We start from the raw sequence: 97469 nt of genomic DNA on the forward strand, positions 1-97469 counted from the left end.
TAACTGTTTCTTCATCAGCTTACTCCCCCTGTCGTTGGGAAAACGCCTGATACATCAACAGACCTGCTGCAACACTTGCATTCAGGCTTTGAACATGCCCTACCATCGGGATTGTCAATAATTCATCCATTTCTTTTTTCAATCCTTGACTCATACCGCGCCCTTCATTACCAATTACTAATGCAATTGAACCTTTTGCATTCCAATTCTGAAAATTCGTTCCAGACATGTCTGTTCCAAAAATCCAAAAACCAGCTTCTTTTAGTTGCTGAGCTGCTTGAATCAAATTAGTTACTCTTGCTACTGGCACATGCTCAACTGCTCCAGTAGACGTTTTGGTAACGATTGGTGTGATTCCTACTGCGCGATGCTTAGGGATAATTACGCCGTCCACACCACTTGCATCAGCTGTTCGCAAAATCGAGCCAAAATTGTGAGGATCTTCTAGACTATCTAAAATCAAAAAGAAAGGATTTTCTTTTTTTGTTTTTGTTTGTTCAAGCAACTGTTCTAACGATAAGTATTCGTAAGGTGTGATAGCCAACACCACACCTTGGTGTACACCTCGATCACTTAATGTATCCAATTTTTGTTTAGGAACCCATTTCACGGGAACGGCTTGGTCACGAGCAATTATTTTTAACTCATCTACCTTCTCGCCATGAGCGTCTTCTTGGAGAAACAATTTATTTCCTCGTCCTTGTTGAAGTGCTTCCACAGCAGCATGATGACCAAAGACAAAATTATCTTCAATTGATTCGTCTTTTTCTTGCGTATGATTTGATTCTTGCTTTGTTCTTTTTTGAGATGTTTTTGATTGCTTGTTCCAGTCATTAGTATGTCGCTTTTTATTTTTAAAATTATTTTTTCTATCCATTTTTTTCACCTATTTTCTGAATACACCATTCAATCAATTCTTCCATTCGTTCGGTTTGCTTTGTTAGATGTAAATACCCCATCAACGCTTCGAAGCCTGTAGCAATTCGATAAGTCGTGATGTCTGCATTTTTAGCACCTGTATGACTTTTGGCATTTCTACCACGACGATAATAAATATCTTCTGTTTCTGTTAAAATATTTTCTTCTAACATTTTTTGAATCAAATAAGCTTGTGCTTTAGCAGATACATAATTTGTTGCCGTATGGTGTAATTTATTTGGTTTGGTTTGTCCTTGATCAATCAAGTAGTCTCGAATATAAATCTCATAAATTGCATCACCAACGTATGCAAGAGCTAAACCATTTAGCTGCGTGTAATCTCTCATACTTCTCTTCTCCAACGGGTTCCTTGCGGTGTATCTTCCAGGATGATCCCTTTTTCTTTAAATAAGTCCCGAATCTCATCACTACGCGCGAAATTTTTCGCTTGGCGTGCTTGGTTTCTTTCCTCAATCAATTGTTCAATGTCTTCATCTAGTAACGCTTCGGAAGTAAAGAAAATTCCAAAAATCGCTAACCATTGCGCATATAAAGTTATTGCTTGGTCTAAAACTGGTAGGGAAACTTGTTCTTGTTCCAAATAAGTATTTAACCATTTTGCAAGCTCATAAACAACTGTGATTCCATTTGCTGCGTTGAAATCATCATCCATTTCTTGAATGAAGCGCGTTTCTAACTCAGTTAATTCTGCCATTTTGTCACTATCATCTGTCAATGAACTAGCAGCACTATCTTTACGAAATTGAACGTTATCATACGTATTTTTTAAGCGTTGTAGATTTGTTGCCGCTTCCTTTATCGTTGCCTCACTATAACGAATTGGTCGGCGATATTGCGTTGTTGCCATGAAGAAACGTAAAACTTGTGGATCCACTGTTTGAATCATTTCATGGACAGTAATGAAATTACCAAGAGACTTACTCATTTTTTGATCTTCTTCGCCAATCGTTACATAACCATTGTGCATCCAATAATTTGCAAATTTTTGTCCCGTTTTGGCCTCACTTTGGGCAATTTCATTCTCATGATGAGGAAACTCTAAATCCTGTCCACCACCATGAATATCAATTGTTTCACCCAAGTGTTTTGTAGCCATAACAGAGCATTCAATATGCCAGCCTGGACGACCATTTCCCCATGGCGACTCCCAAAAAATTTCTCCCGGCTTGGCATTTTTCCATAAAGCAAAATCCAATGGATCTTCTTTCAGCTGTTGTTCTTCACCCGTTCGTTGACTCGCACCAATTTCAAGCTCATCAATTGACTGATCGCTCAACTGACCATAATCCTTGAAACGACGTGTCCGATAATAAACATCACCTTGCGCTTCATACGCATAGCCTTTTTCAATCAATACTTGGATAAACGATAAAATGTCTGGCATATGATCCATTACTCTTGGATGTAAGGTTGCTGGTTCCACGTTTAACGCCTTAGTATCTTCCTCAAATGCTTGGATAAAACGATCCGCAACTTCTGGTGCTGTGATCCCTAAGTCTTTTGCTGCGCGGATGATTTTATCATCCACATCTGTAAAGTTCGAAACATATTTGACTTGATAGCCGCGATATTCAAAATAACGACGAATTGTATCAAATGCAATGGTACTCCGCGCATTTCCAATATGGATATAGTTATAAACGGTTGGCCCACAAACATACATTCCAACCTGACCTTCTACAATAGGAACAAATTTTTCTTTCTCTCGAGTAAGCGTATTATATATTTTTATCATTCTGTTCTCCTTATCTTTTCACCTTTAATCCGAACAACTTTTGCCGGAATACCAACTGCTGTAGCATCATCTGGTATATCATTAAGTACAACTGCTCCTGCTCCGACTTTTGCATGCCGACCAATTGTCACTGGACCTAAAATCTGTACATTTGCAGAGAGCAACGCGCCCTGTTTAACTGTAGGATGTCGTTTACCTGTTTGTTTGCCTGTCCCGCCTAAAGTCACACCATGGAACAAGACCACATCATCTTCAATTTCTGCCGTTTCTCCAATCACTACGCCCATTCCATGGTCAATAAAGACACCTTTACCAATTTGTGCGCCAGGATGTATTTCAATCCCAGTTAAAAAGCGCCAGAATTGGGCAATGATTTTAGCTAATAAATACAAACGATGTTGGTATAAGAAATGAGAAAGACGATGCCAAAGTAACGCATGGAATCCTGGATATGTTAGAACAATTTCTAAAGTCGAACGTACAGCAGGATCATTTTTTTTCGTAGCAGTAATTATTCGCGTAAACCAATTCATTCACCTTCACTCCTTTCCATAACAGATTTATGTAACCAAAACTATAAATAAAAAGCGTCTTTTAAATAAGTTTCCTTAAATAAAAGACGCTAATGGCGTGGTTCCACTTTTTTTCATAATCAAAACAGATTACCTCGAAGCAAAATAACGTCTGCTACCCGTTTTTAGCTACTTGTGTTCGCTAAAACCACTCCCAGAGGCATTTCAACACCTACTTTGTAACGACTTTCACCTTCCGTCGCCTCTCTAAAAACAAACTAGTTGTTTACTTCTTCTGTTCTTCGTGTTTATTTTATTACTTGGTTTAAATGAGCAAGTGCTTTTTCACGGCCTAATAATTCAACTGTGTCTGGTAATTCAGGACCATGCATTTGTCCTGAAACAGCAACACGAATTGGCATGAATAAGTTTTTGCCCTTAACACCAGTTTCTTTTTGTACAGCTTTGATAGCTGCTTTAACTGTTGGAGCATCAACAACTTCCATTTCTTCTAGCTGTGCTTTAAATGCTGTCAAAACAGCTGGAACTGTTTCACCAGCTAATACTTCTTTTGCCGCATCATTTAAAACTGGATGTTCATTAAAGAATAACTCTGACACTTCAACGATTTCCGCAGCATAGCTCATTTGTGGTTGATATAATTGAACAATTTTTTTCACCCATTCAATTGTTTTTTCATCAGGATTTTCTTCAACTCGGCCATCTGCAATCAAATATGGTAAACACATATCTGTTAATTCAGCTAAATCCATTTCTTTCATGTAATGGTTGTTTACCCATTGTAATTTTTTCGCATCAAATGCTGCAGGTGATTTGCTCAAACGTTCTGGATCAAACATTTTCACTAATTCTTCTTGACTGAAGACTTCTTCTTCGCCTACTGGTGACCAACCAAGCAATGCAATAAAGTTGAACATTGCATCAGGTAAATAACCTAATTCACGATATTGTTCGATAAATTGAAGGATTGATTCATCGCGTTTACTTAATTTTTTACCAGTTTCGCTGTTAATAATCAGTGTCATATGACCAAATGTTGGTGGTGTCCAACCAAATGCTTCATAGATCATTAATTGTTTTGGTGTGTTTGCAATATGGTCATCTCCACGCAAAACATGAGTAATTTTCATCAAGTGATCATCCACTGCTACAGCAAAGTTATAGGTTGGCATGCCATCACGTTTTTGAATGACGAAGTCTCCGCCGATATTATCTGATTCAAATGAAATTTCACCTTTGACCATATCGTTGAACTTATATTCTGTGTTTCGTGGCACACGGAAACGAACAACTGACTCTAGCCCTTGAGCTTCTTTTTCAGCTTGTTCTTCTGGCGTTAAGTTTGCACATTTCCCACCATAGTGAGGCATTTCACCACGAGCGCGTTGTGCTTCACGTTCCGCTTCTAATTCTTCTTCTGTACAGTAACATTTGTAAGCTCGATTGCTTGCAAGTAATTGATCAATCAGTGGTTGATAAATTTCTTTACGTTCAGATTGACGATAAGGACCATATTCTCCAGGATTTTCAGGAGACTCGTCCCAATCCATTCCTAACCAAGCTAAATTTTCTAACTGACTTTTTTCTCCATCTTCAATGTTACGTTTTTGGTCAGTGTCTTCAATACGGATGATGAATTCTCCATCATTGTGGCGAGCAAATAAATAATTGAATAATGCAGTTCGTGCATTTCCAATATGTAAATGCCCTGTTGGACTTGGTGCATAGCGTACGCGTACTTTCGTCATTTTCTTCCTCTTCTTTCAAACTAGACTTATGTGACTAACAGCAAAAATCCGTCAGCTTTGACCTTAAAAACATTATTTATTTAAAGTCACTCAGCAAAATTTTACCTTTTCTAGTGCAAATAGTAAAGCCAACCGATTGAATTTCCTCATCAGTTGGCTCATTTTATTTATGAAATTAAGATTTTGTCTTCGTTTCAGAATTTTTTTTGTTATCAATACCCCGACCTGCATGCGCTGGTTTAGCAAAAATCATTCGACCAGCTGCTGTTTGCAACGCACTAGTTACGACAACTTCAAGATGCTCATTCATATAATGCTGGCCATCTTCAACGACAACCATTGTTCCATCATCTAAGTAAGCAACACCTTGCTGACGCTCTGTTCCGACTTTTACGACTAAAACATTCATTGTCTCACCAGGAATCACAACTGGCTTAACTGCATTTGCTAACGCATTGATGTTTAAGACTGGCACATTTTGAAACTCAGAGACCTTATTCAAGTTATAATCATTAGTAACAATCACGCCATCTAACAGTTTAGCTAATTTAATTAGTTTACTATCAACCTCACTGATTTCTTCAAAGTCTCCATCATACATTTCAACAGAGATACCTTCTTCTTTTTGTAAAGCATTTAAAATATCTAGCCCGCGGCGTCCACGAACTCGTTTTAAACTATCACCAGAATCTGCGATGTATTGCAATTCATATAAAACAAAATTTGGAATCATTAACGTTCCTTCTAAGAAACCTGTTTTAGCAATATCATAAATTCGCCCGTCAATGATAACACTCGTATCTAAAATTTTATATTTGTGGAAATTATCGCCTGATTTACGTTCTAATAACTGGCTTTCAAACTGATTTGGTAATTCTTGTTCCACTTTCTTGTTTCGTGGCGCAAAGATTTTCTTCCATTCATCAATTCGAGTTGTGCCCATTCTCATACCAAAATAACCTAAAAAGATCATCAATAGAATGGGTAAAACACTATTTACAAATGGAATTTCCATATTGTAAAGAGGAGTTGAAATAATTACCCCTAAAGTTAACCCAATAATTGTACCAATTGCTCCAAACAATAAATAAGTTAAACTAATCTCACTCAATTTTTCTTCTACTTGTTTCAGCACAGCAGCAATATGTTTTGCTAATAGCAGAGATAAAATAAAGAAAATAAGTGCACCTAACAGGCTATTAGTAAACGTATTGTTCAGCCAGCCATTGGTTTGTTGGCCGATTGCTTGCCAAGCAGCTGGTAAAAAAGAAATACCTAGACTTGCTCCCGCAATGATCATCAACAATGTAATGACGCGTTTTTGCATAGTTGTTCCTCCATTTCATTTTTTTATTTTTATGCTTGAAATACTTTTTTAAGCGTTTCGCTTAATGTTGCGACTCCAATAACTTCAATACCCACAGGAGCCTTCCACCCACCTAGATTATTTTTTGGCAAATAGACTTTCGTAAATCCTAATTTTTGAACCTCTTTGACACGTTGTTCAATATGACTCACACGTCGGATCTCACCAGTAAGCCCAATTTCGCCAATAAAACATTCCGTTGGTTGTGTTCCTTTTTCTTTATAACTTGATGCAATACTTACCGCAATCGCTAAATCAATTGCTGGTTCATTTAATTTTACTCCACCAGCCGCTTTTAAGTAAGCATCTTGATTTTGTAACAGCAATCCTGCTCGTTTTTCCAAAACTGCCATAATCAAAGAAACACGATTAAAATCTAGCCCTGTAGTCGTGCGTTTCGCATTTCCAAACATAGTTGGTGTAACTAAAGCTTGGATTTCCACTAAAATTGGACGAGTACCTTCCATTGCAACAACAATTGCTGAGCCAGTTGCGCCATCTAAACGTTCTTCCAAAAAGATTTGAGAAGGATTAGATACTTCTTCTAGTCCATGTTCACGCATTTCAAAAATACCAATCTCATTCGTTGAACCAAAACGATTTTTCACCGCACGTAAAATTCGGAAACTGTGATGCTTTTCTCCTTCAAAATACAAAACAGTATCCACCATATGCTCCAACATTCTTGGTCCCGCAATCGAGCCTTCTTTAGTAACATGTCCAACAATAAAAATAGCAATACCATTAGTCTTCGCAATTTTCAACAATTCAGCAGTTGTTTCCCTTACCTGGCTAACACTACCAGCCGCACTTGTAATATCTGGTTGAGTCATTGTTTGAATCGAGTCGATAATAACATAGTCTGGTTTCAGCTGTTCAATTGCATGACTAATTTCATTCATATCTGTTTCAGCATATAAATAAAATTCGGTATCGATGTTTCCTAATCGTTCCGCACGAAGCTTAATTTGTTCCGCACTTTCTTCACCAGAAACATATAAAACTTTTCCCCCAATAGCTGCTAATTGCTGAGATACCTGTAAAAGCAACGTTGACTTCCCAATCCCCGGATCTCCACCAATCAATACCATTGAGCCTGGAACTACCCCACCCCCAAGTACACGGTTTAACTCTGTTAACTTTGTTTGTACACGAGGCTCTTTTTTAGGGACTACTTCGTCGATTTTGGTAGGCTTTGCTCGTTCACCAGTTAAACTGGTGCGTACTCGACGATCACTTGTATCTTGTTCAATCTCTTCGACCATCGTATTCCATTTTCCACAATTTGGGCAACGTCCCAAAAATTTAGGCGACACATAACCACAATTTTGACAAACAAATTGTGTCTTTGATTTTTTTGCCATTGTCTCGCCTCCTTTAAATAGCTAATAAATTCTGGCCAATTTAGTTTTTATTCGAAGAACCAAACCCGCCTTCTCGACTTGTTGTTGTTTCATCTTGATCTGCCTTTAAAAACGGCAAGAAAATGCCTTGACCAATTCGTTCGCCTTTTTTAATCATCACATCTTTAAAACCAAAATTAGTAAACTGGAACATAATGTGTCCCTCATTATCTGGATTATTGTAGTAATCACTATCAATGACCCCAACACCATTTGTTAAAACCAAAAACCGTTTTAAAGGATTACTTGAACGATTAGCTAATTGTAAAAATTCATCTTCTCCCATATAGGATTTGATACCTGTTGGCACCAAAGTAGGTTTTAATTGTTTTTCATCAATTGCTGTTGCTTTTTCTCCCATTGATTCTATCAATGTAGTAAGTCCATTTTTTATACCTGACTTCCAAATACTTGGAATAATAATATCTGCCGCAGCTTCAAAATCATATCCTGCAGCGTGGTGTGTTGCTCTTTTTGGTAAATTGATTTCTTGACTCGCATAGTTAGAAACAACTTCAAAACCTCTTTTTTTCACGAATCTTCCCCCTAGAATAAACTATGTTTTATTTTACCATATTCACACTACCAAAGGCCTTTCTTTGCAAAATCTTCAAGAAATTCTGTTATCCTGTAGAAAAGTTTTCAAAGATAGACCTTTTTTTCTTCTTAATTGAAAAAAACTTCTTCTTTTAAACATGACTTTAGACACTAAAACAAGTAGAATAGAAAAAAATTACATACAAAATTTATTCAAATAATTATTAGAGGTGTCTCATGCGCAAAGAACTAACTCAAGCAAAACGAATTATCATCAAGGTAGGAACAAGCACATTGATTTATCCGAATGGAAAAGTAAATCTCGCTGCGATTGATCAACTTGCTTTTGTTTTAACCGATTTACGTAATCGCGGAAAAGAAATTATTTTGGTTTCCTCCGGTGCTGTCGGGGTCGGAATGACAAAAATGAATCTGAATCAAAGACCACAAACGATTCCTGAACAACAAGCAATCGCCGCGATTGGTCAAGGTGAGTTGATAAATATTTATAATCAACGGTTTGCAACTTACGGTCAGCAAACTGCACAAGTTTTAGTAACACGTGACGTAATCGATTTTCCAGAAAGCAGAAAAAACGTAACCAATACTTTAGAGCAGCTTCTCGCTCTTGGTGCAATTCCCATTGTAAATGAAAATGACACCGTTGCAGTCGATGAGTTAGATCATTCGACAAAATTTGGAGACAATGACCAACTTTCTGCAATCGTAACTCAATTAGTTACGGCGGATTTATTGATTGTCTTATCTGATATTGATGGCTTTTATTCTGACAATCCCTCAACTAACGCTCAAGCTGAACTGTACTCATTGGTCACAGAAATCAATGACGATTTAATGGCAAAAGCTGGTGGTGCGGGAAGTACATTTGGAACAGGTGGTATGCACAGCAAATTACAAGCTGCAAAACGGATTTTTGATGCAAACCGCTCTATGGTCCTTGCAAACGGGAAAAATCCAGCAATCATTTTTGATATTTTAGCCGGTAAAGAAATCGGTACTTTTTTCAAGCACAACTAAAAGACCTTTCGATGAGAGAACTCGACCCACTTTTATAAAAACAAAGGAGGATTTATGATGATCGATTTAAGACAGCTCGGAGAAAATGCTAAAAGCAGTGCTACTACTTTAGCTTTAATGAGTACAACGGATAAAAATGACTTGTTACTTAAAATGGCGGATGCGATTGAAGAAAATCAAGTGGCTATTCTCGAAGCAAACAAAGAAGACTTGACTCATGCAACACAAAATAAAATTAGCGAGACGATGCAAGACCGATTAAGACTCACATCTGAACGAATTCATTCAATGGCAGAGGAAATGAGAAAGGTTGCCCAACTGGACGATCCAATCGGAAAAGTTGATCATATGTGGAAAAATGAGGATGGCTTGCTGATTGGAAAAAAACGCGTGCCTCTTGGTGTTATTGGAATTATTTATGAATCACGACCAAATGTCACAACAGATGCTGCCAGCTTAGCTTTCAAATCTGGAAATGCAGTTATCTTACGTGGTGGAAAAGAAGCCTTTGTGTCCAATCAAAAACTGGTAGAAATCCTACAACAAGTTTTGGTGGACAATGGACATTCTCCTTACGCAATTCAATTTGTGACAGACACTTCTCACGAGGTTGCTGATCAACTGATGAAACTGACTGATTATTTAGATGTTTTAATTCCTCGTGGGGGAGCAAGTTTAATCCAACGAGTCAAAGCTCATGCAACTGTTCCAATTATCGAAACTGGTACAGGAAACAATCATATTTATATTGATAAAGACGCACAATTAGAAATGGCAAAAAAAATTATCGTCAATGCAAAAGCTTCTCGTCCTTCTGTTTGTAATGCTGCTGAAACTTTATTGATTCATGCAGAAGTCGCACCTTTTTTCTTGCCAGTAATTGAAAAAGCATTAGTTGACAGTGGCGTTGTATTACGTGCAGATCAACGCTCCCTAGAATATTTAGAAACGGCATCTTTAGCAACAGACGAAGATTGGGATACAGAATATCTTGATTATGTTTTAGCAGTAAAAATCGTCGACTCAATCGACGAAGCCATCACCCATATCAACCGCCACAACACAAAACATTCGGAAGCAATCGTTACAGACAGCTATGCTGCTAGTCAAATGTTTTTAAATCAAGTAGATGCCGCAGCAGTCTATGTTAATGCGTCTACACGATTTACTGATGGTGCTGTTTTTGGATTTGGTGCTGAGATTGGTATCTCCACGCAAAAATTACACGCAAGAGGACCAATGGGACTTAATGAACTAACTACAACAAAATATATCATTTATGGCGAAGGCCAAGTCCGTGAGTAACAGCTAATTTGTTTCACAAGAAACATTTGTTATCATATGTTGTTTCCTCTCACTATAAGTTATGCAAAAAAAGTTAAATTATTTTTTAATGATTCAACTAATAGAAAGGTATTCTCATGTTTGAAATTTTAACCGTCTTTTTAGTCTATTTATTTTCCCTAAACATTGCCGCTTTTTTTGGTGTAGCTTTACTAACACTTTTCTTTCAGATAAAAAAAAGAAGTCAAGGCATGCAGCGAGAAAAATGGACAAAGTATTTTGAAAAAATCGGCCCAAAAGGATTACTAATCCGGCTTTATGTAAGCTATATGTTAGCCTTGAGTTTATTAGCAGCGATTAATTACGTATCATTTTTTAATTATTCGCTACCATATACATTCACACTTTTAATTGCAGGTTTTTTCCATTTAACTTACAAATATCAATTGAATAAAGATCATTTGAAACACACATTTCATTAATTTAGGGAGTGTGTAGCTGATGAGCCACTCTTTAGAAATTAAACCTCCAACCTAATCTCTGAACGTTAGATTTTCATTACACTATTAATTTAAGGATTAAGCTGTTACCCCCTGTTCAATTAAAAAAAGCTGAACAAAATAATATTGAATTTGAACATAAAAAAAGCTAGTAGATTTTTGAATCTACTAGCTTTTTTCTTTCAGTAATAATAGTTGCTTCCAACATTTTATTTATTCATTACTTAAAAACAAAAATAATAATTGAGTTACTCAAAATAATATTTTTTAAATTAATCAATAACCTCACAAACATATTTTGTAATAGAATTATAGTTTTTATATGAACTACAGAATTTATGTGCTCCCCAGTTTAATAATTTAGTTGCTAGCCAACCACCTAGTACTCCCGCTGCCCAAATTATAATAGGAGCAACACGAGCGGTATTGTTTTTACTAAAATCCTTCATCAAGTCTTTTTGCTCCTCACTAGATAGAGAATTAAATTCAGTTGCTAATTTACTCGCTTCTGTAGAAGTAAGTTCAGTTGTATTTATTAACTTCTCTTCATCCATAAATAGTTTATTGGTATTTTTATCAAAGGTGATACTTTTAAGTAAAGAATTTGTTAATTCAACTTGTTCTTTACTGCTAACTTCAGAAGCATATACACTAGCTGTGGTAAATCCAATATTCAAAAGTAACGCCGATACGACTGCAATAATCATAATTTTTAAAATTGGCATTTTCTCAATGATTGATTTCATAAATAAATATCTCCCTTAAGTATACTTTTTAGTTTATTTTTATTTAAATCTGGATAACTATAAATCTTAATAATCTTATTTCTCTTGATATAAATTAATGTAGGAACTGTACTTATCTTCTCTTTTTTTATGAATTTTTTAAATTGCGGATTATTACTTTGTTTTTTTGTGTCTATGTAATAAATTTTTTGTCTATCTGATGAATTTACCTTTTTTACTTGTGAAACAAATTCACGACAAGTTGGACACGTCTCTCGACCTAAGTAAATAATACTATTCTTTTTTGTATTGCTAATCTCTGAAATAGATGTGATCGAAATAAAATCACTTGATTGATAACGATATTTCATTAAACTCAAAAAAGTTTCACCTTTATTTACAACTAAAAAACACAGAACAAACACAAAGCAAAAAATAAATAATTTTCTCCTGCTACTCCTTTTCATAATTATTTTCCTCCTATTCAAAATAGTAATACATAATTGAACTTAACGAATGTAATTTTCCTATTTGAAGAAAAAGTGAATATGTTCAAGTCTAAAAAAGTAAAACGTTCTTTACTTTTTGTCTAGTGGATGTTTTAATTTTTATAAGGAAACTGAGAGGAGAATTAATACATGGTATACCTACTATCTGTAATTTTAATAATCACTACTGCATTACTTATTGGTGCAACACTTTCTAAAATTGGTAAGAAAAAAGATGAACTAGGAAAGATGATATTAAAAAATGCTTTAAGTAAATCAATGCTCCTGACGCTCGGATTAATAATTATTTCTTTGATAGCAGATTTAATTGGGAATTTATTGAACATTTCATTTTTAACCTCTTATAATCAATTATGGTCAATCTTAGTTGTAATTTTAATTATAATTTTTATTAATTTAAAAGTGGAAAGCAGAAAGTATTTTGAAGATGAAAAATAATGTAAAGGAATTGCGGAAAGCTAAAAAAATGACACAATCCGAGTTAGCAAAAATGACAAACGTAACTCGACAAACTATTATCGCAATTGAAAATGATAAATATGACCCTAGTTTGAAATTAGCCTTTTCATTAGCTAAATCATTAAATACTAGCGTAGATGAACTATTTATTTTTTTCGTGGGAGACTAGCTATGTTAGTTGGGAAAGCATTAAAATTCATACGTACTAGAAAAGGAATTAGTCAAACAGAATTAGCAAATAATATAATCTCTTCTTCATTTCTTTCAAAGTTAGAAAATGAGCAGACAAATGTATCATTTGATTTAGTTCTAGCGCTTATTGACAAGATGGGAGTTAGTATTGAAGAATTTACAGAATTAGCAAAATTTTTAGATAGAGAATACACAAAAACCTCACTGATGTCCATTGTAGAAGAACTAAACTTATGTGTAAAAAATAATGGGGATATTCAACCCATTCAACAAAAATTGTTGTACCATGATTGCACTTTATCCAGAATAGCCTTTAGTATTTCTAACTTGATTAGCCTACCAGAAAAATCATTGATCACACAAAAAGAGATAGAATCTTTGATGTTTGAGTGGGAGTATATTGGTCATATTGAAGTCTTACTGATTAGCTTATACTATCCCTATTCAAGTGAATTGTTCAAAAAAAATATTTTTGATCGATTTTGTCATTTACATTTATCAACTCCGAAAACAAAAGAATTTTCTAAAGATCACTTCACTCTCCTATCAGTGAAAAATGCACTACTATAAAATCGTCTTCAACTAAAATAACCGCACAAAAATCAACTCATTGACCTAATTTCTGTGCGGTTATTTTTATTACTAAAAAGATAGATTAACCTAGAAAACTTCCATTAAATTTTTAAAAAGAGTAATCTGAAGAGAAAACTCCAAAAACGATAATTTTTTTAGATTACTATAGTCATCCCCACGCTATCCACTCCCTAATTTAATTAACTCCAATGATTTTCTGAATCTGTCTCAGAACTTCCTTCATTAATTGAAAAACCATCAAATGTCTCTCCGTCGTAATATCGAAGCAACTCATCAACAGATAAGTTCATCGTCTTTTCTTTTTCTTCTTCCAATTCTTCCAGCATCTCTGTACGATACGCTTGATAAATCGTTGCTAATTTTTGTTGCATGACTTTTCTAGACTCACCTTGTGCATTGATTGTCGGTAATTCTTTAAGATAGCCTCGATACACTGGTCGTCCATCAATCAATTCAATGGGTAATTCAACTAGCGTTAGCCCCACTTCACGAAAATCTTCTTCAAACATTTTTTCTTCACTCCTCGCTATTTCCCCACTAAACCTGATACATTAATAGATAACACTAATTTAGGAGGATAACTATGACTCCTATCTTATTTCTTTTATTGCTACCTGTTAGCTACTGGTTCAATAAGAGAAAAAATATTTACATTAGATTTAATTTCCATCTTATCTTTTTATTTAACCTTTTAGAATTGGCATTTGTTCTGCCTTTAATGAATTAGCGCATGTGGTTGCTATTATCTTCTCTCACTTCTCCTTTAAATATTATCCTCGCTAGCTTTTATCCTTTGATTTTAGCGGATATTATTCTTTTTTACTAGTGGCTCAAACGAGTTGGCTATAGTATTTGAGTAAGAATACTCAATTTGCGTAGCTGGATTTATTTAGGTATTGCTTCGTTATCTACTTTGATTCAAGGTACAGATCAGCGCAGCAAGAAAATAAAAAAAAATCCTAGAAACTTTATAACGAAGCATCTAGAATCTTTTTTATTTTTATTTCTGATTTCCTTCTTCTGTTACAAAATATTGTCGATGATAAACAATAAATCCTAAACTTAACAAAACAATAATTGCTGCAAAATAAAACGAATATTTTTCATCAAAGATTTCTCCTATTTTCCCCGCAATGAATGGTGCCAAAGCTCCCCCAAAAAAGCGGACAAAACTATAACTAGAAGAAGCCACATTTCTCTCCAAACCTGGAATTTCCATCGCAATAGTTGTTAACAATGTATTGATGATTCCTTGGAAAAATCCTGCTAACACAATACTGATTGGTACAAGTATCGGAATTGATGTTCCCAAACCAAGTAGGATCAAACAAAATGTAAAGAAAACAAAAGCAGTCATGATTGTACGGTACGTTGTATACTTTCTTTCTAAAAATGGTGCTACAAAAATGGAAGAAATTGCCAACAACACACCCCAACCAAAAAAGACAAATCCCACTTGCATCTCAGTATAACCAGTTAACAGAAAGGGCGCATATGCCAGCAAAGTAAAAAAGCCAAAATTGTATAGTAATGCAATTAAACCAACTGAACGTAATTTATGATTAGCTAAAGCTTTCACTCCTTCTAAAAATTGAACCTTACGTTTCGGTTTTTTAATTTCAGGTAATAAAATAGCCAATGCAACAAAAGCACACAACATTAAAAAGGCGACACCAAAGAATGGGTATCTCCATGATCCACTTCCTAGTACGCCACCTAACAACGGACCAATTGCCATTCCGCAGCCAATCGCAGCTTCATACATCATGATTGCTTTCTCTGTGTTTCCTACCAAAATACTAACAATTGTTGCTAACGCTGTTGAAACAAACAGTGCATTACCGATCCCCCAACCAGCACGCAAGCCAATCAATAAACCAATATCATTTGATAATCCACCTAGTCCGGCAAATAACACAATAATCAACAAGCCCATCATCAATGTTTTTTTCAAACCAATTCTGCTAGATAAAAACCCCGTAAATAACATGACTACACCTGTTACTAACATATAACTCGTAAATAAAAGCGTGGTTTCTGCAGGCGTCGCATTTAATTGTAAAGCAATTGTTTTTAAAATGGGATCAACTAATCCTACTCCCATAAAAGCAATCATACAGGTTGCAGCCACAACCAATGCTGAATTTTTCTCGGAAGTTTGTTCTTCCAGTTCAATTTTATTCTCCAAATTTATCATTCCCCTCTACCTAGCATCATACATGACTCAAATTACATGTCAATATGCACATGTAATTTGAGTATATTTTTTATGATATAATAAAAAAAAACGGAGAAAGGAGTATTACTCAGTGAATACTTTATCTTATATTCTATTGTGTGTTCTTTTAACAAAGCCACGATCTGGCTATGAGTTAAAACAATTGATTAATATTTTCTGGGAGGCACACCATAGTCAAATTTACACAACTTTAGCGAAACTCGAGCAACAAGGTTACTTGTCTATCTTAGATAACGAGCAGCATTCACAGAAAAAAATTTATGAGCTAACGAATGAAGGACGTTTACTCGTTGAAGAATGGATTAAGGAAGAGACACCCTCACCAACACAAAAAGACGAATTTTTAGCAAAAATCTATGCCTTTTCTACATTAGATAAAAACACAGCAAATGGTTTGCTATTTACACGTGAACAACAATTGAATAAAATACTTCAAAAAAACCAAGCCAAATTAGATGGCCTTACCTCAACGAAAAAAGAAGACTTTGGACGCTATGTCGTCATCAAAAGAAAAGTTCTTCTTTGCCAACAAGAAATTTTATGGTGCCAACAGGTAAGAGATCAAATGCAAGCTTTCTTTGAATAAAAATAGAGTGTGTCACCTGTTGAGATGACACACTCTATTTTTATTTTGTTTGGATGATGTTCAATACTTTTCGAGAAAAAGGTCCTACGAAAAGGAGTTGTAAAGGTAAAGCTACAATGACATTCATTTTCCAAGCGTTCAGATACGCCGGTAATAAATTATCCGAGATTCCTTGTTCCATTATTACACCAAAAAGTGACATACAAGTAACCATGCCAGTGACCATTAAACAAGAAATTGTTAAGATAATAGGTACTTTTTTTTCTGGATTCAGTGGCAGTTTAAATACAATTTTTTTTGCTAAAACACCGATGACAAAAACATCTAATATGAAGGCAACAATAAATCCTGGAAGTAGCCCTATCATAAATTTTGTCAAGTAAAGCTCCTGATGTAACCATAAATTATAGATGCTCATTCCAAAAACCATTGAAAAGCACATCATCGTAGTAAAAATAATTCCTTCTTTTTTATTTGTAGGCACTCAAATCATTCCTTTCATTTTGTCACGAGGATTATCGTAGCACAGACAAAAAATTCTCGTAAGCATTTATTTTATTTATCCTAAAATAAATAAATCTTGACTTGAGTACTTAAAAAATGGGAATTTATTTGAAAGTAGTTAGTTTGTCAGCAGCTAAGCGAACAGACTCATACCCTTCTTCTACTGCTTTTCCGATGGATAAAATGATTACTGGTACGTATCTTTCTTTCTCCAAATCAAAAGCTTCTGCTAGTTGGTCTGCTTCAAATCCACCAATTGGATTCGTTTCGTACCCGTGTTCACGTGCGACCAACATGAATTGCATTGCAGCAAGACTAGAATCAACTTTGACTATATCGTTCATTTCTGACTTAGAAAATGATTTGTAGTAAGGAATGATTGCTGCCAATTGATGATCACGAACTTCTTTTGGCATCTTGCCAGCTTCATATGCTTGATTGTAGATTTCTTCACCATATTCATAACATTCTAGATCACCAAAAATCATCACCATAGCTGAAGATGTATCATTTTGTTTTGTATTGAAACGAATCAGTGGACGCAATTTTTCTTTTGCTTCGTCACTTTCTGCAACAACAAAACGCCATGGTTGCATGTTCACTGAAGAAGGAGCTGTTGTTGCTTTCTGAATCATGGTTAACATTTCTTCATGGGGGATTTTATAAGTTTCATCGTACACTCGGACGGATTTTCTGCCATACATAATTGTTGAAAAATCTTTTGCTTTTTCCATTTTATTCCACTTCTTTCGTTTTGATTGCTGATAATTGCGTATTTAATTTATTAAGCAACACTAATAGCTGTGACATTTCTTCTGGTTCAAATGCCGGCGATAAAATGCTAGCCATATCCGTGTGCTCTCTTTCGCAGTTTGAAAGTTTCTCTTCTGCTTTAGCGGTGAGGGTAACAACTACCTCACGATTATTTAAAGGATTTCGTTGTCGTGTAACGTAACCCTTTGTTTCTAATAATTTCAGGTGCCTAGTTACCGCTCCTTGATCGATTTGTAAGAATGATTGTAGCGTATTTTGTGAACAAGGATTCTTTTCTCTTAAAAGCGTTAATAATTCATAACGCGTCAAACTCAATCCAATATTCTCTTCAAAAATTTGAATAATCTTTTGATCTGCTACTTTAATTTGATATAAAACATGACTAATTTCTTCTAAAGACATCTGTTCCTCCTCACACTAACCATTGACTTGTCAATCGTTGACTCGTCAATAATAAAGCGATTTGTTGAGAAACGCAAGAATTTTTGCTTGTTAAATAATTTTTTTATTGGCGATTCAAGATGTAACCACTAATATTTTTTAATAATGTATATGAACAAGTTAATAACTTAGTGATATTTTTGACAAGAGGGTATTAGCTTACTGCACAAAAAAACTAGCCAACAACGTAAGAAAGTTAGTTAGCTAGTTCGTTAATTAAATTAATTCATCAATCAATAATTTGGCAATTGCTCGCACAGAAAACAGATTTTGTCCTGTTATCATTCGATCATCTTTGATTGCATATTCACGATAAAATCTTTTCTTCTTGAAATGGCCGCCACGTTTTTCGACCGCCACTTGGTTCAAAAATGGGACAACAGATTTTTTCCCTGCGATGATTTCTTCAGTCGTAGTAAATCCAGTAATATTTTTACCTTCAATCAAATAGTTACCACTCTTATCTTTAATATTCAATAGTCCTGCTACCCATGACACACAGAAACCAGATACCCATTGTTATCATAAATAGTAGACGCAAGATTTTGAATTGACAAATCATCCGGAAAATCCCACATCACACCATGTCCTCCAGTATAATAAATCGCAGCATAGTCAGCCGGATTCACTTGGTCTGGACGCAAAGTGTCCGTCAATCCGCTATGAATAAAATCAGGATTTTCATAAATTTCAAGAATTGATTCATCTATGTATTTCATACTGCGTGGATCAAGCGGGACAAATCCACCTTTTGGGCTAACAAAATCGACTTCAATCCCAGCATTTTTCATTTCAGCCACAAATTCAGCTACTTCACCTAACCACAATCCAGTTGGCTCCGTTGTCCCCTGATAATGAGTAACATTTGTTTCAACAATCAAGACTTTTTTCACGTTAATCAACCTCTGCGATGATTTGGCTCACGTCAACTAATAATTTTTGTAGTTTATTGATTTCAGCGGTTTCGTGTGTTAGATAATAGAAGTTTTTCGTTCCTTCACTACGATAATCAATAATTTTTGCCTCTTTTAAAATTTTTAAATGATGCGATACTGCTGGACGGGATAAATTCGTTATTTCAGTTAACTCATTCACTCTTACACCTTGGCAAGCACGATCTTCTAGCAATCTAATGATAATTGCCTGGCGTTTTTCATCACCCAAAGCGATTAAAAAATCACTCACTTCTGAGAATTCTTGTTTTAAATTCGTAAAATCAGGCATCTCGCATTCTCCGTTCATATTTTTAAACCATTAAACCACCAAAGTAGTCTTCTTGTCAAATTAGTTATTCTTTTTCCAGTGATGACGCATCTTTTTCACCCTCCCCTGAAATTATCGACCAGAAATCAGAAAATTTCTCTATATACTTAAGGTATCAAGTAAATAATTACAGGAGGAAACAAGATGAAATGGTATAAACTTTCAACTGAACAAGTGAAGCAAAAAACACGTGCTGAAACAGCTGGACTGACACAACAGGAACGTCAAGCTCGTTTAGAAACTGATGGATTAAATAAAATTGAAAAGCAAGAACAATTGAAGCCATGGCAAAAGTTTGCGAAACATTTTACGGATTTATTGATGATTGTCTTGATGATTGCCGCATTACTCAAGTTTTTCACCGGAGATATCATTGGCGGGACTATTATTTTGTTAGTAGTCGTTATCAATGGGTTGATTAGTTACTGGCAAGAAAGAAAAGCTGAAGACTCTTTAGATGGGCTCAGAAATATGATGGGACAAGAATCAGTCGTCCTTAGCGCTGGTATTCAAGAAACGATTGATGCGGAACAACTCGTCCGAGGAGATATTGTTATCCTAAAGGCAGGAGATGTTGTCCCGGCAGATCTACGTTTGATTGACACACACGATTTAACCATTGAAGAAGCTATTTTGACCGGGGAATCTTTAGCCGTTGAAAAGCAAAGTGCCACGATTGAAGAAACATCACCAACAGGAGATCAAGTGAATATGGCATTTTCTGGCACATTAGTTCAAACAGGCTCTGCCCAAGGTATCGTTGTCGAAATTGGAAATCAAACTGAGATTGGGAAAATCAACAAGGCACTTCAGTCTGTACAAGTGCAGACAACCCCTCTTATTAAAAAAATGCACCAATTAAATAAATACATTTTTCAAGGCATTTTGGCCCTGATCGTATTCTTACTTTTCTTCTCTAGTTTAAGATACGGACTGGAATTGAATCTGATGTTCTCTGCTTCAGTTGCACTGATTGTCTCAATGATTCCAGAAGGATTACCCGCTGTCTTAACAATGATCCTTTCAATGGGCGTCAAAGAAATGGCAAAAGAAAATGCTATCATCAAAGGCATGCCAACAATTGAAACACTAGGTTCGATGACTGTCATTTGCTCCGATAAAACAGGAACATTGACCAAAAACGAAATGACCGTGATGGACGTCTTAACTGATGAACCACAAATGATGAAAGAGATCATGAACAACTGTCAAGAATTAAAGACTAAAGACGATCAACCAATCGAGCAATTAAAAGGGAACCCAACAGAATTAGCTTTACTAAACTACGTCAAAAATGATGAGTTAACTTTAAAACCAGTTCTAGGCAAGATTCCTTTTAGCTCAAGTTACAAATACATGGCCACTGCACATTCTATCGACAAGCAATTTCTTGTTTTTATCAAAGGCGCACCAGAAGTTTTGATGAAAAAATCACAATTAACTGAACAAGAAAAATTAAATTGGGAAAAACAATCTACACAATTAGCAGAAAAAGGCCAACGAGTTCTTGGTTTCGCCTACAAGACCTTCACAGAGCCTACAGAATTAACCCATGAGCTTTTAACCAATCTGAACTTCGTTGGTTTATCTGGTATCATTGATCCTCCAAAAGAGAGTGCGATCCAAGCCGTCAAAGAAGCTCAGCAAGCTGGAATTTCAGTCAAAATGATCACAGGAGATCACAAAGAAACAGCTAAAGCCATTGGCATTCAAATTGGATTGAAGCACACAGAAAATGTGTTAGAAGGTGTCGACATCGATTTGTTATCAGATGAAGAACTTGCTAAACAAGTCCAAAAAGTTGATGTTTTTGCTCGAACAACGCCTGAACATAAGTTACGAATCGTCACAACTTTACAAAAAAATGACGAAATTGTTGGGATGACTGGTGATGGTGTCAATGATGCGCCAGCACTAAAGAAAGCAGATGTTGGAATCGCTATGGGAATCAAAGGTAGTGAGGTCAGCAAACAAGCCGCAGACATGGTTTTAGCTGATGATGACTTCCATACGATTGCTAAAGCAGTCAAAGAAGGACGCAGACTCTTTGATAATTTGCAAAAAACAATCAATTTCTTCTTACCCACCGCATTAGCACAAGGGCTAATCGTGATTGTTGCTTTATTGTTGAACCGTCCACTTCCCCTAACTACTGTTCAAATTTTGTGGGTCAATATGGCTACGACCATTACACTTTCCTACGCTTTAGGATTTGAAAAAGCAAGTCCAAACGTGATGAAGCGCCCTCCTAGAGAAACAAATGCTGGCATCTTGTCACTGTATAATGTCTTTCGGATATTCTACGTATCCTTGTTAATCATGGTGCCTGCCTACCTCTTATCCATTCAGTTCGATGGCGCTGCATTACAACAAACTGTCTTGTTACAAAGCATCGTTTTAGGTCAAGCAGTCTACATGATTAATTGTCGCGAATTACTTGATCCTTCACTCAACCAAGGCATCTGGAAAAACAAAGCCCTGTTTATTTCACTAGGCATCTTGTTCATCCTTCAAGCAATCGTGATTTTCTTACCAGCTGCTCAACAATTGATTGGCACAACTAGCTTATCCCTTAACCAACAATTATTGATTTTTGGCAACGCATTGGCTCTGTTTTTCATCGTTGAGCTTGAGAAAAAAATCAGTAAAAATTTTTTAAGCAAAAAAAAAGCACCTAACCATGAGTCTGTCTCCTAAGAGAAGACCTGGCTAGATGTAAGAATGATTCGTGAGTTCAGTCAACCGACTGAGCTCATTTTTTGTAGGTATCAATGAAAGATAAAAAACCGGTAACGGAGAACTATCAATTGGGATATTTGAAACAATCAAATCACCGGCTTGATACGTGAGCTCATTTAATTGAGTCAATTCAATTGGTTCAATGCGAATCCGTTTGCCTAAATAATCAGACAACTCTTGTTGTAAAAATAATTTCCAAGCAGGTTCACTTTGAAAAATAAGATAAATAGTTATGGTGTGTGTTTTGATTGAGAAAATTGCTTGTTGGCACAACAAAAGAAAAATATTCACAAAATATGCTTGCTCTTTAATCGATGCGACTTTCAATAATTCTTGAAATAGTTCTTCCCCTATCATTTGGACGATGGGATATGCTTCATTTTGTTGAATCAACAGTTCTTGATACTCTAATTGAAACTGCTCTGAAAGACTGGGTGACTCAGCATATTTCAATAATAGGATCAATAAATTACACTTCAAGTGTGTCTCGTGTAATTTGGGAAGATTGAGTTTTTCAGCCAATTTTTGAACCGTTTCTTGTGCTTTCTCAAGTAAGTTAGGATAGTCAGTATTTAAAACAGTCTTCACTTCTTCACCAAATTCATTGTTATAATTCCAGCTTTCAAAAAAACAGAAGAAAGCAAAAAACAGTTCTGATTCTTCAAGATAAATGCCTTCTTTTTTATACAATTTTTTTAATGATGGGACATATAAACATAACAGTGGATCCTTCTGATTAAATGAAAATTGGTTGATCTGGCAACCCGCCTTGATTCTGATCGTATTGATAAAGAACCAGCAAATGCCAAATATCTGTTCTGTTTCAACTTTCAGTTTAGTTGAGATATCTTTCGCTAAAAAGTATTGATAATGATCTTCGTGAATAAAATAGTCTTCAAAAAAATAATTATTATGGGTAAATGGCAAAAGTAATCTATGATAAAAAATCCGAATTGAGCTTTCTTCTCCAACTAGCTGTGCTGTTCCGCCTTTTAAACGAATGCGAATATGATAATTTTTTAGTTTCTGATTGACCTTTGTGGTGTGGCGTTTGAGTGTTTCCATTGAGATTCCTGTGTTATACAAAAAATCGGATAAATTTAATTCCTTTGTAAAGAGTAGCTCCTTGACTAATTGAAGAGTAATCGAGTGTGGCAAGAAGACTTCCCAAATATCATTTGTTGCAACTGTAATTTCACTAATCAATTTGATGCCATTATTGTCTGTAGCTATTTCCCAACCAGAAGGTAAATAACTACGAACGGAATTCAAATCTGAAAAAACGGTTCGTTCCGTCGTTTCGATTTTTTCGGCTAACTCTTTGACTGTAACTTGTGAATTATTAAGAAGTTGCTCCAACAATAACACCTGTCGATATAAATCTTTTTCTGTTATAAATTGTTTCACTAATGAGTACATACGGAGCCCCCTTTCCAAAAAATAATCAGCTCGTAAAAATTGGTGTGACAAATTTTTTATGTGTAAACCAACTGAAAAAATAGTTATTTCATCTTTTTGATCTATATCCATACTTTAATTAAATGATTGAATTTTGATTCGATATTCCCTGATTTGTAGCAGTTTCATGGTTTCCGACATCGTTTTCATTACTTTACTAAGTATAATTTTAAATAAATAAAATGAAAAGACTTAACTTGGTAAGGGATAAACTAAATTTGAATTTTGGTAGTTAATTAGTACTCACTTTCCAGAATAACTTTCATTACAAGCAACATTCATAAAAAATAATCCTTCCAAAAACCTGGAAAGTGCCTTGAAAAAATAGAATGGAATGGTACTCGATTGCCTTAAAAGTCTCTGTCCCATACTATATTCGTAAGCGAATGAGTTCGCAACGACTCTAGCAGTTAAAGACGGGTTCTATTAAAATCCATGAGATGATATACTATTTATATTTAATACGTACGATAATTAAGCATAAAACGTTTTTAATGATAATAATGAATTTAGGGGTGATCATTTGGCTATATATATCTTAGAAGACAATATTGTTCAGGGTATCTATTTAAAGCAAATTCTTGAAAAAAAGATACTTGATCCTCATGAACAAATTCATCTTCATTCAGACATCGAAAGCATATATGAAAAAATATATTTAAACAGTGAAATGAACCTGTATTTCATTGACATTGATCTACACAAAGAAATCGAAGGCGGTTTTAATGGGGCGAAAAAAATTAGAGAAATTGATAAAGATGGGCTAATCGTTTTTGTTTCAAGTCACTATGAACTTGCCTTGAAATCATACAAATATCTCGTAAATGCTTATACATTCATCAATAAAAATGATGATTTAGAGACATTTACAACTGAGATTGCTAACTGTGTTTCAGCATATAATAACTCAAAAGCATTAACTAATACCTCTGATTTCATCTCAATAGAAACCAAATCAAATATATTTAGACTCGATCCTTCTCTTATATGCTATTTTGAAAGTATCGGAATGCACAAAATTGCTATCTACGGTATATCTTTCTATAAGGAGTTTTATGGTTCGTTAAGTGAGATATTACCGTTACATCAAAGTTTTAAAAGAGTACATCATTCTTATATTGTTAACATAAATAATATTACTGATATCGATCGTAAAAATAAACTTATTAAAACCAAAAGTAGGAACCAAATTCCTATTTCTAGAAAATATTATAAAGAGATCACACAGTTAATACTGTGATGTTAGGAGTGTTTAATGGTCAAATAGGACGATCATCTTAAAATGGGGAAAATTTGGGTTATTATATTTTTTATATGGAGGGATTAAGTTTTAATGGTAAACTACATCGCACAAAAAATTTTCCTTATTTCAGTAGATGATAACGACGAAAGATCAATTTACACTCGATATTATATTGAATGCTATTTAGTAGGGTTACAGAAGCTTTGCGAAATAATCATATTGGCTGCTTTATTTAAGACTTTCAAAGAAACCATTATTGTAGGCTTTTTAATGACAGTAACGCGCAAATATTCAAAAGGTTGGCATTCAAAATCTAAACTGGGTTGCTCCGTTTTAAATGCACTTTTTTATGTAGTTATTCCCTATTTTATTGGAAAAATGAATTTCCAAATTTCTTATTTTGCTTTAGCAATAATAGGGATTGTAGTCTTAGTGCTAACTGCTATTTATGCCCCACAGTTTAACGCTGCAGAAATGAAAACTACAAAAGAAAAAAATTTGAATACAAAAGTTAAAGCGATCAGTGTAAATTTAGGCATTTTCATCATTTCCATCTTTTGTCCTAATGAAATTCAAAATCTTCTTGTTTACACATTAGTATTACAATCGTTAATGATTTATCCTCCATTAAAAAAATTTATTACAGGAGATGCTTACAAATGAAAAGTTTAAAATCTTACTTCAAAGAAAAAATTGAAAAGAAAGTGGATGCAGCTGTGTTAGCTGAAAAGGGAGCGATTGATGTTACTGCTATTACATCACCTAAATTTATGGGGCAATGGTTTTATGAAGTAGAAAAACCTAAAATAAAAAAATGATTATTTTCTACTTAATTGGGGCATTTTTATCCAGTTACTTTGTTACCTCTTTATACTTTTTTCTGTTAGGAAGTTCTCAAACTAAATTTAAACATAAGGCAATTTCAGCTATACTGATCTTTATTTTTCTTTTTGTAATTGGCTCCTCCTCTTTCCCTCAATTTCAGTATATTTTTGTTATTGCAATTTTAGTTCTGATTGGTTTTTATTTAAAAAAGCAGGAAAAGAAAACTTTAGTCATATTTTTAAGTATATTTACTGTATTGATTTCGGCCTTTTTGAATTTTACCGAACAATCTATCAACACAATCATCTTTAGGAATTATTCAAAAGAAGAACTAATAGTCTCTGTTTTAAACATCATTTTTCTTACCTTTAATATATTTATAATCAGGGTAGCAAAGCCAGACAAAGTCGCTTCAATGCGAGATTATTTACGACCCAATAAGTATCTTATCCCAATGATACTTATAAATATATTCTTGCTCGTATTGTTTTCTGAATTGACAACAAGTTATGCTCCAATAGAATTTATCCAAGATTTATTTTTGAATGACAAGGGACTAATGTACTTGTTCTTTTCACTTGGATTATTTACACTTTTGGTACTTATCCAATTTGGAAAACATCACACGGAGAACGAGCAGAATATCTTACTTTTGAGAAATCTAAGTGACTACAATAACGAGATTGAGCGTTTAAATGATGATTTAGCAATGTTTCGGCATGATTATTTAAATATACTCCACACACTTAGAATAGCTATTGCTAATGAGGATCTGGCGCAAATTAAGGATACTTATGAGCATGTGCTGGCACCTACAGAAAAGTTCCTTTTAAATATAAGTAAACAAAATACAGCTCTTTCAAAAATTAAAAATATTGAAATAAAAAGCTTAGTTAGTTATAAATATGAGTATGCAAAAAGAAGGAACCTATCCGTTTTTCTCTCAATCAATCAGCCAATATTTTTTGATCAAACAGTTGACTTAGTCATGTTAGTACGTATTTTATCTATTCTATTAGATAATGCGATTGAAAATACGATACCTACTGAAGATAAATCACTTTGGATATCTATCAACAAAGATATCAATAGCACTAATTTTATTATTGAAAACTCTTTTGAAGGAACCTTCCCTGAAATGAACAAAAAGAAAGAACGATATACTACAAAAAGCGATAAAAACAATCATGGACTAGGACTACTTTATGTAAATCAAATAACTAAAGAAAACGATAACTACGATTTAGAAACAACCATTGAAAACCAAATTTTCTCTCAAAAATTAACCATAAAAATATAAAAAAAGAGATTGTGAATGCAACGCCCCTAAAAGTTAGACTAAAACCTAACTTTTTTGAAGGATGCAGAATATTCACAGCCTCTTTTTTATATTCTATTTACTAAACCATTCATAGCATACATTACCATTGAGATAACCAATATGATTAAAAATCCTTTTCTATCTTTTGAAAGAATGTAATAAATAATACTATTTAAAAGTAAAACGATTGCTGGGGTACTCAATAAAACTAGTGAGTTAGTAACGTCAATAAACATTGAAACAAATAAAAATATCACTCCAACAATACTCATCGAAAGCGTCACTGAAGGAAAGATTTTAGTTAGATTCTCTTTTGAAGTGTTAAAAAGTTTAAGTCCCATAAAATAAATTCCAGTTTGAAAAAAAAGTAAAACAAAACCAAACAAAAAGATTGCAATTCCACAAATTATTAGCAATTTACTAGCAGGTATTCCCGTTTCGTGAACAGCTATATCAAATACAGGTTTGAATATCGGTTTCGTAATTAGCTCTATTAACATCAACATCAATACAATTGAGTAGAAAACTGACATAATCACTTTAAAAAATATATTGTCTTTCATTGATTTACTATTCCTTCTTTCGTTAGCTCAATTTTTTTGTATGAATTTATATTATCAAAGTTATGAGATACTATAATTACTGGACATTTTTTAGTTTTTAGTTGCTCAAGTATAACTTTCTTAGATTGTGGATCAATTCCAGATAATGTTTCATCAAGTACGATCAATCCCCACTCTTTGGCTGCATATAGTAGTGATAAACCAACCTTTAATTTCATTCCTAAAGAAGCTAAAGCATACTCAGTATCAAGCTGTTCTTTACTATATAAAGTTTCTGAAAGCAATTCAAGAATTTCATCTGTGCATCGCTCCCCATATAACCAGTAAAGCAATTTAATATTATCTCTGATTGACATATCAGACATTCCTATTCCTACCGCTTCTAAATATAAGGAAGATAATCCTGACTCGTTTTTTATTTCTCCTGAATCTGGGGATTCTATCCCTGTTAATAAATTCATTAACGTAGTTTTTCCTACTCCGTTTTTTCCGTATAGCACGTAAATTTCATCCTTTAAAGTATAATTCAGCTCATTGAGAATTTGATTATTTGTATATTTTTTTTTCAAGCTTTTTATTTCTATCATTAGAATACCCCTTCTACTATTGCAGCAATTAAAATAACTAATAATGAAGCTAAATATACTTTTCGAAGCTTCATAAAAGTTGGTACTAAAGTTTTCCAGCCTTTAAAAAATAATTGATAAAACATGGTTATAGACAAAAATTGAAAACAAAGAATATTTGGTATCTCCAAAAATCCATGAGGAAATAAATTTTTTAATGTTTGAATCACCCCAAAATTGATTGCAGATTGCGCAATAGGTACAGAAAGAAGGATATCGTCTTTAATAATTAATACCGGAGCAACTGGAAAAAATAAATACTGTAAGTAATTTAGTAGATTGTTGACAAAAATGGCCTCAACGTATTCTATCCCTTTTACAGGAGGGGTTGAGACTAACTCTTCAGTTTGTAAAATTCCACTATATTGGTAAAACAAGAATAGAATTAGAAAAATAAAAATTGAAACCACAAAAAATAGTATTACCCGTTTCTTTATATTAATGTTTACATCTAAAGTATCTATAAGAATTCCTCCCCATCCTAAAAAATAAAGAAAGTGAAGATAATCGTAATCGGCAAAAATTCACGCAAAACTGAATTTATATGAGATCTTGTCATCAATTCTCTTTCCAAAAAGAAAAAATAATACATGGACATTAACGGTATGTAGATAGTCTCAACGATACTCGGAATAATAAACTCAATAAAATTTCGAGAGTAAAAATAATTTGCAATCAAAATAATAAAAATAGTGAACATTGACAGTTTAAAATATAGAGTTGAAACAAATCTTTTAAAAAATGAAATTTTTGCAGATTTTAGAGCTTTAATTTTTGCTAATGGTACTTCGAAATCTTCTAGCTGATTATCAATTACAATTTCGTATTGGACAAGTAACATTAAAATAAAAGTAATTGCAGGGGAAAACGAAGCACCTAATTTATGAGCGATTAATGGCGCAATCACCCCTGGCACCAGCATGAATATCTTTTGCTTCTTATCACTGAATATTACGTTGTATAACATCGTTTTTAAGACAGAACGACTAGTACTATTTTTAGATTTAGTTACTTTTTGAAAATAAAAATCGTTAGAATTCCTAAAAAACAAATAACCAATTATTGACAATAAAAGATAAAGCACATATTTAATAATAAGATTCATCTGCAAAATAGTTGTAGCTAAAAAAAAGACTAATTGAAGTGTTGTGACTGCCTTTCCTCTTCTTGACATAACTATTTCTGCAATCAACACTTGAATTGATAAAATGAATAGAAAAAATAGATCAATCGAATGAATAAAATTACCTTGAATAAAACTAGCACATACAGAAGAAGCAAAAAACAGAACGCCTACTAAAATAAAAGGATTATAATAAAGGATTAACCATAAAAGAAATCTCTTTTTTCCATGATTATTCGCTAATACTACCCTGAATTTTTTCATGTTGAAGACATCACTAGTCAAAGGCAAATTATAATTTAGTAGCAAGACGAAAACACTGAATGAAAATATGACATTAGAAAAAACGGAATCAAAAAATCCCAATAGTAGTGCTGAAATAAGGTAAACACTCGAAGCGACAAAAAATAATGATTTTGTTGACCATGGCCAATTTATTCGTTTCCGATATTGCGCTAAAAGAAGTTTTTTTGGGAAAATTAAAGGCGACTTGATAGTCGCCTTTAATACGTTTTTACCAAGCTGCTGCATATTTAGCTCCATATTTTTTAATCAATGATTTCGCTGTAGCAACAATCCCAGCTGTAATCAAGCCGCCTCCAACAACAGCAGTGACAAGAGCAATGATTGTAGCGACTGCGCTACCAGTATTAATTATGTCAATAACTTTTTTTGCTGCATAAGAAGAGATCCCAAGGTTAGCAGTTAGCATTGGTGCACCCACAAATAATCCTACGATACCTACAATTGGTAAAACTAATAATAAATTCTTTTTCATAATACTTCCTCCATGTTTTATTATTTAAAAACTGTTACTACCACCACTGAATAAATCACCTAGCTATCCATAAATAGGTGAGAAAGCAGGTTCATCATCTCCTTGAAGCTATTTTCTTATATTGATCAATTAATAAGATATTTTTAGTTTATTCGTTGAAAAGTTCCATGTTTTAGAAATTACCTAAATAACAGTTTAAAGTGCCTAATTGGTAAAGTATCCTAATTTCTAGCAATCTACAGCCGTACTAAAAAACACGATAGCCTATTAGCACGTACTAGGTGCTTTTAGACTCAATCTCATCCTTTCTCATTGGATGATCTCATGCTTAATTGTGTACTTATCCATAAACTATTATTTGTTTTCTTTAAAAAAAGACTTTTTTATGAAAAACAGATCACGCTTGGCTCAACAAGACTTTACAAAATTCTAAAGATGGAAAATTTCTCAAGTTAGTTCAAAAATGTACAAAAACCGTGTAGTGAGAATTGCACAGTTCAGTCTACGAAGATGAAAGTTTTTTGAAAGAGGGTCACTGTTCTACAATTTTCGTGAAATAACGTATCTCATTTGTTAGATCCTCAATTTTTGTTGGACGAGCAGAACTAGTTTTTCACTGATTAGACGAAAAAGATGATAATTAGAAGCAAGTTGCCTCTAACCTATAGATTCGAAGTCGTAATAAATAAAAAAAAGACACCTTCCAAAAATTGGAAAGTGTCTGAAATGTTGATATATAAGATATATTAACGTTTTGAGAATTGAGAAGCTTTACGAGCTTTCTTAAGACCTGGTTTTTTAGCACCAAATTATAGTAAATATTAAAATCCTTATAAAACGTGGCGTTCAGCAACACTGTAGTGAGAAAGAATTCAATTTTTTTACATTTGTTTTAGTTAAATGGTGTGAACTTTTTATAATGTAATTGAGCAATTGCGAGCCGAAATAAATACTTTTATACTCACAGCATCATAGCTAAAAAAATCTAGTTGATTAAACATTTTATAAGTCGCTGCTCAGTAGCAACTCCTATTAAATTTCCTCTTTTAAATAGTTTACTTATCAAGGTTGAAGATGGATGACCATATTTATTATTTTTTCCTGCCGAAACTATAAAAACTGTATTTTTATCAAGATAATTAAACAAAAGATCATTCCAGTTTAAATACGAACCATGATGGGGGAGAAACATAAAGTATGTTTCTGAAAGTTCATTTTTAAAGAACCTTAAGAACTCATTCGCTCGAACATCATCTGATAAATTAATATCCCCAGTCAACATTGCCCCAACATTTTCTGAGTTTTCATTACAAAATGAAGAAGGATAATCAAAACACACCGCTTTATCACTATTTATAGGTTTATGATATAAGCATAAACTGGATTTATTTATCGAATCTTTACCCAATCTTTTAAGAGAATTTTTATAAATTTCTCTTATCAAAGTTTTCATATAATGTTTAGTTTTTTTCGTAGGATGTAGACCCTCTTTCAATTTTAACAAGTCTTGAATAGTATTACATTTATTTATTTTAAGTAACGCATCGAATTCATTTTCAATCCTTGAAATTGTTGCCTTCGATTTTTGCATATTATAAAACTTGAACAGCCATTGTTGTTGACTTGAAACCACAGTTGAGCTTGGCATGATACTTATCTTTTTTATGAGATCTGGCTCGGTGTATTTAGAATCAAGATCAAGAGAAATACCAATGGAATTATCATCTGAGTTCGACTCATCATCATTAACAGCAGTCTTTTCTAATACTAAAGATATTTTTTCAACTCTAGATGTTGCTCCAGTTATGTACAGTAAACTAAATAAAATTAAATAATCACCTATCCCTGAATAGGGAATGAACAATTGCTTGACTATAGTCTTACCGCTAAGTAATAAGAATAATCCATTAGCATGATCCGAATCAAAATGAGAAACAACTAGCATATCTATAGTATCGTTGATTAACTCATGTCTTTTATAGTTAGATATCAATAAGGCAAAGTCAGAATCTGTCCCCACCGTAGAATGGGTACCTCTCCCGCAATCATAAACTAAATTGAAAGCTTGGCCTATTTTTCCAGCATAAAATAATCCCTGCCCCACAGGTTGTATAGTAAAATCTCCTTGTGTCACTATTCCTCCCCCTCCCTCTTTATCAATTTTCTATATTGGTGTCTGTCTTCAGTTATCTATTATTTGATGATATAGCTTATTTAAAGTTATATCTCTCTTACTCTTCACTAGTTCACATTCCCAAACTATGATAACTTTCCATCCTAATTCCATTAATTCTTTATAAATTTTTTTGTCCCTTAAGACATTTCCGTTTATCTTATTAACCCAAAATTCTGTATTTGTCTTTGGTATAGTTGAATTTTTACACCCATGATGATGCCAAAAGCAGCCATTCACGAAAATAATTGTTTGATATTTCGGGAAAACCATATCTGGTTTTCCCAGATATCTCTTGTCATTAACCCTGTATCTTAATCCTTTACTAAACAAAAATTTTCTAACTAATAGCTCCGGTTTTGTATTTTTTGATTTAATTTGCGACATGTTTTTACTTCTTGCTTCTTTGGATATTTTATCTGCCATATTTTCACCTCATTAACACCAAATGATGAGTTTCTTCAAGCAGGTAGCTTCATAGAAATCGACCAAATAATAATTGCTCGAAGGTACTTAATATTGAAGATACTGTTTAAATATTGTATAACAGTCTCTTCCAATCACAGTAATATCAACCAATCCTAAATTTGATAGTATCTGCATTTTTGCTTCCCCTAACAATTGCCCTTGACCTAATCCATCAACGAGCTCCTCTTCTATTAAATCATCTTTAGGAATAACAAACCCATTTGAAAATTTATAATCATTTTCCTCAGCAAGTTCTTTATATGCTAGTTGATATAAATACTGTTTTGTAATATCACCAACACCTGGCTGACCTGAGACTACCAAGCGACCATCTACATTTTCCTTAAAATTTATTTGGTAGTATTTTGCATCAAAAATCTTAAACACCTTAGCTTCTGTGTCCACTTCTAAAACATCCAGAATAAGCGTTCCCTGTGCTTCAGTTTTTTTACCAGCGTGAATCCACAATGGTTTCTCAACGTAGTTAGAAAGTTTTAGTTTCCCCCACAAATGATTATTCGTTTCTAATTTTTCATCAGAAAATACTTTGTGCAACCCAAGGGAGTTCATATCCATGTCTAAGCTATTTCGATACACTTCTGCACAAACTTCTTCCCAGACCAAATTAAAATTAGTCGTTCCATACAGCTGAACTGAATCATCAGGATTTCTGTCACTTTCTTCAATATAATGTTTCATATTAGCAAGCATCGTTTGTTTTTTTGTAATGAATTGTCTGGAAAGCTCTCTATCAAGTAGATAAAGTAAATAATCATTAGTACCAAAATCACTAACACTTTCATCAGTTAGATGAAAATCAAAACCTAGGTTTATATAGTCCAGAAGAGCATCAATCTCATTACCTACTTCTGTTATAATTGCAGCATGTAATCTTCTTATGATATCTGACTCATCCAAAATATTAATTTGTGTGTGCATATCCAAATAAACTGGAACCCCATTATTCATGTACGGGCTACTTTCATCAATTGTCCTTTCCCAAAGAATTTGACCTTCGCCATTAATTTCAATTAATGCTTCCTCATTAGAATACAAGCCACTGGATAAATAATCTTGAAGAAGATGTATTAAATTCGAAAGTCTACTCTCCCCATATATTGTATCCGCACCTGTACCAGATGCTTTGTTTGATCTATTATATTTATCAATTACAGCAAGTATTTGGGTAAATTTATCAACTTTCCCTACTTCTTTTTTAGTTTCTCTCCAATATTTTGGATACACTAAAAAAGCAAAAGATTTTACCATTATAATTCCAACAAAAGTGAACTTATAATACTCATTATTGGTTTCTGAGAACATATCCACTTCTATATCATCTGGTATATCCTGAACAGGTATATGATGTTTCAAGCAATGACTTAACTCTAGCCGTTTTAATACATCTCTTAACTTATCCTCATTCAACATACCAGTATTTCGAAACATATTTTTAAAATGCCAAAAAGTGAAATGTTCCTGCTCTTTAAATTCAATAATCTGCACGAATTACACCTCATATTTCTTCGGAATTATTACTTATATACTCATCTTTCTCATATTTTTCAATATCATCATCAGTAATACCAAAAATTTTGAGACCTTCTAATTCAAAAGTTCTAACAATCTCAGAGTAACGCATTTTTTCTACATTTTTAAAAATTAATGTTCTATTCTGCTTGGCAACATCGTCAAATAAGTACATCAAGACTTTCGATTTAAATGTTTCAGTAACTGAGCTATTAGTATCAGTTAATACTTTTTCAGAAATAAAATAAGGACCCAACAATTTATCTTCTGGAATATTCTTATTTGTTGACAGAATATCATTGATGATACGCCGAAGTACATTCCAAGACACAAACTTCCGTTCTACTACATCTCCAATGTTAGATGGATATTCTATTTTTTTATAACTGGCAAATCTTTGTTTACCATCATTTTTAAGCCATGCATCATCAAGACCAAAATATTTTTGCTCCCAACGTCTTTTAAAAGCAGTATCCATCGGCATGACACCTTGATCGGCACTATTCATTGTTGTCCAGATATAAAAATTGCTTGGGAATACCAATCCATTTTTTAAAGTTTCCTTCATCTTGGCTACATTAACTTCATTTCCAATTTCTTTATAAATTGTGTTGAAATATTGTTGTAAATCTTCACTTATCGCTATTGGATATTCACTTGAATAGTCATCTTTTCTATCCAACAATTGAAACAAATCACCAAACACAGCTGCAACGTTAGCTCGATTTAACTCTTCAATAATTAATAGATAGGGTTCATCGGGATGCATGAACGCCTTGACCAACTGTTTTATTAACGGGCCTGGTATATAGCTATACGTAATTTTTTCTTCATATATGGTGTTATTGTCCTCATCTTTAACAATCTTGCCATTCAAATCACGTAACTCAATTTTCAGCGGGAATGGTTTGAAAACGCCCACAAAATTTCCATAGGACATATTTGGATGGAAAGTAACCCTTTCGATATTCTTTCCAAACAATTTACTATCTTGATTAAGCTGGTAACTTTTGCCCGTCCCCGGAGCTCCAAAGTATATATATTGTCTATGCTCCTCATGAAGCTTTTGGTTATATTCCTGAAGTTCAGTTTTAAATAATGTTCGAGCCCAATCTAAATACTTATTATATATAGTTTTTAGTTCTGATCCAGACCCACTATCTTTCGGTACAAATGCAGTATTTGGCTGAAGTCTTTCAGCTAAGTCCATAATTGACTCCACAGAATATTGAGTCGCAAATTTTTCAGGATTTTCCCAAATATTAATTGGTACAAAACTTTCTTCACTTAATTCTGAATTAACTGCATTAATAAACCTATTTAATGTATTAACATACTTGAGGTTAGATTCAACCGCCTCTTTCCTGTCTATAATCCATTGGCGGAATAATTTCTCATAATCTTTAGAGGTACTTTCTTCTTCAACCAAAGAAAAAAGCAAATTAAAAGAATCATCTTTAATATCAAAATTATTTGCTATCAAAAAAGAAATATCTGCGACATATGATGATGATACATTGATTAAATCTAATAAATCCAATACTGGCGAAACAAAGTAGTCGCTTCTAGACAAATCTTTTGCTCCACCCCACCAACTATAATCTGTTAGGAATTTTTTTATATAAGTAGTTTCTTCATTTGGCAACTCTTTAACTATTTTAGAAAATACATTCTCATCTAATTTTCCATCTTTAGCAGCTAAAATGAATGTTTTAAAGTTAGGATTTGATAAATTAGATTTACTCTTGATAAATTCTCTATAATCAATCACTTTTTTCGTCAGAGGGGCTCCAATAAAAGCAAGATAAAACCACTGGTTTGGAATATAAATATGTAGTTTCTTAGTTGATGTTACAATTGCAAAAGTATCATAAAATTCAATTTGGCTGCTACTATCCTTCATAGACTCTAAATATTTGTTCCTAAATCCTTCTGTTAGTAACACTTTTTGATTTGTAAATGCCCTTACTTTTGGCTTTTGTTCTTCAATTAATTTAGATAAATCAGTAAACATTAAGTATCCTCCTTTTATCTTGACAAATGCGAACTTATGTTTTACAGTGTTAACCAGAGGACATTTTGTCTTCTGATTGACACTAACAAGGAGTGGCATTATGGATAACCTTATTTTACCAGAGAATATGCAAACAATCCAAGTTGATCAAGGATTAGCTATAAAAGAAAAACGATTAGATTTAAATATGACTCAAAAAGAACTTGCAGACTCTGTTGGAATGCCAAAATTTGGTGATAGAACTATTCGACGTTGGGAAAAAGGTGAAACATCTCCTTCACCCTTAGAATTTTTATCCATTATGGAATTTTTGGAATCTGCTGGTAATAAACCGTTTTTAAACAACGACAAAGCCCCTTACACCATGATAGACCTTTTTGCAGGTATCGGTGGAACTAGATTGGGATTTCAGCTTACCGGTAAAGTAAAATCAGTTTTTTCAAGCGAATGGGATAAGTTTGCTCAAAAGACATACTTTGCAAATTTTGGTGAATATCCTCATGGTGATATTACCCAAATTGATGAGAAGGCCGTTCCAAATCATGATATACTCGTAGCTGGTTTTCCCTGCCAGGCATTTTCACAAGCTGGAAAAAAATTAGGATTTGAAGATATCAGAGGTACACTCTTTTTTGATGTTGCAAGAATTATTAAAGCTAAGAGACCAAAAATGTTTTTACTGGAGAATGTCAAAAATCTAAAAACACATGATAAAGGTCGAACTTACGAGACCATCATAAAAACTTTACGTGACATGGATTATGAAGTTGACAGCACTCTTTACAAAGCGCGAGATTTTGGAGCCCCTCAAAATAGAGAGCGAATCTATATTGTCGGCTTTGACAAGTTATCGCTAAAAAATATTGACTTGTTTGAGTTCCCAACTGCACCAAAGCCTAAAACTTGTGTTGGTGATATACTTGAAGACTCTGTTGATAAAAAATACACAATATCAGATACTCTTTGGGAAGGGCACAAAAGAAGGAAGCTAGAACATAAAGAAAAAGGTAACGGTTTTGGTTTTTCCTTATTCAACTCCAGTAGTCCTTATACCAATACAATTTCAGCACGCTACTATAAAGATGGTAGTGAGATTTTAATCGAACAATCAGGGAAAAATCCACGTAAAGTAACTCCACGTGAAGCAGCACGTTTACAGGGTTTTCCTGAAAAATTTATTATTCCAGTTTCTGATACTCAGGCATACAAACAGTTTGGCAACTCAGTTTGTGTTCCAGTCGTGAATGCAATTGCTCAGGAAATGCTAAGAGTTTTAGAAAATCAAATACTGTGAGTTTCAATATAAAAAATAGAAACAGGTGTGTGAACCATGGTGAGTTCGCACACCTGTTTTTTATTAACTTAATAATACTAAGTAAGTATCTAAACTGCTACTTTAATGCTAACAGAGACTTCATGATCTTAATATATTCATCTCTATTCGGATGGATACTAACTTCCTTAATTAAATCCACCAATTCAGGAGAAGTTTCTTCAACTACTCTCTTTTCTTGTTCAAATTCCGCAAAAAATTCTGAATAAGAAACATCTAATCCTTTTAAAATAGCTGTAAAAGTAACTAAAGATATTTTAACAGCACCCTTTTCAATCTGCCCAACGGTACTCCTGCTTATAGCAGATCGTTCAGCCAAGCTTTCCTGCGTGATTCTTTTTTTTTTCCGAAGATAGACAATGTGATTAATAATTCTGTCAGCTTCATTTTTTGCAAACTTCTTTACATCTTCTTCATTCATTATTAATCCTCCATCCTAGTTATCTATCTAAAGTCTAAATGATGAGTAAGTTCCGCTCCATTCATAAAACAACTCATTTTTTTATTTTGTTTTAAATAATGAGAATTCGTTGTATAATATTTGATGAGCAATAAATAAATTAAGAAAAAGGAGTTTTTTGAATGAAAAAAATTTTAGTTACCTCAGTAGTTAGTGGCTCAGTGCTTTTTGGCATACTTTTAGCTTCAGACGAATCTTATGCGGCTAGTTGGACAGAGCTAATACACCAGAGATGTTAAAAATTCAGGATGGACAAACTAGATACACAATGGCTTTGGGAGATACTTTGTGGGCTATATCTCAACGGATTAATCTGACCGTTCAAGCTTTAGCAGATATCAATGGAATTAATTTAACTTTAGGGGAACAATATTTATTGCCAGTAGGTCGCACAATTTATTTTGATGGTGATATAGCCATCGTAAAAGAGTCAAATGGAAATATCGTAAGTGAAACTATAGTGACTGATGAACAAAAAGTGAATCCGAACCAGAACATAGGTGAGTCGGTTAACCCCATAGTCACAACACCGCCAGTTATTACACCAGAAGTACCGATTAATCCAGTAGAACCAGTGGAGCCGACTAATACAACAACTCCAGTCAAACCTGTAGACCCTACAGAACCAACAACTCCAGTTGAGCCAACGGATCCCACTAATCCAGTAGAACCAGTTGATCCTACACCTACAGAACCAGAAGTACCAGACGGCCCTTATGTAGGTGCACAACTCCCAAGAGTACCAAATGGGGTTGTAGGAACATATACTGATGACATAGCTCTAATGGATGCGATGGATGCTTACAAGCTAGCAAACGATTTACATGGCTCAGATTGGGATTATGTGATTTTGAATAATGGATATGGATTTTATGCAGTCTGGGTAAACCAGTGAGTAACACTATGATTAAATGAAGAAACATACACGAGGAGGCAATAACATGGTTGACTATAAAGATTGCTTTACTAAAGATGAGTGGCACGAATTAATGGCAGCAAAAGAAGTTGCTAATAATTCTCCCGTTGAGCTTCGTGTCTCTTCTCCACTATTTGGAAAAGAAACAACGTACTCACTCTTCTTAAATGACATTTCACTCATCGGGCAAGGGTTCACATTGTCAGATGCTAATTGGCCTCATGCAAAAAGAATACTTCAACAGCACTTTAATCTAAAGGAATAATCATATGAAAGATTTAATGATTAAGAAAAAATTGTTTTTACCGGCTACTTCGGTTCTATTTATTTTGTTCTTTTTATTCCACAAAACTATTTTAGGTTTTTTAGCCATGCTTTTCGCATTTTTTATAGTGATACTGCTAGCAGTATTCTTTATTTCCATGACAAAAAGATCTATTTACCATAACTTTTTTAGTCCCAAAGCAAAAGAGCGAGAACAATTACAGAAAGATGAAATGCAAGTTCGAAAAAAAATAAAACAAGCTACTCAACAGCAACGAGAAACGGGAAAACAAAAACGGATTGACCGCATATTTAACAAGCGAAATACGTGGGAATAGGCATCTTCATAGATGTCTATTTTTGTTCAGTAACTTTTAAAGATGATTAATACTTTTTGTATTTAACACGCTGTATTTCCTAAACTTATGCGATAAAATAGGTATTAAAGAGGTGATAGAAATAGATTATTCACAACTATTTTCTGAAATTGAATGGCTGAATCTGAGAGATACCAAGCTATTAATCGGTGAAAAACCTGTTAAAATCTTCATTAATACAGAACCATACCACTATATACTAGAAATTTACCTGTCAGAAATATGCATTTTTGATAAAAAGGTGGATGATATGATTCATTTGGATGTCCTTAAAAGATTTCTAATATGTCTTTTTAATGTGGAAGAAATGATTGTATAAATTGTTATTTATTTAGTTATAAGAGAATTGACTATTTTCGTGAATAAAATAGTGAGTTTTCTTTTTTTGTTGCTGCCATACTATTTTTTAGTGAGAATTAATTAAACATTATAGCTGATTGATTTTTTTTAGTGAGAATTCATTAGACATTTTAGCATTTATAAAATTGAGTTGTGAGAATCACTTGAACATATTAGACATAAAACATGAGTTTGAATGAGCAGAAATTGAGCCTGTCACAAAAAAACTTAGTTTATCATCATGATAAACTCTCAGCAATTTCTTCAAAAATGACAAAATGACAGCTAAAATAAGGATATAAGTATCAACAGTTTAAACTATATATTTACTAAAACTTTCAGGACATTGGTTGGTTACTCAGACGTCCGAACTCCACAGAGTGCAATAAAGAATAATATTTTTGATAAAAGCATAACTACTATTAAATTTTTTGGGCATTCATTAGGCGAAGCAGACTATAGTTATTTTCAACAAATGTTTGACTATTATGATCTATACAATAATGATGAGTTGAAATTATATTTTTACTTTAAGCAACATGGATCGCAAGATGTCCTCGAACATTTAAGACTTCAAAGTGAAATGATAATTAAACTACTAGAAAAATATGGGGAAACAATGACAAATAAAGATCATGGAAAAAATCTGATAACACGTTTGCAGATGACCAAGAGACTTTATATAAAAGAAATCAAAGTGGATTTTATGTGGATTACCACAAATACTAATTAATAATTCTGTCCGTTACGATCGCTTTGCAATTGATCGTTGGATGAATCAGCTAGAAAAAACATCATAAGAGCACTATAATCAAGTCATAGTATTTGATTTCGGCTCGCAAAAAACTGGAGGAAAATACTATGGCAATTAACGAAACAAAGAATAGAACATATAGAGTCAGAAAAAAATATCCACTTGATGTGGCACTTCTTCTTGAATTAAAAAATCCGTATTTTGATAAAATATTTAAAACCATGAAGGAGGCTAAAGAAGCAGAATTGGATTTTGAAAATAAAATCCAAGAATTACGAAAAACTAAAGATAAGAATGTTTTTGAGTTGGGTGGAGAAATGCTATTTAAAGATTTTTATGAGAGTATCTGGCTAGATGCCTACTCCAATGGATCAACAAGTTCACACCCCACTCCTCCCACAAAAGTAACTATAAATAATACAAAAGACGTTTTTAGGCTGCATATTCTTCCGATGTTTGGTAGGTACTCTTTGAACTATTTAAATCAAAATAAGCAATTTGTAGCTGGAAAAATGACGGCTAAAGCAAGGGAGTATGCTAACTTTAAGACATTGAGGAGTTATGTAAATCAAATATTTGATTTAGCAGAAGAATACGATTACATCAGCTATAATAGACTATCTAAAACTTTAAAAAAGATAAAAGCATTAAAAAAGATTCAATTAGCTAATAATAAGCAGAAAGAGGATAAGTATTTATCGGAAGAAGAATTAATAAAATGGATTAAGGCAATAGAAGAAGATTATGGAGACGGGTTGCTAACCACTCAGGATTATACTTTATTCTGGACCACCTATCTTCTTTCAGATCGCAAAAGTGAAAGTTATGCCCTCCAGTGGAAACATATTGATTTCAACAATAACCAAATATATTTGGAACAGGCGTTAGATAAATTGGGAAGTGTAAAATCCACTAAAGGTAACAAAAAAACTATAATCCACCTTCCTGTAAAATTAAAGAGAATTTTATTGATTTGGAAATCCGAGCAAAAAAAAGAGTTAAAAACTTTGGAAATTGAGCAAACAGATCAACAATTTTTGTTTACCTATTGTGACATGCATGGGAATATTAATAAATGTGTCCATACAGATTTTTTAAACTATCGAATGAAATCAGTAAGAAAGCGTCATCCTGAATTGAAGCCTGCATCACCACATAAATTACGCCATACATCAGCTACCCTTGCAAAAAATATGGAATGACTGTGGAAGATATCTCAAATGGATTAACCCATTCAAACCTCGAAACAACTGGTACTTATTTAAATAATGATGAAGTCGTTCCATTAACTCCCGCAGACTATGCACTTAATCACTTGATGCAAAATGCTGGTGGGGAATAGGTGGGGATTTTGGTGGGGATTATTAAAAAAAGACTCCCAGAAAAATCTGAGAGTCTTGTAAAATCCACTTGTAACAAGGGATTAACGTTTTGAGAATTGAGATGCTTTACGAGCTTTTTTAAGACCTGGTTTTTTACGTTCGACCATACGTGCGTCACGAGTAAGTAAGCCAGCACGTTTAAGAGCTGCACGGAAGTCAGGATCAACTTCTAGCAATGCACGAGCGATACCATGACGGATAGCTCCTGATTGTCCAGCATAGCCTCCACCGTTTACGTTAACAAAAACGTCATATGCGCCTTTTGTTTCAGTAACAGCGAAAGGTTGATTGATAACTTCACGCAAGTCAGCATGTGGGATGTATTCTTCAACATCTTTTTTGTTTACAATAACTTTACCAGTTCCTGGTACTAAACGTACGCGAGCAACTGCATTTTTACGACGGCCTGTGCCGATATATTGAACTTGTGCCAATGAAATTCCCTCCTATTAGATTAAGTTTGTGATATCTAAAACTTCTGGTTGTTGAGCAGTATGTGGATGTTCTGAACCACCATATACGTTCAATTTAGTAAATTGTTTGCGGCCTAAAGTGTTTTTAGGAAGCATTCCTTTTACTGAAGTTTCGATTAAACGACGAGAATTTTTAGCACGCAATTCGCCAGCTGTGACTGATTTCAATCCACCTGGGTAGTTGCTGTGACGGTAATAAATTTTGTCAGTCGCTTTTTTACCTGTTAATTTCACTTTATCTGCATTGATAACAATGACGAAATCGCCAGTATCCACATGAGGTGTGAAAGTTGGTTTATTTTTACCACGTAGTACAGATGCAACAACTGTTGAAAGACGTCCCAATGGAACATCAGTTGCGTCTACTACATACCATTTACGTTCTACTTCGCCTGGTTTGGCCATATATGTTGTACGCACGTTAGTTTCCTCCAATTTAAGTTCTGATGTTTGACATACACTTCGAGTTTCCGGGGCTCTTTGTGGGGCAAACAATACCATTTAACATATTACCTGCTACTTTGCATAATGTCAACGTTTTTCTGCTCGCATGAAAAATTTTCCAAAAGTTTACACCTCTTAGCTATTTTCATTTCCCTGTTACATTTAAAATTCTATTTTTTGTATAAAAAAGAAAGAAACTACATTATTTTTTGTATATTAAATAATTTATTTATAATATAATGCATATTTATTAAATAAAAGTATTGCTTTTTTATTTTTATGATGCTATTATTTGAAACATCAATTTTCAAAAAGAATGCAAAGTAAGGGGAGTTTTTTATGAAAGAGAAAATTATTTTAGCTTATTCCGGTGGATTAGATACATCTGTTGCAATTAAATGGCTGACAGATGAAGGATATGACGTGATTGCTTGTTGTTTAGATATTGGTGAAGGAAAAGATACTGCCTTTATCAAAGAAAAAGCCTTGCAAGTTGGTGCTAGTGCTTCTTATGCAATTGATGCTAAAGAGGAATTCGCACAAGAATTTGCTTTGGTCGCGCTTCAAGGACATACTTTCTATGAACAATCTTATCCATTGGTTTCTGCTCTTTCACGCCCCTTAATTGCGAAGAAACTAGTCGAGCTTGCCCGAACAACAGGAGCTACAACCATTGCTCATGGCTGTACCGGAAAAGGAAATGACCAAGTTCGATTTGAAGTTGCAATCAATGCGTTAGCACCTGACTTAAAAATCATTGCGCCCGTTCGTCAATGGCAGTGGTCTCGTGAAGAAGAAATTGCTTATGCAAAAGATAATGGTATTCCGATTCCTGCAAATTTAGATAACCCCTATTCAATTGATCAAAACCTTTGGGGTCGCGCATGTGAATGCGGAATTCTAGAAGATCCTTGGGCAACACCACCAGCAGGAGCTTATGAGTTAACGACTGCTTTGGAATACACACCAGACCAACCAGATGTAATTGAGCTAACGTTTGAACAAGGTATCCCAATTGCATTAAATAAAGAAAAGATGTCTTTATCACAACTAATCTTGACATTAAATCAGCTCGCTGGTAAACACGGAATCGGTCGGATTGATCATGTTGAAAACCGGTTAGTTGGTATCAAATCTCGTGAAGTTTATGAATGTCCAGGTGCGGTAACATTGATGCAAGCGCACAAAGAATTGGAAGATTTGACTTTTGTTCGTGAACTAGCGCACTTTAAACCACTGATTGAGCAACAACTTGGTCAAATGATTTATGATGGTTTATGGTTCAATCCTTTAACGGAAGCTTTATTACAATTTCTAAAATCAACTCAAATTTATGTAAATGGTACCGTTCGGGTCAAGCTCTTTAAAGGAAATATAATTGTGGAGGGGCGGAAGTCATCCAATAGCCTTTACAGTGAAGAACTTGCTACTTATACATCGGCAGATACATTTGATCAACAAGCCGCTATTGGATTTATCAAACTTTGGGGACTACCTTCTAAGGTTCACGCAGAGGTACAATCGCAGCAAGAAAACTTGTCACAAATAATTTAAATATATTAGCCAATGAAGATTTCTTTACGTTATAACAGGAAAAAGAAGTCTTCATTGTTTTACATAATTTTTTGGGAGGAATAGACATGGAAAAACTTTGGGGTGGTCGTTTTCAAGGAAAAAGTGAACAGTGGATTGATGAATTTGGAGCATCGATTTCTTTTGATCAGAAGTTAGCAGAGCAAGATATTCTTGGTAGCTTAGCTCATGTCAAAATGTTAGGACATACAGGAATTTTAACTAAAGATGAAACTTCAGCAATTATTTCTGGTTTAGAAACTTTGCAGCAAAAATTAGCAGAAAATGAGTTACAGTTTACCATTGAAAACGAAGATATCCACTTAAATATTGAAACGTTGCTTCATCAAGAAATCGGTGCGGTTGCAGGAAAGTTACATACCGCTCGCAGTCGAAATGATCAAGTTGCGACAGATATGCATCTTTTTCTCAAGGAAACTGTTTTGGAATTAATCACCAAACTTCAGCAATTACGAACAACTTTGGTCAAGACAGCAGAAGAACACGTTGAAACAATTGCCCCTGGATATACGCACCTTCAACATGCACAACCAATCTCCTTTGGCCATCATCTGCTCGCCTATTATCAAATGTTGACCAGAGATATGGAACGTTTTACAGAAAGTTTAAAAAGGATTGATTTATCGCCACTGGGCAGCGCTGCACTGGCTGGAACTACCTTTCCAATCGACCGTCAATTTTCTGCAAAAGAATTAGGTTTTTCTGGTATTTATCAAAACAGCTTAGATGCTGTAAGTGATCGTGATTTTATCTTAGAATTCCTAAGTAACTGTTCCCTTTTAATGATGCACCTTTCGCGCTTTTGCGAGGAATTGATTTTATGGTGCAGTCATGAGTTTCAATTTGTTGAATTGACAGATACTTTCTCTACGGGAAGTTCCATTATGCCCCAAAAGAAAAATCCAGATATGGCTGAGCTCATTCGAGGGAAAACAGGGAGAGTTTACGGAAATCTTTTTGGTCTTCTAACATTGATGAAAGGTCTGCCTCTTGCATATAATAAAGATTTTCAAGAAGATAAAGAAGGTATGTTTGACTCAAGTGAAACAGTCCTAGCTAGTTTAACGATTATGGATGGCATGATTGCGACAATGAAAGTCAACCAATCACGTATGTACGCCTCCACGCAAAAAGATTTTTCTAATGCAACAGAATTAGCCGATTATTTAGCTACCAAGGGAATCCCTTTCCGACAAGCGCATGAGATTGTCGGAAAACTTGTACTCCACTGCACACAAAAGGGCTGTTTTTTGCAGGATATTCCGCTAACTGAATACCAAGCAATCAGTTCATTAATTGAAGATGATATTTATGATACATTGCGCTCAGAAGTAGCCGTTAAAAGAAGAACTTCCGAAGGTGGCACTGGCTTTGACCAAGTAAGAGCACAAATCAACCACGCATTTGCTCAATTAGCATCTGAATCCATTCACTTACCTTAAATTGTTCTGTTGAAAAGTTGTTATTATACATGGACGACCCACCTCATTCGCACAAAAAGACACGCGACTTATTCAAGCTGCGTGTCTTTTTTCTTCTATATTATAGAAATAAAAATTTAAGCATCGATTTCTGGTGCTTTTCCAAGGTGTGCTTGGATCATCCAGATGCGTTTTTCAGTTGCTGTTTTAAATTCGATAAAGATATCTTGTGTAGGATCGTCGCCTTCTTCACCAGAAACTTCAATTCCTTTTTGGTAAAGATCAGCTAAATAACGATAATTTTTCACTAACGTTTCTAAACGTTCTGGAATAGTACGATCCCAGCGTCCCACTTCGTCAGAAATTTTTGTATTGTCTGCAAACTCACGTAATGTTGAGTAAGGTGCGCCATCAAGCGTGATCAAACGTTCTGAGATTTCATCTAATTGATCATTCAGATCATCCATGAATTCGTCCATCATTGGGTGCAAAGTAAGAAAACCTGGACCTCTCATGTACCAATGTGTTTGATGCACCACAACAGACATTTGGCTTAAATCTGCAACTAATTGGTTCAATACTTCTTTTGTTTTTGGAAATTTCATTTTGTTACCTCCCTACATTTGTTTACATATAAAATCATAGTCAATTTTCAATTAAATGTACACTAAAACCAATTACCTGAGAATGATTTTCATCCCAATCATTGTTCAACTAAAATTTTTTCTGTGTAACTGCCGAAAAAACAAATGATATATCATTTGTTTTTTCGATAATTTTAATTAAATAATTTTCTGCGTTTCATTTTGCGTATTTCATTTTAGAAAGGGGCAAATCAGATGATACTTCATTTTATTATTGGTAGTTGTTTCGGATCATTTTTTTGTTTAATTGCACAGCGGCTTCCCGTTAACGAATCCATTCTATCACCTGGCTCACATTGTAATCACTGTCAAACACACTTGGTCTGGTATGAACTGATTCCTTTATTCTCAATACTTTGGCAAAAGTTTCGTTGCCGCTATTGCCATTGTAAATTGTCAATCAGTTATTTTTCAGCTGAGACACTTTGCGGAGCTTTATTTAGCTGGCACTTTTGCTTTTATCCGTGGGAGTTTCTTCCTTTATTTTGGATTAGCACAGCTTTTCTGTTAAGCCTAATGGATGTCTTTTATCTACTGATTGATTCGTTACTTCTTTATCTTTTTTGGGGAGTCCTGTGGTTTTCATGGCTTTTGACTGCCAGTTTTCACTGGGAGAGTGTCATCCTCGTCGTTTTTGTTATGTGCTTGCTTTTAGCATTTGTACCTAGGTCGTTAGGAATAGGTGATTGCTTACTGTTGATCTGTTGGAGCGGCGGATTATCATTTGCCTCTTTGGCTCAACTATTATTTATTGCGAGCTTACTAGGCGTAACGTTCTTCATTTTCTATTATTTACGTTACCAGAAACAACTCGTTCAACTTCCCTTCATTCCTTTTTTAACTATGGGATTAATAATTGTTTTAAGCAGTCCATAAATAAAAAACGATGCCCAGAGCCATCGCTTTTTACTTACAGCTATACAAAACAGAAATTCTTTTCATTATTTTTTAGAAATCTTATCTGTCCAATTTTTTCGGATAAAACCAGCACGGCCTGAACCTTCACGATATAAATTATAATGTACACGATTTTTTTTATAATAATCTTGATGATATTCTTCTGCTGGGTAAAAGGGAGCTCTTGGTTCAATTTTAGTTACAATTGGTTGCTCAAATCGACCACTCGCTTCCAATTGCTGCTTAGACTCCTCTGCTAGTTTTTGTTCTTCCTCATTCCCATAATAAATAACTGGCCGATAGGAGTCTCCTCGATCAGCAAATTGCCCTAAAGCATCCGTTGGGTCTGTCTGTTGCCAATAAGTGTCCAGTAATCGTTCATAACTGATTACTTCAGGATCGTATTCAATTTCTACAGCTTCCGTATGTCCTGTTGTACCCGTTGTTACTTGTCCATAAGTTGGATTTGGAACGTGTCCGCCAGTATAACCAGAAGTGACCGAAATAATTCCTGGTTGCGTATCAAAAGGTTTTACCATGCACCAAAAACATCCGCCAGCAAAAATTGCTGTTTTCGTTTTACTTGTCATTTTAAGTCATCTCCTTTTCTTTATCATACTCATTTCTCAGAAAAGGGACATTATTTTGCTTGAAACAATGGCGCACAAAGTCTTATTTGGTTTACCCTCTAGGGGTATATTCCAAAAGATGTATGCTACTCTTCTTCACAAATAATAGAAACCAAGTTTTCCACATGTGGAAATTCTATTTCTATTTCTATTTTTATTTATTGTTCTTGTGGATATTTCTGTCTGTTTCTAGCTCCTTTTTTATCCACAAAGTACAAAAGAGGTCGAACGTCAAGACGTTCGACCTCTTTTTATTTCAATTCAAAATTCTCAAGTGAATGATTTATTTTGTTTGATTATTGTTCATTGCATCTTCAGCAGCCATTTGTGCTTCAATATCAGAGATACTGTACACATTTTCGCTAGCCACACCAACTTCTTTTGGTTCCATATCACGGTAACGTTGCATACCAGTACCAGCTGGGATGATTTTACCGATGATAACATTTTCTTTCAAACCAAGAAGTGGATCTTTCTTACCGCGAATTGCAGCATCCGTCAAGACACGAGTTGTTTCTTGGAATGACGCAGCAGATAAGAAGCTGTTTGTTTCCAATGAAGCTTTTGTAATACCTAGCAAGACTGGACGAGATGTCGCAGGGACACCACCAGCAACTAAAGTATTGTAGTTTTGATCTTTGAAGTCTGCAATATCCATTAAAGTACCTGGTAAAATTTCTGTGTCACCTGGGTCCATTACGCGAACTTTACGTAACATTTGACGTACCATTACTTCAATATGTTTATCGCCGATTTCTACCCCTTGCATACGGTACACGCGTTGTACTTCACGCAATAGATAATTTTCAACAGATAAAACATCACGAACTTGCAACAATTGTTTAGGATCGATTGAACCTTCTGTTAATGGAGCACCACGATGGATCATATCGCCTTCAGCGACTTTCATACGTGCTGTATAAGGTACAGTGTACGTACGAGTATCTGTTTTACCTTTAATTGTTACTTCTTTTGTACGTGTTGCAGGATCTTCTGAGATATCAATAACATCTCCAGTTACTTCAGTAATCACAGCTTGTCCTTTTGGATTACGTGCTTCAAAAATTTCTTGGACACGAGGAAGACCTTGAGTAATATCATCTCCGGCAACCCCACCTGTATGGAACGTACGCATTGTTAACTGTGTACCTGGTTCACCGATTGATTGAGCAGCGATTGTACCAACTGCTTCACCTACTTCAACATCAGAACCAGTTGCAAGGTTACGTCCATAACAATGTTTACATACACCATGTTTTGTATTACATGTGAATACTGAGCGAATCGTTACAGTTTCAACGCCAGCATCAACGATTTGTTTTGCGATATCTTCAGAAATTAATTCATTTCCTTCAATAATTAGTTCGTCTGTTTCAGGGTTACGGATTTCTTTACGAGTGTAACGTCCAATTAAACGATCTTCTAATGATTCAATGATTTCATTTCCTTCACGAATTGCACGAATTTCAAGACCACGATCAGTACCACAATCTTCTTCACGGATGATGACATCTTGCGCTACGTCAACTAAACGACGAGTCAAGTAACCTGAATCGGCTGTCTTCAAGGCAGTATCGGTCATCCCTTTACGAGCCCCATGGGTTGAGATAAACATTTCTAAGACAGATAGTCCTTCACGGAAGTTTGAAATGATTGGCAATTCCATGATTCGACCATTCGGAGCGGCCATCAATCCACGCATACCAGCAAGCTGAGTAAAGTTGGAGATGTTACCACGAGCTCCAGAATCAGACATCATGAAGATTGGATTTTTTGCTTCCAAACCTTCCATCAGTTTTTGTTGGATTTCATCTTTGGCAGCATTCCAAACAGCGATTACGCGTTCATAACGTTCGTCATCTGTAATTAGACCACGACGGAATTGTTTTGTAATTGTTTCAACTTGTTTGTGTGCATTTTGGATAATTCCTTGTTTTTCTTCAAGAACACTGATATCCGCAATCCCTACAGTAATACCTGCATGAGTTGAATGTTTGTACCCTAAGTCTTTCATACGGTCAAGCATCTTAGATGTTTCAGTGACTTTAAAACGTTTGAAAACTTCAGCAATGATATTTCCTAAGTTTTTCTTCTTGAATGGCAAGATCAATTCTTGTTCTTTGATGTGTGCAGGAATATCTGTACCCGCTTCAACAAAGTATTTATCTGGCGTTTGAACAGTTAAGTTAAAGTCAGTTGGTTCATTCAAGTAAGGGAACTCTTGTGGCATGATTTCATTAAAGATAATCTTACCAACAGTAGTAATCATTGTGCGTTCTTTTTGCCAATCAGTAAATGGTTTGTCACCTAATGTGTTAGGGTTCACACCAATACGTGAGTGTAAATGAACGTAGCCGTTACGCCATGCAATCACAGCTTCATTTTGATCTCTGAAGACCATTCCTTCGCCTTCACGACCTTCTTCTTCCATAGTTAGGTAATAGTTACCTAAAACCATATCTTGAGAAGGTGTTACAACTGGTTTACCGTCTTTTGGATTCAAAATATTTTGTGCAGCAAGCATTAACATACGTGCTTCAGCTTGCGCTTCTTCATTCAATGGAACATGGACAGCCATTTGGTCTCCATCGAAATCGGCATTGTAGGCTTCACAAACAAGTGGATGCAAACGAATTGCACGTCCTTGGACCAATACTGGTTCAAACGCTTGAATACCAAGTCTGTGAAGTGTAGGTGCTCGGTTAAGTAATACTGGGTGTTCTTTGATTACGTCTTCTAAAACATCCCAAACTTCATCTTCTTGACGTTCGATTTTACGTTTTGCATTTTTGATGTTTGATGCAAGTTCACGTTGGACTAATTCACGCATTACAAATGGTTTGAACAATTCAATAGCCATTTCTTTTGGAAGACCACATTGATACATCTTCAAGAAAGGACCAACAACGATAACTGAACGACCTGAATAGTCAACACGTTTACCTAGTAAGTTTTGGCGGAAACGACCTTGTTTCCCTTTTAGCATATGAGAAAGAGATTTCAATGGGCGGTTACCTGGTCCAGTAACTGGACGGCCGCGACGACCATTGTCAATCAATGCATCAACTGCTTCTTGCAACATACGTTTTTCATTTTGAACAATGATTCCTGGTGCGTTCAAATCTAATAAACGTTTCAAACGATTGTTACGGTTGATTACTCGACGATACAAATCGTTTAAATCACTTGTTGCAAAACGTCCACCTTCTAATTGAACCATTGGACGTAAATCTGGAGGAATAACAGGAATAACATCCATAACCATCCAGCTTGGTTCATTTCCAGAGGCACGGAATGCTTCTAAAATATCTAAGCGGCGAATAGCACGTGTACGTTTTTGTCCTTGTGCTGATTTTAATTCTTCTTTTAATTCTGCAACTTCTGCATCCAAATCAACATTATCTAGTAATTGTTTGATTGCTTCCGCACCCATTGCAGCTTGGAATTCTTGACCATACTGTTCACGTTTTTCACGATATTCACGTTCAGTCAATAATTGTTTCTTCTCTAAATTAGTATTACCTGGTTCGATAACTACATAAGAGGCAAAGTAAATGATTTCTTCTAATGCGCGTGGACTCATGTCTAAAACAAGACCCATACGTGAAGGAATACCTTTAAAGTACCAGATATGTGAAACAGGAGCAGCTAATTCAATGTGACCCATACGTTCACGACGAACTTTCGAGCGAGTAACTTCTACTCCACAACGGTCACAAACAATTCCTTTATAACGGATACGTTTGTATTTTCCGCAGGCACATTCCCAGTCTTTTGTAGGACCAAAAATCCGCTCACAGAACAACCCTTCGCGTTCAGGTTTTAAGGTACGATAGTTAATCGTCTCAGGCTTTTTAACTTCGCCGTAAGACCAGCTTCTGATTTTTTCGGGAGAAGCCAAACCTATTTGCATACTTTCGAATTTATTTACATCGATCAAAAGGGGTTCCCTCCATTTCGTTTAATGGCAAAACCACAAGGCGGCTGATCATCGACCGCCTCGCAGCCCATAGACCGGATTAGTCTAATTTATCTTCTGCAGTTTCAAAGTTTTGAATCGCATCTTCATGCACTTCTTCAACTTGTTCTGCAGCTTGTTTTTCTAATTCTTTTGCAGATTGTTGTTCAGCAAATTTTGTTAAAGCATCTACTGTAATCAAATCATCATCTTCGTCATCCATGTCGCGTAATTCGATTTCTTCGTCTTGGATATCTAAGACACGCATGTCTAAACCTAATGATTGTAATTCTTTAACTAATACACGGAATGATTCTGGTACACCAGGTTTTGGAATTGGTTCGCCCTTAACGATTGCTTCGTATGTTTTCACACGACCAACAACATCATCTGATTTATATGTCAAGATTTCTTGTAGGGTATAAGCAGCACCATAAGCTTCCAGTGCCCAAACTTCCATTTCCCCAAAACGTTGTCCACCAAATTGAGCTTTACCACCCAATGGTTGTTGTGTAACCAATGAGTAAGGTCCAATTGAACGAGCATGTAATTTATCATCGACCATGTGGGCAAGTTTAATCATATACATAACCCCAACAGACACACGTCCATCAAAAGGTTCCCCAGTACGTCCATCATAAAGAACTGTTTTAGCATCGCTAGCCATACCAGCTTCACGAACTGTTGCCCAAACATCTTCATCAGTCGCGCCATCAAATACAGGAGTCGCTACGTGGATTCCTAATTGACGTGCAGCCATACCTAAGTGTAATTCTAATACTTGTCCGATGTTCATCCGAGATGGTACCCCTAATGGATTCAACATGATATCGATTGGTGTTCCATCAGGTAAGAATGGCATATCTTCTTCTGGCATAATACGGGATACAACCCCTTTATTACCATGACGACCGGCCATTTTATCCCCTTCATGAATTTTACGTTTTTGAACGATATAAACACGAACGAGCATGTTAACACCTGGTGACAATTCATCGCCAGCTTCACGAGTAAAGATTTTTACGTCGTGAACGATTCCGCCACCACCATGTGGTACACGTAATGAAGTATCGCGAACTTCACGAGCTTTTTCGCCAAAGATTGCATGTAGCAAGCGTTCTTCTGCTGATAATTCAGTTACACCTTTTGGAGTGACTTTACCAACAAGTAAATCGCCATCTTGAACTTCCGCACCAATGCGGATAATGCCCATTTCATCTAAGTCTTTCAAAGCGTCTTCCCCAACGTTAGGGATTTCGCGAGTAATTTCTTCAGGTCCTAATTTTGTATCACGAGCTTCTGATTCGTACTCTTCAATATGAATTGAAGTATAAACATCATCTTTTACAAGACGACGGCTCATGATAATCGCATCTTCATAGTTGTAACCTTCCCAAGTCATGAAACCAACTAAAACGTTTTGTCCTAGCGCCATTTCACCTTGTTCCATAGAAGGTCCATCTGCTAAAGTATCACCTTTTTCAACGCGTTCACCTAAAAGGGCGATTGGGCGTTGGTTATAACTTGTTCCAGAGTTTGAACGACGGAATTTTGTTACAACATATTTATCTAATGCTCCGTTATCACGACGAACGCGGATTTCTGAAGCATCTACATACTCAACGACACCGTCATGTTTACACAATAATGCAGCACCTGAGTCATGCGCAGATTTATATTCCATACCAGTACCAACCCATGGTGATTGCGGATTGATCAATGGAACAGCTTGACGCTGCATGTTGGCACCCATCAAGGCACGGTTGGAGTCATCGTTTTCCAAGAAAGGAATACATGCTGTCGCAACAGCAACTACTTGCTTAGGAGAAACGTCCATGTAGTCAACTTTATCAATAGAAACTTCTAAGTTTTCACTTTGTGCACGAGCCATTACAACATCTTCAGCAAATGTACCATCTTCATTTAGAAGGCTGTTTGCTTGGGCAACGATATAGTGGTCTTCGATGTCAGCAGTTAGGTAATCAATTTGATCAGTAACACGCCCTGTCGCGCGATCAACTCGGCGATATGGTGTTTCAATAAAACCAAACTTATTAACTTTTGCATAACTTGACAAACTGTTAATTAATCCGATATTCGGACCTTCAGGGGTTTCAATCGGACACATACGACCATAGTGAGAATAGTGAACGTCACGAACTTCATAACCAGCACGGTCACGAGTCAAACCACCAGGCCCTAAGGCTGATAGACGACGTTTGTGTGTTAACTCACCCAATGGATTTGTTTGGTCCATGAACTGTGATAGCTGTGAAGAACCAAAGAATTCTTTGATACTTGCTACAACTGGACGAATATTAATCAATTGTTGTGGTGTTAAAGTCTCTGTGTCTTGAATAGACATTCTTTCACGTACCACACGTTCCATACGAGCTAAACCAATACGGAATTGATTTTGTAATAATTCACCAACTGAACGGATACGACGATTACCTAAGTGGTCGATATCATCAACATTCCCGATATCTTCCATTAAGTTCAAGAAGTAACTCATTGAAGCAATAATATCTGCAGGACGAATTGTCTTAACAGCTGCTTCTGGGTAACCATTACCGATTACATTAACTTCACGTTCTGGATCTTTTGGTGAAAAGACTTTGATTACTTGAACAGTCATTGGATCAGTTACTACACCGTCTTCAGATGGGTAATAAGTAACTGAGTTTAAGCCATTGTCAATAAATGGAGCTAATGTTTCCATCACTTGGTGAGTCAACACAGTTCCTTTTTCAACGATGATTTCACCAGTTTCTGGATCAACTAATGTTTCAGCTAATGTTAAGTTTAATAGACGTGTTTTTAAGTCTAATTTCTTATTTACTTTGTAACGACCAACATTTGCTAAGTCGTAACGTTTTGGATCGAAGAAACGAGCATTTAATAAGTTACGAGAACTATCTGCTGTTTTTGGTTCTCCTGGACGTAAACGTTCGTAAACATCTTTCAAACCTTCTTCTGTACGTGAATCACTTGCATTTTTGTGCAAGTCTTTTTCAATAGTGTTACGTAATGTTTCGCTATCGCCGAAGATTTCAAAAATCGTATCATCAGAACCAAATCCTAATGCACGAACCAAAACAGTCAAAGGAATTTTACGTGTACGGTCGATACGTACATAAGAAATATCTTTTGCATCAGTTTCCATTTCCAACCAAGCACCACGGTTAGGAATAACTGTTGAGCCAAAGCCTTCTTTTCCGTTTTTATCTACTTTCCCATGGAAGTAAACACCTGGTGAACGAACTAATTGAGAAACAATTACACGTTCAGCACCATTGATAATAAATGTACCTTGTTCAGTCATTAGTGGGAAATCGCCAAAGAATACTTCTTGTGCTTTGATTTCACCTGTTTCACGATTTGTTAAACGCAAAGTAACATGTAATGGTGCAGAATAGTTAGCGTCATGTGCGCGAGCTTCTGCTACTGTATACTTAGGTTCCTTAAGTTCATAATCCACAAATTCCAAAGATAAATTGCCATTAAAATCATCGATTGGCAAAATGTCTTCAAACATTTCTCTAAGTCCTTCATCTAAGAACCATTGGTAAGAGTCTGTTTGAATTTCAATCAAATTTGGTAATTCCAACACTTCACTGATGCGTGCGAAACTTCTACGTTCGCGATGTTTTCCGTATTTTACTACGTGTCCAGCCAAGCTCTTCACCCCTCTAAAATGTCATTCAAAAAGACTACCCGACTAATTGTTACAAAAATATTTCAAATATTTTTTTTAGGTAACAACAGACATTTTTTGCGGCTTTTAGGCAAAAAAAAACCAAAAATAGAACAATCTCTTGAAAACTTACTTTCGTGAGCTCCTACTTTTGTTTCTCTTATAAAGCCGAAACGGACAATATTTCGTTTCTGCCTTTCATTCATCAGATAGTTTTTGCAACTTCATATAATACACGTATTTCGTACAAAAGTCAACCTCTCATCGCTTACCTCACTTGCTTTCGCAACCTTTTCTTAATTTTTCATCTACTACCAATTTTTTTCATTGTTCACTTTTGTGTTGACAGACCAAACCTCCTTTGCTAAGATTGAGAAAATTCATTTTGTGGAGGAACTACTATGATTACTAATCGAATAACACCAACACAACTGAATAACTTTTACTTTAGCTACTTTAGATAGGTTTGTATTCATCATGATGGATACAAACGTTAAACAACTTGTTTGTATCTATGATGGCTAAAGAACTTTGTATTACGCAAAAAGCCACGTAGACATTACGCTAAGTGGCTAAGCAAAGAAAATACAAAGTATTTCTGGTACCATACTTTTCTATTTATTTTCTCGCTTTTTCGAATCCATTTAGACGTCATGTCTGAATGGATTTTTTTGTTTCTTAAAACTAAGGAGGAAATCAAATGAAAAAGAATGTATTAATTGGACTTGGACTAACAGTATTACTTGCACTAGGCGGCTGTGCTCAAAAAAGCGAAGCAAAAAATGGCGATGAAGAAATGAAAACCGTCGGCGTACTTCAACTTGTACAGCATAATTCACTCGACGATTCCTATAAAGGATTCAAAGAAGGCTTGTCAGAAGGTGGCTACGTTGAAGGTAAAAATTTAACGATTGACTATCAAAACGCTCAAAACAATCAGGATAACTTGAAAAGCATGAGCGAAAAATTAGTCAAAGAAAAACCTGATTTATTATTGGGGATTGCAACACCTGCTGCCCAATCATTACTAAATGAAACGACAACTATTCCAATTACTGTTACTGCGGTGACTGATTTAAAAGAAGCAAAACTAGTTTCTTCCAACAAAGAACCTGGCGGGAACGTCACTGGAACTTCTGATATGGTTCCAATCAAAAAACAAATTGATTTATTACTAAGCATCGTTCCTGGCGCTAAAAAAATCGGAATCATGTACAACAACGGTGAAGCAAACTCTAAGCTTCAAGGCGATCTTGCTCAAAAAGAATTAGAAAAAGCGGGAATCAAAGTAAAAGTCTTAACTGCTAACTCCACCAACGATGTTCAACAAGTAACGAAAAGTTTAGCCAAAGATGTTGATGGTATTTATATTCCAACAGACAATACATTTGCTAGTGCCGCAAGTGTCGTCGGTGAAGTCGCAAAAGAAACGCAGACCCCTGTCGTCGCTGGTTCAGCTGCACAAGTAAAAGAAGGCGGACTTGCAACTGTCGGCATTGATTATGAAAAACTTGGAAAACAAACTGGAATCATGGCTGCAAAAATTCTTGATGGAAAAGCAACACCCGACTCACTTCCTGTCGAATCTGCAGACGATTTAGAACTAGTTGTGAATGAAAAAATGGCAGATGCTTTAGGGATTGATCCTTCCAGCATCAAAGTAGCCGAATAGCAGACAATAGGAGGAGCAAAACATGTTAAATCTACTTTCAATTTTCTTATCATCTGCCTCACAAGGTGTTCTTTGGGCATTATTAGCAATTGGTGTTTATATTACGTTTCGTATTTTAGATATTGCTGATTTAACTGCTGAAGGAAGTTTTCCTTTAGGTGCTGGAATTGCAGCAATGAGTATTACACAAGGAATTCATCCTTTGCTTGCCTGCCTGCTAGGTTTTTTAGGCGGTGCGTTAGCTGGATTAGTTTCTGGCTTGCTTCATACCAAACTAAAAATCCCTGCATTACTTGCAGGGATCATTACCATGACAGGTTTGTATTCTGTGACCTCACGAGTGATGGGCGCACCTAATATCTCATTGCTTGGACAGCCCACTATTTTTGAATGGGTCGAATCATTGGGTGTTTCAAAAACAACTGCCGTTTTAATTGTCGGTTTATGTATCGCTTTACTGATTGTTTTTCTACTAGTGTTTTTCTTAAGAACAGAAACAGGGCTTGCAATTCGAGCAACGGGAGACAACCTAGCGATGAGTGAAGCAAATGGAATCAACACGGATAACATGAAAATCATTGGCTATATGATCTCCAATGGTTGTATTGCTTTAGCTGGCTCATTGCTTGCACAAAACAATGGCTTTGCTGACTTGAATTCTGGAATTGGCACAATTGTTATTGGCTTAGCTTCGATTATTATTGCGGAAGTTTTATTCCGTAACCAACCTCTACTTTCACGTTTCTTAACAGTCATTCTTGGTGCAGTGATTTATCGCTTCATTTTGGCACTCGTTTTCGAATTGAATGTCGAACCTAGTGACTCTAAATTAGCTTCTGCATTAGTTTTAGTTATCTGTTTATCTTTCCCACAAATTCAAGAAAAATTGCGCATTCCTAAATTCAATCGAGGAGGGAACAACAAATGAGTCCTGTATTGACAATTAAAGATCTACATCATACTTTTGAAAAAGGAACAACAAATGAAAATCATGTACTAAAAGGAATCAACCTCGCACTCCAACCAGAAGATTTTGTAACAATTATTGGAGGAAATGGTGCTGGAAAATCTACCTTACTTAATAGCATTGCAGGAACTTTTACTGTCGATCAAGGGCAAATTCTCTTACGTGAACAAGACATTACCAAAAAATCTGTAGTAGAACGTTCCAAAAATATCAGCCGTGTATTCCAAGATCCCAAGCTAGGGACAGCTGTTCGTTTAACTGTTGAAGAGAATTTAGCTCTTGCAATGAAACGAGGCAAAAAACGTGGTTTCTTTCGTGGCGTAAAGCCTCAGGACCGCCAATTTTTTAAAGAACAACTAGCAAGCCTGAATTTAGGATTAGAAAATCGTTTGACTACAGAAATTGGTTTATTATCTGGCGGGCAACGACAAGCAATCACATTATTAATGGCGACGTTACAACGCCCCGAATTGATTTTATTAGATGAACATACTGCTGCACTGGATCCGGCAACTTCTGCTACTGTAATGGAATTGACTCAGAAATTAATTCAGGAACAAAAATTAACAGCTTTCATGGTTACACATGATATGGAAGATGCCATTCGTTACGGCAATCGCTTAATCATGTTGCATCAAGGACAAATCGTTGTTGATATTGCAAATGAAGAAAAACAACAATTAACTGTTACTAAATTACTTGATCTTTTCAAAAAGAATAGCGGTACAACACTGAAAGAAGATACTGTTCTTTTAGCTTAATTCAATAAAAAGAAAAGCAGCTGAAATTAACTTTTTACTATTGTATACGAAGAAAGCCAGAATTTGATACAATAGCAAAAAAGGAGTTGGATAATCAGATGGCTACAAAAGATACTGTACTTCGTTTACTAAAAAATTCAACGACATTTCTTTCTGGAGAAAAAATTGCCCAAGAACTACAACTTTCTCGTACCAGTGTTTGGAAAGCAATCAAAGAATTAGAAAAAGCGGGCTATCAATTTGAACATGGGCCAACCGGCTATCGGTACTTACCCTCTGATGTACTAGACGCAACAGAAATCAAACAGGAACTTCAGAACGACCAGCCACATTTGCACGTGCAGACAATGGCTACTTCTGAATCAACGATGCAAGATGCAAAACTAGTTGCCGCAAAAGGAGCAGACTACCCTGCATTATTTGTGGCAGACATGCAGGAAAATGCACGTGGTCGTTTCGGCCGACCATTTTTTGCCGAACCAGAACGTGGCATTTACATGAGTTTACTTTTGCATCCCAACCAAGAGTTTGATGAATTACCTCAATACACTTTAGTTGCAGCCAGCGCTTGTGCTAAAGCAATCGAAAAACTTACGGGGGCATCAACTCAAATCAAATGGGTCAATGATATTTATATCAATGGTAAAAAAGTTTGTGGTATTTTATCAGAAGCGATTAGCGATATGGAATCTGGCAGAATCAGCCATGTAATTATTGGGATGGGTATTAATTTTTCATTACCACAAAATGAATTTCCCCAAGAAATACAGCAAAAAGCAACTTCTATATTTCCTGATGGTCATGCAACGATTACTCGTAATCAATTAATCATTGAAATTTGGAAAGAATTATTTGCTTACTTACGTGAGCCAGCAAATAAAGAATACTTATCCTTCTATCGAAAAAAATCATTTGTTTTAGGTAAACAAGTTTCTTTTACTCAAAAAGGTATCACGTATCATGGCGTTGCTAAATCAATTACGGATACAGGTGAATTAGTAGTTCAAACTCCTCAAGAACTTAAAATATTATCTTCTGGGGAAATCAGTCTTTCATCAATCAATTAAAAATACGCATACCTTATGACAAATTTTCTATCATAAGATATGCGTATTTTTTATTAGATGTTTTGAAAAAGAATAGTTAACAATAATCCTAAAACATAGCTACCATTAAACAAAATCATGTTTTTGATGGAATAACTAAAACTAATTGGTTGTGGCAAACTTTTTTTGAATGCTTGCAAGTTCCCGTGAATTTTCGGAAAAGTTGCTAAGATAATCAAGATTGGCCATTCAAATACGCCCGTCAACAATCCTAATAATATCGCTACATAACTAGCATACATCAAGCTTTGAAAAAGAACTGTTCCCACTGGGCGACCAATATAAAACACTAACGTATAACGATGATTTTCAATGTCTCGATCAAGATCTCTTAAATTATTGGCTAGCATGATATTGGCAATTGTAAAAACTAATGGTAAAGAAGCAAGAACAATAGCCGCAACTGCCCAAAAATTCCCTTCCAACGTAAAATTACCAGTTTGGAAATCAATCATTAAATCATAGACATTCGTATTATGAGTATTGACATAAACAACCATTGCAAAAATCCCCAGACCCATCGTAAATCCACTAAAAATTTCTCCTAATGGCATACGTGATAAAGGAATTGGTCCAAAAGTATAAAACACACCAATAAAACAGCAAACAGCGCCCATCACTAACAGTAACCAGCCCGTTTGGATTGTCAAAATGATACCGATAATAAAAACAAATGCAATCATCCCCAAAATCATATTTCGAATAATTTTTGGTGAAGTATTTGTTCGACCAATTACGTTTTCTTGATATTTATAGACTTCCGAATGCGCTTTTTGATAATCCATATAATTATTGATTGCTGTCGTTGCTAAATCAAAAACTAACATTCCTATAAAAAATAAAAGTGTACTTAACCAGTGTACTTCATGAAAAAAAGCGATAGAGAATAAGACCCCTATCGCAAAAGGAAATACACTTGCCACTTTTGTTCGAATCTCAACGACTTCTAAAAAAATTTTCAGTGACATCTGCTTACTCCTATTCTAGCTTCGAACGATCACCCATTGAGTAATCTGAGTCTTCCGCTAATTTGAATTCATCTTTGATTGGATCAGTCACATAGACTTTTCCTTCTTTGGTAACAAAAATAGCATTTGTTCCATTATCTAATTCTTCAACATAAGATAACCCTTTTTTCACACCCATTGAGAAAACTGCTGTTGAAAGGCCGTCACCATCAACTGATTTATTTGTGATGATTGTCACACTAGCAATATCATTGTCAAAAGGATATCCTGTTTGAGGATCAAATAAATGATGGTATTTCACACCATCTACTTCCAAATAGCGTTCATAAATTCCAGAGGTTACGAGCGTTTTATTTTTTTCTTTGATTGTCCCTAAAACCGAACCACGAGCAAGATTAGGATCCTGAATGCCGACATTCCAATCTTGATTTTCTCCACGAGGACTGTGTCCTAAAACATACACATTTCCGCCTAAATCAACAATTGCTGTTGTTACGCCGTTATCTTTTAGTACCTTGACAACTTCATCCGTAATGTATCCTTTAGCAATTGCCCCTAAGTCAATAATCATTCCTTTTTCTTTTAAGTAAACAGTTTTTTCTTCATCATTCAATTCAATTTTATGATAGTCAACTAATTTTAAAGCTTGATCAATTTCTTCTTGTGATGGTTTTCTGGCATCATCAAAACCAATGCGCCACAGTTGTGTTACTGAACCAATTGCCATGTCAAAACCGCCACGAGAATCTTCACTATATTCATACGCTTTCTTCACAAGTGAATAAACATCATCAGAAACTTTAACAGGTTTAATACCTGCTTGTGCATTGACCTCATCAATCTCGGAACCTGATTGATTGATTGTAATTTTGTCGCCTAATTCTTTTACTCGATCAAAGGCTGGTGTTAATACAGATTTTTTTCCTTCATCATACACTCGTATTCGTACATAAGTTCCTAACAAGAATTTTTCTTGTGCATATGGTTCACTCAAAATTCCTTTGGCTGGTTTATCGCTATCAGCTGTCTTTTCAGATGATGAACCACAACCAACTAGTGCAACTAAGGTACATACGGCTATTAAGGAAAGTAGTAATTTTTTACGCATAATTTTCCCCTTTTTACTTATTCTCAAGTTATCATACCTTCTTTTTTTCTAAATGAAAAGGTCGACACCAAAAAGAAAGAGGCTGATCCCAATTAAGTGATCAGCCCGTCATCATTTCTTGTTTAATTATTTAGTTACGATGTTGTCAACTTCAATTGTCGTTGTATCGCCTTTTTCAGCAGCATTGATCAATTGTTGACCATACATAATAAATGAATGTGAGCTATGTGTAGCACCTGTTACTACTTCTACATCAGCTGGTGAACCGTCTTCTTCACTCATAACTTTAACTAATTCTTCGTTTAGTTCTGGGATGTATGTTTCTGGAGCAGTTCCGCTTTTTTCTTTCATTGATTTGTTGTATTCAGCGTCATCTTGTTTTGATTTTCCATCTGCATTGATGTAATCAAAGTTTGATTTTGTAACTTTACCATCAGCTACAGTTAATTCAAATGTTGTACGGTAACCATTTTTTTCATTTTTTTCTTCTAAAGTATAAGTACCATCTTTCAAGTCAGCACCATTATCAATTTCAATTGTTTCTGTGTTTCCAGCTTGAGCAGCTTGGACTAATTGTTGAGCGTAGTTTTGGAAGCTTTCTGATGAATGAGTTGCTCCTGTTACTACTTCTACATCACCTGGGTTTTGTGCTTCAACAAATTTTTCATTTAATTCAGGAATAAATGCTTCTGGATTTGTACCAGATTTTGCTTTCATATTTTTATTGTAATCAGCATCTTCTTGTTTTGATTTTCCATCTTCATTTACATTGTCATAGTTTGATTCAGTGATCTTTCCATCTTTAACAACGATTGTGAACACGGTACGATAACCATTTGAATAATTTTTTTCTTCTAATTTATATGTGCCATCTTGTAATTCTCCACCTGCGATTACAGTTGCAGTTGATTCAGTTGTTGAACTTTGTGAAGATTGTGCAACTGAAGATTCTGAAGTTGAACTTTCTGAACTACTGTTGTTGTCTGCTCCACAAGCTCCTAATACCAAGGCTGAAAACGCTAAAACAGCAAATCCAGTTACAAAACGATTCTTTTTCATTATTAACCCACCAATCCCTTTTTATAATTCTTATAAATAATTTGTGATTCATTATACATTCTAATGAATCACACCAATAAGTCAACCGTTTTCTTAAAAAAATAACATGAATATGTAAATCGTTTTCTTTCAGTAACTTTCGTGAAAAAAGCGCTTAATAATCTTTTGATTAAAAAATGGAAAAGGAGTTAGACAAATTTACATAACGTATATATAATGTAAAAGGATTGTGTAATAATTATCAAACTGAAATGTTTACTAAGGAGCGGATTATCAATGACAAAGCAAAACATTGTCGTTGTAGGTGCAGGGTATGCCGGTGTGTCAGCAACAAAATTACTGGCAAAAAAACTTAAAAAAGAAGACGTAACGATCACTTTGATTGATCGCCATTCTTATCACACTATGATGACAGAACTACATGAAGTTGCCGGAGGACGTGTTGAACCAGAAGCCATTCAATATGACTTACAACACTTATTCTCTCGCCAAAAAAATGTGCAATTAGTTACCGATACAGTAATTGGTATCGACAAAGAAAAGAAAATTGTTAAAACAAAACTAGGTACTTATCCATTTGATCAATTGATTTTAGGTATGGGTGGTGAACCAAATGATTTCGGAACTCCTGGAGTGAAGGAACATGGATTCACACTTTGGTCATTTGAAGACTCAGTAAAAATTCGTGAACACATTGAAACAACTGTTGCTAAAGCAGCAATTGAACCAGATGATGCCTTACGAAAAGCAATGCTAACATTCGTTGTCTGTGGTTCTGGATTCACTGGGATTGAAATGATTGGTGAGTTAATCGATTGGAAAGCTCGTTTAGCAAAAGACTATAAATTAGATCCAAACGAAATTACTTTAATGGTTGTTGAAGCAATGCCAACAATTTTAAATATGCTTGATCGTAACGACGCTGCTAAAGCAGAACGTTACTTACAAAAGCACAACGTTGAACTATTGTTAAATTCACCAATCGTTGAAGTGGATGCGGATCACATTAAATTAAAAGACGGACGTCAAATTCCAACACACACATTAATTTGGACTGCTGGTGTCAAAGGTACAACGGATGCTGCTGACTTTGGTCTTGAAACAGCACGTGGCCAACGTCTAGTTGCTAATGAATACATGCAAGCTAAAGGATATGAAGATAAAAACATTTATATCATTGGTGATTTAGTATTCTACGAAGAATTTCCAAATACACCAACTCCTCAAATCGTTCAAGCGGCTGAACAAACAGGTCATACTGCTGCTGCAAACATCGTCGCTTCTATTAAGGGTGGCGAGAAACATAAATTCAAAGGAAATTATCAAGGATTTATGGTTTCAATTGGAGCCAAATGGGGCGTTGCAAACTTATTTGATAAAATTCATTTAAGCGGATTTTTAGCTATCATTATGAAACATATCGTTAACTTAAAATATTTCTTCGATATTCGTTCTGGTTACTATATGTTCCAATACTTGATGCATGAGTTCTTCCACATTAAAGATGATCGTAATGTTGCCCGCGGACATTCTTCACGTTACGGAAATGTTTTGTGGAGTGTTCCTCTTCGTGTTTTCTACGGACTGGTATGGTTTATAGAAGCTGGTAAGAAAATTGTTGGTGATGGTGAAGTACTAAAACCTAGCACTTGGTTTGGTGAAGGTTCATGGTTCCAAGGAAATAGCGTATTCCCTTGGACATGGGAATACAACGTTGCAGATGTTGCAAGTGGCGCATCAGCAGCCGGTGATGCAACAACAGCTGCGAGTGGTGCTGGTGAAGCAACAGCAGAAACAGCTACACAAGCTGCACACTTTGGTTTAAGTTACGCTTATGGCGAACAACCAATGGCAGTTATCGAAAAATCACCAAATTGGTTTACAAAAATCATGCAATTTATTATGCCCAATAATGACGTTGCAATGTTCTTCCAAAAATTCATGGTCTTCTTCGAAATTGCTTTAGCATTAGCATTGATTGCAGGATTATTTACATGGTTATGTAGTGCAACAACAATCGTTCTTGTCATTACTTTCTGTCTATCAGGTATGTTCTATTGGGTAAACATTTGGTTTATCTTTGTAGCATTCGCACTTATGAATGGTTCTGGTCGCGCAATTGGTTTAGATCGTTGGGTTATCCCATGGTTACAACGTACACTAGGTAGTTGGTGGTATGGTAGACCAAAAGCTCGCTACGGCGAAAAATAAAATGATTTTAGAAGAAAGTTCTAGGGGAACCTAGGACTTTCTTTTGTTCCTATGCTAAAATTGGAGCAGTTATTCTGGAACAAGGGGGTCAATTACAGAATGAAAGATTTTATCAAGAAAAGTTTACTCAAACCATGGGATATTTTCATCATTATGCTTTTGATTGTCCTTTCTTTTCTACCAATTATTATTTTTGGGAGTCAACAAAGTCAGTCTGTTGCAGAAAAAGAAGCTGTTTTACGCGTAGATGGAACAGAAATCAAAACGTTTCCTTTAATCAGTGGAAATAAGAGCTATACTTACACATATACAGATGCAGATGGCGACTACAATATTATTGAGATTGCCGGTGATAAAATACGAATGAAAGAAGCAGATTGTGGGGATCAAATTTGTGTTCGTCGTGGATGGGTAACGAAAAACGGCGAGACAATTGTTTGTTTACCTCATAAATTAGTGATTGAAGTTCGATCAACAGACGGGAGTGAGGCAGACAGCTTGATTTACTAGCTGGAAAAATTATGAGCAAACTACAAAAATTAATTTATATCTCCTTACTCGTGGCTCAAGGAGTCATTATTGGTTTATTAGAGAATATGATTCCTTACCCGTTTGCTTTTGCTCCTGGTGCAAAATTAGGATTAGCAAATTTAATTACCATTGTAGCCATTTTTACAATGAAAAAAAGAGATAGTTTCCTCTTGATTTGGTTGCGTTTATTTTTAACAACTTTACTTGGCGGAACGATTTCAACTTTTCTTTATAGTATGAGCGGTGCTTTATTGAGTTACTTTGGAATGCTTTTGATAAAACAATTAGGGCCAAAACGCGTCAGCATTATTGGAATCAGTGCTACAGGTGGTTTTATGCATAATGTAGGTCAATTAGTCACTGCGTCCTTTATTGCTCAATCTTGGACAGTTATGCTGTACCTACCTGTCCTTTCAATTTTTGGCATTTTATCTGGAATCGCAATTGGTATTGCCGCAAATTATTTATTACAGCATGTCCAAACACTTCAACGATTCCAACTGGATTATGAACGGGAAACCAAACAAAAATGGAGCCCAGTGTTTTTAAAAAAATAATCGTTATACGAGGAGTTTTTTATGAATCTACATCCAATGTGGAAAAATTACCCAACTTTAGCTTTAGAACTAGAAGCTACGTTAACCAAAATGGAACAAATCATCAATCTTAAAAATAAACCTGTCGAGCAAGCAATTCGTGAAACAATTCATGCTGGTGGGAAGTTATTACGACCAGCTTATCAATTACTTTTTTCACAATTTGGATCAGAACGTGATCGTGACAAAGCAATTTCGCTTGCTGCGTCAATTGAAATGTTACACACAGCAACACTCATCCACGATGATATCGTTGATGAGTCAGATTTACGCCGTGGAAAGCCCACTTTACGTAATCAATTTGGGAACACCGTTGCCGTATACGCGGGCGATTATTTATTTGTTTGTTGTTTCAAGTTATTATCAGACTACTCAACATCACTTAAAAGTTTACAACTAAACTCAAGAAGTATGGAAAAAGTACTCGATGGTGAACTTGGACAAATGGATGACCGTTATCAATACAATTTACCTGTAAAAGAATATTTAGAAAATATCTCAGGAAAAACCGCTGAACTCTTCCAATTGAGTTGTTTTATTGGTGCCTATGAAAGTGGTACATCTGAATATTTTGCTAAAAAAGCAGGTGAAATTGGCAAAAATATCGGACTTGCTTTTCAAATCATTGATGATATCTTAGATTACACACAAGACAGTGAGGAAATTGGTAAACCGGTTTTGGAAGACATGCGTCAAGGTGTCTACTCACTACCATTGATTTATTCTTTGCAAAAGGAACAGGCTGCCTTACTTCCTTATTTAGAAAAAAGAGGAGATATGACTCTTGAAGACGTCAACACAGTCCGACAATTAGTTCATGAATTTGGTGGTGTTAAACACGCACAACGATTAGCTGCTAAATATACCGATGCTGCTTTGAAAGATATTCAAAAATTACCTCAAACAACTGAACAAACCAAAGAAAATTTATTAACTTTAACACAAACAATTTTGACTAGAACAAATTAAAAACGTTCAAGCAAAAAAATCAATAGTGATTTTTTGCTTGAACGTTTTTTATTTTATGAATTTTCTAGCGCATAGTTACGAATTCTTCTGCACCAGTTGGATGAATAGCCACTGTGTCATCAAAATCTGCTTTTGTTGCACCCATTTTGATGGCAACAGCAAAACCTTGTAACATTTCATCTACACCTACACCAATAGCATGTAGCCCAACGATTTTTTCTTCTTTTCCAACACAAATCAGTTTCATTTCACATTTTTGACGATAGTCACTCAGTGCAAAGTACATTGGAGTAAAACGTGAGCGATAAACTTTGATTTCTTTTTCACCATATTTTTTCAATGCCTCTTCTTCTGTCAAACCAATCGTAGCAATTGGTGGATGTGTAAAGATCACAGTCGGAACTAAGTTATAATCCAAATGTTCATCTTTCTTGTCATTAAATAAACGCTCTGATAACCGGCGTCCAGCAGCAATTGCCACTGGTGTTAGATCGATTTTCCCAATGACGTCACCCACAGCAAAAATATGTTCATCTGTTGTATTTTGATACTTATCAACTTGAACAAAACCTTTTTTTGTAAGGGTTACATTTGTATTTTCTAGTCCAAGATTTTCAGTATTAGGTACACGACCACCTGCAAAAAGCACACAGTCACCCGTTAACGTATTACCGTTCTCAAAAACAACTGTATAGTCTTCTTCATTTTTGATAATCTCAACCGCTGTATGATTAGCAAAAGTCTTCATTCCTGCTGATTGGTATATTTCAATCAGGTTATCTGATAGCATCTTATCAAATGTGCGTAAGGGTCTTTCTTTTCGATATGCCCACATCACTTCACTACCAAACCCTTGCAACACGCCAGAAAGTTCTGCAGCAATATATCCTGCACCTAGTACAACTGTTCGAGCTGGTAACTCAGTTAATTCAAAGAAACCGTTAGAATCAATTGCGTATTCACCACCAGGGATTTTCATTTGACTTGCACGACCACCTGTCGCAATTAAAATTTTAGGTGCTTGGTATTGTTCACCATTTACTTCAACTGTTTGACTATCAATAAATGTTGCATATCCCTTAATTGCATCTACTTGATTACTGTCTAATCCTCGCTGATAAGCTCCATGTAAAAAGTCGATATATTTTTGACGTTTTTCTACTAATTCGGAAAAGTCAACCTTCGTTACATCTGCTTGAATTCCATAGCTTGATGCATCTCGCTCAATTGTTTCTAAAATCGTGCTTGCTTGCCACATCACTTTTTTAGGTACACAACCGACATTTACGCAAGTTCCGCCAAGTTCATTACTTTCAATCAATAAAACTTTCGCGCCATACATACCCGCACGGTTCGCAGAAGCAATCCCGCCGGATCCTCCACCAACCACGATATAATCATAGGTTTTCATTTCGTTCCTCCTAGAAAAGACGAGTTGCCTCGGTCATTATTCTTTCTTTTTACGAATCATATCACCTGGTTTAACTGGTTGCTCAACCGGCATTGTTAAAATCATCATTGGATTTGGTGCACGGTCAATTGATTCGCCGTCCTCATTATACATAACTTCTACCGTTTGATAAAAATGATTGAACCCAGGACCATAAAACTCAATTTCATCCCCAATAGAAAATAAGTTTCTTTGACGAATTGTCGCCATTTTCGTTTCAGTATCATAAGCTAAAACTTCTCCAACGAATTTATAAACAGGGATTTTACGTCGCGCACCAAATAATTGCTCGTTCTCACTCGGCGTATCATAATAAAATCCAGTTGCCAGTTCTCTTTGTGCAACTTTCCACAATTCATCAATCCACTCTTGTTTACATACATAATTTTCTGGATCAGCCATATAACTATCTACCGCAGCTTTATAAACATTTGAAACCGTAGAAACATAATGAATTGATTTCATTCTACCTTCGATTTTAAAGCTGTCTACGCCGTTTTCGATTAGTTCAGGAATATGTTCGATCATTGACATATCTACAGCACTCATTGAAAATTCTTCTTCGATTTCTCCAGAATCTGTCAAACTATTACGTTCTTGACCAAACGGCATATCAAACAAGCCATATTTCCAACGACATGATTGTGAACATCCACCACGGTTTGCATCACGCATCGACATGTGATTAGATAACGTACAACGACCAGAATACGAAATACACATAGCTCCATGGATGAATGCTTCTATCTCAATGTCCGTATTTTCACGAATAGCTGCAACTTCTTCCATTGATACTTCACGAGCCAAAACAACTCGTTCCAAGCCTTCCTCTTTCCAAAATTCCAAAGTTTCAAAATTGGTAGCAGAAGCTTGTGTTGACAAATGAATTGGTAACCCGGGTGCTTCTGTTGCACAAATTTCAATTAATGCTGGATCAGAGACAATCACAGCAGAAATACCAACATCACGTAAACTACGGAAAAATTCTCCCGCTCCTTCTTCGTTTCCTTCATGCGTAACCATATTTGCAGCTACATAAACTTTTGCTTGATGTTCTTTTGCAAAAGCAACACCTTCAGCCATTTCTTCATAAGTAAAATTACCCGCGCGACTTCGTAAACCATAAGCATTTCCACCGATATAAACAGCATCAGCACCATAATGAATAGCCGTTTTTAATTTTTCTAATGTTCCAGCCGGAGCTAAGACTTCCGGACGTTTTAATTTCTTTTTGGTTGTCATTTTTCTTTCGTCATACTCCTTATTTGATTGAAGTAGGATCAATATAAAAGAATCCTGTATCCAATTCTCGATTTTCTGGATGTAACTTGCGAACTTTCTCTGTTAATTCGTTTGCTATTCCTTCGTTCCAATTTCCTGCTAAAATATTATTTTTTGCTTCGACAAATAACTTAGCAATTTCAACAAAAGCTTCTCCTGAAGTGAATAAACCATCTAGTTTCCAAGTTTGATAATGATAAGTATTTAATTGTTCCAACTCGTTCATTAAATTCAAATCATTACTTGCAAAAATATGTGTGCCATGACTATCTTCGTAAATCGAATAGTGAGTTTCTTCTTTCTTAGGTTCAGAAATAAAAAGACCTCTTTCACGTCCAACTTCTTCTGTTTGTTGTGTATAGTTATAATAATTTTGTAATAGTGGTCGTTTTGATTGATGGATACAAGTAGCACCGTATACTAAAATTTCTGTTGGAACTGCTAGTGATTCTGCCATTGCTTTCATCTCATCAAAAGGAACTTCTCTCGATAAAACAGCACCAACAGCTCCTTTTTTACTCCAAAAATTAATTTGGCGTGAACTCGTTACCAGTGTTTCACCATCATAAATAAACGGCAACCGTAATTCTGGATTTTTCTTCATTGTATAAATAATTCCAGTGTCGCCTACCGTAATGACATCTGTTCCAATTTCTTTTAAAAATTGAAGATATTCTGGTACCTTTTTCATTTTTTCTGGATGAATAATACCGTTAACAGCGATATTCGCTTTTTTTTCATATTTATGTGCTAATTCAACTAATTCGCGCTGTTCTTTTCTAGTAAATGAAGCCGGCAAACGTAACCCGAATTGTTCTTCACCAAAATATAAAGTATCAACACCTGTTTTTAGTAATTCTTCTGCTTGGTTAAATGATTCAACAGTAGTTATGATTTCGATCATAGTTACCTCCTTCTACAACCTCATAATAGTAGCATAGGTCTAAAAACTTTCCAATAGTCCGTTATATTTAAAGTTGGATTTTCGAAAATATATTTTGGTTTTCTTAGTTAGAAAGTAAAAAAAATGACACAAAAATCAAAATTGATTTTTGTGTCATTTATCCAATGTAAATTCAGACAGAAACGATTTCCTTTTTAACTTTCGGTTCTCTAACATTCAAAGTGATTTTCCCTTTCGAACCACCAATAGTTACTCGATCACCTAGATGAATCTCCCCACTAAGCAAAGCTTCACTCAATCGATCTTCGACTTCTTTTTGAAGAGCACGACGGATTGGACGAGCGCCATACTCTGGATCAAATCCAGCTTTACCAATGATATCAATTGCAGCTTGGGTAATTTTCACTTCAATATCTTGGTCTGCTAAACGTTTTACAATCGCTTTACTCATAATTTGAACAATTTCACGAATTTCTTCTTTGTTCAGAGAATGGAAGACTACTGTTTCATCAATTCTGTTCAAGAATTCGGGACGAAAGGCTTTCTTTAATTCTTCCAAAATTCTTTTTTGCATTGCTTTATGATCTTTTGTTAAATCTTGGACGTTAAATCCAACATTTTTTTCTTCTCGAATTTGTGTCGCTCCAATGTTCGATGTCATAATTAGAATTGTATTTCTAAAATCAACTTTTCTACCCTTTGAATCCGTCAAATGACCATCATCAAGTACTTGTAATAATAAGTTAAAAACATCTGGATGTGCTTTTTCAACTTCATCTAACAAGATAACTGAATACGGTTTTTGGCGAATTTTTTCTGTTAATTGTCCACCTTCATCATAACCAACATAGCCTGGAGGCGAACCAATCAATCGACTAGTACTATATTTTTCCATAAATTCAGACATATCTACACGAATTAATGATTCTTCACTACCAAACATTACTTCGGATAAAGCTTTTGCAAGTTCTGTTTTTCCAACACCTGTTGGGCCAAGAAACATGAATGAACCAATTGGACGCTGTGGATCTTTCAACCCACTCCGTGCTCGACGAATTGCTCTAGATACTGCTTTAACCGCTTCGTCTTGTCCTACTACTCGTTCATGTAATAATGTTTCTAACTCTAACAAACGGTCGCTTTCTTTTTTCTCCAGTTGTTGTAATGGGACACTTGTCCATTCAGACACAACTGTTGCAACATCTTCATCCGTTACTCGATTAGCGTAACCACTTGTATTTTTTTCTTCTATTAACAAAAGTTTTTCAAGCTTTTGTGTAGCTTTCTTTTCTTGGTTGCGCAAATGAGCTGCAGTTTCAAAATCCTGTTTTTGAATTGCTCTTTCTTTCTCACTAATTAAACGGTCAATCTCAGCTTTAACTACAACTGACTCGCTTACATCACTCGTTTGATCTAATCGAACTTTTGCTGCCGATTCATCAATCAAATCAATTGCTTTATCTGGAAGCTGTCTAGAATTGATGTAGCGAACAGAAAGGGTAACTGCAGCGCGTAAAGCTTCATCAGTAATTGCTACACCATGATGTTCTTCATAACGTGAACGTAACCCACGCAAGATTTCTTCTGCTTCTTCAGCTGAAGGTTCCTCTACCTGAATACGTGCGAAACGTCTTTCTAAAGCAGAATCCTTTTCGATGTACTTTTGGTATTCATCTAAGGTTGTCGCACCAATTGTTTGAAGTTCACCGCGCGCCAATGCCGGCTTTAGAATATTTGATGCATCAATCGCGCCTTCAGCACCACCAGCGCCAATCAATGTATGTAGCTCATCAATAAACAAAATAACTTGGCCATCATTATAAATTTCGTCAATTACTTTCTTCATACGATCTTCAAATTCGCCACGATATTTTGTTCCTGCCACTAAAGAACCCATATCTAGCATCATCAAGCGTTTTGAACGCATTTCTTCAGGTACTTCACCTAAAATAATTTTCTGAGCCAATCCTTCAGCAATGGCTGTTTTACCAACGCCTGGTTCTCCAACAAGAACAGGATTGTTTTTTGTTCGTCGACTTAATACTTGGATTACTCTTTTCACTTCTTTTGAACGACCTACAACAGGGTCTAATTTATTTTCTTTCGCTAATTTAGTTAAATCACGTGCTAACGAATCTAAGGTCGGTGTTCCTTTAACGGTCTGACGTTTGTCTTGCGGACTTCTCCGACGACTAGCATTATTTTTAGGTCCTTCATTCATACCCATTTTTCGTTTAAGCATTTGGCGAACAGTAGAAACATCGACCCCTAGATTAATAAGAATGCGTGTAGCCATAATACTCTCATCTTTTAGTAAGCTAGCTAAAATCTGTTCTGTTCCGATTTTTTGAATATTCATTTTTTTTGCTTCGCTATTAGCTAATGCAAAAATTTGTTTCATTCGTGGTGAGTATGGGAGATAAATTCCTTCTGTATACTTATTTACGCCACCATAACCAATTAAATGTTCAATTTCTTCATAAATATCTGTTTCATTTACACCTAATTCACGTAAAACTTTTCCAGCAATTCCATTAGGTTCCAAAACTAAAGCTAACAAAATATGTTCAGAACTAACAGATTGGTGTTTTAATCTTTTTGCTTCATCTTGCGCAATTTCTAAAACTACTTGGGCCCGTTCATTAAAAAGTTCTTCCATCAATCTTCACTTCCCATCTTCATAACTTAACCGTTCTAAAAAAGATCGTAGAATTCTAGCACGAATATGACCTTCTAAGTCACTGTAATTTAGAGTACTTTTTGCAATAGCACTAAGCATTAAGTTTCCTTCTTTTTTTGTAATCATCTTATCTTCATATAGTTTTTGGATAATTGAAAATGAATCTTTTTCACTAATCGTTTCATCGAATAGCTGATTAATTTGGTCCAACATATGTCTCTTATCAGAAATTCGAACTTTTGCAATTCTAATATAGCCTCCACCGCCGCGTTTACTTTCTACTAAATAACCGCGTTGGATAGTAAAACGAGTATTTATAACATAATTTATTTGCGAAGGAACGCAGTTAAAGAGGTCTGCCATTTCAATCCTTCGAATCTCAATCATTTCATTTTCTTCTAGAATTTTTTTTATATATGACTCAATTAAATCCGAGGTATTTTGATGTGCCATCTTCTTCATTCCCTTTGACTAATATTGACCTTAATTATAGCTAATTTAAACAAAGAATGAAAGGAGAATGCCTTTAGTTAATAAAAGTTTCAATAAAATACTATTTTAGAACAAAAAAAATACGGAATAATCTATTCCGTATTAACGCGCCCAAGAGGAGTCGAACCCCTAACCTTTTGATCCGTAGTCAAACACTCTATCCAGTTGAGCTATGGGCGCATATTCAATTAATAAAAATTATAAAACAAATTTAATAAAAAATCAATAAAAAAATCGGGAAGACAGGATTCGAACCTGCGACCCCTTGGTCCCAAACCAAGTGCTCTACCAAGCTGAGCTACTTCCCGAAAAAATAAAAAGACTACGCGCCCAAGAGGAGTCGAACCCCTAACCTTTTGATCCGTAGTCAAACACTCTATCCAGTTGAGCTATGGGCGCATATGTGTTAATGCCGAGGACCGGAATCGAACCGGTACGGTGATCACTCACCGCAGGATTTTAAGTCCTGTGCGTCTGCCAGTTCCGCCACCCCGGCGTTTTGATAATGGCAAAGCGGAAAACGGGGTTCGAACCCGCGACCCCCACCTTGGCAAGGTGGTGCTCTACCACTGAGCTATTTCCGCATAAACTTGATGCCGGCTAAAGGATTTGAACCCTCGACCCTCTGATTACAAATCAGATGCTCTACCAACTGAGCTAAGCCGGCTTGAATAGTTATATTCATATAATGCGGGTGAAGGGACTTGAACCCCCACGCCGTAAGGCGCTAGATCCTAAATCTAGTGCGTCTGCCAATTCCGCCACACCCGCAAAAATATGAGCCGTACAGGGCTCGAACCTGTGACCCTCTGATTAAAAGTCAGATGCTCTACCAACTGAGCTAACGGCTCATATGGAGGTTAACGGGTTCGAACCGCTGACCCTCTGCTTGTAAGGCAGATGCTCTCCCAGCTGAGCTAAACCTCCATTGATAACTTAAGCGTGGCGACGTCCTACTCTCACAAGGGGCAACCCCTCACTACAATCGGCGCTAAGAAGCTTAACTTCTGTGTTCGGCATGGTTACAGGTGTATCCTTCTCGCTATCGCCACCACACTGTGGTGTTATCTTATTGAGTTTGCTTTTGCTCACTCAAAACTGGATTTGAAGTAATCTCAACTCTACCGAGTTTTTTTCTTTTACCATTCTTGGTTAAGTCCTCGATCGATTAGTATCAGTCCGCTCCATACATCACTGTACTTCCACTTCTGACCTATCTACCTGATCATCTCTCAGGGATCTTACTTTCTTAAAGAAATGGGAAATCTCATCTTGAGGTGGGCTTCACACTTAGATGCTTTCAGCGTTTATCCCTTCCCTACATAGCTACCCAGCAATGCCCTTGGCAGAACAACTGGTACACCAGCGGTAAGTCCATCCCGGTCCTCTCGTACTAAGGACAGCTCCTCTCAAATTTCCAACGCCCGCGACGGATAGGGACCGAACTGTCTCACGACGTTCTGAACCCAGCTCGCGTGCCGCTTTAATGGGCGAACAGCCCAACCCTTGGGACCGACTACAGCCCCAGGATGCGACGAGCCGACATCGAGGTGCCAAACCTCCCCGTCGATGTGGACTCTTGGGGGAGATAAGCCTGTTATCCCCAGGGTAGCTTTTATCCGTTGAGCGATGGCCCTTCCATGCGGAACCACCGGATCACTAAGCCCGACTTTCGTCCCTGCTCGACTTGTTGGTCTCGCAGTCAAGCTCCCTTCTGCCTTTACACTCTTCGAATGATTTCCAACCATTCTGAGGGAACCTTTGGGCGCCTCCGTTACCTTTTAGGAGGCGACCGCCCCAGTCAAACTGCCCATCTGACACTGTCTCCCACCACGATTAGTGGTGCGGGTTAGAGTGGCCATAACGCAGGGGTAGTATCCCACCAGCGCCTCCATCGAAACTAGCGTTCCGATTTCTACGGCTCCTACCTATCCTGTACATGCGGTACAGACACTCAATATCAAACTACAGTAAAGCTCCATGGGGTCTTTCCGTCCTGTCGCGGGTAACCTGCATCTTCACAGGTACTAAAATTTCACCGAGTCTCTCGTTGAGACAGTGCCCAAATCGTTACGCCTTTCGTGCGGGTCGGAACTTACCCGACAAGGAATTTCGCTACCTTAGGACCGTTATAGTTACGGCCGCCGTTTACTGGGGCTTCAATTCGTACCTTCGCTTACGCTAAGCACTCCTCTTAACCTTCCAGCACCGGGCAGGCGTCAGCCCCTATACTTCATCTTACGATTTTGCAGAGACCTGTGTTTTTGATAAACAGTCGCTTGGGCCTATTCACTGCGGCTGATCTGACGATCAGCACCCCTTCTCCCGAAGTTACGGGGTCATTTTGCCGAGTTCCTTAACGAGAGTTCTCTCGCTCACCTTAGGATTCTCTCCTCGACTACCTGTGTCGGTTTGCGGTACGGGCCGTTGTTTTCTCACTAGAAGCTTTTCTTGGCAGTGTGACATCAGGAACTTCGGTACTATTATTTCCCTCCCCATCACAGCTTGTCCTTAAAAGATTAAACATTTGACTCAACCTAAGACTTACTGCTTGGACAGACATTTCCAATCGTCTGCATTCCTTAGCCTCCTGCGTCCCTCCATTGCTCAAACAAAAACAACGGGTACAGGAATATCAACCTGTTATCCATCGCCTACGCCTTTCGGCCTCGGCTTAGGTCCCGACTAACCCTGGGCGGACGAGCCTTCCCCAGGAAACCTTAGTCATTCGGTGGACAGGATTCTCACCTGTCTTTCGCTACTCATACCGGCATTCTCACTTCTAAGCGCTCCAGCAGTCCTCACGATCTACCTTCAACGCCCTTAGAACGCTCTCCTACCATAACACCATAGGTGTTATCCACAGCTTCGGTAATATGTTTAGCCCCGGTACATTTTCGGCGCAGGGTCACTCGACTAGTGAGCTATTACGCACTCTTTAAATGGTGGCTGCTTCTGAGCCAACATCCTAGTTGTCTGTGCAACCCCACATCCTTTTCCACTTAACATATATTTTGGGACCTTAGCTGGTGGTCTGGGCTGTTTCCCTTTCGACTATGGATCTTATCACTCACAGTCTGACTCCCGGATATGAATGAATGGCATTCGGAGTTTATCTGAATTCGGTAACCCGAGATGGGCCCCTAGTCCAAACAGTGCTCTACCTCCATCATTCTCAATTCCGAGGCTAGCCCTAAAGCTATTTCGGAGAGAACCAGCTATCTCCAAGTTCGTTTGGAATTTCTCCGCTACCCACACCTCATCCCCGCACTTTTCAACGTACGTGGGTTCGGTCCTCCAGTGCGTTTTACCGCACCTTCAACCTGGACATGGGTAGATCACATGGTTTCGGGTCTACGACTACATACTCAAACGCCCTATTCAGACTCGCTTTCGCTACGGCTCCGTCTCTTCGACTTAACCTCGCATGCAATCGTAACTCGCCGGTTCATTCTACAAAAGGCACGCCATCACCCATTAACGGGCTTTGACTTGTTGTAGGCACACGGTTTCAGGTTCTATTTCACTCCCCTTCCGGGGTGCTTTTCACCTTTCCCTCACGGTACTGGTTCACTATCGGTCACTAGGGAGTATTTAGCCTTGGGAGATGGTCCTCCCGGATTCCGACGGAATTCCTCGTGTTCCGCCGTACTCAGGATCCTCCTAGGTGTCTTCCAAATTTCATCTACGGGGTTTTTACCCTCTTTGACTGACTTTTCCAAGTCATTCGATTATCTGAAAAAACTACCATATCGGAGTCCTACAACCCCAACAAGCAAGCTTGTTGGTTTGGGCTTTTCCCGTTTCGCTCGCCGCTACTCAGGGAATCGAATTTTCTTTCTCTTCCTGCAGGTACTTAGATGTTTCAGTTCTCTGCGTCTACCTCAAATATGCTATGTATTCACATATTTGTAACATCCTATAAAAGATGCTGGGTTCCCCCATTCGGAAATCTCTGGATCATAGCTTACGTACAGCTCCCCAAAGCATATCGGTGTTAGTCCCGTCCTTCATCGGCTCCTAGTGCCAAGGCATCCACCGTGCGCCCTTATTCACTTAACCTTATCAACCTTACGGTTGGGTTTTGACATCATTTCTAGCGATAGAAACTAGTCAAGAAAAATAAGCAATTGAACTTATTAAAAAACTCATTCAACGCGGTGTTCTCGGTTTGTTTTGATCTTACTTCAAATATCCAGTTTTCAATGAACAAAGTGTTTTGAGAGTAAACCTCTCAAAACTGAACAAAGTAATGATGACAAACGTGTGTAGTCTCCGTAATATTCCTTAGAAAGGAGGTGATCCAGCCGCACCTTCCGATACGGCTACCTTGTTACGACTTCACCCCAATCATCTATCCCACCTTAGGCGGCTGGCTCCAAAAAGGTTACCTCACCGACTTCGGGTGTTACAAACTTTCGTGGTGTGACGGGCGGTGTGTACAAGGCCCGGGAACGTATTCACCGCGGCGTGCTGATCCGCGATTACTAGCGATTCCGGCTTCATGTAGGCGAGTTGCAGCCTACAATCCGAACTGAGAGAAGCTTTAAGAGATTAGCTTAGCCTCGCGACTTCGCGACTCGTTGTACTTCCCATTGTAGCACGTGTGTAGCCCAGGTCATAAGGGGCATGATGATTTGACGTCATCCCCACCTTCCTCCGGTTTGTCACCGGCAGTCTTGCTAGAGTGCCCAACTAAATGATGGCAACTAACAATAAGGGTTGCGCTCGTTGCGGGACTTAACCCAACATCTCACGACACGAGCTGACGACAACCATGCACCACCTGTCACTTTGCCCCCGAAGGGGAAGCTCTATCTCTAGAGTGGTCAAAGGATGTCAAGACCTGGTAAGGTTCTTCGCGTTGCTTCGAATTAAACCACATGCTCCACCGCTTGTGCGGGCCCCCGTCAATTCCTTTGAGTTTCAACCTTGCGGTCGTACTCCCCAGGCGGAGTGCTTAATGCGTTAGCTGCAGCACTGAAGGGCGGAAACCCTCCAACACTTAGCACTCATCGTTTACGGCGTGGACTACCAGGGTATCTAATCCTGTTTGCTCCCCACGCTTTCGAGCCTCAGCGTCAGTTACAGACCAGAGAGTCGCCTTCGCCACTGGTGTTCCTCCATATATCTACGCATTTCACCGCTACACATGGAATTCCACTCTCCTCTTCTGCACTCAAGTCTCCCAGTTTCCAATGACCCTCCCCGGTTGAGCCGGGGGCTTTCACATCAGACTTAAGAAACCGCCTGCGCTCGCTTTACGCCCAATAAATCCGGACAACGCTTGCCACCTACGTATTACCGCGGCTGCTGGCACGTAGTTAGCCGTGGCTTTCTGGTTAGATACCGTCAAGGGATGAACAGTTACTCTCATCCTTGTTCTTCTCTAACAACAGAGTTTTACGATCCGAAAACCTTCTTCACTCACGCGGCGTTGCTCGGTCAGACTTTCGTCCATTGCCGAAGATTCCCTACTGCTGCCTCCCGTAGGAGTTTGGGCCGTGTCTCAGTCCCAATGTGGCCGATCACCCTCTCAGGTCGGCTATGCATCGTGGCCTTGGTGAGCCGTTACCTCACCAACTAGCTAATGCACCGCGGGTCCATCCATCAGCGACACCCGAAAGCGCCTTTCAAATCAAAACCATGCGGTTTCGATTGTTATACGGTATTAGCACCTGTTTCCAAGTGTTATCCCCTTCTGATGGGCAGGTTACCCACGTGTTACTCACCCGTTCGCCACTCCTTTTCTTTCGGTGGAGCAAGCTCCGGTGAAAGAAAAAGCGTACGACTTGCATGTATTAGGCACGCCGCCAGCGTTCGTCCTGAGCCAGGATCAAACTCTCATAATAAAAGTTAGAACAATCTTTCGATTGTTAAGCTCAATTTGTTTGCTAGCATATTGCTTGCTGTTTAAAAATGTTTGTTGTCTTGAATTGAATCAAGACGCCCTACACATTTGGTTTGTCTTACTTTGTTCAGTTTTCAAAGGTCTACTTGAATTGCCGTAGCAACTTTTATATCATATCAGAGTGACATTTGAACGTCAACTCTTTTTTACAAAAAGTTTTTTTGATTTCGTTTGAGAAATCTTTCAGCAACTCATTTATCATATCGCATCGTTTGTTATTTGTCAAGAACTTTTTTGAAGTTTTTCTTGATGAAGTCAAGCTTCATAAGCAGTTCTTTTTAAACAACTTAGTTATCTTATCATGCCATAATGGACATGTCAACAACTTATTTAACGACTAATCAACAAAATTTTAATTGCTCTTGTTGAACAAATAATAATATACCAACTTAAAATTCTAAAGTCAATAATAAAAATACTGTTTTAACAACATTTATAACAAGTTCGATCATTATTTAATTCTGCTTTAAAATCATTCGTTTTTTACACTATTTTCACTTGATTTCATATTATATCTGAAATAATTGTTCAGTTTTTTTCTATTATGTTTGATTTACAGTGATTTCTTCTAAATTTTTTGTTAACAAAGTGTTGCTTTTATCTATTTCTGCTTTTTTTTGCTAGAATAATGGTAAACACACTTATTCTGGAGGATTCATTATATGAAAATTTTAATTGCAGATGACGACAAAGAAATTGTAGAGTTATTAAGTATCTATGTACACAATGAAGGTTACGAGGCAGTAAAAGCTTATGACGGAAAAGAGGCACTATCAAAAATTAGAACTATTCCCGATATTGAATTGCTTATTTTAGATATCATGATGCCCGAAATGGATGGTATGCAAGTTGTAAAAGAATTACGAAAAGAATCTCAAATTCCAATTATTATGTTAACAGCAAAAACAACTGATATGGATAAAATCAAAGGGTTAGTTGCTGGTGCAGATGACTACGTAACCAAACCATTTAATCCATTGGAAGTTATGGCGCGTGTAAAATCTTTATTACGTCGTACAAAAATGCAAATAACTGCTGAACAACCGGATGTATTAGAAGTAAATTCATTAATAATCAACAAAGACTCCCATGAAGTAAAAACAATTGACGGGAAAGAAATCCAATTAACTGCTTTAGAATTTGGCATTTTATATCTTTTAGCTAGTCACCCAAATCGTGTCTTTAGTGCGGATGAAATTTTTGAACGTGTTTGGAAACAAGAAAGTATTGTCTCAGCAAAAACAGTTATGGTTCACGTGAGCCATTTACGAGATAAGATTGAAGAAGCTACAGGTGGAGAAAAAGTAATTCAAACTGTTTGGGGGGTTGGATATAAAATTGACGCAAGATAAGAGCGTGGGAAAAGAGAAACGACGGCGTATCATTTTAACTTCCAAAGAAATCAGTGAACTTTTAGCAGAAGGAATTATCACAGTTATTCTTTTACTTCTATTAAATGTCGCTATTTTAGTAGTAATTAGTTCTGTCATCAACAGCTCTCCTTCTCTCACAAATGCAATTTGGGACTCAAAAAATATTTTTGCCCAGCGACTTGGCTCTGATCTTTTTTGGAATGGTAGGAATTTTATTATTCCACTTTTCTTACTATTAGATGTAGCAGTTTTATATTGGCGCTTGATTCGGCGCTATCGACAAATGCAATTACGTCACATTATCAGCGAGCTACATTTCATTGCTAATGGTAATTATGATCATCGAATCCCTTTTGAACTTAGTGGCGATCTTAGTAGAGTTGTTACTAGTATCAATGGCTTAGTAGATAGTACGGTTGCTGCTATTGAGGATGAGCGAAAAATTGAAAAATCAAAAGACGAACTGATTACAAACGTGAGCCATGACATTCGTACACCCTTAACATCCATTATTGGTTACTTAGGTCTGATTGAAGATGGACAATATCATTCTCAAGAAGATCTTTTGAAGTACACCCATACTGCTTATGTAAAGGCAAAACAAATGAAATCCTTAGTTGAAGACCTTTTTGAATATACAAAAGTGCGACAGCCAGCAGTGCCTGTTAACTTTTCAGCATTTGATTTGATTCAATTAATCGAGCAGCTTGCTGCTGACTTTGAGTTGGAAGCTGCAAAAAAAAATATTCAAATACTTGTTCAATCTAAAGAGTCTTCTCTGATTATGGATGGGGATACAGAAAAATTGGTCCGCGTCTTTAATAATTTAATTACAAATGCCCTGAAGTACGGTAAAGGAGCTACAAATATTATCATTGAAGTCGAACGTGTCGGAACAGAAGTTGTAGCAGTCGTTAAAAATAATGGGGCAATGATTCCAAAACAATCTCTTGATAATTTATTTGATCGTTTTTATCGTGTGGAAGAATCTCGATCACAAGCAACTGGCGGAACAGGACTTGGGCTAGCAATTGCTCAAAGTATTGTTGCATTACACGGTGGGTACATTTATGCAAAATCAGATCAAAGTTGGACTTCATTTATTATGCACCTACCTTTGAAAAAAAATAGTAAACTTCCTCAAGATGAAAAATAATCAGTTGACGAATATCTCATTTTTCGATATTCTTAAGTCAATTAGTGAATACTAAACACAGAACCCAGTACACTTTATTTTTTAACAGAGAGCTGATGGTCGCTGCAAATCAGCAAAAAATAATTTGGAAGTTCCAGTTCTATGATGTGTGCTTTTTGAAATAAGAAAAGCCGGTTAACAGCCGTTATCTGTAAACAAGAGCAGCAATTAAAGCTGAACTCGGGTGGTACCGCGAATACAAAACTATTTCGTCCCAAGATTTTTGGGAAGGAATAGTTTTTTTTATTTATAAAGGAGGAATTAATTAATGTTAGATGTAAAAATGATGCGTCAGAACTTTGACTCAGTCCAAGAAAAATTAATGACACGTGGCGTAAAAAAAGAAACTTTGGCTGAATTTATGGAATTAGATGAAAGTCGTCGTAATTTGCTTGTAAAAAGTGAGGAATTAAAAAAATATCGAAATGATGTTTCTGCAGAAATTGCACAACTAAAACGTAATAAAGAAGATGCTTCTGCAAAAATTTCAGAAATGAAAGAAGTTGGTGGCAACATCAAAGCCTTAGATACAGAAATTGCTGATGTTGATGAAAAACTTACTCAGATTGCTACTACTTTACCAAACTTGCCTAATGACTCAGTACCAATTGGAAAAGATGAAGACGATAACGTAGAAGTTCGTCGTTGGAGCAATCCCCGAAACTTTTCTTTTGAACCTAAACCACACTGGGAAATCGCAGAAAATCTTGATATTTTAGATTTTGAACGTGGCGCAAAAGTTTCAGGAAGCCGTTTTGTTTATTATAAAGGATTAGGTGCACGCCTAGAACGCGCCGTGTATAATTTTATGCTTGATCAACATATTTATGAACATGGTTATACTGAAATGATTACTCCTTACATTGTTAACAGTCGTGCAATGTTCGGGACAGGTCAATTTCCAAAATTTAAAGAAGATGTGTTCCAATTAGAAAATACCGATTTAACATTGATTCCTACTGCAGAGGTTCCTTTAACCAACTATTATAATGACGAAATTTTAGATGGAAAAGATTTACCAATTCGCTTTACCGCTCTTAGCCCTGCTTTCCGTTCAGAAGCTGGTAGTGCTGGTAGAGATACTCGTGGTCTGATTCGTTTGCACCAATTTAACAAAGTTGAAATGGTTAAATTTTCTGATGCTGAACATTCTTATGAAGAACTAGAAAAAATGACTAATGATGCTGAAGATATTTTGCAAAAATTAAACTTACCTTATCGTGTCGTTGCTTTGTCAACAGGTGACATGGGCTTCTCTGCTGCTAAAACGTATGATTTAGAAGTTTGGATTCCCGCGCAAGATACTTTCCGTGAAATTAGTTCATGTTCAAACTGTGAAGATTTCCAAGCACGTCGAGCAATGATTCGCTACCGTGATGAAGATGGAAAAATTCATTACGCTCATACATTGAATGGATCTGGTTTAGCTGTTGGCCGTACAGTTGCAGCTATCTTAGAAAACTACCAAAATGAAGATGGCTCAGTAACTATTCCTGAAGCTTTAGTGCCATATATGGGTAATTTAAGAGTAATCAACTAAATTTACTTTCTAAAACAAAAAACTTCCACCAAAATCAATTATGATTTTGGTGGAAGTTTTTCTTTTATTTATGATTCAACTGAGTAGTTTGGTGCTTCTTTAGTGATTTGAACATCATGTGGATGTGATTCTTTTAGTCCACTGCCACTCATTTGGATGAATTGTGCATCATCTCGTAGTTGTTGTAAGTTTGCAGCTCCGACATAGCCCATTCCTGATTTTAATCCACCAATCATTTGGAAGATAATATCTGCTACGCTTCCTTTATAAGCTACACGTCCTTCAATACCTTCGGGAACTAATTTATTTGCTTCATTGATACTTCCTTGGAAATAACGATCTTTTGATCCTTTTTCCATCGCACCTAATGAGCCCATTCCACGATATGTTTTGAAACGACGACCTTGGAAAATTTCGAATTCACCTGGTGATTCATCTGTTCCGGCTAGCATACTACCTAACATAACTGCATGTCCTCCAGCAGCTAGTGCTTTAACAATGTCACCTGAATATTTGATTCCGCCATCGGCAATAATTGTTTTACCATACTGACGCGCAACAGAAGCTGCATCATAGATTGCTGTCAATTGAGGAACACCGACACCTGCAACAACACGGGTTGTACAAATCGAACCAGGTCCAATACCAACTTTAACAACATCAACACCAACATCATAAAGTGCTTTCGTTGCTTCAGCAGTTGCTACATTTCCAGCAATCAGTGTTGCTGCTGGGAAAGTTTCACGAATTTCTTTAATCTTGCGAATTACACCTGCACTGTGTCCATGAGCTGTATCAATAATGATTGCATCTACACCAGCAGTTAACAATGCATCAGCACGTTCAAAAGTATCGCTTGTTACGCCTACAGCAGCAGCAACTAATAAACGACCATGTTCATCTTTCGCAGCATTAGGAAATTCGATGACTTTTTCAATATCTTTGATAGTAATCAAGCCACTTAAACGACCATCTTCATCGACGATTGGTAATTTCTCAATTTTGTGTTTTTGTAAAATTTTCTCTGCATCTTTTAGAGAAGTTCCTTCTGGGGCAACAACTAAGTTATCCTTTGTCATCACATCGTCAATCGGAATATGATAATCTGTTACGAAACGCATATCACGGTTAGTAATGATTCCTACTAATTTTCTATTTTCCAAAGTTTCAACAATTGGAACACCACTAATTCGATATTTACTCATTAATTCTTCAGCATCAGCAACTAGATGTTGTGGTGTTAAAAAGAATGGGTCAATGATGACGCCACTTTCTGAACGTTTTACTTTGCGAACTTCTTCTGCTTGTTGGTCAATTGTCATGTTCTTATGAATAACACCTAGACCACCCTGACGAGCCATCGCAATTGCCATCTTACTATCAGTTACTGTATCCATGCTTGCGCTCATAATTGGAATATTTAACTTAATGTTTTTTGCTAGTTGTATGCTCATATCCACTTCGTTTGGTAACACGTGACTTTCTGCTGGTATCAATAAGACATCATCAAAAGTAAAACCTTTTTTCGTGAACTTTGTTTCCCAGTTGGACATTGTTAGTACCACTCCTCTAATTTAGTTTATCTATTAAAATAAGCGATTTTATCCTTTAAGTCAATAACTAAGAAGCAACTGCTGCTTTATTTCTCATAAAACAAAGATTTTATTTTGATTATTCTCATTGTTACGAAAGAAAATATAAAAAAAAACAACGCACGAATAATTTCGTACGTTGCTTGCTAATTATCTTCTTGGAACAGATAGACTGCCCACGATTTCATATTTTTTCTTCAAGTAGTAACGTAGTGCTAATGCTGCTGCACCAATCACAATTACTACAATTGGATTTAACACTGGGTTAAGAACTGGCGGAAGTAACGTTGTCGCTGAGAATGCGATTACCCACACAAGTGTTGAACCACCTAAAATCAATAATGTTTTTAACATTCCTGGTTTCTTGCTTCTATCTGCACCTGGATATTCATACTGATAAATATATTTATACATCATATAAAATACCCAACCACCGATAGCTGATCCAAACAGAAGTGTTGAGATTCCATAAGCTGGAGCTGTTTCACGTGAAAAGAAACCTGTAATTGCAATCATGATACTCAATAAACCTAATAGCAATAATGTATTATCTAACCACATCAAAACTGGTGTAGAAGATTTTTTAGGTGCTACTGGCTTACTAATAATTGATTCTGTTCGCTCAGAAACTGTTCCAAAAAGCTGACGTGCAGTTTTGCCGCCTTTTTGTTCTTTCACCAAGACAGGTAGCATATCATGAAGCGCATTAACTTTCTCTGCCTCAGATAAGTTTGCTGCTTCTAAAGATTTTTTCAAATCAAAAATATACTGTTGGTTTCGCTTCGTTAATTGTGTTTCTAAATTATTATTTTCTTTCACCATTTCACGTAATTGCTCTGGTTCCATGATCTAGTAGTCCTCCTTAGCCGTTAGTTTGCTTAACGGTCGTCACAAAAAATATTTTAACATATTTTTAGCAAACTATGATAGCCCTTTTATACATTAAAACGGAACAACATAACGTCTCCATCTTGTACAATGTACTCTTTACCTTCTAAACGAACACGTCCAGCTTCTTTAGCTGCATGCATATTTCCATATTTATTCAAATCATCGAATGAAACTGTTTCTGCACGAATAAAGCCACGTTCAAAGTCCGTATGGATAATTCCAGCTGCTTGTGGTGCCTTGATTCCTTTTCTGAAAGTCCAAGCACGCACTTCTTGCTCACCTGCTGTGAAATAAGTTGCTAATCCAAGTAATCCGTAGGCTGCACGAATCAATTGATCTAAACCAGATTCTTCAATTCCTAAAGCTTCTAAAAATTCTGCTTTGTCTTCTTCATCTAGTTCAGCAATTTCTTCTTCTGCTCGGGCACAAACTACGATAACTTCAGCATTTTCTTCTGCTGCAAAATTGCGCACTTCTTGAACATAATGATTTGATTCTGCATCAGCAACATCATCTTCTGATACGTTCGCCACATATAAAATAGGTTTAGTTGTCAGTAAAAATAGACTCTTAACGATTTTTTGTTCTTCTTCCGTAAATTCGATTGAACGGGCAGAACGGCCTTCTTCTAAAACTGGTTTGATTTTATCCAACACAGCTAACTCTGCCACAGCTTCTTTATCTTTTGTTTTTGCTACTTTAGCCACACGTGTATAACGTTTAGTAATTGATTCTAAATCAGCTAAAACCAACTCTAAGTTGATTGTATCAATGTCGCCTAAAGGATCTACACGACCTTCAACATGGGTGATGTTATCGTCATCAAAACAACGAACAACATGACAAATTGCATCTACTTGGCGAATATGGCTTAAAAATTTATTTCCTAATCCTTCACCTTTACTTGCGCCCTTAACGATACCGGCAATATCAGTAAATTCAAATGTCGTTGGTACAGTTTTTTTCGGTTGTACAAGTTCTGTTAAGCGTTGTAAACGCCAGTCTGGTACTTCAACCATTCCAATGTTTGGATCAATTGTTGCAAAAGGGTAGTTCGCTGCTTCTGCTCCAGCTTTTGTAATTGCATTAAATAAAGTTGATTTTCCTACGTTGGGTAAGCCAACGATTCCAGCAGTCAATGCCATAAATTAATTCACTCTTTCTTTGCCTTTTTTTCAAGTATTTTTTTTAGTTTTTTTTCAAAATCGCGACGTGTCATCATCACGATATGGCCACAGTTCACACATTTAATTTTGATGTCTGCTCCCATACGAATGATTTCCCAACGATTTGTTTGACAAGCATGAGGTTTTTTCATTTCAACAATATCGCCTAAATCATACATAAAATAGCCTCCTGTTTCTACTCTTCATCAAATTGAATGTTAAGAATATCAAGAATTCTTGTTAAATCGTTTTGTGAAAGATACTCAATTTCAATTTTTCCTTTGCCATCTTTTTCTTGAATCGCAACACTCGTACCAAATTTATCCATCAAACGATCTTCGCTTTCACGAATGTAATAAGGTTTTTCTTTTGCCAAACGTGGGATTTTTTTCTTTTCTTTCCCATCATTTTGATTTAATTCAGACACTGTTTGTTCTAATTGACGAACAGTTAAGTTTTCAGATACTACACGATTAGCTAATTTCAAAATAAGATCTTTATTTTTTAGACCTAATAAGGTTCTAGCTTGTCCCATTGATAAACGGTGATCTTGAACCATTTCCTTCACTAGATCTGGTAAAGACAACAATCGTAAGTAGTTCGCAATGTAAGGACGACTTTTCCCTAAACGGCTGGCTACTTCTGCTTGTGTCAAATTCAAATTTTTCATCAGCATTTCGTAAGCTTCTGCTTCTTCTAAAGGATTTAAATCTTCTCGTTGCAAGTTTTCTAAAACAGCAACCTGCATCATTGCTTCTTCATTGAATTCTCGTACAATTGCTGGAATTGTTTCTTTTTCAGCTAATTTTGAAGCACGAAAACGTCGCTCACCAGCGATAATTTCATACCCTTTTACCGTAGATCTTCTAACAATAATTGGTTGAAACACACCCGATTGTTCAATTGAATTAGCTAGCTCCTGTAGAGATACTTCTTCAAACGTTTTTCGTGGTTGATAAGGATTAGGACGTAGCTCGTTCAAAGGTAATTGAATAACTGCTTCGTCTTTTACATCAACACTTTCTAAATTTTCTAAATCTTGAAATAGCGCGTTGATTCCTCGACCTAGGCCTTTATTTTTCTTCACGATCAACCACTTCCTTTGCCAATGCTTGATAAACTTCTGCTCCTCGAGAACGTGGATCGTAGTCAATAATTGGTAGACCATGACTTGGTGCTTCTGATAAACGAACATTTCTTGGAATAATCGTATCATAGACTTTTTCACGGAAATACTTACGAACTTCTTCAACAACTTCTGTCCCAAGGTTCGTTCTTGCATCATACATCGTTAATAAAACGCCAGCAATTTCTAAGTCGGGGTTAAAATGTTTTTGTACTAAACGAACGGTATTAAGTAATTGGCTTAAGCCTTCTAAAGCATAATACTCACACTGGACAGGTATTAAAATTGCATCACTAGCAGTAAACGAATTGATTGTTAAGTGGCCTAAAGAAGGCGGGCAATCAATCAAAATATAATCATATTGATTCTTTACTTCTGCTAAAGAACCTTTTAATCGAGATTCTCTAGCCATCATAGAAGTTAATTCAATTTCTGCTCCAGCTAATTGGAGAGTAGCAGGCACGATATTTAAATTTTCATGTTCTGTTACAATCGTTGCTTCTGCAATTGGCAATTCATTCACCAATACATCGTAAATATCTTGCTTAACATCCGGTTTTCGGACACCCACACCGCTAGTAGCATTTCCTTGCGCATCCATATCAACTAAGAGTACTTTTTTTCCTAGGCTAGCAAGACAAGCACCTAGATTAACTGTAGTTGTCGTTTTACCAACTCCACCTTTTTGGTTTGCAACAGATATAATTTGTGCCATCTCTTCTCCTCCTACTTAATGGGTTGCTTATTAGGCAATCCAGGTTTTCTTGGATATTTTTTTGGTGTGACTTTTTTCTTTTCTATAGTAAGAATATGACGTTGATCCGAAATTTTTGGCAGATCAACTGCTGTCTCCTTGATAAATTTACCACCCAAGATAGCAATTGCATGTTTTGCTTCAGTCAATTCTTCTTCACTTTTAGCAGCTTTTAATGCATAAAAATGACCACCTAACTTGACTAGTGGCATACATAATTCTGCCAATACGTTTAATCTAGCAACAGCCCTTGCAGTAACTAAGTCAAAAGATTCACGAAATTCTATGTTTTGCCCAAATGTTTCTGCGCGATCATGGTATAAAGAAGCACTAATACCTAATAAGTTAGTTAATTCTGTTAAGAAAGTAATTCGTTTATTTAATGAGTCAACAATTGTAATTTGTAGCTCTGGAAAAACAATTTTTAATGGAATACTTGGAAAGCCTGCGCCTGATCCAACATCACACAAAGAAAGCTTCTCGGTAAAGTCAACTTCAAAAGCCAGTGTCAGTGAATCATAAAAATGTTTCAAATACACTTCATTTTCATCTGTAATAGCTGTTAAATTCATTTTTTCATTCCACTCAACTAGTGTTTTAAAATACGTGGCAAATTGCTCCATCTGATGATCTGATAAATGAATTTGTTTTTCTGCTAATGCTTGGCGAAATTCTTCTGGTGTCATAATTAGTCCTTTCATTGTGAAACAGAAATTGTTTCACAGAATCTTCTCCTACTTTAACGCAATTTTCTTTTTCTTGCAATGCTTCCTTGGACAATCTTAAAAAAATTCGCACTAAAAAACGAACAAAAAAGAACTCGAGCAAGTATATAAATTATTACAGCTCAAGTTCTCTTTTTATTTTAAAAATTTATTGGGCAGATGCGTTAACTTTCGCAATCTTCCCTTGTTCGATATAGACCATCAGAATACTCAAATCGGCAGGATTTACACCACTAATTCGACTCGCTTGCGCAATCGTTTCAGGTTGAATTTTTTGCAATTTTTGTTTTGCTTCTGTAGCTAAACCATTGATTGCTGCGTAGTCGATATTTTCTGGAATTTTTTTAGCTTCCATACGTTTTAATTTTTCAACTTTTTCCATGGCTTTTTTGATGTAACCTTCATATTTAATTTGAATTTCAACTTGTTCAATTTCTTTATGTGTCAGTGCATCATTTTCTGGAATAAATTTTAACAAATCTGCGTAAGAAATCTCTGGACGTTTCAAGAAATCACTTGCCAAGACACCATCTTTTAATGGTGCTGCTTCAATGCTACTCAAGAAAGCTTGGACTTCCTCTGTTGGCTTAATTCGAATGCTCATTAGTCGTTTGATTTCTTGCTCAACCGCTGCTTTCTTCGATAGGTAAGAATCATATTGTTCTTCTTTTACTAATCCAATTTGATGACCCATTTCAGTCAAACGTAAATCTGCATTGTCATGTCGTAAAATCAAACGATACTCGGCACGAGAAGTAAGTAAACGATAAGGTTCATTTGTTCCTTTTGTCACCAAATCATCAATCATCACACCAATATAGCCATCACTACGTTTAATTACGAAAGGATCTTTTTCTTGGACTTTTAATGATGCATTGATTCCAGCAATCAGACCTTGACCTGCCGCTTCCTCATACCCACTTGTTCCGTTTGTTTGACCAGCTGTATACAAGTTTTCAATTACTTTTGTTTCAAGTGTTGGACGTAATTGATGTGGCTCAATGACATCATACTCAATGGCATATCCCGTACGCATCATTTCCACTTTTTCCAAACCAGCAATTGAATGCAATACATCTACTTGAACATCTTCTGGTAACGATGTGGATAGCCCTTGGACGTATACTTCTTCTGTATTTAATCCTTCTGGCTCTAAAAACAATTGGTGACGTGGTTTATCAGCAAAGCGAACAATTTTATCTTCAATTGAAGGGCAGTAACGTGCGCCCACACCTTCAACAATTCCAGTAAACATCGGTGCACGATGTAAATTGTCACGAATAATTTGATGCGTTGATTCACCAGTGTAAGTTAACCAACAAGGCTCTTGATCAATTTTATATGCACTATCAGGTGTGCTAAAACTAAAATGATTAGGTTTTTCATCACCAGGTTGTTCTTCTGTGACTGAATAATCAATTGTACTTGATTTTACACGTGGTGGTGTTCCTGTTTTAAATCGTTCAATCTTAAACCCTAATTCCTTTAGATTATTGGCTAAGCCTACTGATGGCTGTGAGTTATTTGGACCTGATGAATATTTTAATTCACCAATAATAATTTCACCACGAAGAGCTGTTCCAGCTGTGATAACAACAGCTTTCGCGCTATAACGTGCGCCTGTAGAGGTAACGACGCCACGACAAACACCCTCTTCAACAATTATTTCTTCAACAATTCCTTGTCGTAGCGTCAAATTAGGTTCTTTTTCAATGGTATGTTTCATTTCTGAGGCATAGGCATGCTTGTCAGCTTGTGCGCGCAAAGCACGAACTGCAGGTCCTTTTCCGGTATTCAACATTCTCATTTGAATGTACGTTTTGTCAATATTTTTTCCCATTTCTCCGCCTAAAGCATCAATCTCACGAACAACCACTCCTTTAGCTGGTCCGCCTACTGATGGATTACAAGGCATAAATGCAACCATATCCAAATTAATTGTTAATAGCAATGTTTTCGATCCTAGTCTAGCCGAGGCTAACGCTGCTTCAGATCCAGCATGCCCTGCTCCAACAACGATGACATCATACGACTCTGCTTGATATTGATTCAAAAGATGTTCCTCCTCTATTTTCCTAAACAAAATTGACTAAATAACTGTGTTATCAATTCATCTTGGACACTATCTCCAACTACTTCTCCAAGATAGTCCCAACAACGTGTCATATCGATTTGAACTAAATCAACAGGCATACCAGCCTCTATTCCTGTGACCACTTCATCTAATGAAATAGCTGCTTTTTCTAATAATGCGATATGTCGCGTATTTGAAACATAAGTTGCATCTTTCTCGCCTGTTTTCCCACCGAAAAACAGTTCAGTAATAGCAAGTTCCAATTGATCCAAACCATCATTTTTTGTGACTGAAACTGGAAAAACAGGTTCATGATTAATAAATGTTGCTAGTTTATCTAGTTCAATTTTTGCGGGTAGATCAGTTTTATTTAAAAGAATGATTCTCTTTAATCCACTGGTTGCTTCTAATAATTGTTCATCTTCTGCTGTTAGAGCTTCACTTTGATTTAAAACTAATAAAATCAAATCAGATTCAGACAAAGCTTTTCTACTTCTTTCTACACCAATTCGTTCTACAACATCATCCGTCTCACGAATTCCAGCTGTATCAATCAATTTCAAAGGTACCCCCCGAACATTGACATATTCTTCAATCACATCACGTGTCGTTCCGGCAATATCAGTTACAATTGCTTTTTCTTCTCGCAATAAATGATTTAGCAAACTTGATTTCCCTACGTTAGGGCGTCCAATAATTGCTGTGCTTAGCCCTTCTCGTAAAACTTTTCCTTGTTTTGAAGTTGCCAATAGCTCTTCAATTTTTTGATGAACCATTTGCGCTTTTTCAAGTAATAATTTAGTTGTCATTTCTTCAACATCATCATATTCTGGATAATCAATATTGACTTCAACTTGTGCTAACGTTTCTAAAATTTCTTGGCGTAATGCACGAATTAATGAAGAAAGATTTCCATCTAATTGATTAATTGCTAGGTCCATTGCCTTATCTGTTTTTGCACGAATTAAATCCATGACAGCTTCTGCTTGTGACAAATCCACCCGTCCATTTAAAAATGCACGCTTTGTAAATTCTCCTGGCTCCGCTAGACGCGCACCCTCTCTAAGTAAAAGCTGAAGTACCTGATTGACTACAACAATCCCACCATGACAATTAATTTCAACCACATCTTCACGAGTAAAAGTTTTCGGTGCTAACATTACTGAGACCATCACTTCATCCACTAGATGATTATCTTTTGGATCAGCTATATGACCATAATGAATCGTGTGGCTAGGTACTTCGAGTAAAGTTTTTGTTCCACTACGATAAACTTTATTGGCAATTTGAACTGCATGATCACCACTCAAGCGTACAATACTAATTGCACCTTCACCTGGTGGCGTTGAGATTGCTGCGATTGTGTCAAACTCCAAAGTAATTTCAGCCATTTTTTCACTTCTCCTTTAATTTTACGCACAAAAAAAGCGCCCACTCCACCCTTTACATAAAAAGGTGAACTTAGCACTTTGACTGCTTGTTCTTGATTAAATTCTTGTCATAGACTATCACATTTCTAAAAATGAATCAAGTTCTTTTGATTGACTAGTCTCTAACCTTATTTTTAAGCAAAAAAGTACAAAGCAAATGCCTTGTACTTCTTTTTATCAAAGTTAGACTACTACGATCGTATACTTCGATAAGAATGATTTCTAGTAAAATATACTTGGTTTAAAAAATTTTGTCAATCTGATTTTATTTCTTCACACCATTTAGCCATAAAAAAATTATTTTAGTGTTCTTTTTTTATTATCTTCTATATATAGAAACAAAAAAGGAAATGTCACAAGTCAACTGACTTGTGACATTTCCTTTTTGATTTTTATTTCACTTTAATAGAATCTTTTTGCTGGCTCAACAACTAAATATCGATAAGGTTCTTCACCTTCAGAGTGTGTTTTTACTCCGTCATTTTTACTTAGTGCTGCATGAATTTGTTTTCGCTCAAAAGCCGGCATTGGTTCTAAAAATACTGGCTGACCTGTACGAATGACTTTATCAGCTGTTCGCTCAGCTAAACGCTGAATAATTTCTTGGCGCTTTTCACGGTAGTTTCCTACATTAACAACAATTGATAATTTGTTTGTAGCCACCCGATGGATAAATACTTGTGCTAAATACTGCAAAGCATTCAGTGTCTTCCCATGTTTACCAATTAGAATTCCTTGTTTTTGTGTTTCTAAGTGAAAAACAACTAAGCTTGCTTCTCTCTCCATTTTTACCAGAGCAGGCGCGTCCAAATGTTTAGAAATTTCAGTAAGATAAAGTGCCAATTCCGTTAAAGCTGCTTCATCATCCAAGTCACTTAATTCTTGTTCTACTGAACTTTCTTCTGACTCTACTTCAAATTCATCAATCACTGTGATTTCTACAGGAGTTTCTTCTAGAACGTCTTCAACTGTTTCTTCCACTACTTCTGAAATAGTTTCACTAACAGAGGGCTCAATAGACACTTGAGCATCTTTACGGCCCATTCCAAGGAAACCTTTTTTTCCTTCGTCAAGTATCTCAAGTTCAACTTGATCTTTAGTCAAACCTAATTGATTCAAACCATTTTGAATGGCTTCATCTACTGTTGCAGCTTTATAAATCGGCATTAGCATTACCTCCCTTATTTTTTACGTTTTTTCTTAGGACTTGTGGCTTTTTTCAACGCTTTTTCTTTTTCACGAATCTTCATTGCTACTTCTTCACGTTCTTTACGGATCTTAAACGGATTATTAATCAACAATGTCTGAACAACTTGAAAGGCATTTGAAACTACCCAGTATAATGAAAGACCACTTGCTAAGTTAACACCCATAACTAAAATCATCACTGGCATAGCAAAACTCATAATTTTTGTTGTTGGGTTTGACTCAATTTGACTCATACTAGATAAGTAAGTACTTGCAAAAGTAAAAATTGCAGCTAAAATTGGCAAAATAAATGTTGGATCTGCTTCACCTAAATTAAGCCAAAGAAAATGTCCCTGTTTTAATTCTGGTACACGAGAAATTGATTGCCATAATGCCATCAAGATTGGCATTTGTACCAACAAAGGAAGACATCCAGCGTATGGATTTACACCATTTTCAGCGTAAAGCCGTTGTTGTTCTTCTCTCAATTTGCTTTGAGTCTCAGGATCTTTAGAAGAATATTTCTGTTGTAGCTCTTTTAATTTCGGTTGAACTTCTTGTGTTTTGCGCATACTTTTTGTTTGAAAATGCATTAATGGTAATAAAATTACCCGAATCACTAATGTAAATAGGATAATCCCGATTCCAGCATTCCCAAATGATAAGCCTTTAATCGCTTGAGCAAAATTATAAACAATGTATCGATCCCAAATTCCTGTACTTTGTGCACTCACTTCTCCAGTTCCACAACCAGACAAGATGACAACTAAACTAATTATGCCAGCCATCAAAAGTAAACGTTTGTATTTCTTCACGTACTCGTTACCTCTCTATCGATTATTTTTGCAAGCTTTAAGACATGGACTAAATTTGAGCGAATCTCATCGTAAGTCAGTCCTTTAACACTTGGTCTTGCAATTACAATAAAGTCTAATTCTGGATCGATTTCATCTTTAAAAGAATAAATCGCTGCACGAATCTTTCTTTTTACATCATTGCGGGAGACTGCATTTCCAACTTTTTTACCTACTGAAAGTCCTACTCTAAAATGAGGTTGGTCTTTTTTATCTAATCGGTAAACAACAAACTTACGGTTAGCAAAGGAAGCCCCTGTTTTAAAGACGGCTTGAAACTCTCGTTCTTTTTTTACTCGATACGCTTTTTTCATTAGTTTTCTTTCCTTTTCTATCTCTCACTTACGTGAACCATCATACCATATTTACTGTTATCAGTTCATCATTTCCCTAAAAAAGGGCATAAAAAAAACCACTGAAACCCCAGTGGCCTAAGCTGAAAGAACTTTTCTTCCTTTACGACGACGGCTTGCTAAAACACGACGTCCATTTTTAGTACTCATACGTTTACGGAATCCGTGAACTTTTTGACGTTTACGTTTATTTGGTTGGTATGTTCTTTTCATGTATTCCACCTCCAAAATTTCTTATCTAATTATAAACACAGACATACTTTGATAGTATACCGACTAGAATGCTGTTTTGTCAATATAAAATAATATTAACTCTCTTAAAACTTATCCACAACATTATTTTTTGCCGTGTGATTTTTTTGTGGAAAAAGTTATCAACAACAATTATCCACAATTTTTTTAGCCCATTTTTTACACAGAATAAACACATGTAAAAAAAGAAATCCACAGACTCTCTCTTTTCTGTGAATTGTTTATTCAATCGCTTATAAATATTAACTTTTTTATCCACAAGTGCTTGTTAAAAACTTTTTTATTAGCTGCCTTATCCACCTGTTGATTACTCCTGTGGATAATTTTTTTCCTCTCTTGTGATTTTCTCTTTTTTTCTGACGTGGATTTTGTGGATAATACAAATAAATTTATTTTTTTCTTTTCTTTCTGTGGAAAACTATCTGAAAAAATGCTAAATTAGTACTAGTTATTCACTTTTTAATGAAGGAGGAAGCCTT

At 36.0% G+C, this 97469-nt stretch carries 84 protein-coding genes, 9 tRNA genes, 3 rRNA genes, 3 pseudogenes and 2 other annotated features (1 of these 101 cut by a window edge); of the genes and pseudogenes, 31 read left to right on the forward strand and 68 right to left on the reverse strand.

Annotated elements, in window-relative coordinates:
- The 9 genes from IGJ66_RS11780 to IGJ66_RS11820 all read right to left on the reverse strand — a co-directional run.
- Positions 1-15, reverse strand: partial view of an NYN domain-containing protein gene (locus IGJ66_RS11780; protein WP_067484601.1) — the 5' portion only. It extends 516 nt beyond the left edge of the window; the window shows 15 of its 531 coding nt (coding positions 1-15); the start codon lies at positions 13-15; the stop codon falls past the left edge of the window.
- A 4-nt stretch (positions 16-19) separates the two neighbouring features.
- Complete coding sequence (gene rlmB, locus IGJ66_RS11785) at positions 20-877, reverse strand: 23S rRNA (guanosine(2251)-2'-O)-methyltransferase RlmB (protein ID WP_075491447.1); 858 nt, start codon at positions 875-877, stop codon at positions 20-22.
- A complete protein-coding gene (locus IGJ66_RS11790; RefSeq protein ID WP_067484597.1) occupies positions 870-1265 on the reverse strand; it encodes a Mini-ribonuclease 3 in 396 nt (131 codons plus the stop codon). Before IGJ66_RS11790 ends, rlmB begins: the two co-directional genes overlap by 8 nt.
- On the reverse strand, positions 1262-2674 hold the full coding sequence (gene cysS, locus IGJ66_RS11795; RefSeq protein WP_071869012.1) for a cysteine--tRNA ligase: 1413 nt from the start codon (positions 2672-2674) through the stop codon (positions 1262-1264). The genes IGJ66_RS11790 and cysS overlap by 4 nt, the downstream gene beginning before the upstream one ends.
- Positions 2671-3207: a serine O-acetyltransferase EpsC gene (epsC, locus tag IGJ66_RS11800; RefSeq protein WP_067484593.1), complete on the reverse strand. Its 537-nt coding sequence runs from the start codon at positions 3205-3207 to the stop codon at positions 2671-2673. The genes cysS and epsC overlap by 4 nt, the downstream gene beginning before the upstream one ends.
- 79 nt (positions 3208-3286) lie before the next feature.
- Positions 3287-3498: a binding site (T-box leader), on the reverse strand.
- A complete protein-coding gene (gltX, locus tag IGJ66_RS11805) occupies positions 3495-4955 on the reverse strand; it encodes a glutamate--tRNA ligase (RefSeq protein WP_067484591.1) in 1461 nt (486 codons plus the stop codon). (Overlaps the previous feature by 4 nt.)
- A gap of 175 nt (positions 4956-5130) precedes the next feature.
- The gene (locus IGJ66_RS11810; RefSeq protein ID WP_067484588.1) at positions 5131-6282 is read right to left on the reverse strand and encodes a PIN/TRAM domain-containing protein; all 1152 of its coding nucleotides are present in this window, start codon (positions 6280-6282) and stop codon (positions 5131-5133) included.
- A gap of 29 nt (positions 6283-6311) precedes the next feature.
- Positions 6312-7685, reverse strand: a complete 1374-nt coding sequence (gene radA / locus IGJ66_RS11815; protein WP_067484585.1) for a DNA repair protein RadA — start codon at positions 7683-7685, stop codon at positions 6312-6314.
- A gap of 40 nt (positions 7686-7725) precedes the next feature.
- The gene (locus tag IGJ66_RS11820) at positions 7726-8259 is read right to left on the reverse strand and encodes a dUTP diphosphatase (protein WP_075491448.1); all 534 of its coding nucleotides are present in this window, start codon (positions 8257-8259) and stop codon (positions 7726-7728) included.
- A gap of 239 nt (positions 8260-8498) precedes the next feature.
- Between IGJ66_RS11820 and proB the strand changes: the two genes are divergently transcribed.
- The 3 genes from proB to IGJ66_RS11835 all read left to right on the forward strand — a co-directional run bounded on the left by proB (position 8499) and on the right by IGJ66_RS11835 (position 11065).
- Positions 8499-9299 carry a glutamate 5-kinase gene (proB, locus tag IGJ66_RS11825; RefSeq protein WP_067484580.1) on the forward strand — a complete coding sequence of 267 codons (801 nt, stop codon included), beginning with the start codon at positions 8499-8501 and terminating at the stop codon, positions 9297-9299.
- A gap of 57 nt (positions 9300-9356) precedes the next feature.
- Complete coding sequence (locus tag IGJ66_RS11830; protein ID WP_086270514.1) at positions 9357-10604, forward strand: glutamate-5-semialdehyde dehydrogenase; 1248 nt, start codon at positions 9357-9359, stop codon at positions 10602-10604.
- Between the two features lie 116 nt (positions 10605-10720).
- Positions 10721-11065 carry a hypothetical protein gene (locus IGJ66_RS11835; protein WP_067484577.1) on the forward strand — a complete coding sequence of 115 codons (345 nt, stop codon included), beginning with the start codon at positions 10721-10723 and terminating at the stop codon, positions 11063-11065.
- A gap of 290 nt (positions 11066-11355) precedes the next feature.
- Here IGJ66_RS11835 and IGJ66_RS11840 read toward each other — a convergent pair whose 3' ends face one another.
- Together IGJ66_RS11840 and IGJ66_RS11845 are read right to left on the reverse strand one after the other, a co-directional pair.
- Positions 11356-11829 carry a hypothetical protein gene (locus IGJ66_RS11840; protein ID WP_095803866.1) on the reverse strand — a complete coding sequence of 158 codons (474 nt, stop codon included), beginning with the start codon at positions 11827-11829 and terminating at the stop codon, positions 11356-11358.
- On the reverse strand, positions 11826-12275 hold the full coding sequence (locus IGJ66_RS11845; RefSeq protein WP_095803867.1) for a hypothetical protein: 450 nt from the start codon (positions 12273-12275) through the stop codon (positions 11826-11828). The genes IGJ66_RS11840 and IGJ66_RS11845 overlap by 4 nt, the downstream gene beginning before the upstream one ends.
- A gap of 171 nt (positions 12276-12446) precedes the next feature.
- On the opposite strand from IGJ66_RS11845, the gene IGJ66_RS11850 reads away from it, so the two are divergent.
- From IGJ66_RS11850 to IGJ66_RS11860, 3 genes are read left to right on the forward strand one after another with little or no spacing between them, the layout of a single operon-like run.
- Positions 12447-12755 (forward strand): hypothetical protein, encoded by a 309-nt coding sequence (locus IGJ66_RS11850; protein WP_075491467.1) that lies wholly within the window; start codon positions 12447-12449, stop codon positions 12753-12755.
- On the forward strand, positions 12745-12945 hold the full coding sequence (locus tag IGJ66_RS11855) for a helix-turn-helix transcriptional regulator (RefSeq protein WP_075491466.1): 201 nt from the start codon (positions 12745-12747) through the stop codon (positions 12943-12945). The genes IGJ66_RS11850 and IGJ66_RS11855 overlap by 11 nt, the downstream gene beginning before the upstream one ends.
- A gap of 2 nt (positions 12946-12947) precedes the next feature.
- The gene (locus IGJ66_RS11860; RefSeq protein ID WP_095803868.1) at positions 12948-13538 is read left to right on the forward strand and encodes a helix-turn-helix domain-containing protein; all 591 of its coding nucleotides are present in this window, start codon (positions 12948-12950) and stop codon (positions 13536-13538) included.
- A gap of 203 nt (positions 13539-13741) precedes the next feature.
- Here the strand turns inward: IGJ66_RS11860 and IGJ66_RS11865 are convergent, their stop codons facing one another.
- Positions 13742-14071, reverse strand: coding sequence for a hypothetical protein (locus tag IGJ66_RS11865; RefSeq protein ID WP_067484575.1), 330 nt, complete (start codon positions 14069-14071; stop codon positions 13742-13744).
- A gap of 491 nt (positions 14072-14562) precedes the next feature.
- The gene (locus IGJ66_RS11870) at positions 14563-15759 is read right to left on the reverse strand and encodes an MFS transporter (protein WP_430616647.1); all 1197 of its coding nucleotides are present in this window, start codon (positions 15757-15759) and stop codon (positions 14563-14565) included.
- Positions 15760-15871: 112 nt separating this feature from the next.
- Here IGJ66_RS11870 and IGJ66_RS11875 point away from each other — a divergent pair, with 112 nt between their 5' ends.
- Entirely contained in the window at positions 15872-16387 is a 516-nt protein-coding gene (locus IGJ66_RS11875; protein ID WP_071869008.1) for a PadR family transcriptional regulator, read from the forward strand.
- A 40-nt stretch (positions 16388-16427) separates the two neighbouring features.
- On the opposite strand, the gene IGJ66_RS11880 is transcribed toward IGJ66_RS11875, so the two are convergent.
- The 5 genes and pseudogenes from IGJ66_RS11880 to IGJ66_RS11900 form a co-directional block, all read right to left on the reverse strand.
- Positions 16428-16871 carry a DUF2798 domain-containing protein gene (locus IGJ66_RS11880; RefSeq protein WP_368027195.1) on the reverse strand — a complete coding sequence of 148 codons (444 nt, stop codon included), beginning with the start codon at positions 16869-16871 and terminating at the stop codon, positions 16428-16430.
- Positions 16872-16995: 124 nt separating this feature from the next.
- Positions 16996-17625, reverse strand: a complete 630-nt coding sequence (locus IGJ66_RS11885) for a nitroreductase family protein (protein ID WP_067484565.1) — start codon at positions 17623-17625, stop codon at positions 16996-16998.
- Position 17626: 1 nt separating this feature from the next.
- A complete protein-coding gene (locus IGJ66_RS11890) occupies positions 17627-18067 on the reverse strand; it encodes a MarR family winged helix-turn-helix transcriptional regulator (protein WP_067484562.1) in 441 nt (146 codons plus the stop codon).
- A 255-nt stretch (positions 18068-18322) separates the two neighbouring features.
- Positions 18323-18999 (reverse strand): annotated as a pseudogene (locus IGJ66_RS11895) (type 1 glutamine amidotransferase domain-containing protein).
- 1 nt (position 19000) lies between these two features.
- Positions 19001-19330, reverse strand: a complete 330-nt coding sequence (locus IGJ66_RS11900; protein WP_071869005.1) for an ArsR/SmtB family transcription factor — start codon at positions 19328-19330, stop codon at positions 19001-19003.
- Between the two features lie 183 nt (positions 19331-19513).
- Between IGJ66_RS11900 and IGJ66_RS11905 the strand changes: the two genes are divergently transcribed.
- The gene (locus tag IGJ66_RS11905) at positions 19514-22066 is read left to right on the forward strand and encodes an HAD-IC family P-type ATPase (RefSeq protein ID WP_430616648.1); all 2553 of its coding nucleotides are present in this window, start codon (positions 19514-19516) and stop codon (positions 22064-22066) included.
- A 12-nt stretch (positions 22067-22078) separates the two neighbouring features.
- Here the strand turns inward: IGJ66_RS11905 and IGJ66_RS11910 are convergent, their stop codons facing one another.
- Positions 22079-23527: a helix-turn-helix domain-containing protein gene (locus tag IGJ66_RS11910; RefSeq protein WP_067484550.1), complete on the reverse strand. Its 1449-nt coding sequence runs from the start codon at positions 23525-23527 to the stop codon at positions 22079-22081.
- A gap of 562 nt (positions 23528-24089) precedes the next feature.
- Here IGJ66_RS11910 and IGJ66_RS11915 point away from each other — a divergent pair.
- The 4 genes from IGJ66_RS11915 (at position 24090) to IGJ66_RS11930 (ending at position 26934) form a co-directional block, all read left to right on the forward strand.
- The gene (locus tag IGJ66_RS11915) at positions 24090-24806 is read left to right on the forward strand and encodes a LytR/AlgR family response regulator transcription factor (protein ID WP_218657998.1); all 717 of its coding nucleotides are present in this window, start codon (positions 24090-24092) and stop codon (positions 24804-24806) included.
- Positions 24807-24899: 93 nt separating this feature from the next.
- Positions 24900-25472 (forward strand): accessory gene regulator B family protein, encoded by a 573-nt coding sequence (locus tag IGJ66_RS11920; protein WP_067484547.1) that lies wholly within the window; start codon positions 24900-24902, stop codon positions 25470-25472.
- Positions 25469-25627: a hypothetical protein gene (locus tag IGJ66_RS11925; RefSeq protein WP_157495874.1), complete on the forward strand. Its 159-nt coding sequence runs from the start codon at positions 25469-25471 to the stop codon at positions 25625-25627. The genes IGJ66_RS11920 and IGJ66_RS11925 overlap by 4 nt, the downstream gene beginning before the upstream one ends.
- Positions 25624-26934 (forward strand): GHKL domain-containing protein, encoded by a 1311-nt coding sequence (locus tag IGJ66_RS11930; RefSeq protein WP_231885453.1) that lies wholly within the window; start codon positions 25624-25626, stop codon positions 26932-26934. The genes IGJ66_RS11925 and IGJ66_RS11930 overlap by 4 nt, the downstream gene beginning before the upstream one ends.
- 86 nt (positions 26935-27020) lie before the next feature.
- Here the strand turns inward: IGJ66_RS11930 and IGJ66_RS11935 are convergent, their stop codons facing one another.
- The 9 genes from IGJ66_RS11935 to IGJ66_RS11975 form a co-directional block, all read right to left on the reverse strand.
- Positions 27021-27518, reverse strand: coding sequence for a hypothetical protein (locus IGJ66_RS11935; RefSeq protein ID WP_067484544.1), 498 nt, complete (start codon positions 27516-27518; stop codon positions 27021-27023).
- Positions 27515-28105, reverse strand: a complete 591-nt coding sequence (locus IGJ66_RS11940; protein WP_071869002.1) for an ATP-binding cassette domain-containing protein — start codon at positions 28103-28105, stop codon at positions 27515-27517. The genes IGJ66_RS11935 and IGJ66_RS11940 overlap by 4 nt, the downstream gene beginning before the upstream one ends.
- Positions 28105-28554: a hypothetical protein gene (locus IGJ66_RS11945; RefSeq protein WP_311798249.1), complete on the reverse strand. Its 450-nt coding sequence runs from the start codon at positions 28552-28554 to the stop codon at positions 28105-28107. Before IGJ66_RS11945 ends, IGJ66_RS11940 begins: the two co-directional genes overlap by 1 nt.
- Positions 28555-28625: 71 nt before the next feature.
- Positions 28626-29798, reverse strand: coding sequence for a hypothetical protein (locus IGJ66_RS11950; protein ID WP_430616649.1), 1173 nt, complete (start codon positions 29796-29798; stop codon positions 28626-28628).
- On the reverse strand, positions 29782-30045 hold the full coding sequence (locus IGJ66_RS11955; RefSeq protein ID WP_067484535.1) for an uberolysin/carnocyclin family circular bacteriocin: 264 nt from the start codon (positions 30043-30045) through the stop codon (positions 29782-29784). Before IGJ66_RS11955 ends, IGJ66_RS11950 begins: the two co-directional genes overlap by 17 nt.
- Positions 30046-31030: 985 nt before the next feature.
- A complete protein-coding gene (locus IGJ66_RS11960; RefSeq protein ID WP_430616650.1) occupies positions 31031-32179 on the reverse strand; it encodes a hypothetical protein in 1149 nt (382 codons plus the stop codon).
- Between the two features lie 48 nt (positions 32180-32227).
- Positions 32228-32644, reverse strand: a complete 417-nt coding sequence (locus IGJ66_RS11965; protein ID WP_430616651.1) for a very short patch repair endonuclease — start codon at positions 32642-32644, stop codon at positions 32228-32230.
- Between the two features lie 87 nt (positions 32645-32731).
- Positions 32732-34192, reverse strand: coding sequence for an LlaJI family restriction endonuclease (locus tag IGJ66_RS11970; RefSeq protein ID WP_430616652.1), 1461 nt, complete (start codon positions 34190-34192; stop codon positions 32732-32734).
- 10 nt (positions 34193-34202) lie between these two features.
- Complete coding sequence (locus IGJ66_RS11975) at positions 34203-36230, reverse strand: AAA family ATPase (protein WP_430616653.1); 2028 nt, start codon at positions 36228-36230, stop codon at positions 34203-34205.
- A 100-nt stretch (positions 36231-36330) separates the two neighbouring features.
- Between IGJ66_RS11975 and dcm the strand changes: the two genes are divergently transcribed.
- The gene (gene dcm, locus IGJ66_RS11980; RefSeq protein ID WP_430616654.1) at positions 36331-37524 is read left to right on the forward strand and encodes a DNA (cytosine-5-)-methyltransferase; all 1194 of its coding nucleotides are present in this window, start codon (positions 36331-36333) and stop codon (positions 37522-37524) included.
- Positions 37525-37621: 97 nt separating this feature from the next.
- On the opposite strand, the gene IGJ66_RS11985 is transcribed toward dcm, so the two are convergent.
- The gene (locus IGJ66_RS11985; RefSeq protein WP_430616655.1) at positions 37622-37984 is read right to left on the reverse strand and encodes a helix-turn-helix domain-containing protein; all 363 of its coding nucleotides are present in this window, start codon (positions 37982-37984) and stop codon (positions 37622-37624) included.
- A gap of 271 nt (positions 37985-38255) precedes the next feature.
- Here IGJ66_RS11985 and IGJ66_RS11990 point away from each other — a divergent pair, with 271 nt between their 5' ends.
- From IGJ66_RS11990 to IGJ66_RS12005, 4 genes and pseudogenes are all read left to right on the forward strand, one after another.
- Complete coding sequence (locus IGJ66_RS11990) at positions 38256-38918, forward strand: LysM peptidoglycan-binding domain-containing protein (RefSeq protein ID WP_430616656.1); 663 nt, start codon at positions 38256-38258, stop codon at positions 38916-38918.
- A 46-nt stretch (positions 38919-38964) separates the two neighbouring features.
- Complete coding sequence (locus IGJ66_RS11995) at positions 38965-39204, forward strand: hypothetical protein (RefSeq protein WP_202251594.1); 240 nt, start codon at positions 38965-38967, stop codon at positions 39202-39204.
- 4 nt (positions 39205-39208) lie between these two features.
- Positions 39209-39541, forward strand: coding sequence for a hypothetical protein (locus IGJ66_RS12000; protein ID WP_202251596.1), 333 nt, complete (start codon positions 39209-39211; stop codon positions 39539-39541).
- Positions 39542-40780: 1239 nt separating this feature from the next.
- Positions 40781-42015, forward strand: a pseudogene (locus IGJ66_RS12005) (tyrosine-type recombinase/integrase).
- An 81-nt stretch (positions 42016-42096) separates the two neighbouring features.
- Here IGJ66_RS12005 and rpsI read toward each other — a convergent pair.
- Both rpsI and rplM read right to left on the reverse strand, forming a co-directional pair.
- Positions 42097-42489, reverse strand: coding sequence for a 30S ribosomal protein S9 (gene rpsI, locus IGJ66_RS12010; RefSeq protein ID WP_067484493.1), 393 nt, complete (start codon positions 42487-42489; stop codon positions 42097-42099).
- Positions 42490-42504: 15 nt separating this feature from the next.
- Positions 42505-42933, reverse strand: coding sequence for a 50S ribosomal protein L13 (gene rplM / locus IGJ66_RS12015; RefSeq protein WP_306294856.1), 429 nt, complete (start codon positions 42931-42933; stop codon positions 42505-42507).
- A gap of 378 nt (positions 42934-43311) precedes the next feature.
- On the opposite strand from rplM, the gene IGJ66_RS12020 reads away from it, so the two are divergent.
- Both IGJ66_RS12020 and argH read left to right on the forward strand, forming a co-directional pair.
- Entirely contained in the window at positions 43312-44526 is a 1215-nt protein-coding gene (locus IGJ66_RS12020; protein ID WP_430616657.1) for an argininosuccinate synthase, read from the forward strand.
- Positions 44527-44612: 86 nt separating this feature from the next.
- Complete coding sequence (argH, locus tag IGJ66_RS12025; RefSeq protein ID WP_430616658.1) at positions 44613-46007, forward strand: argininosuccinate lyase; 1395 nt, start codon at positions 44613-44615, stop codon at positions 46005-46007.
- A 116-nt stretch (positions 46008-46123) separates the two neighbouring features.
- On the opposite strand, the gene IGJ66_RS12030 is transcribed toward argH, so the two are convergent.
- Positions 46124-46591 carry a Dps family protein gene (locus IGJ66_RS12030; protein WP_067484481.1) on the reverse strand — a complete coding sequence of 156 codons (468 nt, stop codon included), beginning with the start codon at positions 46589-46591 and terminating at the stop codon, positions 46124-46126.
- A 234-nt stretch (positions 46592-46825) separates the two neighbouring features.
- Between IGJ66_RS12030 and IGJ66_RS12035 the strand changes: the two are divergent.
- Positions 46826-47071 (forward strand): annotated as a pseudogene (locus IGJ66_RS12035) (prepilin peptidase); the annotation flags it as partial.
- Between the two features lie 500 nt (positions 47072-47571).
- Here the strand turns inward: IGJ66_RS12035 and msrA are convergent.
- From msrA to rpoB, 3 genes are all read right to left on the reverse strand, one after another.
- Positions 47572-48117: a peptide-methionine (S)-S-oxide reductase MsrA gene (msrA, locus tag IGJ66_RS12040; protein WP_430616659.1), complete on the reverse strand. Its 546-nt coding sequence runs from the start codon at positions 48115-48117 to the stop codon at positions 47572-47574.
- A gap of 322 nt (positions 48118-48439) precedes the next feature.
- Positions 48440-52096, reverse strand: coding sequence for a DNA-directed RNA polymerase subunit beta' (gene rpoC, locus IGJ66_RS12045; protein ID WP_067484475.1), 3657 nt, complete (start codon positions 52094-52096; stop codon positions 48440-48442).
- Positions 52097-52175: 79 nt separating this feature from the next.
- Positions 52176-55793, reverse strand: a complete 3618-nt coding sequence (gene rpoB, locus IGJ66_RS12050; RefSeq protein WP_082904101.1) for a DNA-directed RNA polymerase subunit beta — start codon at positions 55791-55793, stop codon at positions 52176-52178.
- A 718-nt stretch (positions 55794-56511) separates the two neighbouring features.
- Here rpoB and IGJ66_RS12055 point away from each other — a divergent pair.
- The 4 genes from IGJ66_RS12055 to IGJ66_RS12070 all read left to right on the forward strand — a co-directional run bounded on the left by IGJ66_RS12055 (position 56512) and on the right by IGJ66_RS12070 (position 60278).
- Positions 56512-57483, forward strand: coding sequence for an ABC transporter substrate-binding protein (locus tag IGJ66_RS12055; RefSeq protein WP_075491748.1), 972 nt, complete (start codon positions 56512-56514; stop codon positions 57481-57483).
- Positions 57484-57505: 22 nt separating this feature from the next.
- Positions 57506-58411, forward strand: a complete 906-nt coding sequence (locus IGJ66_RS12060) for an ABC transporter permease (RefSeq protein ID WP_067484466.1) — start codon at positions 57506-57508, stop codon at positions 58409-58411.
- Positions 58408-59211, forward strand: coding sequence for an ABC transporter ATP-binding protein (locus IGJ66_RS12065; RefSeq protein WP_067484464.1), 804 nt, complete (start codon positions 58408-58410; stop codon positions 59209-59211). Before IGJ66_RS12060 ends, IGJ66_RS12065 begins: the two co-directional genes overlap by 4 nt.
- A gap of 98 nt (positions 59212-59309) precedes the next feature.
- The gene (locus tag IGJ66_RS12070; RefSeq protein WP_086270519.1) at positions 59310-60278 is read left to right on the forward strand and encodes a biotin--[acetyl-CoA-carboxylase] ligase; all 969 of its coding nucleotides are present in this window, start codon (positions 59310-59312) and stop codon (positions 60276-60278) included.
- Between the two features lie 53 nt (positions 60279-60331).
- Here the strand turns inward: IGJ66_RS12070 and menA are convergent, their stop codons facing one another.
- The 3 genes from menA to pplA form a co-directional block, all read right to left on the reverse strand.
- Positions 60332-61285, reverse strand: coding sequence for a 1,4-dihydroxy-2-naphthoate polyprenyltransferase (menA, locus tag IGJ66_RS12075; RefSeq protein WP_067484458.1), 954 nt, complete (start codon positions 61283-61285; stop codon positions 60332-60334).
- A 10-nt stretch (positions 61286-61295) separates the two neighbouring features.
- Positions 61296-62393 (reverse strand): FAD:protein FMN transferase, encoded by a 1098-nt coding sequence (locus IGJ66_RS12080; protein WP_430616660.1) that lies wholly within the window; start codon positions 62391-62393, stop codon positions 61296-61298.
- A 126-nt stretch (positions 62394-62519) separates the two neighbouring features.
- Complete coding sequence (pplA, locus tag IGJ66_RS12085; RefSeq protein ID WP_067484454.1) at positions 62520-63452, reverse strand: extracellular electron transfer flavoprotein PplA; 933 nt, start codon at positions 63450-63452, stop codon at positions 62520-62522.
- A gap of 276 nt (positions 63453-63728) precedes the next feature.
- Here pplA and IGJ66_RS12090 point away from each other — a divergent pair, with 276 nt between their 5' ends.
- The 4 genes from IGJ66_RS12090 (at position 63729) to IGJ66_RS12105 (ending at position 67759) form a co-directional block, all read left to right on the forward strand.
- On the forward strand, positions 63729-65663 hold the full coding sequence (locus IGJ66_RS12090; protein ID WP_067484452.1) for an NAD(P)/FAD-dependent oxidoreductase: 1935 nt from the start codon (positions 63729-63731) through the stop codon (positions 65661-65663).
- Between the two features lie 99 nt (positions 65664-65762).
- Positions 65763-66173: a NusG domain II-containing protein gene (locus IGJ66_RS12095; protein ID WP_067484449.1), complete on the forward strand. Its 411-nt coding sequence runs from the start codon at positions 65763-65765 to the stop codon at positions 66171-66173.
- A gap of 11 nt (positions 66174-66184) precedes the next feature.
- Positions 66185-66751 (forward strand): Gx transporter family protein, encoded by a 567-nt coding sequence (locus tag IGJ66_RS12100; RefSeq protein WP_071869254.1) that lies wholly within the window; start codon positions 66185-66187, stop codon positions 66749-66751.
- A gap of 21 nt (positions 66752-66772) precedes the next feature.
- Complete coding sequence (locus tag IGJ66_RS12105; RefSeq protein ID WP_430616661.1) at positions 66773-67759, forward strand: polyprenyl synthetase family protein; 987 nt, start codon at positions 66773-66775, stop codon at positions 67757-67759.
- A gap of 64 nt (positions 67760-67823) precedes the next feature.
- Here the strand turns inward: IGJ66_RS12105 and gor are convergent, their stop codons facing one another.
- The 17 genes from gor to IGJ66_RS12190 all read right to left on the reverse strand — a co-directional run bounded on the left by gor (position 67824) and on the right by IGJ66_RS12190 (position 80418).
- Positions 67824-69170 carry a glutathione-disulfide reductase gene (gene gor / locus IGJ66_RS12110; protein WP_311817928.1) on the reverse strand — a complete coding sequence of 449 codons (1347 nt, stop codon included), beginning with the start codon at positions 69168-69170 and terminating at the stop codon, positions 67824-67826.
- Between the two features lie 36 nt (positions 69171-69206).
- The gene (locus IGJ66_RS12115; protein ID WP_095803882.1) at positions 69207-70451 is read right to left on the reverse strand and encodes a peptidase U32 family protein; all 1245 of its coding nucleotides are present in this window, start codon (positions 70449-70451) and stop codon (positions 69207-69209) included.
- Positions 70452-70470: 19 nt separating this feature from the next.
- A complete protein-coding gene (locus tag IGJ66_RS12120; protein WP_430616662.1) occupies positions 70471-71394 on the reverse strand; it encodes a peptidase U32 family protein in 924 nt (307 codons plus the stop codon).
- Between the two features lie 172 nt (positions 71395-71566).
- On the reverse strand, positions 71567-74053 hold the full coding sequence (locus IGJ66_RS12125; protein ID WP_430616663.1) for an ATP-dependent Clp protease ATP-binding subunit: 2487 nt from the start codon (positions 74051-74053) through the stop codon (positions 71567-71569).
- Positions 74054-74059: 6 nt separating this feature from the next.
- Entirely contained in the window at positions 74060-74527 is a 468-nt protein-coding gene (locus IGJ66_RS12130) for a CtsR family transcriptional regulator (protein ID WP_067484428.1), read from the reverse strand.
- Between the two features lie 145 nt (positions 74528-74672).
- Positions 74673-74746, reverse strand: a tRNA-Arg gene (locus IGJ66_RS12135).
- Between the two features lie 54 nt (positions 74747-74800).
- Positions 74801-74874: transfer RNA gene (locus tag IGJ66_RS12140), tRNA-Pro, on the reverse strand.
- Positions 74875-74891: 17 nt separating this feature from the next.
- Positions 74892-74965: transfer RNA gene (locus IGJ66_RS12145), tRNA-Arg, on the reverse strand.
- An 11-nt stretch (positions 74966-74976) separates the two neighbouring features.
- Positions 74977-75062, reverse strand: a tRNA-Leu gene (locus IGJ66_RS12150).
- 16 nt (positions 75063-75078) lie between these two features.
- Positions 75079-75150 (reverse strand) — tRNA-Gly (locus IGJ66_RS12155).
- 10 nt (positions 75151-75160) lie between these two features.
- A tRNA-Thr gene (locus tag IGJ66_RS12160) sits at positions 75161-75233 on the reverse strand.
- A 22-nt stretch (positions 75234-75255) separates the two neighbouring features.
- Positions 75256-75337, reverse strand: a tRNA-Leu gene (locus IGJ66_RS12165).
- A gap of 7 nt (positions 75338-75344) precedes the next feature.
- Positions 75345-75417, reverse strand: a tRNA-Lys gene (locus IGJ66_RS12170).
- A 3-nt stretch (positions 75418-75420) separates the two neighbouring features.
- Positions 75421-75493: transfer RNA gene (locus tag IGJ66_RS12175), tRNA-Val, on the reverse strand.
- A gap of 13 nt (positions 75494-75506) precedes the next feature.
- Positions 75507-75622, reverse strand: a 5S ribosomal RNA gene (gene rrf, locus IGJ66_RS12180).
- Positions 75623-75714: 92 nt separating this feature from the next.
- Positions 75715-78628: ribosomal RNA gene (locus IGJ66_RS12185) — 23S ribosomal RNA — on the reverse strand.
- Between the two features lie 229 nt (positions 78629-78857).
- Positions 78858-80418 (reverse strand): 16S ribosomal RNA (locus IGJ66_RS12190).
- The 16S, 23S and 5S rRNA genes sit together here with 9 tRNA genes alongside, the layout of an rRNA operon.
- A 721-nt stretch (positions 80419-81139) precedes the next feature.
- Here IGJ66_RS12190 and IGJ66_RS12195 point away from each other — a divergent pair.
- The 3 genes from IGJ66_RS12195 (at position 81140) to serS (ending at position 84585) form a co-directional block, all read left to right on the forward strand.
- Complete coding sequence (locus IGJ66_RS12195) at positions 81140-81829, forward strand: response regulator transcription factor (protein WP_067483692.1); 690 nt, start codon at positions 81140-81142, stop codon at positions 81827-81829.
- Positions 81816-83006: a sensor histidine kinase gene (locus tag IGJ66_RS12200; protein ID WP_067483690.1), complete on the forward strand. Its 1191-nt coding sequence runs from the start codon at positions 81816-81818 to the stop codon at positions 83004-83006. The genes IGJ66_RS12195 and IGJ66_RS12200 overlap by 14 nt, the downstream gene beginning before the upstream one ends.
- A 50-nt stretch (positions 83007-83056) precedes the next feature.
- Positions 83057-83265: a binding site (T-box leader), on the forward strand.
- Between the two features lie 48 nt (positions 83266-83313).
- Complete coding sequence (serS, locus tag IGJ66_RS12205) at positions 83314-84585, forward strand: serine--tRNA ligase (RefSeq protein WP_071869236.1); 1272 nt, start codon at positions 83314-83316, stop codon at positions 84583-84585.
- A 68-nt stretch (positions 84586-84653) separates the two neighbouring features.
- Here the strand turns inward: serS and guaB are convergent, their stop codons facing one another.
- From guaB to rpmH, 13 genes are all read right to left on the reverse strand, one after another.
- Positions 84654-86138, reverse strand: coding sequence for an IMP dehydrogenase (gene guaB, locus IGJ66_RS12210; protein ID WP_067483686.1), 1485 nt, complete (start codon positions 86136-86138; stop codon positions 84654-84656).
- Between the two features lie 189 nt (positions 86139-86327).
- Positions 86328-87023, reverse strand: a complete 696-nt coding sequence (locus IGJ66_RS12215; protein ID WP_218658012.1) for a DUF1129 domain-containing protein — start codon at positions 87021-87023, stop codon at positions 86328-86330.
- Between the two features lie 89 nt (positions 87024-87112).
- Positions 87113-88213 carry a redox-regulated ATPase YchF gene (ychF, locus tag IGJ66_RS12220; RefSeq protein WP_067483682.1) on the reverse strand — a complete coding sequence of 367 codons (1101 nt, stop codon included), beginning with the start codon at positions 88211-88213 and terminating at the stop codon, positions 87113-87115.
- Positions 88214-88221: 8 nt separating this feature from the next.
- Positions 88222-88413 (reverse strand): DUF951 domain-containing protein, encoded by a 192-nt coding sequence (locus IGJ66_RS12225; RefSeq protein WP_067483680.1) that lies wholly within the window; start codon positions 88411-88413, stop codon positions 88222-88224.
- Between the two features lie 17 nt (positions 88414-88430).
- Positions 88431-89321 (reverse strand): ParB/RepB/Spo0J family partition protein, encoded by an 891-nt coding sequence (locus IGJ66_RS12230; protein ID WP_067483678.1) that lies wholly within the window; start codon positions 89319-89321, stop codon positions 88431-88433.
- Positions 89308-90075 (reverse strand): ParA family protein, encoded by a 768-nt coding sequence (locus IGJ66_RS12235; protein ID WP_067483676.1) that lies wholly within the window; start codon positions 90073-90075, stop codon positions 89308-89310. Before IGJ66_RS12235 ends, IGJ66_RS12230 begins: the two co-directional genes overlap by 14 nt.
- 11 nt (positions 90076-90086) lie before the next feature.
- Positions 90087-90800 carry a 16S rRNA (guanine(527)-N(7))-methyltransferase RsmG gene (gene rsmG, locus IGJ66_RS12240; RefSeq protein ID WP_075491813.1) on the reverse strand — a complete coding sequence of 238 codons (714 nt, stop codon included), beginning with the start codon at positions 90798-90800 and terminating at the stop codon, positions 90087-90089.
- 187 nt (positions 90801-90987) lie between these two features.
- Positions 90988-92892, reverse strand: a complete 1905-nt coding sequence (mnmG, locus tag IGJ66_RS12245) for a tRNA uridine-5-carboxymethylaminomethyl(34) synthesis enzyme MnmG (RefSeq protein WP_067483674.1) — start codon at positions 92890-92892, stop codon at positions 90988-90990.
- Between the two features lie 14 nt (positions 92893-92906).
- A complete protein-coding gene (gene mnmE / locus IGJ66_RS12250; protein ID WP_430604851.1) occupies positions 92907-94304 on the reverse strand; it encodes a tRNA uridine-5-carboxymethylaminomethyl(34) synthesis GTPase MnmE in 1398 nt (465 codons plus the stop codon).
- A 441-nt stretch (positions 94305-94745) separates the two neighbouring features.
- Positions 94746-95510: an RNA-binding cell elongation regulator Jag/EloR gene (jag, locus tag IGJ66_RS12255; RefSeq protein WP_067483670.1), complete on the reverse strand. Its 765-nt coding sequence runs from the start codon at positions 95508-95510 to the stop codon at positions 94746-94748.
- A 14-nt stretch (positions 95511-95524) separates the two neighbouring features.
- Entirely contained in the window at positions 95525-96346 is an 822-nt protein-coding gene (locus IGJ66_RS12260; protein WP_067483668.1) for a YidC/Oxa1 family membrane protein insertase, read from the reverse strand.
- Positions 96343-96699, reverse strand: a complete 357-nt coding sequence (rnpA, locus tag IGJ66_RS12265; RefSeq protein ID WP_067483666.1) for a ribonuclease P protein component — start codon at positions 96697-96699, stop codon at positions 96343-96345. Before rnpA ends, IGJ66_RS12260 begins: the two co-directional genes overlap by 4 nt.
- Positions 96700-96816: 117 nt before the next feature.
- Entirely contained in the window at positions 96817-96951 is a 135-nt protein-coding gene (gene rpmH / locus IGJ66_RS12270) for a 50S ribosomal protein L34 (RefSeq protein WP_002293121.1), read from the reverse strand.
- Between the last annotated feature and the right edge of the window lie 518 nt (positions 96952-97469).

The organism is Enterococcus sp. DIV0176, from assembly GCF_050528535.1.
Classification (GTDB): Bacteria; Bacillota; Bacilli; order Lactobacillales; family Enterococcaceae; genus Enterococcus_B; species Enterococcus_B thailandicus.

Excerpts from the sequence above, each read along its gene's own strand:
- IGJ66_RS11830 (WP_086270514.1), top strand. The coding sequence starts at position 9,357 with ATGATCGATTTAAGACAGCTCGGAGAAAATGCTAAAAGCAGTGCTACT.
- IGJ66_RS12060 (WP_067484466.1), top strand. The coding sequence starts at position 57,506 with ATGTTAAATCTACTTTCAATTTTCTTATCATCTGCCTCACAAGGTGTT.
- IGJ66_RS11870 (WP_430616647.1), bottom strand. The coding sequence starts at position 15,759 with ATGATAAATTTGGAGAATAAAATTGAACTGGAAGAACAAACTTCCGAG.
- IGJ66_RS11920 (WP_067484547.1), top strand. The coding sequence starts at position 24,900 with ATGGTAAACTACATCGCACAAAAAATTTTCCTTATTTCAGTAGATGAT.
- IGJ66_RS12235 (WP_067483676.1), bottom strand. The coding sequence starts at position 90,075 with ATGGCACAAATTATATCTGTTGCAAACCAAAAAGGTGGAGTTGGTAAA.
- IGJ66_RS12125 (WP_430616663.1), bottom strand. The coding sequence starts at position 74,053 with ATGGAAGAACTTTTTAATGAACGGGCCCAAGTAGTTTTAGAAATTGCG.
- gltX (WP_067484591.1), bottom strand. The coding sequence starts at position 4,955 with ATGACGAAAGTACGCGTACGCTATGCACCAAGTCCAACAGGGCATTTA.
- IGJ66_RS11930 (WP_231885453.1), top strand. The coding sequence starts at position 25,624 with ATGATTATTTTCTACTTAATTGGGGCATTTTTATCCAGTTACTTTGTT.
- IGJ66_RS11900 (WP_071869005.1), bottom strand. The coding sequence starts at position 19,330 with ATGCCTGATTTTACGAATTTAAAACAAGAATTCTCAGAAGTGAGTGAT.
- jag (WP_067483670.1), bottom strand. The coding sequence starts at position 95,510 with ATGCCGATTTATAAAGCTGCAACAGTAGATGAAGCCATTCAAAATGGT.
- IGJ66_RS12100 (WP_071869254.1), top strand. The coding sequence starts at position 66,185 with ATGAGCAAACTACAAAAATTAATTTATATCTCCTTACTCGTGGCTCAA.
- IGJ66_RS11925 (WP_157495874.1), top strand. The coding sequence starts at position 25,469 with ATGAAAAGTTTAAAATCTTACTTCAAAGAAAAAATTGAAAAGAAAGTG.
- rpmH (WP_002293121.1), bottom strand. The coding sequence starts at position 96,951 with ATGAAAAGAACATACCAACCAAATAAACGTAAACGTCAAAAAGTTCAC.
- pplA (WP_067484454.1), bottom strand. The coding sequence starts at position 63,452 with ATGAAAAAGAATCGTTTTGTAACTGGATTTGCTGTTTTAGCGTTTTCA.
- IGJ66_RS12215 (WP_218658012.1), bottom strand. The coding sequence starts at position 87,023 with ATGGAACCAGAGCAATTACGTGAAATGGTGAAAGAAAATAATAATTTA.
- IGJ66_RS11985 (WP_430616655.1), bottom strand. The coding sequence starts at position 37,984 with ATGAATGAAGAAGATGTAAAGAAGTTTGCAAAAAATGAAGCTGACAGA.
- rnpA (WP_067483666.1), bottom strand. The coding sequence starts at position 96,699 with ATGAAAAAAGCGTATCGAGTAAAAAAAGAACGAGAGTTTCAAGCCGTC.
- IGJ66_RS12030 (WP_067484481.1), bottom strand. The coding sequence starts at position 46,591 with ATGAAATTTCCAAAAACAAAAGAAGTATTGAACCAATTAGTTGCAGAT.
- IGJ66_RS11845 (WP_095803867.1), bottom strand. The coding sequence starts at position 12,275 with ATGAAAAGGAGTAGCAGGAGAAAATTATTTATTTTTTGCTTTGTGTTT.
- IGJ66_RS11955 (WP_067484535.1), bottom strand. The coding sequence starts at position 30,045 with ATGAAAAAGAATTTATTATTAGTTTTACCAATTGTAGGTATCGTAGGA.
- dcm (WP_430616654.1), top strand. The coding sequence starts at position 36,331 with ATGGATAACCTTATTTTACCAGAGAATATGCAAACAATCCAAGTTGAT.
- IGJ66_RS11950 (WP_430616649.1), bottom strand. The coding sequence starts at position 29,798 with ATGCAGCAGCTTGGTAAAAACGTATTAAAGGCGACTATCAAGTCGCCT.
- gor (WP_311817928.1), bottom strand. The coding sequence starts at position 69,170 with ATGAAAACCTATGATTATATCGTGGTTGGTGGAGGATCCGGCGGGATT.
- IGJ66_RS11850 (WP_075491467.1), top strand. The coding sequence starts at position 12,447 with ATGGTATACCTACTATCTGTAATTTTAATAATCACTACTGCATTACTT.
- rlmB (WP_075491447.1), bottom strand. The coding sequence starts at position 877 with ATGGATAGAAAAAATAATTTTAAAAATAAAAAGCGACATACTAATGAC.
- IGJ66_RS12000 (WP_202251596.1), top strand. The coding sequence starts at position 39,209 with ATGAAAGATTTAATGATTAAGAAAAAATTGTTTTTACCGGCTACTTCG.
- IGJ66_RS11995 (WP_202251594.1), top strand. The coding sequence starts at position 38,965 with ATGGTTGACTATAAAGATTGCTTTACTAAAGATGAGTGGCACGAATTA.
- IGJ66_RS12120 (WP_430616662.1), bottom strand. The coding sequence starts at position 71,394 with ATGATCGAAATCATAACTACTGTTGAATCATTTAACCAAGCAGAAGAA.
- IGJ66_RS12095 (WP_067484449.1), top strand. The coding sequence starts at position 65,763 with ATGAAAGATTTTATCAAGAAAAGTTTACTCAAACCATGGGATATTTTC.
- IGJ66_RS12195 (WP_067483692.1), top strand. The coding sequence starts at position 81,140 with ATGAAAATTTTAATTGCAGATGACGACAAAGAAATTGTAGAGTTATTA.
- cysS (WP_071869012.1), bottom strand. The coding sequence starts at position 2,674 with ATGATAAAAATATATAATACGCTTACTCGAGAGAAAGAAAAATTTGTT.
- IGJ66_RS11935 (WP_067484544.1), bottom strand. The coding sequence starts at position 27,518 with ATGAAAGACAATATATTTTTTAAAGTGATTATGTCAGTTTTCTACTCA.
- IGJ66_RS12115 (WP_095803882.1), bottom strand. The coding sequence starts at position 70,451 with ATGACAACCAAAAAGAAATTAAAACGTCCGGAAGTCTTAGCTCCGGCT.
- IGJ66_RS12130 (WP_067484428.1), bottom strand. The coding sequence starts at position 74,527 with ATGGCACATCAAAATACCTCGGATTTAATTGAGTCATATATAAAAAAA.
- IGJ66_RS11835 (WP_067484577.1), top strand. The coding sequence starts at position 10,721 with ATGTTTGAAATTTTAACCGTCTTTTTAGTCTATTTATTTTCCCTAAAC.
- IGJ66_RS11855 (WP_075491466.1), top strand. The coding sequence starts at position 12,745 with ATGAAAAATAATGTAAAGGAATTGCGGAAAGCTAAAAAAATGACACAA.
- IGJ66_RS11940 (WP_071869002.1), bottom strand. The coding sequence starts at position 28,105 with ATGATAGAAATAAAAAGCTTGAAAAAAAAATATACAAATAATCAAATT.
- IGJ66_RS12225 (WP_067483680.1), bottom strand. The coding sequence starts at position 88,413 with ATGTATGATTTAGGCGATATTGTTGAAATGAAAAAACCTCATGCTTGT.
- IGJ66_RS12065 (WP_067484464.1), top strand. The coding sequence starts at position 58,408 with ATGAGTCCTGTATTGACAATTAAAGATCTACATCATACTTTTGAAAAA.
- IGJ66_RS12090 (WP_067484452.1), top strand. The coding sequence starts at position 63,729 with ATGACAAAGCAAAACATTGTCGTTGTAGGTGCAGGGTATGCCGGTGTG.
- rplM (WP_306294856.1), bottom strand. The coding sequence starts at position 42,933 with ATGGCCAAACCAGGCGAAGTAGAACGTAAATGGTATGTAGTAGACGCA.
- IGJ66_RS12105 (WP_430616661.1), top strand. The coding sequence starts at position 66,773 with ATGAATCTACATCCAATGTGGAAAAATTACCCAACTTTAGCTTTAGAA.
- guaB (WP_067483686.1), bottom strand. The coding sequence starts at position 86,138 with ATGTCCAACTGGGAAACAAAGTTCACGAAAAAAGGTTTTACTTTTGAT.
- ychF (WP_067483682.1), bottom strand. The coding sequence starts at position 88,213 with ATGGCATTGACTGCTGGAATCGTTGGCTTACCCAACGTAGGAAAATCA.
- IGJ66_RS12020 (WP_430616657.1), top strand. The coding sequence starts at position 43,312 with ATGAAAGAGAAAATTATTTTAGCTTATTCCGGTGGATTAGATACATCT.
- IGJ66_RS11965 (WP_430616651.1), bottom strand. The coding sequence starts at position 32,644 with ATGGCAGATAAAATATCCAAAGAAGCAAGAAGTAAAAACATGTCGCAA.
- IGJ66_RS11865 (WP_067484575.1), bottom strand. The coding sequence starts at position 14,071 with ATGTTTGAAGAAGATTTTCGTGAAGTGGGGCTAACGCTAGTTGAATTA.
- IGJ66_RS11840 (WP_095803866.1), bottom strand. The coding sequence starts at position 11,829 with ATGAAATCAATCATTGAGAAAATGCCAATTTTAAAAATTATGATTATT.
- radA (WP_067484585.1), bottom strand. The coding sequence starts at position 7,685 with ATGGCAAAAAAATCAAAGACACAATTTGTTTGTCAAAATTGTGGTTAT.
- menA (WP_067484458.1), bottom strand. The coding sequence starts at position 61,285 with ATGTCACTGAAAATTTTTTTAGAAGTCGTTGAGATTCGAACAAAAGTG.
- serS (WP_071869236.1), top strand. The coding sequence starts at position 83,314 with ATGTTAGATGTAAAAATGATGCGTCAGAACTTTGACTCAGTCCAAGAA.
- argH (WP_430616658.1), top strand. The coding sequence starts at position 44,613 with ATGGAAAAACTTTGGGGTGGTCGTTTTCAAGGAAAAAGTGAACAGTGG.
- IGJ66_RS11990 (WP_430616656.1), top strand. The coding sequence starts at position 38,256 with ATGTTAAAAATTCAGGATGGACAAACTAGATACACAATGGCTTTGGGA.
- msrA (WP_430616659.1), bottom strand. The coding sequence starts at position 48,117 with ATGACAAGTAAAACGAAAACAGCAATTTTTGCTGGCGGATGTTTTTGG.
- IGJ66_RS11860 (WP_095803868.1), top strand. The coding sequence starts at position 12,948 with ATGTTAGTTGGGAAAGCATTAAAATTCATACGTACTAGAAAAGGAATT.
- IGJ66_RS11890 (WP_067484562.1), bottom strand. The coding sequence starts at position 18,067 with ATGTCTTTAGAAGAAATTAGTCATGTTTTATATCAAATTAAAGTAGCA.
- proB (WP_067484580.1), top strand. The coding sequence starts at position 8,499 with ATGCGCAAAGAACTAACTCAAGCAAAACGAATTATCATCAAGGTAGGA.
- IGJ66_RS11885 (WP_067484565.1), bottom strand. The coding sequence starts at position 17,625 with ATGGAAAAAGCAAAAGATTTTTCAACAATTATGTATGGCAGAAAATCC.
- IGJ66_RS12055 (WP_075491748.1), top strand. The coding sequence starts at position 56,512 with ATGAAAAAGAATGTATTAATTGGACTTGGACTAACAGTATTACTTGCA.
- epsC (WP_067484593.1), bottom strand. The coding sequence starts at position 3,207 with ATGAATTGGTTTACGCGAATAATTACTGCTACGAAAAAAAATGATCCT.
- IGJ66_RS11905 (WP_430616648.1), top strand. The coding sequence starts at position 19,514 with ATGAAATGGTATAAACTTTCAACTGAACAAGTGAAGCAAAAAACACGT.
- IGJ66_RS12080 (WP_430616660.1), bottom strand. The coding sequence starts at position 62,393 with ATGCGTAAAAAATTACTACTTTCCTTAATAGCCGTATGTACCTTAGTT.
- IGJ66_RS11810 (WP_067484588.1), bottom strand. The coding sequence starts at position 6,282 with ATGCAAAAACGCGTCATTACATTGTTGATGATCATTGCGGGAGCAAGT.
- rsmG (WP_075491813.1), bottom strand. The coding sequence starts at position 90,800 with ATGACACCAGAAGAATTTCGCCAAGCATTAGCAGAAAAACAAATTCAT.
- IGJ66_RS11975 (WP_430616653.1), bottom strand. The coding sequence starts at position 36,230 with ATGTTTACTGATTTATCTAAATTAATTGAAGAACAAAAGCCAAAAGTA.
- IGJ66_RS11910 (WP_067484550.1), bottom strand. The coding sequence starts at position 23,527 with ATGTACTCATTAGTGAAACAATTTATAACAGAAAAAGATTTATATCGA.
- IGJ66_RS11790 (WP_067484597.1), bottom strand. The coding sequence starts at position 1,265 with ATGAGAGATTACACGCAGCTAAATGGTTTAGCTCTTGCATACGTTGGT.
- mnmE (WP_430604851.1), bottom strand. The coding sequence starts at position 94,304 with ATGGCTGAAATTACTTTGGAGTTTGACACAATCGCAGCAATCTCAACG.
- IGJ66_RS12070 (WP_086270519.1), top strand. The coding sequence starts at position 59,310 with ATGGCTACAAAAGATACTGTACTTCGTTTACTAAAAAATTCAACGACA.